This window comes from Deinococcus sp. Leaf326, from assembly GCF_001424185.1.
Classification (GTDB): Bacteria; Deinococcota; Deinococci; order Deinococcales; family Deinococcaceae; genus Deinococcus.
The window spans coordinates 226,525-334,565 of sequence record NZ_LMOM01000032.1; the positions used below are offsets into that span (position 1 = coordinate 226,525).

Annotated in this window: 116 protein-coding genes and 3 pseudogenes (2 of these 119 only partly in view); 47 read left to right on the forward strand and 72 right to left on the reverse strand. The window is 66.5% G+C overall.

What is annotated here, in order from left to right; all coding sequences use genetic code 11:
- The 3 genes in view from ASF71_RS11755 to ASF71_RS11765 are tightly spaced (each overlapping or abutting the next) and all read right to left on the reverse strand, a layout consistent with a single transcriptional unit that may run on beyond the window.
- A protein-coding gene (locus ASF71_RS11755) for a hypothetical protein (protein ID WP_056299998.1) crosses the window boundary here: on the reverse strand, positions 1-49 show its beginning. It extends 182 nt beyond the left edge of the window; 49 of the gene's 231 nt are visible here — the first part of the coding sequence; its start codon is at positions 47-49; its stop codon lies off the left edge, out of view.
- A complete protein-coding gene (locus ASF71_RS11760; protein WP_056299999.1) occupies positions 46-228 on the reverse strand; it encodes a hypothetical protein in 183 nt (60 codons plus the stop codon). Before ASF71_RS11760 ends, ASF71_RS11755 begins: the two co-directional genes overlap by 4 nt.
- Positions 225-845, reverse strand: coding sequence for a helix-turn-helix domain-containing protein (locus tag ASF71_RS11765; protein WP_156372750.1), 621 nt, complete (start codon positions 843-845; stop codon positions 225-227). Before ASF71_RS11765 ends, ASF71_RS11760 begins: the two co-directional genes overlap by 4 nt.
- Before the next feature lie 107 nt (positions 846-952).
- Between ASF71_RS11765 and ASF71_RS11770 the strand changes: the two genes are divergently transcribed.
- Positions 953-1,528 (forward strand): hypothetical protein, encoded by a 576-nt coding sequence (locus ASF71_RS11770; RefSeq protein ID WP_056300006.1) that lies wholly within the window; start codon positions 953-955, stop codon positions 1,526-1,528.
- 260 nt (positions 1,529-1,788) lie between these two features.
- On the opposite strand, the gene ASF71_RS11775 is transcribed toward ASF71_RS11770, so the two are convergent.
- From ASF71_RS11775 to ASF71_RS11825, 11 genes are all read right to left on the reverse strand, one after another.
- On the reverse strand, positions 1,789-2,004 hold the full coding sequence (locus ASF71_RS11775) for a hypothetical protein (protein ID WP_156372751.1): 216 nt from the start codon (positions 2,002-2,004) through the stop codon (positions 1,789-1,791).
- Positions 2,001-2,597, reverse strand: a complete 597-nt coding sequence (locus ASF71_RS11780) for a hypothetical protein (protein WP_056300011.1) — start codon at positions 2,595-2,597, stop codon at positions 2,001-2,003. The genes ASF71_RS11775 and ASF71_RS11780 overlap by 4 nt, the downstream gene beginning before the upstream one ends.
- Positions 2,594-2,884, reverse strand: a complete 291-nt coding sequence (locus tag ASF71_RS23735; RefSeq protein WP_156372752.1) for a hypothetical protein — start codon at positions 2,882-2,884, stop codon at positions 2,594-2,596. The genes ASF71_RS11780 and ASF71_RS23735 overlap by 4 nt, the downstream gene beginning before the upstream one ends.
- 448 nt (positions 2,885-3,332) lie before the next feature.
- Positions 3,333-3,842, reverse strand: coding sequence for a RyR domain-containing protein (locus tag ASF71_RS11790; RefSeq protein WP_056300014.1), 510 nt, complete (start codon positions 3,840-3,842; stop codon positions 3,333-3,335).
- The gene (locus ASF71_RS11795; RefSeq protein WP_056300017.1) at positions 3,835-4,122 is read right to left on the reverse strand and encodes a hypothetical protein; all 288 of its coding nucleotides are present in this window, start codon (positions 4,120-4,122) and stop codon (positions 3,835-3,837) included. The genes ASF71_RS11790 and ASF71_RS11795 overlap by 8 nt, the downstream gene beginning before the upstream one ends.
- Entirely contained in the window at positions 4,115-4,459 is a 345-nt protein-coding gene (locus ASF71_RS11800) for a hypothetical protein (protein ID WP_056300020.1), read from the reverse strand. The genes ASF71_RS11795 and ASF71_RS11800 overlap by 8 nt, the downstream gene beginning before the upstream one ends.
- A gap of 41 nt (positions 4,460-4,500) precedes the next feature.
- The gene (locus ASF71_RS11805; protein ID WP_056300023.1) at positions 4,501-4,884 is read right to left on the reverse strand and encodes a hypothetical protein; all 384 of its coding nucleotides are present in this window, start codon (positions 4,882-4,884) and stop codon (positions 4,501-4,503) included.
- Entirely contained in the window at positions 4,881-5,408 is a 528-nt protein-coding gene (locus ASF71_RS11810; protein WP_056300028.1) for a hypothetical protein, read from the reverse strand. Before ASF71_RS11810 ends, ASF71_RS11805 begins: the two co-directional genes overlap by 4 nt.
- Positions 5,405-5,935, reverse strand: coding sequence for a hypothetical protein (locus ASF71_RS11815; RefSeq protein ID WP_056300032.1), 531 nt, complete (start codon positions 5,933-5,935; stop codon positions 5,405-5,407). Before ASF71_RS11815 ends, ASF71_RS11810 begins: the two co-directional genes overlap by 4 nt.
- Before the next feature lie 79 nt (positions 5,936-6,014).
- On the reverse strand, positions 6,015-6,335 hold the full coding sequence (locus tag ASF71_RS11820) for a DUF6283 family protein (protein WP_056300036.1): 321 nt from the start codon (positions 6,333-6,335) through the stop codon (positions 6,015-6,017).
- Between the two features lie 22 nt (positions 6,336-6,357).
- Positions 6,358-6,564 (reverse strand): hypothetical protein, encoded by a 207-nt coding sequence (locus tag ASF71_RS11825; protein ID WP_156372753.1) that lies wholly within the window; start codon positions 6,562-6,564, stop codon positions 6,358-6,360.
- An 86-nt stretch (positions 6,565-6,650) separates the two neighbouring features.
- On the opposite strand from ASF71_RS11825, the gene ASF71_RS11830 reads away from it, so the two are divergent.
- The 3 genes from ASF71_RS11830 to ASF71_RS11845 all read left to right on the forward strand — a co-directional run bounded on the left by ASF71_RS11830 (position 6,651) and on the right by ASF71_RS11845 (position 7,966).
- On the forward strand, positions 6,651-6,884 hold the full coding sequence (locus ASF71_RS11830; protein ID WP_162243105.1) for a helix-turn-helix transcriptional regulator: 234 nt from the start codon (positions 6,651-6,653) through the stop codon (positions 6,882-6,884).
- A gap of 82 nt (positions 6,885-6,966) precedes the next feature.
- The gene (locus ASF71_RS11835; RefSeq protein WP_156372754.1) at positions 6,967-7,344 is read left to right on the forward strand and encodes a hypothetical protein; all 378 of its coding nucleotides are present in this window, start codon (positions 6,967-6,969) and stop codon (positions 7,342-7,344) included.
- A gap of 235 nt (positions 7,345-7,579) precedes the next feature.
- Complete coding sequence (locus ASF71_RS11845; protein WP_056300053.1) at positions 7,580-7,966, forward strand: hypothetical protein; 387 nt, start codon at positions 7,580-7,582, stop codon at positions 7,964-7,966.
- A 3-nt stretch (positions 7,967-7,969) separates the two neighbouring features.
- Here the strand turns inward: ASF71_RS11845 and ASF71_RS11850 are convergent, their stop codons facing one another.
- The 18 genes from ASF71_RS11850 to ASF71_RS11935 form a co-directional block, all read right to left on the reverse strand.
- Entirely contained in the window at positions 7,970-8,707 is a 738-nt protein-coding gene (locus ASF71_RS11850; RefSeq protein WP_056300056.1) for a hypothetical protein, read from the reverse strand.
- A 2-nt stretch (positions 8,708-8,709) separates the two neighbouring features.
- Positions 8,710-8,898: a hypothetical protein gene (locus tag ASF71_RS11855; RefSeq protein ID WP_056300059.1), complete on the reverse strand. Its 189-nt coding sequence runs from the start codon at positions 8,896-8,898 to the stop codon at positions 8,710-8,712.
- Positions 8,895-9,296 carry a hypothetical protein gene (locus ASF71_RS11860; protein ID WP_056300062.1) on the reverse strand — a complete coding sequence of 134 codons (402 nt, stop codon included), beginning with the start codon at positions 9,294-9,296 and terminating at the stop codon, positions 8,895-8,897. Before ASF71_RS11860 ends, ASF71_RS11855 begins: the two co-directional genes overlap by 4 nt.
- The gene (locus tag ASF71_RS11865) at positions 9,296-9,754 is read right to left on the reverse strand and encodes a hypothetical protein (RefSeq protein ID WP_056300064.1); all 459 of its coding nucleotides are present in this window, start codon (positions 9,752-9,754) and stop codon (positions 9,296-9,298) included. The genes ASF71_RS11860 and ASF71_RS11865 overlap by 1 nt, the downstream gene beginning before the upstream one ends.
- Positions 9,751-9,975 carry a DUF3310 domain-containing protein gene (locus ASF71_RS11870; protein WP_056300067.1) on the reverse strand — a complete coding sequence of 75 codons (225 nt, stop codon included), beginning with the start codon at positions 9,973-9,975 and terminating at the stop codon, positions 9,751-9,753. The genes ASF71_RS11865 and ASF71_RS11870 overlap by 4 nt, the downstream gene beginning before the upstream one ends.
- Complete coding sequence (locus tag ASF71_RS11875) at positions 9,975-10,748, reverse strand: hypothetical protein (protein WP_056300070.1); 774 nt, start codon at positions 10,746-10,748, stop codon at positions 9,975-9,977. Before ASF71_RS11875 ends, ASF71_RS11870 begins: the two co-directional genes overlap by 1 nt.
- Positions 10,745-11,107: a hypothetical protein gene (locus ASF71_RS11880; protein WP_056300073.1), complete on the reverse strand. Its 363-nt coding sequence runs from the start codon at positions 11,105-11,107 to the stop codon at positions 10,745-10,747. The genes ASF71_RS11875 and ASF71_RS11880 overlap by 4 nt, the downstream gene beginning before the upstream one ends.
- On the reverse strand, positions 11,104-12,039 hold the full coding sequence (locus ASF71_RS11885) for a hypothetical protein (RefSeq protein WP_162243106.1): 936 nt from the start codon (positions 12,037-12,039) through the stop codon (positions 11,104-11,106). Before ASF71_RS11885 ends, ASF71_RS11880 begins: the two co-directional genes overlap by 4 nt.
- Positions 12,006-12,218, reverse strand: coding sequence for a hypothetical protein (locus ASF71_RS11890; protein ID WP_156372755.1), 213 nt, complete (start codon positions 12,216-12,218; stop codon positions 12,006-12,008). Before ASF71_RS11890 ends, ASF71_RS11885 begins: the two co-directional genes overlap by 34 nt.
- Positions 12,208-12,690: a hypothetical protein gene (locus ASF71_RS11895; protein ID WP_156372756.1), complete on the reverse strand. Its 483-nt coding sequence runs from the start codon at positions 12,688-12,690 to the stop codon at positions 12,208-12,210. Before ASF71_RS11895 ends, ASF71_RS11890 begins: the two co-directional genes overlap by 11 nt.
- A complete protein-coding gene (locus ASF71_RS24740; RefSeq protein WP_200939696.1) occupies positions 12,687-13,457 on the reverse strand; it encodes a hypothetical protein in 771 nt (256 codons plus the stop codon). Before ASF71_RS24740 ends, ASF71_RS11895 begins: the two co-directional genes overlap by 4 nt.
- Positions 13,454-14,014 carry an AP2 domain-containing protein gene (locus ASF71_RS11905; RefSeq protein ID WP_056300085.1) on the reverse strand — a complete coding sequence of 187 codons (561 nt, stop codon included), beginning with the start codon at positions 14,012-14,014 and terminating at the stop codon, positions 13,454-13,456. The genes ASF71_RS24740 and ASF71_RS11905 overlap by 4 nt, the downstream gene beginning before the upstream one ends.
- Positions 14,011-15,087, reverse strand: coding sequence for a hypothetical protein (locus ASF71_RS11910; protein ID WP_056300088.1), 1,077 nt, complete (start codon positions 15,085-15,087; stop codon positions 14,011-14,013). The genes ASF71_RS11905 and ASF71_RS11910 overlap by 4 nt, the downstream gene beginning before the upstream one ends.
- Positions 15,084-15,263, reverse strand: a complete 180-nt coding sequence (locus ASF71_RS11915) for a hypothetical protein (protein ID WP_056300090.1) — start codon at positions 15,261-15,263, stop codon at positions 15,084-15,086. Before ASF71_RS11915 ends, ASF71_RS11910 begins: the two co-directional genes overlap by 4 nt.
- Before the next feature lie 103 nt (positions 15,264-15,366).
- Complete coding sequence (locus tag ASF71_RS11920) at positions 15,367-15,645, reverse strand: hypothetical protein (RefSeq protein ID WP_156372757.1); 279 nt, start codon at positions 15,643-15,645, stop codon at positions 15,367-15,369.
- The gene (locus ASF71_RS11925) at positions 15,642-15,929 is read right to left on the reverse strand and encodes a hypothetical protein (RefSeq protein ID WP_056300096.1); all 288 of its coding nucleotides are present in this window, start codon (positions 15,927-15,929) and stop codon (positions 15,642-15,644) included. The genes ASF71_RS11920 and ASF71_RS11925 overlap by 4 nt, the downstream gene beginning before the upstream one ends.
- Positions 15,926-16,363: a hypothetical protein gene (locus ASF71_RS11930; protein ID WP_056300098.1), complete on the reverse strand. Its 438-nt coding sequence runs from the start codon at positions 16,361-16,363 to the stop codon at positions 15,926-15,928. The genes ASF71_RS11925 and ASF71_RS11930 overlap by 4 nt, the downstream gene beginning before the upstream one ends.
- Positions 16,364-16,567: 204 nt before the next feature.
- Positions 16,568-16,777, reverse strand: a complete 210-nt coding sequence (locus ASF71_RS11935; protein ID WP_056300101.1) for a hypothetical protein — start codon at positions 16,775-16,777, stop codon at positions 16,568-16,570.
- 100 nt (positions 16,778-16,877) lie between these two features.
- On the opposite strand from ASF71_RS11935, the gene ASF71_RS11940 reads away from it, so the two are divergent.
- The 3 genes from ASF71_RS11940 to ASF71_RS11950 all read left to right on the forward strand — a co-directional run bounded on the left by ASF71_RS11940 (position 16,878) and on the right by ASF71_RS11950 (position 19,544).
- Positions 16,878-17,615, forward strand: a complete 738-nt coding sequence (locus tag ASF71_RS11940) for a hypothetical protein (RefSeq protein ID WP_056300104.1) — start codon at positions 16,878-16,880, stop codon at positions 17,613-17,615.
- A gap of 64 nt (positions 17,616-17,679) precedes the next feature.
- Entirely contained in the window at positions 17,680-18,150 is a 471-nt protein-coding gene (locus ASF71_RS11945) for a hypothetical protein (RefSeq protein WP_056300108.1), read from the forward strand.
- Positions 18,147-19,544: a recombinase family protein gene (locus ASF71_RS11950; protein WP_056300111.1), complete on the forward strand. Its 1,398-nt coding sequence runs from the start codon at positions 18,147-18,149 to the stop codon at positions 19,542-19,544. Before ASF71_RS11945 ends, ASF71_RS11950 begins: the two co-directional genes overlap by 4 nt.
- On the opposite strand, the pseudogene ASF71_RS25755 reads toward ASF71_RS11950, so the two are convergent.
- Positions 19,501-20,029 (reverse strand): annotated as a pseudogene (locus tag ASF71_RS25755) (SDR family oxidoreductase). The gene ASF71_RS11950 and the pseudogene ASF71_RS25755 sit on opposite strands and share 44 nt — an antisense overlap.
- A gap of 86 nt (positions 20,030-20,115) precedes the next feature.
- Here ASF71_RS25755 and ASF71_RS11960 point away from each other — a divergent pair.
- Positions 20,116-20,640: a DinB family protein gene (locus ASF71_RS11960; protein ID WP_056300117.1), complete on the forward strand. Its 525-nt coding sequence runs from the start codon at positions 20,116-20,118 to the stop codon at positions 20,638-20,640.
- A gap of 80 nt (positions 20,641-20,720) precedes the next feature.
- Here the strand turns inward: ASF71_RS11960 and ASF71_RS11965 are convergent, their stop codons facing one another.
- On the reverse strand, positions 20,721-22,166 hold the full coding sequence (locus tag ASF71_RS11965) for a glycoside hydrolase family 32 protein (protein WP_082505979.1): 1,446 nt from the start codon (positions 22,164-22,166) through the stop codon (positions 20,721-20,723).
- 98 nt (positions 22,167-22,264) lie between these two features.
- A complete protein-coding gene (locus ASF71_RS11970) occupies positions 22,265-22,657 on the reverse strand; it encodes an HU family DNA-binding protein (RefSeq protein WP_014695670.1) in 393 nt (130 codons plus the stop codon).
- Positions 22,658-22,909: 252 nt separating this feature from the next.
- Here ASF71_RS11970 and ASF71_RS11975 point away from each other — a divergent pair, with 252 nt between their 5' ends.
- Positions 22,910-24,343 (forward strand): S8 family serine peptidase, encoded by a 1,434-nt coding sequence (locus ASF71_RS11975; RefSeq protein WP_056300122.1) that lies wholly within the window; start codon positions 22,910-22,912, stop codon positions 24,341-24,343.
- A gap of 120 nt (positions 24,344-24,463) precedes the next feature.
- Here ASF71_RS11975 and ASF71_RS25760 read toward each other — a convergent pair.
- Positions 24,464-24,826 (reverse strand): annotated as a pseudogene (locus ASF71_RS25760) (S8 family serine peptidase); the annotation flags it as partial.
- Positions 24,772-25,296 (reverse strand): hypothetical protein, encoded by a 525-nt coding sequence (locus ASF71_RS25115; protein WP_056300124.1) that lies wholly within the window; start codon positions 25,294-25,296, stop codon positions 24,772-24,774. The pseudogene ASF71_RS25760 and the gene ASF71_RS25115, both read right to left, overlap by 55 nt.
- A 77-nt stretch (positions 25,297-25,373) precedes the next feature.
- Here ASF71_RS25115 and pabB point away from each other — a divergent pair, with 77 nt between their 5' ends.
- Positions 25,374-26,591, forward strand: a complete 1,218-nt coding sequence (gene pabB / locus ASF71_RS11985) for an aminodeoxychorismate synthase component I (protein ID WP_082505956.1) — start codon at positions 25,374-25,376, stop codon at positions 26,589-26,591.
- On the forward strand, positions 26,588-27,199 hold the full coding sequence (locus ASF71_RS11990; RefSeq protein WP_056300131.1) for an aminotransferase class IV: 612 nt from the start codon (positions 26,588-26,590) through the stop codon (positions 27,197-27,199). The genes pabB and ASF71_RS11990 overlap by 4 nt, the downstream gene beginning before the upstream one ends.
- 3 nt (positions 27,200-27,202) lie before the next feature.
- On the opposite strand, the gene ASF71_RS11995 is transcribed toward ASF71_RS11990, so the two are convergent.
- Entirely contained in the window at positions 27,203-28,261 is a 1,059-nt protein-coding gene (locus tag ASF71_RS11995; protein WP_056300135.1) for a glucose-1-phosphate thymidylyltransferase, read from the reverse strand.
- Between the two features lie 252 nt (positions 28,262-28,513).
- Between ASF71_RS11995 and ASF71_RS22730 the strand changes: the two are divergent.
- The 13 genes and pseudogenes from ASF71_RS22730 to ASF71_RS23750 all read left to right on the forward strand — a co-directional run.
- Positions 28,514-28,661: pseudogene (locus ASF71_RS22730) on the forward strand (sugar phosphate nucleotidyltransferase); the annotation flags it as partial.
- A gap of 70 nt (positions 28,662-28,731) precedes the next feature.
- Positions 28,732-30,420, forward strand: coding sequence for a tyrosine-protein kinase domain-containing protein (locus ASF71_RS12000; protein WP_056300138.1), 1,689 nt, complete (start codon positions 28,732-28,734; stop codon positions 30,418-30,420).
- A 5-nt stretch (positions 30,421-30,425) separates the two neighbouring features.
- The gene (gene wbaP / locus ASF71_RS12005; protein WP_056300140.1) at positions 30,426-31,868 is read left to right on the forward strand and encodes an undecaprenyl-phosphate galactose phosphotransferase WbaP; all 1,443 of its coding nucleotides are present in this window, start codon (positions 30,426-30,428) and stop codon (positions 31,866-31,868) included.
- 61 nt (positions 31,869-31,929) lie between these two features.
- On the forward strand, positions 31,930-33,099 hold the full coding sequence (locus ASF71_RS22735) for an oligosaccharide flippase family protein (protein WP_255354737.1): 1,170 nt from the start codon (positions 31,930-31,932) through the stop codon (positions 33,097-33,099).
- Positions 33,083-34,342: an O-antigen polymerase gene (locus tag ASF71_RS23745; RefSeq protein ID WP_156372759.1), complete on the forward strand. Its 1,260-nt coding sequence runs from the start codon at positions 33,083-33,085 to the stop codon at positions 34,340-34,342. The genes ASF71_RS22735 and ASF71_RS23745 overlap by 17 nt, the downstream gene beginning before the upstream one ends.
- Positions 34,335-35,450, forward strand: a complete 1,116-nt coding sequence (locus ASF71_RS22740) for a glycoside hydrolase family 99-like domain-containing protein (protein ID WP_082505958.1) — start codon at positions 34,335-34,337, stop codon at positions 35,448-35,450. Before ASF71_RS23745 ends, ASF71_RS22740 begins: the two co-directional genes overlap by 8 nt.
- A complete protein-coding gene (locus ASF71_RS22745) occupies positions 35,443-36,402 on the forward strand; it encodes a glycosyltransferase family 2 protein (protein WP_082505959.1) in 960 nt (319 codons plus the stop codon). The genes ASF71_RS22740 and ASF71_RS22745 overlap by 8 nt, the downstream gene beginning before the upstream one ends.
- On the forward strand, positions 36,399-37,310 hold the full coding sequence (locus ASF71_RS12010; RefSeq protein ID WP_082505960.1) for a glycosyltransferase family 2 protein: 912 nt from the start codon (positions 36,399-36,401) through the stop codon (positions 37,308-37,310). The genes ASF71_RS22745 and ASF71_RS12010 overlap by 4 nt, the downstream gene beginning before the upstream one ends.
- Positions 37,307-38,341: a dTDP-glucose 4,6-dehydratase gene (rfbB, locus tag ASF71_RS12015; RefSeq protein ID WP_156372760.1), complete on the forward strand. Its 1,035-nt coding sequence runs from the start codon at positions 37,307-37,309 to the stop codon at positions 38,339-38,341. Before ASF71_RS12010 ends, rfbB begins: the two co-directional genes overlap by 4 nt.
- Complete coding sequence (gene rfbA, locus ASF71_RS12020; protein WP_056300147.1) at positions 38,338-39,240, forward strand: glucose-1-phosphate thymidylyltransferase RfbA; 903 nt, start codon at positions 38,338-38,340, stop codon at positions 39,238-39,240. Before rfbB ends, rfbA begins: the two co-directional genes overlap by 4 nt.
- A complete protein-coding gene (locus ASF71_RS12025; protein ID WP_056300151.1) occupies positions 39,233-39,790 on the forward strand; it encodes a dTDP-4-dehydrorhamnose 3,5-epimerase family protein in 558 nt (185 codons plus the stop codon). Before rfbA ends, ASF71_RS12025 begins: the two co-directional genes overlap by 8 nt.
- Positions 39,787-40,512, forward strand: coding sequence for an NAD(P)-dependent oxidoreductase (locus ASF71_RS12030; RefSeq protein ID WP_056300156.1), 726 nt, complete (start codon positions 39,787-39,789; stop codon positions 40,510-40,512). The genes ASF71_RS12025 and ASF71_RS12030 overlap by 4 nt, the downstream gene beginning before the upstream one ends.
- 55 nt (positions 40,513-40,567) lie before the next feature.
- Positions 40,568-41,419 (forward strand): hypothetical protein, encoded by an 852-nt coding sequence (locus ASF71_RS23750; protein WP_156372761.1) that lies wholly within the window; start codon positions 40,568-40,570, stop codon positions 41,417-41,419.
- Here ASF71_RS23750 and ASF71_RS12035 read toward each other — a convergent pair.
- Both ASF71_RS12035 and ASF71_RS12040 read right to left on the reverse strand, forming a co-directional pair.
- The gene (locus tag ASF71_RS12035) at positions 41,340-42,533 is read right to left on the reverse strand and encodes an O-antigen ligase (RefSeq protein ID WP_235514368.1); all 1,194 of its coding nucleotides are present in this window, start codon (positions 42,531-42,533) and stop codon (positions 41,340-41,342) included. The two genes, ASF71_RS23750 and ASF71_RS12035, sit on opposite strands and share 80 nt — an antisense overlap.
- A gap of 171 nt (positions 42,534-42,704) precedes the next feature.
- Complete coding sequence (locus tag ASF71_RS12040; RefSeq protein ID WP_235514377.1) at positions 42,705-43,658, reverse strand: LacI family DNA-binding transcriptional regulator; 954 nt, start codon at positions 43,656-43,658, stop codon at positions 42,705-42,707.
- A 320-nt stretch (positions 43,659-43,978) separates the two neighbouring features.
- Here ASF71_RS12040 and ASF71_RS12045 point away from each other — a divergent pair, with 320 nt between their 5' ends.
- From ASF71_RS12045 to ASF71_RS12060, 4 genes are all read left to right on the forward strand, one after another.
- Positions 43,979-45,250 carry an extracellular solute-binding protein gene (locus tag ASF71_RS12045; protein ID WP_056300162.1) on the forward strand — a complete coding sequence of 424 codons (1,272 nt, stop codon included), beginning with the start codon at positions 43,979-43,981 and terminating at the stop codon, positions 45,248-45,250.
- A gap of 127 nt (positions 45,251-45,377) precedes the next feature.
- Positions 45,378-46,265: a carbohydrate ABC transporter permease gene (locus tag ASF71_RS12050; protein WP_056300165.1), complete on the forward strand. Its 888-nt coding sequence runs from the start codon at positions 45,378-45,380 to the stop codon at positions 46,263-46,265.
- Complete coding sequence (locus ASF71_RS12055; RefSeq protein WP_235514378.1) at positions 46,262-47,149, forward strand: carbohydrate ABC transporter permease; 888 nt, start codon at positions 46,262-46,264, stop codon at positions 47,147-47,149. The genes ASF71_RS12050 and ASF71_RS12055 overlap by 4 nt, the downstream gene beginning before the upstream one ends.
- Positions 47,150-47,273: 124 nt before the next feature.
- Positions 47,274-49,361 (forward strand): beta-galactosidase, encoded by a 2,088-nt coding sequence (locus tag ASF71_RS12060; RefSeq protein WP_056300168.1) that lies wholly within the window; start codon positions 47,274-47,276, stop codon positions 49,359-49,361.
- Between the two features lie 106 nt (positions 49,362-49,467).
- Here the strand turns inward: ASF71_RS12060 and ASF71_RS12065 are convergent, their stop codons facing one another.
- From ASF71_RS12065 to ASF71_RS12120, 12 genes are all read right to left on the reverse strand, one after another.
- Positions 49,468-49,782 carry an AzlD domain-containing protein gene (locus ASF71_RS12065; protein ID WP_056300548.1) on the reverse strand — a complete coding sequence of 105 codons (315 nt, stop codon included), beginning with the start codon at positions 49,780-49,782 and terminating at the stop codon, positions 49,468-49,470.
- Positions 49,779-50,420: an AzlC family ABC transporter permease gene (locus ASF71_RS12070; protein ID WP_235514383.1), complete on the reverse strand. Its 642-nt coding sequence runs from the start codon at positions 50,418-50,420 to the stop codon at positions 49,779-49,781. Before ASF71_RS12070 ends, ASF71_RS12065 begins: the two co-directional genes overlap by 4 nt.
- Before the next feature lie 62 nt (positions 50,421-50,482).
- On the reverse strand, positions 50,483-51,250 hold the full coding sequence (gene allE / locus ASF71_RS12075; RefSeq protein WP_056300171.1) for a (S)-ureidoglycine aminohydrolase: 768 nt from the start codon (positions 51,248-51,250) through the stop codon (positions 50,483-50,485).
- Positions 51,247-52,602 (reverse strand): allantoinase, encoded by a 1,356-nt coding sequence (locus tag ASF71_RS12080; RefSeq protein ID WP_056300174.1) that lies wholly within the window; start codon positions 52,600-52,602, stop codon positions 51,247-51,249. Before ASF71_RS12080 ends, allE begins: the two co-directional genes overlap by 4 nt.
- Positions 52,599-53,840, reverse strand: coding sequence for an allantoate amidohydrolase (locus ASF71_RS12085; protein WP_056300177.1), 1,242 nt, complete (start codon positions 53,838-53,840; stop codon positions 52,599-52,601). The genes ASF71_RS12080 and ASF71_RS12085 overlap by 4 nt, the downstream gene beginning before the upstream one ends.
- A complete protein-coding gene (locus ASF71_RS12090) occupies positions 53,837-55,228 on the reverse strand; it encodes an aldolase/citrate lyase family protein (protein WP_056300181.1) in 1,392 nt (463 codons plus the stop codon). Before ASF71_RS12090 ends, ASF71_RS12085 begins: the two co-directional genes overlap by 4 nt.
- A gap of 82 nt (positions 55,229-55,310) precedes the next feature.
- On the reverse strand, positions 55,311-55,772 hold the full coding sequence (locus tag ASF71_RS12095; RefSeq protein WP_056300184.1) for a protease inhibitor I42 family protein: 462 nt from the start codon (positions 55,770-55,772) through the stop codon (positions 55,311-55,313).
- Positions 55,773-55,836: 64 nt separating this feature from the next.
- Positions 55,837-56,679: an IclR family transcriptional regulator gene (locus tag ASF71_RS12100; protein WP_082505962.1), complete on the reverse strand. Its 843-nt coding sequence runs from the start codon at positions 56,677-56,679 to the stop codon at positions 55,837-55,839.
- Positions 56,672-58,237, reverse strand: a complete 1,566-nt coding sequence (aceB, locus tag ASF71_RS12105) for a malate synthase A (protein ID WP_056300188.1) — start codon at positions 58,235-58,237, stop codon at positions 56,672-56,674. The genes ASF71_RS12100 and aceB overlap by 8 nt, the downstream gene beginning before the upstream one ends.
- A gap of 118 nt (positions 58,238-58,355) precedes the next feature.
- A complete protein-coding gene (locus ASF71_RS12110) occupies positions 58,356-60,068 on the reverse strand; it encodes a long-chain-fatty-acid--CoA ligase (RefSeq protein WP_082505963.1) in 1,713 nt (570 codons plus the stop codon).
- A 269-nt stretch (positions 60,069-60,337) separates the two neighbouring features.
- The gene (locus ASF71_RS12115) at positions 60,338-61,372 is read right to left on the reverse strand and encodes a diguanylate cyclase (RefSeq protein WP_056300191.1); all 1,035 of its coding nucleotides are present in this window, start codon (positions 61,370-61,372) and stop codon (positions 60,338-60,340) included.
- A gap of 83 nt (positions 61,373-61,455) precedes the next feature.
- Positions 61,456-63,600 (reverse strand): bifunctional diguanylate cyclase/phosphodiesterase, encoded by a 2,145-nt coding sequence (locus ASF71_RS12120; RefSeq protein ID WP_056300196.1) that lies wholly within the window; start codon positions 63,598-63,600, stop codon positions 61,456-61,458.
- A 997-nt stretch (positions 63,601-64,597) separates the two neighbouring features.
- On the opposite strand from ASF71_RS12120, the gene ASF71_RS22750 reads away from it, so the two are divergent.
- Positions 64,598-64,915, forward strand: coding sequence for a GGDEF domain-containing protein (locus tag ASF71_RS22750; protein ID WP_235514417.1), 318 nt, complete (start codon positions 64,598-64,600; stop codon positions 64,913-64,915).
- 89 nt (positions 64,916-65,004) lie between these two features.
- Here ASF71_RS22750 and ASF71_RS12130 read toward each other — a convergent pair whose 3' ends face one another.
- The 7 genes from ASF71_RS12130 to ASF71_RS12160 form a co-directional block, all read right to left on the reverse strand.
- Positions 65,005-65,700 carry a Nif3-like dinuclear metal center hexameric protein gene (locus ASF71_RS12130; RefSeq protein WP_056300203.1) on the reverse strand — a complete coding sequence of 232 codons (696 nt, stop codon included), beginning with the start codon at positions 65,698-65,700 and terminating at the stop codon, positions 65,005-65,007.
- Positions 65,701-65,767: 67 nt separating this feature from the next.
- Complete coding sequence (gene uraH / locus ASF71_RS24745; RefSeq protein ID WP_200939697.1) at positions 65,768-66,163, reverse strand: hydroxyisourate hydrolase; 396 nt, start codon at positions 66,161-66,163, stop codon at positions 65,768-65,770.
- On the reverse strand, positions 66,160-67,023 hold the full coding sequence (gene pucL, locus ASF71_RS12140; RefSeq protein WP_056300209.1) for a factor-independent urate hydroxylase: 864 nt from the start codon (positions 67,021-67,023) through the stop codon (positions 66,160-66,162). Before pucL ends, uraH begins: the two co-directional genes overlap by 4 nt.
- A gap of 80 nt (positions 67,024-67,103) precedes the next feature.
- Positions 67,104-67,643, reverse strand: a complete 540-nt coding sequence (gene uraD / locus ASF71_RS12145; protein WP_056300212.1) for a 2-oxo-4-hydroxy-4-carboxy-5-ureidoimidazoline decarboxylase — start codon at positions 67,641-67,643, stop codon at positions 67,104-67,106.
- Positions 67,644-67,681: 38 nt separating this feature from the next.
- Positions 67,682-68,713: a Gfo/Idh/MocA family protein gene (locus tag ASF71_RS12150; RefSeq protein ID WP_056300216.1), complete on the reverse strand. Its 1,032-nt coding sequence runs from the start codon at positions 68,711-68,713 to the stop codon at positions 67,682-67,684.
- The gene (locus ASF71_RS12155) at positions 68,710-69,489 is read right to left on the reverse strand and encodes a ThuA domain-containing protein (RefSeq protein ID WP_056300219.1); all 780 of its coding nucleotides are present in this window, start codon (positions 69,487-69,489) and stop codon (positions 68,710-68,712) included. Before ASF71_RS12155 ends, ASF71_RS12150 begins: the two co-directional genes overlap by 4 nt.
- A 143-nt stretch (positions 69,490-69,632) precedes the next feature.
- Positions 69,633-71,774 (reverse strand): ATP-binding protein, encoded by a 2,142-nt coding sequence (locus tag ASF71_RS12160; RefSeq protein ID WP_235514385.1) that lies wholly within the window; start codon positions 71,772-71,774, stop codon positions 69,633-69,635.
- Positions 71,775-72,006: 232 nt separating this feature from the next.
- Between ASF71_RS12160 and ASF71_RS12165 the strand changes: the two genes are divergently transcribed.
- Complete coding sequence (locus ASF71_RS12165; RefSeq protein ID WP_056300225.1) at positions 72,007-73,287, forward strand: AMP-binding protein; 1,281 nt, start codon at positions 72,007-72,009, stop codon at positions 73,285-73,287.
- 7 nt (positions 73,288-73,294) lie between these two features.
- Here the strand turns inward: ASF71_RS12165 and ASF71_RS12170 are convergent, their stop codons facing one another.
- Positions 73,295-74,503, reverse strand: a complete 1,209-nt coding sequence (locus ASF71_RS12170) for an AI-2E family transporter (protein WP_235514388.1) — start codon at positions 74,501-74,503, stop codon at positions 73,295-73,297.
- A gap of 159 nt (positions 74,504-74,662) precedes the next feature.
- Between ASF71_RS12170 and ASF71_RS12175 the strand changes: the two genes are divergently transcribed.
- The 6 genes from ASF71_RS12175 (at position 74,663) to ASF71_RS12200 (ending at position 79,671) form a co-directional block, all read left to right on the forward strand.
- On the forward strand, positions 74,663-75,136 hold the full coding sequence (locus ASF71_RS12175; RefSeq protein WP_056300229.1) for an META domain-containing protein: 474 nt from the start codon (positions 74,663-74,665) through the stop codon (positions 75,134-75,136).
- A 183-nt stretch (positions 75,137-75,319) separates the two neighbouring features.
- On the forward strand, positions 75,320-76,069 hold the full coding sequence (locus tag ASF71_RS25765; RefSeq protein WP_056300232.1) for a hypothetical protein: 750 nt from the start codon (positions 75,320-75,322) through the stop codon (positions 76,067-76,069).
- Between the two features lies 1 nt (position 76,070).
- Positions 76,071-77,024, forward strand: coding sequence for a hypothetical protein (locus ASF71_RS25770; protein ID WP_056300236.1), 954 nt, complete (start codon positions 76,071-76,073; stop codon positions 77,022-77,024).
- Between the two features lie 149 nt (positions 77,025-77,173).
- Entirely contained in the window at positions 77,174-77,899 is a 726-nt protein-coding gene (locus ASF71_RS12190; protein WP_235514390.1) for an SRPBCC family protein, read from the forward strand.
- Complete coding sequence (locus ASF71_RS12195) at positions 77,896-79,074, forward strand: zinc-dependent alcohol dehydrogenase (protein WP_056300239.1); 1,179 nt, start codon at positions 77,896-77,898, stop codon at positions 79,072-79,074. Before ASF71_RS12190 ends, ASF71_RS12195 begins: the two co-directional genes overlap by 4 nt.
- 93 nt (positions 79,075-79,167) lie before the next feature.
- Positions 79,168-79,671: a hypothetical protein gene (locus ASF71_RS12200; protein WP_056300243.1), complete on the forward strand. Its 504-nt coding sequence runs from the start codon at positions 79,168-79,170 to the stop codon at positions 79,669-79,671.
- Between the two features lie 64 nt (positions 79,672-79,735).
- On the opposite strand, the gene ASF71_RS12205 is transcribed toward ASF71_RS12200, so the two are convergent.
- The 8 genes from ASF71_RS12205 to ASF71_RS12240 all read right to left on the reverse strand — a co-directional run bounded on the left by ASF71_RS12205 (position 79,736) and on the right by ASF71_RS12240 (position 88,088).
- Positions 79,736-80,056, reverse strand: coding sequence for a hypothetical protein (locus tag ASF71_RS12205; RefSeq protein WP_056300246.1), 321 nt, complete (start codon positions 80,054-80,056; stop codon positions 79,736-79,738).
- On the reverse strand, positions 80,049-81,053 hold the full coding sequence (locus ASF71_RS12210) for a ribonucleotide-diphosphate reductase subunit beta (protein ID WP_056300250.1): 1,005 nt from the start codon (positions 81,051-81,053) through the stop codon (positions 80,049-80,051). Before ASF71_RS12210 ends, ASF71_RS12205 begins: the two co-directional genes overlap by 8 nt.
- A gap of 229 nt (positions 81,054-81,282) precedes the next feature.
- Positions 81,283-83,370 (reverse strand): class 1b ribonucleoside-diphosphate reductase subunit alpha, encoded by a 2,088-nt coding sequence (gene nrdE / locus ASF71_RS12215; RefSeq protein WP_056300253.1) that lies wholly within the window; start codon positions 83,368-83,370, stop codon positions 81,283-81,285.
- A gap of 111 nt (positions 83,371-83,481) precedes the next feature.
- Positions 83,482-83,871, reverse strand: coding sequence for a class Ib ribonucleoside-diphosphate reductase assembly flavoprotein NrdI (gene nrdI, locus ASF71_RS12220; RefSeq protein WP_056300256.1), 390 nt, complete (start codon positions 83,869-83,871; stop codon positions 83,482-83,484).
- A gap of 247 nt (positions 83,872-84,118) precedes the next feature.
- Complete coding sequence (locus ASF71_RS12225; protein WP_056300259.1) at positions 84,119-84,877, reverse strand: ABC transporter permease; 759 nt, start codon at positions 84,875-84,877, stop codon at positions 84,119-84,121.
- Entirely contained in the window at positions 84,877-85,818 is a 942-nt protein-coding gene (locus ASF71_RS12230) for an ABC transporter ATP-binding protein (protein WP_056300263.1), read from the reverse strand. The genes ASF71_RS12225 and ASF71_RS12230 overlap by 1 nt, the downstream gene beginning before the upstream one ends.
- Before the next feature lie 76 nt (positions 85,819-85,894).
- Complete coding sequence (locus tag ASF71_RS12235; protein ID WP_082505966.1) at positions 85,895-87,088, reverse strand: ABC transporter permease; 1,194 nt, start codon at positions 87,086-87,088, stop codon at positions 85,895-85,897.
- An 85-nt stretch (positions 87,089-87,173) separates the two neighbouring features.
- Complete coding sequence (locus ASF71_RS12240; RefSeq protein ID WP_056300267.1) at positions 87,174-88,088, reverse strand: glycine betaine ABC transporter substrate-binding protein; 915 nt, start codon at positions 88,086-88,088, stop codon at positions 87,174-87,176.
- A gap of 275 nt (positions 88,089-88,363) precedes the next feature.
- Between ASF71_RS12240 and ASF71_RS12245 the strand changes: the two genes are divergently transcribed.
- The 7 genes from ASF71_RS12245 (at position 88,364) to ASF71_RS12275 (ending at position 97,581) form a co-directional block, all read left to right on the forward strand.
- Positions 88,364-89,236, forward strand: coding sequence for a GGDEF domain-containing protein (locus ASF71_RS12245; protein ID WP_056300271.1), 873 nt, complete (start codon positions 88,364-88,366; stop codon positions 89,234-89,236).
- 179 nt (positions 89,237-89,415) lie between these two features.
- Positions 89,416-90,552: an ABC transporter substrate-binding protein gene (locus tag ASF71_RS12250; RefSeq protein ID WP_056300275.1), complete on the forward strand. Its 1,137-nt coding sequence runs from the start codon at positions 89,416-89,418 to the stop codon at positions 90,550-90,552.
- Positions 90,553-90,650: 98 nt separating this feature from the next.
- Positions 90,651-91,700 carry a branched-chain amino acid ABC transporter permease gene (locus tag ASF71_RS12255; RefSeq protein WP_056300278.1) on the forward strand — a complete coding sequence of 350 codons (1,050 nt, stop codon included), beginning with the start codon at positions 90,651-90,653 and terminating at the stop codon, positions 91,698-91,700.
- Positions 91,697-93,496, forward strand: coding sequence for an ATP-binding cassette domain-containing protein (locus ASF71_RS12260; RefSeq protein WP_056300282.1), 1,800 nt, complete (start codon positions 91,697-91,699; stop codon positions 93,494-93,496). Before ASF71_RS12255 ends, ASF71_RS12260 begins: the two co-directional genes overlap by 4 nt.
- The gene (locus ASF71_RS12265) at positions 93,493-94,197 is read left to right on the forward strand and encodes an ABC transporter ATP-binding protein (RefSeq protein WP_056300285.1); all 705 of its coding nucleotides are present in this window, start codon (positions 93,493-93,495) and stop codon (positions 94,195-94,197) included. The genes ASF71_RS12260 and ASF71_RS12265 overlap by 4 nt, the downstream gene beginning before the upstream one ends.
- Before the next feature lie 92 nt (positions 94,198-94,289).
- A complete protein-coding gene (locus tag ASF71_RS12270; protein WP_082505968.1) occupies positions 94,290-97,283 on the forward strand; it encodes an AAA family ATPase in 2,994 nt (997 codons plus the stop codon).
- Positions 97,284-97,344: 61 nt separating this feature from the next.
- Entirely contained in the window at positions 97,345-97,581 is a 237-nt protein-coding gene (locus ASF71_RS12275; protein ID WP_056300292.1) for a hypothetical protein, read from the forward strand.
- 58 nt (positions 97,582-97,639) lie between these two features.
- Here ASF71_RS12275 and cydB read toward each other — a convergent pair whose 3' ends face one another.
- The 4 genes from cydB to ASF71_RS12295 are packed head-to-tail and all read right to left on the reverse strand — an operon-like array spanning position 97,640 to position 103,429.
- Positions 97,640-98,692 carry a cytochrome d ubiquinol oxidase subunit II gene (cydB, locus tag ASF71_RS12280; protein ID WP_082505969.1) on the reverse strand — a complete coding sequence of 351 codons (1,053 nt, stop codon included), beginning with the start codon at positions 98,690-98,692 and terminating at the stop codon, positions 97,640-97,642.
- Positions 98,689-100,104, reverse strand: coding sequence for a cytochrome ubiquinol oxidase subunit I (locus ASF71_RS12285; RefSeq protein WP_056300296.1), 1,416 nt, complete (start codon positions 100,102-100,104; stop codon positions 98,689-98,691). Before ASF71_RS12285 ends, cydB begins: the two co-directional genes overlap by 4 nt.
- Complete coding sequence (locus tag ASF71_RS12290) at positions 100,101-101,717, reverse strand: amino acid ABC transporter ATP-binding/permease protein (RefSeq protein ID WP_056300300.1); 1,617 nt, start codon at positions 101,715-101,717, stop codon at positions 100,101-100,103. Before ASF71_RS12290 ends, ASF71_RS12285 begins: the two co-directional genes overlap by 4 nt.
- Complete coding sequence (locus ASF71_RS12295; RefSeq protein WP_056300303.1) at positions 101,714-103,429, reverse strand: ABC transporter ATP-binding protein/permease; 1,716 nt, start codon at positions 103,427-103,429, stop codon at positions 101,714-101,716. Before ASF71_RS12295 ends, ASF71_RS12290 begins: the two co-directional genes overlap by 4 nt.
- 393 nt (positions 103,430-103,822) lie before the next feature.
- Between ASF71_RS12295 and ASF71_RS12300 the strand changes: the two genes are divergently transcribed.
- The 4 genes in view from ASF71_RS12300 to ASF71_RS12315 are tightly spaced (at most 5 nt apart) and all read left to right on the forward strand, a layout consistent with a single transcriptional unit that may run on beyond the window.
- Positions 103,823-104,404, forward strand: a complete 582-nt coding sequence (locus ASF71_RS12300) for a hypothetical protein (protein WP_056300306.1) — start codon at positions 103,823-103,825, stop codon at positions 104,402-104,404.
- On the forward strand, positions 104,391-105,935 hold the full coding sequence (locus ASF71_RS12305; RefSeq protein ID WP_056300308.1) for a GMC family oxidoreductase: 1,545 nt from the start codon (positions 104,391-104,393) through the stop codon (positions 105,933-105,935). The genes ASF71_RS12300 and ASF71_RS12305 overlap by 14 nt, the downstream gene beginning before the upstream one ends.
- Positions 105,932-107,035, forward strand: coding sequence for a Gfo/Idh/MocA family protein (locus tag ASF71_RS12310; RefSeq protein ID WP_056300312.1), 1,104 nt, complete (start codon positions 105,932-105,934; stop codon positions 107,033-107,035). The genes ASF71_RS12305 and ASF71_RS12310 overlap by 4 nt, the downstream gene beginning before the upstream one ends.
- Positions 107,036-107,040: 5 nt before the next feature.
- Positions 107,041-108,041, forward strand: partial view of a family 1 glycosylhydrolase gene (locus ASF71_RS12315; RefSeq protein ID WP_056300315.1) — the 5' portion only. 364 nt of this gene lie beyond the right edge of the window; 1,001 of the gene's 1,365 nt are visible here — the first part of the coding sequence; its start codon is at positions 107,041-107,043; its stop codon lies off the right edge, out of view.

A 108,041-nucleotide genomic window follows, 5' to 3' on the forward strand; every position in this document is an offset into this window, starting at 1 on the left:
GGTCCAGGCGGTCAGTGATGTAGTCGAGCACGCGGTCTCGGTCGCTCATCTATCTTCTCCTTCGGTGAGGGCGGTCAGGCTGGGGGTGTAGAGGGGGAGGTAGAGGGCATCCCAGCGGGACCAGCGGTTGATCGCCCCCAGATAGGACCGGACCTCTTCGGCCTGGCGTAGATCGTTCATGGCGTCCTGCTTGATCTCGGTCTTGTCAGACTTCCAGGTGCCGCTCATTCCTTCTCCTTCCCGTCAGAATTTGACGGCTCCACCGTGATCGTTCGTTCCTGCAACCGGGCAATCTTCGCGGCCTGCTCCTCGCGCATGGTGTCCCGGACGCTGTGGACCACCTGCACCATGTGGTTGACGGTCTGGTTGACTTCGGTCTTGATCTGATCCCCGAACGTGTCGCGGTCATAGGCCTTGAGCAGAAACTCCCCGGCTTTCACTGCGGCGTTTGCCAGCTTGGGGTCGGTGTTGGTGGCGATGCTGTACATGCTGCTGACCAGGGTGTCGACCAGATCCACGTTCAGGAACTCGGTCACGACCTGGTTGAACGCTTCGTCCTGATCTCGCCAGCGGTAGAGGGTGCTGGGGCTGACCCCGGCGGCGGCGGCGGCGTGGCCGATGGTGCCGTGTTCTCTCAGGGCGTCAACGGCCCGGCGCTTGAGTTCGCGGCGCTTGATCTCGCCGGGCTTGAGGGTGTCGGCGGTCTTGACGGCTTTCCCGAGGTCGGCCAGGGCGAGCAGGGGGGCGACCTTCTCGTATTGCTCCACTGTGAGTTGCTCGCCGTAGGGTGCTTCTTCGCGCACTGGTGCGGGTTGGCCCTCTCCCGTTTCGTCTATTTCGGTCATGTGGTCATGCTGGCGGGCGGGCTTGTGGGGGTTGGCACGCTGTCAGAATTTGACGGGATGGGGGAGGAGAGTTGACAAGTGTAATCGTTAGGAGTTACAGTTAGGGCATGGAAACCGACATCACCCACAGCACCTACAACGGCCAGCCCAGCATTGAAGTAACGATGTGCCCCTGGAGCTACTTTCATATGTTTGCCATCCACTTTGACGCGACCACGTTCGAGCCGATGAGCAATGTGCGGCCGGAGGATGTGGCAAAGCTGCCTATCCTGAAAGCGCAGGTCGAGGAATTCGCTAACGATTACCCGGCACGGCTGGCCCGCATTGCAGAAATCAGCGCTCTCCCCGTCGTCTACCTACGTCTGGGCGAGCTGCCCGAAGGCGGGCGCAGCTATAACTACCGCGAGGGTCACAGCGAGGCTGGTGTGAGCTGCTACCGCGCTTATCAGGGGAAGGGCGTCCTGTACCTGGACTGCGTGGACGGATGCGACCCGATGGTCATGCTGGGTGGCAGTGGCGCGACGCGCAAGTGGTACATCATCAGCGGGGACGTGTGCGGCGTCGGTAGCGATGGTGAGCCGGTGCTGAACAACGCGCAGGTCGTCAAAAAACTGACCCGTAAGCCGAGTATTGAGGTGCTGTTCGCGGCTGAGCACCCCGCGTTCTGGAGCTGGGCCAAGTGACTCGCCTTCTCTCTTCGGCAGAGTGGGCGCAGGCTGTCGGGCTTTCTCCTGTTCAGGCACGGGCGCTCCTGCGGGATGGTCGAGTGGCGGGGGCTCAGCGGATCGGACAGCGTGGGTGGGCCATTCCAGAGGGGACCCCGAAACCTGATCCTCGACCAACAGGCGCAGCCGCGCATAAGAGATAGCCCCGCTTCGGCGGGGTTTGTGCTGTCAGAATTTGACGCCCCCACCCCTCGGCCGGGGCAGGAGCAGGGGGGGAGCTAGGGAGTAGGAGGGCCAGGAGGACGGGGCGCAGACTTGCTGCGATACCCCTTCGCCCGGATGGTGGCGTCAATCTTGGCGTAGTTACGCCGCGTCTCCTCGCGCTCTTGCTTCTCCCAGTCACCAGAGAAGCGCGCCGACCAGAACGCATAGGTCTGCTCCTGTGCCTGTTCTTGCCGGATGGCGTAGACCATGAATCCTGCTGCCCCGCTCATCCTCGCCCGCCGTCCCCGCCGAGCGCCTGGGCTGACGCGGGAGCCTGGGGCGCACTGGCCCACGTCACCTCGTGCGTCTGTGGCGTGTTCAGAATCTCCCACGCCGTGCCCCGCTGGGTCAGGCGGCGGAGAGCCGCATACATCAGGCGTTGCTCAGCCGCCGCGTTTTTTCGGAACTGCTGCGGGAATCGGCCCTCCCGGATGGCGTAATACGTCTCCACGTCACCCCTGCCCAAGTAGTCGAGACAGACCGTCTCTGCCACACGCCCACGCACATCGACCTCCAGCAGCCCCCAGTTCTCGGGCAGATCGGCGAGCTGGAGCAGACCCACAGGGGCCATGTACCAGCGGAAGTCGCCCATCCCGCGCTCAGGGTGGATCCTGAACGGTTTCTTCGCGTCAGCCAGGAAATCGGACCGGGTGGCCTTGCACTCGATCAATACGGTGTAGTCCAGGGTGGGCCGGAATCCAAGGCCGTCTGGAAATTCCTTCTGGCCCATGTACTGGAACTCGGAGAAAACGACACCGTGGCCGTGCTGAAACAGCCATCGGCGGGCCACACGAACCAGATCACTGTGCGTCAGTTCGCTCATCCTTCTCCCCCCGCGAGCGCCTGGGCCAGCGCGAGGCTCAGGGCCACCGCCGGAGCAGCAGCAGAGACGCAGTGCGGGCCAATCTCCGCCACATAGACCCGACCCGACCCCGACCAAATCGCCGCCCGGCAGTGCTCGGCGTGCATCTGCAACTCCCACGCCCAACCGCGCGCCTCAATCTCCTCCCGAAGTGCCATCTCTACGGAGAAGCCGTCGCGCTCGTTGGGTGCGTCCTGGGCAAACTGGACATCCCAACCGGCGTCATAGATCAGGGTGATGTCGGCCATCTGCCCGTAGGGTGGCGAGCTGACCTGTATCCGTCGCGGTATCTGCCGTGCCAGGACTGAGAGGGTCACCCCGAGAGGTGGTCCCCCTGCGCCGGCCAGCGCCTCCGCCGGGCTCACTGGGGCTCCGAGGTGGGGGAGAGAGCGATCTATTGCCTGCTGAGCCAATCTCTCGGCAGGAGTCCAAGCAAAGTCAATAAGGGTCTGAGGTCGAATGATGAATGCGGGGTCCAAGGCATAATTTGTGTGGTTGTCGTCAATGCAGATATACTTTCCCCGCTTTGTATCCCAGCGGAAGGCATAGTAATAGCGGGTGCCGCCCATGAACTTGACGCATTCATAGGACCGGAGGTCAAGTGGGCCTCCGATACTGCTTCGTTCACTGACGGCGCTCATCCTGCCCTCCCGGCCGGGGACGCGGCCTGGGCGTCAGCAGGCGCAAGGGCGCCGCTCACTCCGCACCCGCCAACGCCGGAGCAGGGGAGCGAGGCAGGCGGGCCAGCTTGTCGGCAGCGGCATAGATCGCATGAGCTTTTGGCCGCCATTCATCGGCCTCGTCGGTCTCAAGCCATTCACCCTCGGGGGTCAGGCAACCCAGACGTTCGAACACTGCGTCAACCTGACGGCGTAGGGTGGCCCATCGCCATGTGCGGGCATCGGTCACGGTAGGCACGCCCGCCTCCGCCCCGCTGCTGCTGGCTGGCGCAGGGGCCAACGCGGGGAGATGCTTCAAGACGGCACGAACAGTCGCACGATCCAACTCCTTCCCCGCTTCGGAAAGCTGGGCATAGGGCACCATGTACTCTTCCCCATCCGGCCCGCAACGGGACGTGACGCCCTGAGAGAGCTTCCCCTCCACCCAATCGGCATGGACGGCAGCGGCAAGGAGTTCCACCTGGGCGGCGTCCATCTTGGTGTTCTTCTCGGTCAGCTTGCTTTGTAGCTCGTGCCAGTCACTCATGGGTGCCCTTGTGGTACTTCCCCATCGGGTTGCGCGGTACGCCGGGATTCTGCGAGCAACTCGGGCAGAGCCAGCCATACTCCGGGAAGAACTGCCAGCCGGGAGGGGTAGCGGCGTGCCCAGGAGCGATGAGCGCCCGACCGGAAGCAGGGCAGGTGTGATACTGCTTGAGGGTGTCGCTCTCGATCTGCCCGCCGCAGGAGAACCCGTGTTCAACTCGGCGTTTACCGGCGAAAGGGCTGATCTTCACGGGGTAGTTGCTGCGGTCAATGTCACTCATGGGTGCCCTCCTGGGCGGGAGCGGAGGCGAGACGGTAAAAAGCCCACGAATACATGCCCTGCACCTTCATGCGGCGAGTCAGGAACCCCTCAGCCGTCAGAGCCTCACAGACCCGGCGCAAGTTGCCGTCACTGACCGGGTTCTCGGCCTCCCACTCGCGGAAGGCAGCCAGCCAGGGCGAGGGGTAGATGCGCTTCCCCTTCTCGGCCTGAAAGAGCGCGTCGATATCCGGGCGTTCGTGGTCGCAGATGATGTAGCGGAGCCCTCCGGTTGAGAACTCTGCCCCCGGATTCAGGGGGGCGCTGGCGAGTAGGGCAGCGCGGGCGCGGTCTGTCATGCTCACCCTCTTGCCCCTCTGCCCCTGCCCCTGCTCCGGGCTCATGGCCGCGCCTCGGGGACGGGAAGAAGAAAGGGATAATTGCGGCCCACATCCACGCTCAGCCACTGGGCACCCCGAGGCGTCAGGTGCACATTCGCGTGGTCCTCTGTCTCATCCTCGACAAGTTCCACCATCTGCGCCTCGACCAGTTCGGTCAGCATGTCCCCAGGAACATGACCGCTGCTGTGGTCGAACACGTCATTTGCCCAGCACCAGTCCACGAGAGCGCCGCAGGACAGGCAGTATTTGCTGCTCCACATGGACCCGTCGAATCGCCCGGAGTCTTTGCGGTAGGTCTGGCCCGGCTGAATGTCCACCCCGCATTCCTCGCAGCTATGGGGCTGGCGTGCCTTGACAACTTTGGACGTGTTGAAGTCGCTCATCCGCCCGTCCCCCCTTCCCCTGCCTGCCCGGCGCTGGCCTGAGCAAGCGCAGCGCGCCGGAAAGCCCGCCAGAGGACGTGGGCGTGCATCCCCTTCGTGACATGCGCGTCATCCGGCGTCCCCGCCCAGCACTCCGGGATATCGGACGGGTCACCGTGCTCATGCCGGTTGGCGAAGTGCCGCAGGTTGCCCATCGTGTGCGAGCCGCTCCGCACGTCAATCAGGTAGCCGCGCACCGCGTCAAGCTCTGCTTGTGTCGGCCTCTCCGCCTGTGCCTGAGCCCGCAGGACGGCATTCTCGGAAGCGAGGGCGGCGTTCTCAGTAGACAGGGCAATGACACGGCGGGCGAGGTCAGGCGCAAGGGCGAGCAGATCACCCGTGGCTAGGTTGGTACTGAGATTTTCCGCAACAGCCACCCGGCGCCCGGAGTCAAGATCGGCCCAGATGGTCGGGGTCCCGAGGCGCTTCCACGTCCCAGGGGTTGCCCCCTCCAGCAGCGCCCGCACCTGCTCCAGCCCGCTCACTGGGGCTCCGATGTGGGCAGAGCAGCACGCGCTTCGAGAATGGCGTGATACTCACTGCCCTTGATCTCCTGCACCCACTCGGGCCAGCTCGGAGCAGGCGCCTTGCCATCCCACGTCAACAACATCTCATCGCCGGTAGGATCGACACCAGCGTGACCACCTTTCCCGTGATTCGGATTGTGCCAAAACGGGGAAACACCTGCCCGCTCAAGCGCCGAGAAAATGCCCAACACGTCAAGGCCTCTGAGCTGTTCAGCTAAGGCCCGGCCTGCCTTCTTTCGCTTGGCGGGGACGTAATGATTGGGTTCATCTTTCCGGGCTTGCCAGCCTGGTTCTGTAGGCGGCACCTCTGTGACGATGGCCTTCACGTAGGCAAAGCCGAAGGCAAAGTTTCCCACACGGGTGATTTGCTTGATTGGCACCCCGGCAAGACGTGTGAACAATGCGAAGTTGGCAACCCTGACGGTCTCGGCATCGGCCACGATGGCAGCGGACTGTTCGGCTGGAATTTTGAAGTATCTCGTCATCTCTCGTCTCCTCCCTCCCCCCTTCCGTTGCTTGTGCGTGCGCCGGGGCGGGGGCTCACGCACGGCCAAAAGCGGGGGGCTAGTTGTGATGCCGGATAAACGCCGCCACGCTCTTAAACACCGGGGCATCCATCCGCAACCGGGCGCGGTCATACCCCCCAAAGCGCTCCATAATCCGCATCATCTGATTCGGCCGATTCAACCTTTCGAGCAGGATCATTGCCCCAGCGCAGTGCTGGCTATTCGCGCTCTCGGGCAGCGTCTTGTGGCAGGTAAAGGTCTGCTGATGCTGCGTGATGGCCTGGGCAATCTCGGCGGCCCGGTCGCCTCCTAACCACCCTTCGCGGCAGTCGGTACGGAAGGGGCAGTCCGGGCAAGGCTGGGTGAGGTCGTACTTCATGCTGACGCTCCTGCCCCGGCCGTCATGCGTTCTCGATGGGGTCAGTGAAATCAAAGTCAAAGTGCCCGTTCTGCGCGAGGTACTCCCGAATCTCCTCCACCCGCTCCTCGGTAGACATGGCCTCCCACACCTCACGCTCAATCTGGAACTCGTCCTTCCGCTTGCTGTGAATGTTGGCGTTGTTGTTGCTCCAGCACGCAATCGTCAGCATCTCGTCTTGGGTGTCCATATACTGATATGGTATCAGCATGTGGACAGGGTGTCAAATAGCTGATATGGTGTCAGCATATGGACATAAACGGATACAGTCAGGGGGTGATCGTCTGGAAGCTGGAAGAAACCATGCAACGGCTGGGAATCAGCCAATACGCCCTCCAAAAAGAGTCAGGAGTGGCAATCAACACCATCAAGGGGATGCGGAAGGGCGAAACCGAACGGCCCGACACCAACACCCTCAACAGCGTGGTCAACGCCCTACGCGCCAAGAGCGGGCAGGATATTCAGTTGCACGACATCCTTGAGTGGCAGCCCGATCCGGTGTCTTCCTGATGCCCCTTTCCCCTCTCGCCCGTGCCCTGTACCCCGCCGAGTGGCCGGCCATCAGCGCCAGCATCCGCAAGGAGGACCAGCAGTGAGAACGCCCGCTATGGAGATGCTGCCGCCCGAGATCGTCAATCATGCCCCTCTGACCGAATGCTGCCCTCACTGCGCGGCTGAAATGGAACTCCAGTTGGCTGACGTGTGGGCAATGGTCAATCAGGGATTCTTCCGCTTGGACACGCCCGACAAACGTCAAAGTGAACTGGAACGGTGGAAGCTGCGTCAGGACTGCCCCGGATGCGGCAAGCCGATTGACTTCAGCCTGATTCCAGTCGTGTCCTACCGCCTCAGTGCCCTAGCCCCCGACCCTCTGGAAAAGTACCCGCCCAACTCCCGTTACTGGGAAGCGCAGAAGCGTGGTCTGCCCACGTCCTCGAACCTGAAGCTCCCCGCCCCGGAGCAGCCATGAGCCTCAGCGCGGGCCAAGTGGCCGTCCTGCAAGCACTCGGAGAAGGCAGGGGGCTCTACTGCACCCCTAGCGGAACGTGGTATCAGACCAACAGACCCGGACGAATCAACCGCAAGCACATGCTCCCCCTAGTGACTCAGGGGCTCATTGAGCACGCTGAGAACACGGTGGGCCGGCATGACCTCACCCAAGCTGGCCGGGACGCGCTGCGGGCGCTGGAGCAAGAGGGGAGAGGATGACTGAGGGGCAGAGATACGTCCTCATCCGCTACCTCTCCCGCGCCGGCATGGCCTGGGGCTTCGCGGTCGGAAGCTGGGAATTGCTCGGCGGCACCCTGCTCATCATCATTCCGATCCTCTGTGCGTTCGGGGCGATGGTCATTCCCTTCCTGCCGGACTCAACAGCCCAGATCATGCGGCAGGAGTGGCGGGCCGGGATCAAGCAGCGGCAAGAAAAGCAGCGGCAAGAAGCGGAGCGGGCAATGAGCGGAAGACTTGCCCAAATGTACGTTGAAGCCCTGAGTCGTCAGGCTGCCGGCCAGGTTCTCAAGGAGGTTCCCCCCATCACCCGCCGGGACAGGTGGGTCGTTGAAATGCTGGCCGAGATGGAAGCCATGAAATAGCCGTCAGATTTTGACGCGCGCGACATCCAAGGCCACCGCCCGCCGCAACAGAGTCTCCACCTGCTCGGCACGGTGGCCGCGTGCTGTCAGAAAATGACGCGCCTGCCGCTCATGCGCATAACACGCCGGACGGCCAGTCGAGCGCTTCACCGTCACCTTCTCAGGCACTCCCGCGTGCCACGCCTTCGGGCTGATCTCGCTCACAGCTGCTAGCGCCTGCACGCTGATGTGATTCGGCGGCGGCGCGGTCGGCAGGCGAGCAGGCAGGCAGGCGGGGTCCACGAACCACTCCCCCCGAACCTTCACAGCATCCAACTCACCCGCCGCGCATTGCCGGTGCACAATCCCAACCAACCCAACACCCAGCAGAGACGCCGCCTGCTTCACCCCGACCCAACCCCTCGGACGGTGCGCACGGCGGCGTGAGGGCAGCCACAGGGCCACGACCGGCGCGGGGAGCAGCAACTCATGACCCCACATGCGGCAGTGACGCCGTGCCCAGGGTCGGCGGGCCAGCCATTGCCAGAGGGCTGTGCGGGTGGTGCCGGCCTCCTGAGCAAGCTGGCGGGCGGGCGTGTACTCGCGGAGGTCGTCGGCCAGGTTAAGCCGGGTTGCCATCTGGCGGATGGCGTTAGGGGTCAGGTTGGGGTGCCGGGCACGAACGAACGCGCCGCCGCGCAGGCAGTAGTGGGCCTCGAGGGTTGCCAGCTCAGCGTCGGTCCATTCGTGCGTCTCCCGCATGGTCAGACCTGCTCCTCTCGACTCTTCTCGACCTCTTCCCAGAAGATGCCCGCCAAGAGGAGGGAGCCACGTGCCGTTTTACGGGCCTTTTCCAGCATCTCCTCTCGGCCCTCTAGCGGGTGGGACTCCTGCCGAACGATCGTCTCGACGTAAATCTGGGCGGCGAGCTCCTCACGGTTTCTTGGGGTCATTCTTCCTCCCACTGCTGCGGGTACTTGCGACGGTTATCCCGGTGACGACGCAACTCCGGAGCCTTCCGGACGTGGCCGTTCTCGGTCTTCAGGTTCCCCGACCGGCGGGGCTTATCCCAGATCGGCAGAGCCGTGATAATCAGGCCCGCCCGCGTGTCGAACACGAACCGCACCCGGCGGCCCAAGAGACGCCACCACAGGGCCACCCGGCCAGGGCAGCGGCACGGCGTGACCTCCAGGTCGGGCAGGGCGTGGCTGATCTCCTGGCAGAGCTGCAGGTACGCTCGGGGGCCGATGTTGATGTGGTAGCGGTCGCGCAACTGACCGGTGGCGTGGATGTACGGGCCGGCGATACCGGCCGCCTCCAGTTCGTAGAAGGGGACCCGCTGGGCAGGCATCAGAACACCCCCCCGGACACCTCGACGAGAACATGGGGCGCATCCGAGTACAGCGGGTGGTGATGGTAGCCGTACACGTACTTGTCCCCGCCAGGGAACAGGGCGTCCACGATGCCCTTCCGGACATTCTCGGGGTCGGCGTGCGTCCCACTGGCGAAGTAGCACCACACGTCCACCCGGACGGGCGCAGCGTCCGTCGCTTGGGGGACAGGGGGGGCGGCGGCCCTCACATGGTCCTTCCAGCCCTGATATTCCTTCAGGCGGGACCAGTTGGGCGTCTTGCCGGTCGTGTAGTAGCCCACGAGCTTCAGGACGGGGGGCTTGGTCGGGTCTACCTGCCGGGTCTTGCCCTTGCCGGTGTAGGCCGGGCAGGGCAGGGCGCGGATGGTGAAGGCGCCGAGGCCACGCGGGCGGCTGGTATCGGTGGGGCCCCACTTCATGCCGTGCTTCGTTTTCACTGGCCCGCCTCCTTCTTGAGTTCTTCGACCCACCACGCCTGGTAGTCGCTGGCCTTCAGCGCATCACCCAGAGGCGGACCTTTCTTGCCGGCGCGCCACATGTACTTGAGGACGTTGCCCTTCAAGAACCCCCGGAACTCCTCGGGGGTGAGGGCGGCGCGGATGGCGTCAATGGCTGGGATGGTCCCGGCGTAGTGGTCGGGGTGCTGGTGCTCGCTCATCAGTCGGCCGCCTGTGCTTCACAATCCATGCCCAGCGTTGCCCGGAGCGCGTTCATGCTCTGCGTGTTCTGCCAGTGCTGCGGCTGACCCTCCAACCACGTCAACACGTCCGCCGGGCGGAACCACAGCACGTCATGCTTCCCCCGGAGATGCGGGCAACCCTTCTTGATCCACATCACCGGACCCGTCGTACTCGGCCGCCCCACCATGTCCGCCAACTGCTTGGACCCCACGTATCCCCTCGGGTGCGCCCTGAACTGGCGGGGAAGGGCCGCCGCCGCCCGGCGGATGTCGTCCGGGTTGTACAACCACGCCCGGCCCGGCCGGTCACGGGCACGCCGCATTCGGACGGTGATGTCGTAATCCCGTTCGACCCGCTTCAGGACGCGGTGCAGGAACTTCGGGGTGCAGTTCAGTTCGCGTGCGGCCTGCTCGAGCACCAACCACCCACTGCCGGAGGGGGCGTGCCCGGCGTAGTACGCCCGCACGGCTGCGGCCTGCTGCCGGTTGTAGACCATTCGTTTCCCCCACCGGCGGGCGGGCAGCGTGCCGCTCTCAGCGTGCCGGCGCAACACCGTGTCAGAAATACCCAGCTCGTGCGCGAGGTCAGTCAGCAGGTAGAGGTCTGTGGGCAGGGTGATGTGCAGGGTCCGTATCCGCTCGACCCGGTTCACGCCGACACCCAACTTCCGCGCCGCGCTGGGCGTCGTGTGGCCCCGACCGACCAACCGGCGCACCTGGGCCACTTCGGCTTCTGTGACGACAGGAATCATTCCCCGTCCCCCAGGAAATCCTCACCGGCGGGCGTGCTCGCATAGGCCCACCGGGGCAACATGCCCTCTCTCACCGTGACCATCTCCCGGCGGGCGTACCCGGCCTCTATGAGGTCAATCAGGACTGCGCTCAGGCCCTTTCGGGGAATCTCGATCTTCCGCTTGGCGAGACGCTGCGCGATATCCCCGACCAGGGCGGGCTCCCCACTGAGGACGCCGAGTGCCCGCTTCCGGAAGCTGGGCGTCTCTGCCTTCTTGACGAGTTCTAGGGCGGCTTCGAGCGTACTGAGTTCCTGCTTGCTGGCTCCGCGTGCTTTCCGGCCTCGGATCAGGGTTTCGAGTTCAGCAGAGATCGTCATGGTTGGTTCCCCCTCTGGGCTTCTGCCCAGGTGGCGTAGAGCAGTGCGACAATGGCGAAAAGTTGGGCCAGCCCGCCGAACCACTGGAGAGCCCAAGCCTCTTGGGTCGCCCCGTGCGCGGCGTCGGTCGTGTCCCCAGGCCGCGCGATGTGGTGACGCTGACAGCAGGGAATGACGAGTTCGTAGGTGCGGAAACGAACATCGGGGAACACCCGGAGGTGGTGGAGTTGCACCGGCTTGACCCCGCAACCGGGGACGATGCAACCCTGTTCGGCCAGCCATGCGCGCACGTCCCGGCGGGTCTCTGCGGCCTCTGCAAGTGCACTGGTGAAGTCCTGTCCGGTCGCCTGCTGGGCCATCCCGGCACGCTGGACGCTGGCGGGCAGGCTGAAATGGGCCTGAAGCACCGCCGCGTTGTCCTCGGCGCTCGGTCCGTCAGAATTTGACGCGGCCCGGATGCCCTCCCGAATCTCAGGGGCCAGGGCAGAGGGGATGCTGAGGGTGGTCGTCTCGCGCTTCGGCTTGAGGGCCCGCACCGCCTCGACCCCACCCAACTGATAGGCCAACTGGACCTCAGCAGGGGTCACGCCGCCCCCCAGAGCCTTGTGAACGTCCGTCCAAAAGCCCATGCGGGTATCGGGCAGGCGGACGTGCTGGCGGGCCTGTCCGGCTTGCAGGTACGTGTACCAGGACCGGTCCACGGTGGCCGCGCCGTACTCATGCCAGCGGATGAAGTCGGCCGTGCTGCTGCCGGGGTAGAGCTTGCTCCAGTCGGCGTACAGGCGGGCCACCTCGTCGGCCAGGGCCACGCGGTCCCGGCGCAGGGTGGCAACCTGCTGGTGGATCAGCTCGCGGCGGTCTTCCAAGCTCAGGAAGGGGGCCGCGTACATGGCCTGGGTCACACCGCGCCCCGCCGGTTCAACTTGCAGCATCCGAACGGAGGAATCCAGAACTGCAGCACCCATCCCTTCTTGGGCGTCACGACCTCGTACAACCGGGGCTCAGCCCCACAGCCGGCGCACACCATCGCTTCCGGCTTCCCGATGACTGCCCCGCCGTCTTTCAGCAGATCGGCCATCATCACCGGGCGGTTCAGGCGCTTAGGTTGCATTGGTCAACTCCCGCCGGGCACCGCTGGGCAGAGCGTTCGCGTTCCGGCCCACCGCCTCCCGCTGCAGTTCATCGGCATAGGCCGCCATGAACTCCTTCCGAACGAACGGAAGCTGCTTGAAGTCGATGTGACTCACGTTCTGCCCGTTCGTCGCCCGGTTCAGCACCTTGCGGGCGAGCTGGGGCAGGGGTTCTTCACTGCGGCCCTGTGAGCGGTCCATTGCCAGTTCCCACGCCTCGCGGGCCTGGCTCTCGAATCCGCCCACATCGCGCCCCAGTTCGACGAGACGGGCAGGGGAGGGCATGAAGGTGTCGAGATACATGCTGGCCTGCACGCCTTTGGCCCACTCGGCGGCGGTGACGTTCTGGGCTTTCATGGACTGGGCGTAGAAGCGGCTGAGGAAGTCGGTGGGTTCTTGCCGGAAGCGCTCGAGCAGTAGTTCCCACCAGGGCTTGAACTCCATCTCTTTCATTCGTCGAACACCCCCTGGAAGGCCGAGCTGCGCCGGGCCATCTTTTCCATGAACTGCTGGTTGGCTTCGGTGTTGCTGGTCGGCCGCCGGGCCGCCGCGCCGCCGGAATTTTTGACAGGGAATAGACCTGTCCACTTCCCAGTGCTGATGGTCTGGTCTATGACCTGAACAGGGTCGTGCCCTTCAGCGCGCAGGGTTTCGAGCTTTGCCAGCAGTCGCTTTGCCATGAGGGGTGTGACTGGGGCCTTCAGCTCTTTGCGGTAGGTCAGGAAGTCGCCCCATGCTTCTTCGGAAAGCCAGGTGGGGAGTTCCACCCCCTGTTTCCCCTGGGGGGTAGGGGGGTTTTCAGTCTTCGTTCTTTCAGTCTTCGTGGAATCAGTATTTGTAGTAGGCGATTTTCCGGCGACGGCTTTCCCGTTGACGGATTTTCCGGCGACGGTTTCGCCGCGCGCTGGGTCGTGGTTTTCCCAGCCGGTATCGCTGACCTCGTACTTCGTGTGGCTCAGGTGGCCCTTCTCGTTCCGGGTCTGCTGCCGGACCACGTAGCCAAAGTCCAGCAACTCTTTCAGGGCGCTCCGGTGCGCATCGCGGCCGTCATCGCTGAGGGTCTCAATGTGCTCCATGTGGTACACCCAGTCGTCGGGGAAGCTGAGCATGAGACCCAGCAGGCCCTTGGCCTTGAGGCTGAGCTTGGGGTTCCGCAACATGCTGTTTTGGAGCATGGTGAAGTTGACCCGGCGGGCGTTGACGAACTCCCCGCCGCTCATGCGGGCCGCCTCAGCAGGGCGGGCTGCGCGTCGTCGGGGAAGTTCAGGCGGGCAAACTCGCCATGAAGGACACGGGCGGCCCGGTCATAGGCGTGGGCAGCATCCTCCACAGTTGGGAACAGGCCGAGACTGCGGAGCTTCTTGTCCTTGCAGATGCGGGCTTCCCACTTGTTCTGCTGGCGCACCAGACGAACACCCTTGTAGCCGCTCTGGTTGTTGCGGTACCGCTTGCAGTTCCGCTGGTTCTCCGCGAAGGTGCAGGGTCGGAGGTTGCTCCGGCGGTTGTCCAGCCCGTCCCCGTTGATGTGGTCCACGTTCTCCGCGTCAGGGAAAAGTACCCGGTGCAGGTACTCGGTCTTGCTCTTTTCCGAGATAGTCCGGTGGACGTAGCAGGTGTGGGACTGCTGGAGGCGGGACCATCTTCTCGGGTCGGCCAAGACCAGGGGCAGGTCGGCCACGTCGATCATGGTTTCTGCGACCGTCTCGCCCGCGCGGTTGGTCAGGGCGAGGTACGCCACCTCCCCGACCACGCGGTACTCGTTGACACCCCGCTTCACAACAACACGCCCTTCGCCGCGCGCTTGGCTTCCTGCATGATCGCCTTGCGCTCGTCCGCGTCCTTGTCCCCGAACATGCCCAGCAGGACCACGGCCTGAGACTCGGTGAGTTCCTTCGTGCGGATCGGCCCGGCGGCGTTGAGGCTGTAGCCCCAGAGCTGGGCGCGGTCGTCGCTGACGGTGGCCCCGCAGGACCGGGCGATGGCCTGGAGTTGGCTGATCTGCTCGGCGCTGACCATGGCCTCGGCGTCAGAATTTGACGCGGGGACGAGCTCACTTGGCTTCGCAGGGGCGTAGTGAAGCCCGAGCTCCTTGAGCTCCGCATGGCACTTCTGCGCTTCCTGTGCGTCCCTCTGCCAGTCGTAGAAGTCAACGGTCTTGTTGACCTCATCCTCGGGGGCCACCTTCCGGACGCGGGTGCTCATGTCCCGAACCTTGTTGGCCCACGCTTCCACCTGCGGGTCGGGCAAGGTGCGCTCAGGGGCCGCCGGTTGCGGGGTCGCCTTCGTCTCCTGTACGGCTACCGTCATGGCCCCGTCCTCGTCCACCTGCACGTCCACCTGCACGTCCGCCCCCAACTCCTCCGGGGTATAGAGGCCGTCAATCACGTCCGGGAACACCACGCGGGCACAGGCGGCCACCGCGCGCCACTGGTACATCACCGGGGCCTGCTTCCGGTAGTTGTCCTTGCTGTCCAGCCCCATCGCCTTGGCCTCGACCGGCCCGAACTTCGCGGTGAAGGGCGTCCGGCCCCGGCGCTTCATGGTCACGGTCGCGCCCTGCACCCCGGTGTCGATCTCGATGTTGTCGAGCTGCCCGCTCCGGTTGATGAGCGAGAGCATGAGCTGGGGGGATACGGTGGGTTTGCCCTGGATGACCGTGATGCCGTTCAGGGCGGCCATCGCGGGCAAGCCCAGCTCAATACCCTTGACCATGATGGCGACGGCGCTCTCGGGCGTCCTGACGCTGCTGGGGAGCATCCCGCTCTTGATGAGCATTCCTCCGAAGTCGAGGAGTTGCATGGCCTGGGCGGCGAGGGCCAGGGTGTTGCTTTCACGGTGCACGATGGTCATTTGGGGTCCTCCATGAGCGCCCCAAGGGCACCGAACGAAACGAACGCCACGCCGCACAGGACCACCAAGGCCACCTGCCGGGCGGGTGTCGGGTCAAAGAGTGCGAACAGGGCGATAGCGCCGAGGTAGCAGGCCACCAAGAGGCCAAGGAGCAGGTAGGGGAGACGCTGTTTCATTCGTCTTCCGCCTTGTTCGCGCCGACCACGAGGCAGGCCCACAGGCCGAGGAAGCAGAGGACGCTGGCGACGGCCATGCCGCCCACGATCAGAGCCTCGGGGTTCATGCCGTCACCTCGGGCAACCCAGCGAACAGGGGGGCGCGGTGCTGGCTGCACTGGTTGACAAGGAGGCACAGCTTGCAGCCGCGCGTAGCCTTGTCGAACGCGTTCATGGTCTGACGCTTGACCTTCAGGCCGCGCGCTTTCATCTGGGCGCGCAGGGCCTTCGCCTCTTGGCCCGGCTTCTTGCTGATCGGGTCCAGTTGTTCGATGTGCCATTCAGCAGTGCAGCCGCAGCGGGTGACTCCAAGCAGCATGTGGGTGGGTTCTGCTGTGTTCATGCCGCACCTGCCCGGCGGGCGGCCACGAACTGCACGCGGTCCTGCCCGATGACGTAACCCACCCGCTCCCGCAAGTCGATCTCAGCGCGCAGAGCGTGGGCGTAGTTGTCACCCCACTGGGCGAGGTCATCCGCGCGGGTGTCCATGACGTGCTGGCCGTCTGCGCTGGTGCTGCGCCAGGTGGTGACGCGGCCGCCGGTGATGATGGCGGTGTAGGTGGCGGGGCCGAGGGTGCCGCCGGTGGGGAAGTCCCAGGTGTACGTGCCGTCGCTGAGGGTGGTCATTTGCGGGCTACCTTGCTGGTGAGGGGCGTCAGGATTTCCAGCAGCAAGGCCAGCTTTTTGGGATGCCGCAACCCGCTCCGCTTCTCGGGATGACCCCGGCGGAAGTCGTTCGCCATGACATTGCAAGTGCCCTCAGCAATGGGGGCCCAAGTCCAGTCCCGGTGCTGGTTGACAAACGCCGCGATGTTGGCGTGGGTCCACCCTCGGTCGTTCAGGTTGGCGAGTCTTTCCCCCACATCCGCTGCCAGCCGGATCATCTCTTCGTCCACCGTGGGAGTCGGTGGGCTGATGAGCAGGGGCTGGCCGCCAAGCTGCATTTCAGCGAGATTCTTGAGTCGGCTCATGTCTTCGATGGCGGCGGTGAGATCGTCGTGGAATTTCTGCCAGTCGAAGTTGGCGAGCTGCTCGATGGGGGTGCTATCCTGAATCGTCATAATCTGACTCCTTTTCCCCGCTCGCCGTTGCACCGGCTCTGAGCGGGGTTTCCCTTTAGTCCGCTGCCTGGGGCAGCGTTGCGGGCATGGTTTCCGTTCCCGGCCAGGGCTTACCCAGCAGGTGCCAGTTCCGCTCCACCCAAGCCCGGAAGCGAGCGCGACGCACGAGCTGTTCCGGGGTAGGTGGGATGGGGGCGGGGGGATTCATTGGGTCTCCTTCTTGATGACCTGGAGTTCGTGACCCGCCGCCACTAACAACGCGTTGGTAGTTACGAGCGAAGCGTCCCCGATTCCGTGAATGGCGCGACGGGCCGTTTCGTAGACGACCCCTGCTTCGCGCGCCAGCTTGGGCACGCCCTGGCCCGGTTTATTGACATGCTCGTTGAGCACGCGCTTTATCTCATCCGTAACCATACCAACAGGATAGTACAGATAGGGGCTTGCGTCAACACCAACGGGTTAGTATAGTACGCCCCAGAGCTAACCCGTTAGTACGATCAGGAGGTGATCAGAGATGCTGCAATATCCCGTCAAGTTCGTAACCCCACTGGTTTATATGTCCAAGTTCGGTGATGCCCTGCTGGAGTGCCGCGAAATGCGCGGGTATCCCAAGCAAGGGGATATTGCCGTCGCCAGCACAAAACTTGCCACCGAGTTCCCCAAGTTCTTCCAGCCTTTCAGTCAACAGTGGGTCAGCCGCCTTGAAGCAGACAAGACCGGCGAACTAATCCGCAAGGCCCAACCCCTCAGACTGGCCGCTCTCGCGTACTTGCTACGCCTCGACAGCCAAGGATTTGCAGAACGCATAGGTATTCCCATTGCTCGCGTCCCCCTTCTGGAGAAAGATGTCCCGGAGGTGGGCCACATGAGCCAGGGTGCTTACGTTCAGATGCAAATTCCGGTTGTGATTTCTGGTAGAACTGGGGAGGTGACAAACCCCACAATGAAGACCACCTTTGTTCCAGCGGACTTGCTGGGACGGGAGCTGGGTGGGCTGTTGATGGATAGGGCCTATGTCTCGGATATCCCCGAAGGCCATTGGCTGCTGTGGAGCGACTCGCCAACCTCGGTTGGTGACCTGATCGTCGTCATGAAGGACGGGGCACAGTACCCGGCATTCCTACTCGACCAGGGCATGTGCGAAACGGATTCCCCTATCTCTCCCGCTGTCCCGCTGCGCTTCAAACCAGATCGCATCGTCGGCCGGGTTGAGGAAGTAAGGCTCTTCGAGCTTCCTCGACGCAAGCACTGACCCACACCCGGCGTAATGCCGGGTTTCTTCTGCCCCGCTCCTGCTAACCCGTTAGTGTTGGGGAATGAAGAACCTTCTGGCCCTTGCCCTGCTGCTCTCGGGAGTTGCGCAAGCCGACGAGTTTACCGCTGGCCCATTGAAGGGAATTGGGCTCTGCGCGTTGACCTCCGGGAGCATTGCGGTTTCCAGCACCCCCACCTACCTACCGGCCACGTTCAAACTTGACCTTGCGACTTTGGGAACAACCAAGTTGAACGCCTATCGGATCACAAAGAACGGGCAGTGTGGGGCCTCGCCCCTTGCTTTCCCAGAGGTGGACGTCATCCTGACTGATGCCCTGCCCAGTGGTGCGCGTGGGTACGCCATCGTGACCAAGATCTGGCGATTTGAGAGAGGCGGCGCGATAGATCTCTGGTCTAGCGTCAGTGCCGGCGTATCCAATGAATCCGCTCTTGACTTGGCGGGCCGGATTCAGCAGGCCGTTGGGGATCAACTTGACCGACTGGCGGCGGACTACGCCCTCGCCAACCCATGACCGTTCGGCTTTACGTCCGGGTCAGTACACAACAGCAAGCCACAGACGGCTTCTCCATCGCCGCGCAACGCTCCAAAGGGGAAGCCTGGGCCGCCTACCAAGGCCACACCGACGTTGAGGTCTACACCGACGCCGGGATCAGCGGCAAGCGCGATGACCGGCCCTCCCTAACCGCCCTCCTGGCCGACCTGCGGCCCGGCGACATCGTGGTGTCCTACGCCCTCTCCCGCCTCGCACGCGGGGGCGCGGTGCAACTCCTCGGGATTGTCAATGACATCCGGGAACGCGGCGCGCGGGTGGTGTTCCTGCAAGAGAATCTAGACACCGACACCTCGACCGGTCGCCTCATGCTAACCATCCTGGCGGCGCTCGCGGAACTGGAAGTCGAGCAGACCCGGGAACGTACCGAGATGGGGCGCACGCAAGCCGCCAGAGAGGGCATCTGGCCACACTCCGATCAGTCCCTCCCATTCGGGTGGATGCGGGGCGAGGACGGGCGAATCATTGAGAACCCGGCGGGGGCGGAGACTGTCCGCCTCATCTTCGCGCAGGGCAGCGCCCCCTATAACCAGACTGCCGCCCTCCTGAACAGCCTGGGCTTATCGGGCCGGCGGGGAAAGCTGACGTGGAAGGCAACACAGGTCCGGGACGTGGTGCTGTACCAGGGCTACGCGACAGGGGAGGTGCGGTATCGGCAGGACGCCCGGCCTGACTCGCCCGAAGATCACCTGTCCATCCCAGCCCCGGCCCTCGTGACCCCCGATGTCTGGGCGGCGGCGCAACGCGACAGGACCGTCAACCATCCCCACAGTCAGCCCGGCCTCTATCCCCTGACTGGACATGTCCGCTGTTCCTGCGGGGCGCGATTGTTCGGCAAGATCAAGGAGCGCCCGTCCGGCGAATCGGCCATCTGGTACGTCTGTTATGAGGCGGCCCGTCGCACGCCTGCCTGCCCCACGAATGGACGGAACACGAGGCTTTATCCCGCCCGACCCCTGCATCAGCAGGCGCGCGACCTGCTGGCCCACCTACTACGTCATCCCAATGACCCGGCCCACACTGCCATTGCCTATGGGTCAGTGCCTATTACCGACCCCCACACGGCTGAGAGGGCAGAGATTCAGGTCAAGCTGGACCGACTTCTCGATGCGTACCTGTCCGGCCTAATCGAGAAACCCACCTATGAGCAGCGACAGCGGTCATTGTCTGGGTTACTCCAGGGTCTACGCCCGCCCGCCCGTCAAAATTTGACGGCGCAGCCGGCCCGTGAGGACCTGGCTGCGCTCGTGCTGGCTTGCCCGAATGAGGAGCTGGCCGCTGTGCTGGATGACCTACAAGTAGAGTTCGTGGTCAGAGATGGGGCGCTGGCATTGCTGCATTACGCCCCACTCTGAGGGGTTGTTGAGTTGGCGCGTGTTTCGTGGAGGAGTAGGGAGCCAGTCCCGGAAATAGTCGCAGTGTCGTCCCCGAGCTGATGTTCACGATGCTCCCGCCGCCTCCGGCCTGCATCACCGGCACGGCCTGCTGCATGGCCCCGAGCACGCTGACCACGTTCAGTTCCAGCAGTTGCCGGTAGTCGTCCAGGCCCGCCTCCAGCACCGGCAGGTGCATTCCCCCGCCCCGCGTTGTTCACAAGAACGTCTATCCGGCCATAGTGGTCCTGGGTGGTCCGGACCATCCGGGCGACCGCCGTCTCGTCGAGCATGTCGGTGGGCACGGCCAGCGAGCCGGGCAGACGTGCCTCCAGCTCGGCCAGCCGGTCCCTGGAGCGCGCCGCGAGCGCCACTTTCGCGCCGTGCTGCGTGAACAGTTCGGCCACCGCGCGCCCGATGCCCGAAGACGCCCCCGTCACCAGCACCACCTTGTTCCGGATATCCATCCGCGTACTGTAGGCCCGCCGAGCCTTTCGGTCCTTGAGCAGACCTTTGCCGGACCTGCCCCCTTAATGCCTTCCCCGGAGGAACCATGACCCTGCCCACCCCCGCTGTTTCCGAGTTGATGCTCGACACCCTGCGCCGCAACGGGCGCGTCAACGACACCCTGCTGGCCGCCATCCGTCCCGAGGAGTACGCGCTACAGGACGGCGAGGGCGGCTGGACGGTCGCGGGGCACCTGAGCCACCTTGCCGCGTTCCGGGTCGGCTGGCTGCTGGAGATCTCACCCGGCCACGCGGCCGGTCTGATGGCCCCGTTCGCGGGCGTCAATCCCTGGGCCTGGGAAAGCCGTGATCCGGCCGTACTCGGCACCGTGTTCCGTGAAGGGGACGCGGCCGCCGTGGAAGCGGTGCAGGCGGCTCTGGCAGAGGGCCGAACCTTCCCCGACCCCCACGGCGAGGGCACCTACCAGTCGAATCCGGCACACTTTCTCCAGCACATCGTCGTTCACGACAGCCACCACCGCGGACAGATCATGTCACTGCTGCGCCGGGGCGGCCGTACCCCCCAAGAGATGCAGGCACTCGACGAGCACTGGGCGATCTGGCGGGCCTAGGAACTGATGGCCGGTGCCTGAGCCCGGCACCGTGGAGCCGGAGGCGAGCGCCCGCGGCACAAGGGCGCAGACTCCTGGCCCTACGCCCCAGGCTCTCCGCCTGCTCCCCGCAGGGTCCAGGCCTGGCCGGTCGCTTCACCGCTCTCGACGGCGAGGTGCAGGAGCTCCGGGACGGCCTCTGGAAAATACAGGTCGCTCAGGGCCAGCAGGCCGCCGCCCGCGAAGAGTTCGGCCGACGATGTATCCAGAACGAGGCGCAGGTCGAGACCGCCGCCTTGAGTCAGGGGCAGCGGCGCGGTATGCGTGCCTCCAAACCCGGGCACCTCGGCCAACGTGCCGCGCGCCGGGCGCTCCAGCGTCAGGGTGCCGTGCGCGAGGTCGGCGCGCAGGGCCAGCTCGTCTCCCGCCGCTGAGGTCACTCGCACGGTCAGGACCGTCTGGGGCGTGAGGCTCAGGCTGAGGTCGAAGGCGTGGTCCGGGGCCAGTGGCAGCGTCGCCGGGGTGTCCGGGGTCAGATGCAGGGGGAGGTGGTGGTCACGCAGGTTCTCCAGCTCGCGCAGGGGCACCTGGGTCAGCCATAGCTCGCCGTCCGGTCCCCGGCGCAGCCCCAGCTCTCGCGCCAGCGTCAGGGCGCCGCGCCAGGGGTGGGTGGGCAGGCGGGTGGCGTAGTCCCAGCTGCTCTGCCACGCCGTCCACAGGCAGCGTCCGGGCGTGCCGCTCCAGGTGATCGCCGCATAGAAGTCCTTGCCATAGTCGGCCCAGCGCGCCGGGCCATGGGGCGTGAACACGGCGCCGTCGAAGTCGCCCACGAAATACTGCGCCCCGGTCCCTCCCTGCGGCCCGCCCGCGAACACATCTACCTTCAGGACCCAGTGCTCCCGGCCCGTCTCGTCCGGCAGCGCGAAGAGGTCGGGAACCTCCCAGATGCCGCCCGCCTCGCCCGCCGGCCCGAAGACGCTCAGGGAAGTCCAGACGTGCAGGTTGGGCGACCCGTACAGGGCGACCTGCCGCTCATCCGGGTACACCACCGCCCCGACCCACTGCTCGCTCGGGCCATGCCAGAAGACCTTGGGATCGCGGAAGTCGGCGCGGCCCTCGTCGAGTACGGGGTGGTCGGGGCCGAAGTGCCACGTCTCGCCGTCGTCGCGGCTGTAGGCGAGGTATTGCGCCTGCCAGGAGTGCCCGGCCCCCGTATACAGGGCCACGACCGGAGGCGAGGCGTCGCCGCGCTGCCGCAGGCCCGAGGTGTTATGGGTGTCCACGACCGCGCTGCCCGAGAAGATGGCGTGCGCCTCACGGCCCGGCAGCGCCACGTCGTGCTCCTGCCAGCGCAGCAGGTCGCGGCTGGTGGCGTGGCCCCAGCTCATGTTGGCGTGCTCAGTGCCCTGCGGGTTGTGCTGGTAGAAGAGGTGGTAGACCTTCCCCACCTGCACCAGCCCGTTGGGGTCGTTGATCCAGTGCTGCCGGGGCGTGAAGTGGATCAGAGGTCGCCAGGCCGGGGTCGGGACGGGTGTGGCGGAGGACATGGAGACCATGATGCCTGGCGCCGCGCCCTGCGGGTAGAGGCGGCCAAAAGAAAGGGCCGCCCTCCTCGGAAAAGCGGCCCGGAACAGCGGGGGGAGGCTTAGAGGTTGCCCTTGAGAGTGCTGGCGACCTTGAAGGCGACCTTCTTGCCGGCGGGGATCTGGATCTTCTCGCTCGTGCCGGGCTTGACGCCGGTGCGGGCGGCGGTTTCCTTGACGCTCATCGTCCCCAGGCCGGGCAGACCGACGCTCTTGCCGCTCTTGATCGCGTCCACGACCACGTCGAGCATCGCGCTGACGGCTTCTTCGCTCTGCTTCTTGGTCAGGCCGGTCTTGTCGGCGACCAGTTCGACGAGCTGGGTCTTGGCGACCTTGTTGCTCTCACCGGGTACTTTCTTGGCCGGAGCGGCCTTGGGTGCGGGCGCCGGAGCAGCGGCGGCAGCGGTCTTTTTCGCGGGGGCCTTCGTGGACTTTTTCGTCATGGTGAGCAGCATGACATATCGTTTTGCCCTTGTGAAGGGGCTTCGGCGGTGAGAATGCCCGCTGAGACGTCTTTCTTCAGGTTGAGGGGGGGAGGAGAGCGGCTCCAGCCCCCGCACCAGGGAGGATTAAGGAAACCCGCATTCCGGCGTGACGGGTGATCATTGCCGTCCAGCACGTCTCCGAGCCGTCGCTCGGCAAGTGGCTGAAGTGGGGCTGACGCCCTCCCTCACGCCCGCCTCAGCCATTCGCAGTACGTGTGAAGCATGAGACGACATTCTGGATATGCGGCGCTGCTGGGCCTGACTTTGTTGCTTGCTGGATGCGGTGACGTGGGTACGGACCCCGGAACAGGCGGTGGTGGAGGGGGCGGCGGAGGCGCAGGCCTCTGTGGGCAGGGCGTCTCCGGGGGGCTTCAGGCAGCGTCGGCCGGAGGGGTAGCAGCCGGGCTTCAGGTCAGTACGCCGGCCGCCGACTGGAGCGCGCCGCACATCGCAGGGCAGGTATTGCTTGTCGGCCCGGCCGGAGGCCTGAGTGCCCAGAATCAGGAAGTGCGGGGCCTTCCGGCCCTGAGTGGCGTGCAGACCCTGCGGGTGGATGACACCCTGACCCTGGCCTTCACGCCGACCGGGCAGGACGACCGGGCCTTTGCCCTGCGGCTCCAGGCGGCGGGGATGCGTGCCCAGCCCAATTTCCTGTATGCGCCCCTGGCGGTGCCCAACGATCCGGGGTTTCCCGGCAACAGCGGCGTGAGCGTGGCCGGCAAGCTCTACGACCAGGACTACCTGACCCGTATCCGCGCGTCGGGGGCCTGGGACGCGGTGCGCTCCTGCGGCAAGCCGCTGACGGCCGCCCGGACCGCGGTCCTCGACACCGGGGTGGACGACGGGCATCCGGACCTCGCTGGGCGGTTGCTCGACGGCCGGTCCTTCGGCAACTCGGGGGGCAGCAGTGCTGGCGCTCCCGAGGTCTCGCAGGGTGACCGGGGGCACGGTACGAGCAGCGCGGGCCTCATCGGCGCGGCAGCTGACAACGGCACCGGCCTTGCGGGTTTGACTTGGCAGGGGCGCAACGTGCTGCCCGTCAAGGTGATCAACGAGCAGGGCAGCGCGGTGGGGGCCAGTACGGTGTCTATCCGGAATGGCCTGACCTACGCTGTAGAGCAAGGTGCCAAGGTCGTGAACATGAGCCTGGGCATTCGTGGCAATCCCGGCGACAAGGCGCTCGACGACGCCCTGGCGAACGCTGCGGCCAGCGCCGTGCTCGTGGCGGCGGCCGGCAACACCAGCGGGGACGGCATCTACTACCCGGCAAGCAATGCCAACGTGATCGCCGTGGGGGCGGTGGGCCGCGAGGACTCGCTCGCCTGCTACAGTGCCCGGCCCGGGAGTGCCAGCGGCTCGCGTCAGCTCGACATCGTCGCGCCGGGGGGCAATGCGGGCACGGGCACGAGCAGTTGCTACGCCAGCAATCCCTACGATCAGCTCGTGCTGGCGACCCGCGACCAGGGCGGTTACACCCTGCGCGCCGGAACCAGCGAGGCTGCGCCCCTGGTGAGCGGGGTCGCGGCCCTGATTCGTTCGGCCAACCCGAACCTGAGTGCGGCGCAGGTTAAGAGCCTGCTGCTGGGCAGCACACGGCAGGTCAACAATCTGAAGTTCCTCGACGCCGAGGCGGCGGTGAAGGCCGCACTGCGCTGAGAAGGACCTGCAAAGAGGGCGCGGGGAGACTGGATCTCTGCCGCGCCTGAGGCCCGCGCCCGCCTGAGCGTGTAACGCCGCCAGTCCCGCAATATGGGGAGTTGCCATGCTCGTGCCGCTCAGGCGCCGCATGCTGCCGCTCGGCCACGCCAAGAGTACGCCCACGCCGGGGGCCACCAGATCCACCGCGCCCGGGCCGTCCACGTCCGCGCACGAGAAGCGCGCAATGCAGTCGCGGCCGTCCACTGCCCCCACGGCGAGCACGCTGGCACAGGCGGCGGGGTTGCCGGCCGGGGCCACCACCTCGGGGCGCAGACTCTCGTTGCTGGCAGCAGTGGCCAGTAGCACGCCCTGCTCTAGTAGGCGCCGGGCGATCACCTCGTAACGCACGCTGGGGGGGCTGCCCGCAGGCCGGGCCGAGCCGAGGCTCATGGACAGGATCTTGGCCCCCTGGTCGGTCGCCCAGTCGATGGCGTCGATGATCTGGTCGTCGGTGCCGCGTCCACTGTGACCTCCGGAGCCACCCCATAACGCTGCCCGCCCGCCGGCTGGGCGCGGTCCGCCACCACCTCGGCGCAGTAGGTACCGTGCGCGTGCCCGTCCTGCGCGCCCGGCTCGATCTGGATTCCGGGTCGCACTTCTGCCTGCGTGTCGCCGGGCAGGTGCCGTTCCTCGTCGGGCAGCACGGCCATGACCTCGTCCAGGGCCTGTAGCCGCGTGATCTTGCCAGGAGTCAGGGTGGCAACCGCCACGCCCAGGCTGCGGTAGAACCGCGCGTGGACGCCGTTGGCTGTACCCAGGACCGTGCGGGTCGCGCGCATAGATGGCCCAGGCAGCGGTGAGACGTCCAGAGTGCTGGCGAGCAGTTCGGCATTGCCGGCATCCACCCGGCGAAAGAGGACGATGTGGGCGGGCTGTTCGTGAAGCAGGGTCTCAGTGGGCGTGGGGTCCATGGGGGTCTCCTCCGGTGAGCAGCAGGGGTGGGCTGTCATTCTCGCACCCCCTGGCGGGGCGGGGGAGGGCCGTCACAATGAGGAACGTGTTCAGCCCCGAGCCGTTCAGCCGTCCTCCGCGCGTCACGGTGTCGCCTCCCGGGCCTATTACGGCCCTGCTACGCTTTGCCGCCCCCAGCGACCCGCTGGCAGCCCAGCCCCGCTGGCGCCTCCTGCGTAACCCTGTGCAGGTGGTCACGGCGCACACCCTGGACGAGGTTGGTTCGGCCCTGAAGGCAGTCGAGCAGGCGGTCGCCGAGGGCCTGTACGCGGCCGGTTTCGTGACCTACGAGGCGGCTCCGGCCTTCGACCCGACCCTGGTCACCCACCCGTCCGGGGAGATGCCGCTGCTGTGGTTCGCCCTGTTCACAAATTTCGAAGAACTGGATGACCTGCCCGGTTCCACCAGTAACTTCAGCCTCGGCGCGTGGACCCCGGACGGTCCAGAGACGGAGTACGCGGCCGCCATCACCGAGATCCGGCGACAGATCGCCGAGGGCAACACCTATCAGGTGAACCACACCCTCCGTCTGCGGGCGCCCTTCGCCGGAGACGACCTCGCGCTATTCACGGCTCTGAGCCGCGCACAGCCCACCTTCTACTCGGCGTACCTGAACGCGGGGCGCTGGCGGGTACTCTCGGTGTCGCCGGAACTGTTCTTCAGCGTCGCGGGAGGCGAGATCGTGACCCGTCCCATGAAGGGCACCGCACCGAGGGGAGGCACGCCGGAGGAGGACGCGGCCCGTGTCGCTGCCCTGCGCGCCTCGCCCAAGGAGCGCGCCGAGAACCTGATGATCGTGGACCTGCTGCGCAACGACCTCGGCCGCGTGTCCCGCTTCGGTACCGTCACGGTGCCCCGACTTTTCGAGGTCGAGACGTATCCGACCCTACACACCATGACTTCCATGGTGCGCGCCGAACTGCGGCCGAGCGTCCGACTAGCCGAGGTGTTCGGGGCCCTGTTTCCCTGCGGCTCGGTGACGGGCGCTCCCAAGGTAAACACCATGCGCCTGATCCGTAGGCTGGAGCCTGCGCCGCGCGGAGTGTACTGCGGCGCGGTCGGGTACCTGTCTCCAGGCGATGAGATGGTATTCAACGTGCCCATCCGTACCGTAACGCTCGACATGGCGCGCGGGACGGCCGAGTACGGGGTCGGCGGCGGCGTGACCTGGGACTCGACGCCGGAGGGTGAATATGCTGAGGTGCTCACAAAAGCAGCGGTCGTGCGGGGTCTGGTCACTGGGGAGCAGTCGTGACCTTCTCTCTGCTCGAAACCCTGCGCCTGGAGGCCGGTGAGTTGCCCGCCCTGGAGGCTCACCTCGACCGTATGGAGGCGTCGGCGCGGCATTTTGGCTGGCCGCTAGACCGGTCCGCGCTGCGCACTCTGGCCTGGCAGCGAGCCGCTGAGCACCCGGTCGGCGTCTGGCGCCTGCGGCTGCTGTGCGCCCCGGACGGGGAAATCGTGGCGCAGGACCTGCCTCTGGTAGACGAGCCTGTCCCCCTGCTCGCGGCCCTCGCCCAGACGCCGGTCCTAAGCACCGACTCCCGTCTGGCCCACAAGACCACCGACCGCGCCGTATATGAGGCCCACCGCGCCGCCCAGCCGGACCTTCAGGAAGTCCTGCTCTGGAACGAACGCGGGGAACTGGCCGAGTTTGCGACCGGCAACCTAGTGCTGCGGTTAGAAGGCGAGCTGTTGACCCCGCCTCTGACCGCCGGCGTCCTGCCGGGAGTGGCGCGCGCGGCGGCCCTCGCTTCGGGCCGGATCGTCGAGGCGACCTTGCTCCGCCCGCTTCTCGCGCAGGCCGAAGAGGTGTGGCACCTCAACAGTCTGCGCGGGTGGCGGCCGGTGGTGTTGGGCTGAGCCTCAGGCCAGTTCGACGATGCTCGCGTCCGACACCGTCAGCTTGTGCGTGCGCGGAATGGTGCGGCCACCCCGGACCTGGGCGCGCACGCCGATCAGGCAGTCCTGAAGGCGGGTGTTCAGATTCTCGATGAGCGCGTCGGCGTCGATGACACTGTGTTCGACCTCGGCATGCCGGATGACGCTGTTACGCCCGATGCTAGTGAAGGGGCCGATGTAGGCGTCCTCGATGACCACGTTCTCGCCAATAATCACCGGCCCGACGATCTTGCTGCGCACCACCCGTGAGGACTCTGGGATCACCACCCGCCCACTGACCCGCGTCTCTATGACCTCGCCCCGGACGTCGCTTTCCAGTTTCTCCAGCAGGAGATGGTTGGCTTCGAGCAGATCGGTCGGCCGGCCCGTATCCTTCCACCAGCCGACGACTGGTTGGCCCATGACGGTGGCTCCGGCCTCGATCAGGCGCTGGATGCCGTCTGTGATCTCGTACTCGCCGCGCGCCGAAGGCGGCATGCCGTCGAGCATCTCGAACAGCCGGGCCGTGAAACAGTACAGACCCGCCACCGCGAGGTTGCTCGGCGGGTTCTTGGGCTTCTCGACCAGGCGCACGATGCGCTCGCCATCCATCTGCGCCACACCGAAGGCGGTTGGGTCTTCGACCTGTACCAGCGCGATCAGCGCGTCGGGGCGCGCCTCCTGGAAACGCTCGACGAAGGGACGTGCGCCGTACTCGAAAAGGTTGTCTCCGAGATATACGCAGAAGTCGTCCTGGCCTACCCATTCGCGGGCGGTCAGGACTGCGTGCCCGAGCCCGAGCTGCTCGTTCTGGTCGATCAGCGTGATCTGCACCCCCGTAACGTTGCGAATGGCGTGGGCAATTTCGTCCCGCGTGAGTTGGGAGACCACGATGCCGATCTCATGGATGCCCGCCTCCTGCAGAGTACGGATCGCGTGGCGGATGATCGGCTGTCCGGCGACCCTCAGAACGGGTTTGGGGCGCGTGAAGGTGAGCGGACGCAGGCGGGTGCCGAGTCCAGCGGCGGGGATGATGGCTTTCATGTGTGGACAGCATAAGCGCAAGAAATTGGCCGGGGGAGGCGGCCGCTTCTGTCCTTTTCTTGAGGCTCGTCTGGCAGGGAACTCTGTTCGCTGCAATGACAATGGCCCGAAAAAGCTCTATGAGAGCTAAGGTGAGTCAGGAACAAGTCAGCGAAGGGGCATGACTGGGAGTTTTTTCTTGTCCTTGACGGGAAAATTAAACATTTCACGTATTCGAGTCTCTTTTTGCGGTGATGTGGCAGAATGAGCAAGATGGACACGACCTCAATGTTCGTGCCGGTGATTCTCGCGGGTGGCAGTGGAGAGCGTTTCTGGCCACTTTCCCGGCGCCACCGCCCCAAACAATTTCTCACGCTGGACGACTCGGGCCGCAGTCTGTTACGGGCGATTTCAAGGAGATTCCCCCGGTTGCTGGGTCATGCTGCCAAGAAGCCGGAGATCTGCCGCCCTGGCATCCGGAGCCAGTTTTCATGACTGCCTTTCCGACCGACGACCTGCAGGAGGTGCCGCGCCACCGCGCGCCGCAGCCGCCCGTACCAGAAAGTGACGGGGGTGACAATGAAATTGAACTGGGGGCTCTGTGGCAGGGTGTCCGCCGTCGCCTGCCCTGGATTCTGCTGGCGACGGCGCTCGTGGGAGGCGGTGTGTACCTCTGGTCGCGCTCGCAGCCCAGCATCTATGCCGCGTCTTCCAGTTTGGTGACTTCAGGGAACGGCAACGTGGGCGGCACCTCGCTGGTCACGGCCGCTCCACTGCCCCCAGGCGCGCTTCAGGAGGCCCTGCAGGGTCCGGTAGTGCTGGGCAGTATCATCAAGCAGCTCAAGAGTGCCCCGCAATTTTCTGCTGCGCAGCGCACCGCCCTGAGTGCTGAGCTGCAAGAAGAGTTGCAGCGTCAATCATTGAGCACCATCGAATTGCAGACCCGGTTGGACCAGGGGGGCAACGGCGTTTACGTCGTCTCGGCCAGAGGCCCGACGCCTCAGGCGGCAGCGGCCCTGACCGACATCGCCACCGACGCTCTGCTGAGCTGGGATCGGGGCCGCGCCCTGAGCGTGATCCAACGGGCACAGGCGTCGTTGCGGGCCCAGGTTACATCCATCAATAGCCAACTTGCCGCCGGGGACCTGACGGATGTCGAGCGTCAGACCCTGATTACAGCCCGGGCCGGCGTGCAGCGCAGTCTCGCCGAAGCGGGCATTCAGGTCGTGGGCCTCGCAGGTTACCTGCAAAAAGTTGCTCCGGCTGTCGCGCCTCTCGACCGGGTGGCGCCTCGACCGACCCGCAATGCCATTCTCGCGGGTCTGTTGACCCTGCTACTCGGTGTGGGGCTCGCGGCGCTGCGCACAGTCACAGACCGTTCGGTGCGCTCGGAAGAAGACCTGCTGAATTTTGGCCTGCCGACGCTGGGTACCATTCCCCGGTTACGTAAGCGCGACATCGTCCTGAGCGGCATTGTCCGCGCGGCGCGGCAGGCGGGGCTGTACGAGGCCATCGGCTTCCTGCGCGTGAACCTGCTGTCGCAGCTGCCCCGCAAGACCGGGCTGCGTGTACTTGTGACCTCCACCTCGCCGGGTGAGGGTAAAAGCAGCTTGACCGCCACGTTGGCCGACAGCTTCGCGGCCAGTGGGCAGCGCGTGCTGATCATTGACGCTGACCTGCGCCGCGGCACCCAGCAGGAAGTGTGGGACAAGTTTGAGCGCGAGCACCGCTGGATTCAGCTGACTGGGCAGGAAGGTGGGGCGCGGTCCTTGCAGGACGCCCTACGCCAACCGGGCACCGTCCAAGTGATGGAAGTCGAGCCGCAGGTTCATGTGCTGCCCTCTGGGCCGGGGCTGCACGACAGCCTTCCCCTGCTCAACCAGTCCGACCTGGGCGTCATCTTGCCGCAGTGGAGCCAAGGCTATGATCTGGTTCTCATCGATAGCCCTCCTCTGCTTTCGCTGGCCGATAGCTTAGTGCTGGGCCGCCACACCGACGGCGTACTCATCGTGACTGAGGAAGGCAAGACCAGTCTCCAGACGGTGCGGCAGTTGCTGCGCCGCGCCCGCCAGGGTGGACTGCCCCTGCTGGGTTTCGTGCTGAATAAGGTGACGGTCTCCAGCCGCAACAGCCAGAACTACGGCTACAGCTACGCCCCCCGGCGTACGGATAACCGGTAACGGTCATGGGCCTGCATCTGCCCTCGGCCGCCCGGACCCTGCCCGGTCCCAGAGCCCACGAGCTTTCGCGTCTGACCGAACTGCCACAGTCACTGGTCCTTTTATTCGGCGACGTTCTGATTGGCATCCTCGCGGCTGGCCTGTGTGCGCTGTTCCTGAGGTCAACCGGCCGCCCGGAATTCGACTGGGTGACAGGCGCTATCTGGCTGAGCTTCTGGGTACTGTGGCGTGCTTATCAGGGCCTTTACCCCGGCTATGGCCGCTCGCCCCAGACCGAACTGCGACTGCACACGGTGGGCACAGTGCAACTGCTGGGGGCGCAACTGGCCGCCGCCTTTGCGGTGCATCAGTTCACGCCCAGTGTGGCCGGCATCCTGTTGCAGTGGTTGGCCATTCTCTTCCTGGCCCTACCTGTCCGTTACCTTCTGCGCGCCGCCATGATCCGGTCCGGGCGCTACGGCCGGTCGGTGAGTATCATCGGTGCGGGCGAGACGGCGGCGCTGGCGATTGCTCAACTCCGGATCAACCCGGGGTATGGGCTGCGTCCGGTGGCGGCCTACGACGACAACCCGGCACTTCAGGGCACCTTGATCGAAGGCGTGCCGGTCCTGGGCACTTTGGAAGATGCACTGATCGAGCCGCGTACCGTGCAGGTCTTGATCTCCATTCCTAGTGCCCGCGCCGAAGTGCAACAGAAAATCATCAACCGCTTCTATAACGCCTTTCCGATCACCTGGATCATTCCCGACTTGATCGGCGTCCCCAACCAAGCCCTGCAACCGCACAACATTGGTAATGTGGCCAGTTTGGAGATCCGCAACAACCTGCAGAGTCGCCGGGCGAGGACCGTCAAGCGGAGCATTGATTTGTTCGGCTCGGTATTTGGCACTCTTCTCATTTCGCCGGTGCTGCTGCTGATCGCGTTGGCTATTAAGCTCGACAGTCCTGGTCCGGCCGTATATCGGGCACGGCGGCTGGGACGCGACGGTAAGCCCTTCGACTGCTTCAAGTTTCGCAGTATGCACCGCGATGCCGAGGCGAAGTTGCAGGAAGTGCTGGCAGCCGATCCTGCCCTACGTGCCGAGTTCGAGGCGACCCACAAGCTCAAGGACGATCCCCGGGTGACGCGCGTGGGTAACTTCATCCGCAAGACCAGCCTCGACGAGTTTCCGCAGCTGTTCAATGTCATTCTGGGTGAGATGAGTTTGGTGGGGCCGCGCCCTATCGTGCAAGCGGAAGTAGTGAAATACGGTGAGATCTACGACGCTTACAAGCAAGTTCGCCCAGGGATGACCGGCTACTGGCAGGCCAACGGCCGCAGCGATACTAGCTATGACGAACGTGTGGCTATGGACAATTTCTACGTGACCAATTGGACGCCTTGGCTGGACGTGATCATCTTGATTCAGACGGTACGTGTTGTGCTGTTAGGGAAAGGCGCTTACTAATTTGAAAGGCTTGAGAAAATTTTTTGGCGTTTATTTTGTTTTTCTTCTTAGGGCATTTAGTTTGCTGTTAATTACACCATATCTTTCTAGAGTGTTTGATCAGAATTTATGGGGGAAGGTAATTGCGGCACAAGCTTTGATAGGCTGGATCACCTTGATAGTTGATTTTGGAACTTCCATATTTGCAAGTAATTATTTGGCTGTGATTAGAGAAAATAAAAATGATGTTAAAAGACTAGTATCTGGAGTAATATCTATTAAAAGTTTAATATGTTTAATTCTTATCCCTATTCTAATAGTATATTCTATGTTTGATTCTAAAATTCCTAAGTTAATGCTTATATATACATACTTAACTGGTATAACCCAGGGGATGAGTACATTATGGTTTTTTCAGGGTTTTGAGAGACTTGAGAAATTTTCATATGCTGAAATATCTGTACGTATAATTTATTTAGCATCAGTTTTTATATTTGTAAAATCAGATTCTGATAGTTATATTGTGTTTCTTTCCCTTATAATAAATCTGGGTTTATTATATACATTAAGCTATGTCAATATATGGAGGAACTATACTAGATTTACATTGTCGATTTCATATGGCTTGGAAGTTGTTAAGCAAAGTTATACAATAGCAAGCTTTTCCTTAATAACAAGCATTTATTCTATTGCGAGTGTTTTTATATATTCACTGTTTGCTGCTAGTTTTAATGTATCACTATATGGGAATGGAGATAGACTAATTAGAGCTACTATCGCCATGATGGGTCCACTCAACCAAATATTCGCACCAAAATCGGCGATAATTTTTAGTAGGTCGAATATTGAAGGTTGGAGAAACTTTAAAAGAATGTTATTGTTCTATGGCTTACTAGGTGCAATAGTAACAATAGGATTGTACTTTAGCGGGTCGTTTATAGCAGAAGTTGTATTTGGAAGTAAATATGCCTACAGTGGTAATGTAATAAGGAATTTGTCTATATTGTTGTTTTTGGTTGCTATTAATACCGCTATGACATATCATCTCCTTATTCCAGCTGGCCAAAGTGTAGTAATGAATAAAGTTTATATATTGGCTAGCTTAATCTGTGGGATCTCTATATGTATTATGGTTCCTTCTTATGGTATTACGGGTATGGTATTCTCTGTCATAATACCTGAAGTTTTTGCCTTATTGTGTATGAGTGTTTTTATTTTTAAATGGAGGAGGCTAAATGTTTTTAGTGTTTAAGAGACTGAACCTAGTAGATTACGGTGTTTTATTGATTACTCTAATTGCTTGTAGTGGATATATAGTAAACCCAGAAGATTATTATTCTTCTCTTGGAGAAGAATTGTATTTACAGAAACACCCATTATCGATATTTTTTATTCTGCTATCTGGCGCTATGTTTATTTTGGGATCTATATCGGGATATAAAAAGATGCCGGAAACTAAATATAATAGTAAATACCTTACAATTATAATGTTATTAAGTGGATTTGCGATTATAAGTCTAATACTATACTTTTCTACAATTTTGTATAAATTTCCAATTAGCTATCTCAGTAACCAATCAAATGAAAATAGATATGAAATCTGGAAGTTTGTTTCAGGAGCAAAAATTGGTTTCATAGTATCATTTGCAACTGCGGCATTATCTAGCTTAGTATTTACTATATTAGTAAAAAATTTTAGAAATAAGCTGAGTATATTATTTTTATTAGTAATCACCATAGGTATATTTGCGTCTTCTATAATGACAAATACTAAAGCTGGAATATTCTACTTGATGGCTATATTTTTTTTACCGATCACTATATTATATAAGCAGAGAAGAATACCTAAATCCATTGCCAGGCCTATTATTTTTTTCACTCCTATAGTTTTAGTATCATTTTTTATGATAAATACTATTGGACGTATATCTTCCGTTAATGGGTCAAATAGTCTGGATCAAATTAGAATAGCTACCTATGCTCTCTATGGTTACTTATTTTCAGGACTTAATAAGTACGCTGCTATATTTGCTGGAATTTATCAACCACCTGAGCTGAATATGGCAAATATTCTTCTACCTTTACTTAATATCCCCATCTTGGGTGGCCTATATACATCTGCATTGAGTGACTTTGGTGTATCTGTAAACGTAATCAATGCTGATGATTGGAAGAGTTCTTTTGAAACCCTTAGTACTAGTATATTTAATCAAGGCTTTAATGTAAATTCTATATATGGCGAGTTATTTGGTAGCTTTGGATATCTAGGTCTAATACCGATGTTCATATTCGGCTATATCTCTAAAAGAATGTGGAATAGATACATTGCAGGTGACTTAGTCGGAGTTTGTGTTTTGCCATATATATTTTTTTCTATCATTCAATGGCTCGTATACAACCCTTTTTTCTCTAGGGATTTTATGATAGCATTAATAGTTGGATGTAGTGTAAAGATCGCTATTTCAGTCGTTAAATATAGGAGTAGTTATGTATAAAGATACAAAGATTTTCGCTTTCTACCTTCCGCAGTTTCATCCAATACCGGAAAACGATTTATGGTGGGGTAAAGGGTTTACTGAATGGCGTAATGTGATTAAATCTCAACCAAGATTCAGAGGACACTACCAACCTCACTTACCCGAACAACTTGGGTTCTATGATCTGAGACTGCTGCAAACCCATAGGCTGCAGGCTAAACTTGCTACAGAGAATGGTATCTATGGCTTCTGCTATTACCATTACTGGTTCAATGAAAAGCTGTTACTAGAACAGCCTCTAGAATTAGTTTTAGATAATCCAGATATTGGCTTACCTTTTATACTTTGTTGGGCTAACGAAAATTGGAGTCGTAGATGGGACGGTAAAGACCAAGAAGTTCTTATAGCTCAAGACTACAGCGAATATAAACCTGTTGAACATATCGCTTATCTCTCTCAGTTCTTCTTGGATAAAAGGTATGAGAAAATAGATAATAAACCTATATTAGTCATATATAGATCCAATCAAATAAAGGAATTGGCTAAAGTAATAGATATATGGGAACAAGAATGTAAAAAAATTGGGTTTGATGGAATATATGTTATTAGCGTATCTACTTCAAATTCGGATGATGATAGAGCGTTTGCATGTGGTGTAAAGAAGATTATTGATTTTCAACCTTCGAAAAATCATCCTCAGAAGGCTTTGAGCAAAACTTTTGTTAAATATATATTTAAAGAGGTTTTATCTCAAAATCTTTCTATGAAGATTACTCGTATATACCCCTCGGTGGAGTTCGCGAAGGTATTCAACTATAAAAATCTTGTAAGAGATAAGATGTCAGAGAAAAAGGACGGTAGGTATATTCCATGTGTCATGCCTTCGTGGGATAACTCTGCAAGGCGTAGAACAGACAGTACAGTGATACAAAACTCAGATCCTCAAATTTTTTCTAAATGGCTTTTAGATTCTATAAATCGCGCTCCTATTCTAACTAATGGTAGTAAATACGTCTTCATCAATGCTTGGAATGAATGGGCAGAGGGATGCCATTTGGAGCCTGACTTACAGAATGGAAGTGTTTTTTTAGAGACTGTAAAAGAAGTGATGGCTAAAGATGTATAAATCCTCGGTAATAATTGTCAACTGGAATGGAGAAAATCATCTTCGAGAATGCATTGATAGTGTACTCCTACAAACCTATAAAGATGGATATGAAATTATCGTCGTAGATAACTTTTCGAGAGACAATTCGATTGAAATATTGAATAGCTATAAAGATAAGATAAAAATTATATATCTAAAAGAAAATACTGGATTTGATAAAGGCAATAATATTGGTATGTTAGAGGCAGTCGGTGAATTTATCGTCTTGCTTAATAATGATACAAAAGTTGAAGAAAATTGGTTAGAAGAACTGATAAAGGTCGCTGAGTCTGATGAAAAAATTGGAATAGTCGGATCAGTCATGCTGAGATGGAACACTAGAATTGTAGATACTGCCGGTGACGGATGTACTTGGGCTGGTGTAGGATTCAAACTATTTTCCGGTAAAAAATACGATGATATTCCTGAAAATATAGAAGCTTTTGGTGCGTGTGCTGGTGCGGCCTTATACAAAAGGAGTCTTATTAAAGAGATTGGTTTTCTAGATGAGAGTTTTTTTATGAATCTTGAGGATGTTGACTTGAGTTATCGCGCTAGACTTGCTGGTTATGATGTGGCTATAGCAAGACGCTCTATTGTATATCATAAAGTTAGCTCTAGCGTAAAGAAGGTTAGTTATCTGGGAAACTATTATGCTAGTAGAAATATAGAACTTGTCTGGTGGAAAAATACACCCAGAAGATACCTAATTAGATCTCTCCCAGATAGATTGTTACATCTAGTATCATCATTTATTTCATCCCTAAGATCGAGAGAAAAATTTCTCTCCTACTCTAGTGGCAAAATGGCAGCTTGGAAAGAAATAATAGGTGGTAAAACAAACAGAAAAAATGTTCAGAAAGTTTATAATGGTAGAGATTTAGTCTTAAGCAGCGAAATATATAGATTATTTAGGAGTTCCCGAACGTGAAGATTGTAATTATCATACCAACACTTAATGGAATTGGTCATCTCAAAGAGAATAAACAGATATACTATAGCAATTTAATCTTTATAGATAGTCAATCGAATGACGGAACCCAAAGATTGATAAAAGATTACACTCATAAAATAATAGAGAAGTCGGAATTTAATCACGGCGGCACCCGCAATCTCGGTGCCCGCATGGCGACGGAAGACGGCGCAGACATTCTCGTCTTTATGACCCAGGACGCCATTCCTACCGACGAGACGTGGCTGGAGAAGCTAGTCGCGCCGATCCGCTCAGGCGAGGCGGCGGCGACCTTCGCGCGGCAGTTGCCCCGGCGCGGAGCCTCACTGCTCGAACAGTTTTCCCGGCACTTCAACTACCCAGGGGTCAGTCGGGTACGCTCGGAGGCTGACATTCCTCAACTGGGCGTCAAGGCGTTCTTCTTCTCGAACGTCTGTTCGGCGGTGCGGGCCGACGTGTTCTGGGAGCTGGGCGGTTTCCCCGAAGACGTGATCATGAACGAGGACATGACCTTGGCGGCTAAACTGCTACGCGCTGGTTACAAGGTCAAGTACGTCGCGGAGGCGGAGGTGGTGCATTCACACGACTACAGCCTGAAGCAGCAGTTCCGGCGCAACTTTGATGTCGGGGCTTTCTTTGCCGAGGCTGGCCCCGAACTCAGGGGTGCCAGCGTAACGGGCGAGGGGCTGCGTTTCGTGCGCGAACAGATCGCGTATGTGCGCCGTCACGGCCATGCCGATTTGATCCCCTTAGTCATCACTGAGGCGGCAGCTAAGTTCTCGGCCTTCCAGTTGGGCAAGCGTCATCACCTGTTACCCTTGGGAATCAAGAAAAAACTCAGTATGCACAGTTATCATTGGGATCAAAAGGAGCAAGGAACACTATGAGCGAAATCAGGAATCTTCTCGTCACTGGCGGCTGCGGCTTCATCGGTAGCAACTTCGTGCGCTACTGGATGGAGCAGCACCCCGAGAGCAAGGTCGTGGTGTATGACAAGCTCACCTACGCCGGGCGCAAGGAAAACCTGCACGACCTGTGGGACAACCTCAACCTGTCGCTGGTCGTGGCCGACATCGGCGATATGGACGCGGCCCGCAAAGCCTGCCAGGACAACAATATCGACCTGATCGTCAACTTCGCTGCCGAGACGCACGTGGACCAGAGCATCCTCGGGCCGTTGGTGTTCACTGACACCAACGTGCGCGGCACCCACGTCCTGCTGGAAGTGGCGCGTGAACTGGGTATCCGGTTGCACCACATCAGTACCGACGAGGTGTACGGCCATATCAAGGACGAGCACCAGAGCGTCGAGACCGACGAGCTTGCGCCGCGCAGCCCCTATGCCGCCAGCAAGGCCGCAGCTGACCAGCTCGTGCAGGCCTACGCCATCACCTACGGCATCCCCGTCACCATCACGCGCGGGGCCAATAACGTCGGGCCGTACCAGTACCCCGAAAAGGCCGTTCCCCTGTTCTCCACCAACGCCATCCTGGGCGAGCCACTGCCCGTATACGGCGACGGTATGCAGATGCGCGACTATGCCCATGTCTACGATCACTGCACCGGTATCGAAACCGTGCTCCTCAAGGGCAACATCGGTGAGGTCTACAACGTCGGGACAGGCCGCGAGATGACCAACCTGGAGATGGTGGACATCGTGTTGGACGCGCTGGGCAAGGATCATAGCCTCGTCAAGCATGTCACCGACCGTCCCGGCCACGACCGCCGTTACTCCATGAACGTGGACAAACTCAAGGCGCTCGGCTGGGAACCCAAGTACGACCCCAAGCAGGCCGTCGCCGAGGCCGCGAAGTGGTACGAGGGCAACGGATGGTGGTGGGAACCCATCCGCAGCGGCGAGTTCCGCGAGTATTACGAGAAGCAGTACGCCGAGCGCCTGGCCGGCAGCCAGAGATGACGGCGGCCCCCCAGACAGCCCGCCGGGGCATCATCTTGGCGGGCGGGAGCGGCACGCGGCTGTACCCGGCGACGCTGGCCGTCTCCAAGCAGCTGCTGCCCATCTACGACAAGCCGATGATCTACTATCCGCTCACTACCCTGATGCTGGGCGGCATGCGCGACATTCTCATCATCTCCACGCCTGAGGACACCCCCCGTTTTAAGCAGTTGCTAGGCGACGGTTCGCAGTGGGGCATCCGGCTGGAGTACGCCGTGCAGCCCAAGCCCGAGGGGCTGGCGCAGGCCTTCATCATTGGTGAGGAGTTCTTGGCCGGCCATCCTAGCTCGCTGGTGCTGGGCGATAACATCTTCTACGGCAACGATCTGTCAGACCTGATGACCGCCGCGAACGGCAAGAGCCAAGGCGCGACTGTGTTCGCCTATCAGGTTGGTGACCCGGAACGCTACGGCGTGGTGGACTTCGATGGGACGGGCAAGGCCCTGAGCATCGAGGAAAAGCCGAGCCAACCCAAGTCGGATTTCGCTGTAACTGGCCTATACTTTTATGACGAGCGCGTGGCCGAGATCGCCCGGGGGATCAAGCCCTCGCCGCGCGGCGAGCTGGAAATCACCGACCTCAACAACGTGTATCTGGAAGAGGGGAGCCTGGACGTGCAGCTCATGCGCCGGGGTTTCGCGTGGCTAGACACAGGCACGCACGAGAGCATGCTGGAAGCCAGCCTTTTCATTCAGACCATCGAGCACCGTCAGGGTCTCAAGGTGGCCGCGCCCGAGGAAATCGCGTGGCGCAGCGGCTGGATCAGCACCGAGATGCTGATCCAGCAGGCGAAGAAACTCGCCAAAAACCAGTACGGCAAATACCTGCTGAAGCTCAGCGAGGAGAAGTTTCATGGCTGAACAGGCGGCACACAAGATCAAGCTGGATACCCAGTACGCCGACGCGCTGGCCTTCGAGAAGTACCCAGCCCAGCCGCAGATTGACGGCGTGTGGTTCCATGCTCTGAAGAAGAACCGCAGCGAGAACGGCGCGTTCATGGAATACGTGCGCCTCGATGAGAACGGCGTGCAGGGGCTGCCCGGCAGCCTGACACCCCGCCAGATCAGCGTGAGCTGGGCCGCGCCGAAGCGCATCAACGCCTTCCACATCCACGTCAAGCAGGAACAGAACGAGATCTGGTGTGTGCTATCGGGGCAGCTCATGATCTGGCTGGTGGATTGCCGCGAAGGTAGCCCGACTCTGGGGGTCAAGCGCAAGCTGGTCTTCAGCGGCGAGCAGCCCATGATGGTCTACATTCCCAGCGGCGTGGCCCACGGCTACCAAGCCGGCGAGGAGGGCGCAACGCTGCTCTATACGATGGACGCCCAGTTCGACATCAACGATCCCAACGAAGGCCGTCTGCCCTGGAACTTCTTCGGTGACGACCTCTGGGCCGAGGATATGGGATGAAGATTCTTGTCACGGGCGGCAGTGGGCGTCTGGGCACCGAGCTGCGCGCCCTAATCCCCGGCATTGTTGCCCCGACCTCCGCCGAGATGAACCTGACGGACGCGGCGGCGGTCATGGCCGTTGTCGAACGCGAGCGCCCGGACGTGATCGTGCACACGGCGGCCTATACCAACGTGGGCGGGGCGGAGAAGGACCGCGAGGCCTGCTGGAACGCCAACGTGGTGGGCACCCGCAATATTGCGGCGGCGGCTAATGCGGTGGGGGCCAAGCTGATTCACATCAGCACCGACTACGTGTTCGACGGCCAGACGGGCGGATACCGTGAGGGCGATACGCCGGGGCCGGTCGTGAACTACTACTCGCTGACCAAACTGGTCGCCGAGGAGGCTGCCCGCGCCGCTACGAAGCACCTGATCCTGCGCACGAGCTTCCGCCCACGCGAGTTCGCGTATCCGGTGGCCTTCAGCGACGTGTACACTGGCCAGGACTATGTGGATATCATCGCGCCCGAGATTGCCCTGGCCGTGACGAACGCCCTGACGATCCAGGACGAGGTACTTCACATCGTCACCGAGCGCAAGAGCGTATACGAACTCGCCAGGCGCCGCAAGCCCGACGTGCAGGAAGGCACGCGGGCGCAGGCGGGCGTGACCCTGCCGGGCGACGTGAGCCTGAATACGGGCCGCTGGGCCGAAGTCAAGGCAGCGCTGAGCGGTGACTGAGGGGGCCAAGCCGACGGTCACAGTCTATGACCTGACCCGGAGCGTGCCGGAGGGGGTGAGCCTCTCCGGTTTGTCTGTGCCGAAATTCGATGGTGCGAACTATTACCGGCAACCCACGACCCAGCCTAGTACCATCGGGTTCTCAACGACCGGCACTCGCTTCGTGCAGTTCGAGTATCAGCTCTATTCGCCGGGGTCGGCAGTGACCGGTCAGGCAATGTTGGACACTATAATCCTGGGTAGCAAGACTTTTCCAGCAGGTAAGTTCGTTGATAGAGCAATCTGGAGCGGATTTGTTCCAACAGGTAAGTACCATGTCTCACTCACATATACCTGTAATCCAATCTGTGGCCAAGCGCCTAGTCAGTATTGGACAAAATTGACTGTGATCAAGGACGCACGGATCCAGGCAAAGGAGGATACCGGCTTGGGTACCGAGCGGCTGTGGCTCAACGCACCTGACACCGAACTGAATATTATTGGTACAGGCCCAGCTTCATTTGATGGAATGACCTACCGTCGGCCTATAGAAGCACCAGCCTTTACCCTAAGTTGGCCAAGCGGTCGGCAGCCGCTGAACGTGGGCTTTACGGTCAACTCCAACCAGCCCTTCCGTGTGACCACGAAGGTGGGAGATGAGGTTCTGTTGGTGAAGAGGGGAGATGCCCGGACCCAGGTGACGCCGAATCTCAGCCTGATCGGTCATCCGGACGCGCGGTCGGTGACGGTGCAGGTGGATTGCCTGAACGGCACGCCTGGTTGTGCGGGGCTGTATTTTCCGAATGTTGGGCTGCGAACGCCACCGGCCGTCTCGGTCCCGCCTGTGGTCACCGGAGGGTTGACACTGGCGCTGCTGGGAGCAGTCGCCCTACTGCTGGGCTTCGGCCCGCGCCCGCGTAGAGGGTAATCCCGACACAGACCCACCACAGCTCGGAAAAATGTGGGCTGGGCACGGCGATGACCACATCGACCACATTCATGGCCGTGAACCCGTAAAGGACTGCCACGAGCAGGGGATCACCCAGCAGGGCTGAGCGCCACAGGGTGTAGACCATGAGGGCGACCAGTCCACTCAGACCGATCACGCCACTCTCCAGCAGCCAGTGCAGCCACGCGTTGTGGGCAATGAGCCACACGCTCGACCAGCGACTTAGCCCTGCCGGACAACCGATCTCGTTGCGCTCCAGCGTCGGCGTGAGTTGGCAGCCGTCTTTGAATAGATAGGTCAGGTAGGGGCCGCCCTGGTACGGCCCGACGCCTCCGACAGGCGAGGTCTGCCAGCCCAGGACTGCGTCTTTCCACACGTATTCCCGTCCGCTCGTCTGGTCGTTCAGGAGGCGCTCAACCGGTTCTATGGGCAGCTTGAGGGTCGTGGTCAGGGTGGCGATCAGCAACACCGCCACCGCCGGAATCAGCAACCACCAGCGTCTCTGCCGCTGACTAAAGGCCAGGGCTGCGAGGCTGCCAACTGCCAGTGCCAGCAACGGTCCGCGGCTGCCTGCTGCCAGGAAAGTTGCCAGGGCCAGCAGACCGGCGGGCCAGTGCCACCACGCAGTACCCCGCCAGAACAGCACGAACCACAGGGCGACCACCGCCACTAGTCCTAGGGACACAATGTAGTAATACGGATGCCCGAGCCGCTCCTGCACGCCTGCCCAACCCTGCGTGAATAGGGTGTAGCCCCACGCCGTTGCGCAGATGACGAGCTGGCCCCACAGAAGGGGCCGCAGGTTTCGGCTCTCTCGAAGGTAGGCCCCGGCGGCGACCATCGCCAGAATCAGCAGGGTGCGCGCAGTGGCCAGACCTAGGGAGAGCAGGGGCTGGGGCGTGAACAGGGCCGCCACGAGTTGCGTGGCTGCGAAGAACAACAGCACACCACGCGCGGCCAGGGGCAGGGTGCGGAGCTTGCCCAGTGCGCCGAATGCCGCGAGGTACAGGGGTGGAAAGACCGGAACGAGGGCGAGCAGCCAGCCGACCCAGGGCGGGGGAGAGAAAGCGGCTGATTCAGGGGGGCGGACCACGCCGGGAAGTATAGGGGGCATCTGGAGTGACTATGCCTATGACTTTCGGAGCTGATGGCTGAAGCGGCAGCATCACGTAGGATTTTGCTTATGAGAAAGGCCGACTTGGTCACGAACAGTGGCGCCATAAATACGCGGAACGAACGCTGCCCAAGATCGTGTTTCAGGCCGCTATCTTCCGCCAGGTGGCCTTACCGAATTCCGCTCGACCAGCAGCGTCGGCACCATGACCGTGCGCGGCGCAGGCCGGCCTTCAATGCCCAGCAGCAGAGAGTCAAGGGCCAACCGGGCCAGTTCGGCGTAGTTGTGATTGATTGTCGTCAGGGCAGGAGCCGTAATGCGTGAGGGAAACACGTCGTCGAAACCCGCGACCGAGAGCTGGTCAGGAACACTCAGACCCTGAGCCCGCGCCGCCATGAGCACCCCTGCCGCCACGAGGTCGTTGATACAGGCCACGGCACTCGGCTGCCGCGCCGCCCCCATCAGGTTGCAAAACGCCCGCACGCCCGCGTCGATGTCCAGGCCAGTCGGCTGGACCCACTCGGGCGGGTGACCGGGCCACAGTTCCTGGTAGACCTGGAGTTTCTCAGCGGTGCTCGTCACGTCGGGCTGCCCCCCCAGGAAGGCGACCTCCTTATGGCCCTGGGCACACAGGTGCGAGAGCATCGCCCGCATGCCGCCTGCCTCGTCCGAGCGCACACTCGTCACGATCCCCACGTCCTGGAGGTCGCCGTTGACGGTCACGATGGGGAGCCGCTCGGCCAGGTCGCGCAGAAGGGCCTGATCCTCGGGGCCGATCTTCAGGGCGTTGGTCATGCCTCCGAGGTACAGCAGGCCGTCTACCTGCCGCTCGGCCAGGGTCTGGAGGTAGGTTCGCTCGAGGGCAGGGGTGCTGACCGTATTCCCGAGAATGATCGTATAGCCGCGCTCGAAGGCGCCGACCTCCAGTTCGAGGAACAGCTGGGCGAAAAAGGGACTCACGATGTCGGGTAGGACGCAGCCCAGGGTGTGCGAGCGGTGATGGTAGAGCGTCTGGGCGATCCGGTTGGGCCGGAAACGCAGGTCGTGCATGGCCGACTCGACCCGCGCGCGCAACTCGCCGTTGACCGCGCTGTTGCCGTTCATGACGCGGGACACCGTCGAAACGGAGACCTGCGCCTGCCGGGCAATGTCGTATATGGTGGTCGCCTTCTTGCGGATGAGTGCCCCCTTGAGAAACCGGTTGCCCAGACTGTATGTTGATTGGGTATCACAGTCAAATCGCTCGGCGACAGGCTTCTGCAGGAAGCCCGAATGAACTGGGGCCCTGCCCCGATTTCTGTAGCACGCCTGAGAAACCGGTTGCTGACTCCGTGATCCATCAGAATTCGTCGCCTCCCACCTTCTGGGAGACGGAGTCGCCGAGCCCCCACCCCCCGTCTTTTTTCCTGCCTTCGGAGGCCCAGATGAAGAAAATGATCTTGTTGTCCGCCCTGACCCTTCTCACCACGGCTGCCGCCCAGACGAGCCTGTCAGGCACTGTAACCGTCTGGTCGTGGGACGTGGCGGCCAAGGCCTTGCAGAGCACTATCCCCGGCTTCAACAAGCAGTACCCCAACGTGAAGGTCGACGTCGTGGACCTGGGCAACCAGAACGTGTACGACCGCGGCCTGGCCGGCTGCGCGGCGGGCGGCGCCGACCTGCCCGACGTGTACTCCATCGAGAACAACGAAGCCGAAGTGTTCTGGGCCCGCTTCCCCGACTGCTTTACCGACCTGAACACCCTGGGCGCCGACAAGCTCGTCAAGAACTTCCCGGCCTTCAAGTGGACCGAGCTGACCGCCAACAACAAGCGCTACGCCATGCCCTGGGACTCCGGCCCCGTGGTGATCTACTACCGCCGCGACCTGTACCAGCAGGCCGGCATCAACCCCGCGACCATCCGCACGTGGGATGACTTCCTGGCGGCCGGCAAGAAGCTGAACACCAAGTTCGGCAACAAAGTCAAGATCGCCACCATCGCCAACGGCCAGGACGACGAGTGGTTCCGGATGCTCGCCAACCAGAATGGCTGCTTCTACTTCAACAACGCCGCCACGCAGGTCACGATCGCGCAGCCCGGCTGCGTCGCGGCCCTGACCACCATCAAGAAGCTCAATGACGCCCAGGTACTCGCCACGGGCGACTGGGGCGGCCAGATCACCAACATCAAGGCGAGCAAGGCGGCCAGCGCCATCTACGGCGCCTGGTACGAAGGCACCATCCGCACCAACGCGCCTGACCAGAAGGGCAAGTGGGGCGTCTACCTGATGCCGGCCAACAAGGCCGGTGGCCCCCGCGCCGCGAACCTCGGCGGCAGCGCCCTGGCCCTGCCCGCCAGCAGCAAGAACAAGGCGGCGGCCTTCGCCTTCATGCAGTACGCGCTGGGCACGGCTCAGGGCCAGGTCGCCATGCTCAAGGGCGAGGGCCTGGTGCCCAGCCTGCTCTCGGCCACCAAGGACCCCTACGTGGCGCAGGGCCAGGCGTACTGGGGCAACCAGAAGATCTGGCAGACCATCCTGGGCACCCTGGGCGACGTGCCCCAGGCGCGCGGTACCCAGTACTTCCAGGACGCCCGCCAGATCATGATCGTGGTGCAGGCCGACTACCTCAAGGGCAAGTACAAAACCGCCCAGGAAGCCCTAAACGACGCCGCCAAGAAGATCAACAGCGCGACCGGCCTGGCCGTCGCCAAATAAGCGCGACCGAATAGGCGCCGCCAACTGATGGCGGCGCAGAGTAACGGTCCTGCGGGACCTGGGTGGGGGAAGGGGGAGCCGCCGGCTGCCCACGGACCCCACCGCCCTTTTCCGACGAGGTACGTCCATGACCACTCTACCCACGCCGCCCCGCGCCCGCCGGCGCTTTCAGGCCGCGCCCTACCTGTTCGTCCTGCCCTACCTGCTGATCTTCGCGTCCTTCTGGGCGTGGCCCATCGTCAGCTCCTTCCTGCTGAGTTTCAAGGACTCGCGCCTGGGCGCCGCTGCCCCCTGGAGCGTGGCGAACTGGAGCCGGCTGGCCGGAGACGAGTTCTTCCGGACGGCCCTCAAGAACACCTTCGTCATCCTGATCATCCAGGTACCGTCCATGCTCCTGATGGCGACCGGACTGGCCGTGGCCCTGAACAGCCGGATGCTGCGGGCGCGCGGCCTGTTCCGGTTCGCCTTCTTTGCGCCGCTGGTCGTGGGGACGGTCGCGTACTCGGCCGTGTTCCGGCTGCTGTTCAACACCGATTTCGGCATGGTGAACCGCGCCCTGGGCGGGCTGGGGCTGCCGCCCGTGGACTGGCTCAACCAGCCGGGCCCGGCCATGGCCGTCATCATCCTGGCGCTGCTGTGGCGCTGGACCGGGTACAACGCCATCATCCTGCTCGCGGGTCTACAGGGTATCCGGGAGGAACTGTACGAGGCTGCGTCCATCGACGGCGCGACCCCCTGGGAGCAGTTCTGGAAGATCACGGTGCCCATGCTGCGGCCCACGCTGCTGTTCTGCCTGGTGCTGAGTCTGATCGGCACGCTGCAACTGTTCACCGAGCCGGCCCTCATCACCAACAGCGGTCCCGGCAACGCCACCATGACGCTCGGCACCTACCTGTACCAGCAGGGCTTCCGGAGCTTCAACTTCGGCTACGCCAGCACCATCGCCTACACTGTCGCGGCCATCGCCGCCGTCGTGAGCCTCGTGCAGCTGCGGCTCTTCGGGCGGGACACGTGACCGCCCACAGCACGCTGGACGGTGTAACTCAGGCCAGGGATACGGCCAGAGCTCGCCGCAACCGCGAGCTGGGCAAGAGCGTGGCCCTGCACGCCCTTCTCATTCCGCTCGCGCTGCTGTTCGTGGCGCCGCTGTACCTGATGGTGGTGTTCAGCACGCACCCGGACTCGGCCATCTTCAGCCCCGCGCCGCCTCTGGCTTTCGGCGGCGCCTTCGTGGAGAATTTCCGCCAGCTTCAGGCCGACACCAACTTCGTACGCACGCTCGCCAACAGCACCGTCATCTCGGTCCTGTACACCATCTTCAGCATGTTGCTCACCAGCATGGCCGGCTTCGCCTTCGCCAAGTACGCCTTCCGGGGCCGCAACCTGCTGTTCGGGATCATTCTCGCCACGCTGACCATCCCCAGTTTCGTGACCATCATCCCGCAGTTCATCCTGGTGGCGCGCGACCTGCACCTGAGCAACACCTACTGGGCCGTGATTCTGCCCACGCTGGCCAACACCATCGGCATCTTCTACATGCGTCAGGCCTTCCAGACCGTGCCCGACGACCTGCTGCACGCCGCGCGCATCGACGGCGCGAGCGAGTGGCGGACCTTCTGGCAGATCGCCCTGCCGGTGGTGCGTCCGGCCCTGGCGGCCCTGGCCATCCTGCTGTTCCTGGCCAGCTGGAACGACTACCTCTGGCCCCTGATCGTGCTGACCCAGAAGGACAGCTACACCATGCCGGTCGCGCTCGGCACGCTGGTAGGTCTCACCCGCGTCTCGTGGGGCGCGCTGATGGTCGGCACCACCATCGCCACCCTGCCCTTCCTGGCCCTGTTCCTCGCCCTGCAACGTCACTTCGTGGCGGGCATCGCGGGCGGAGCCGTCAAGGACTGAACGGCCGCCCGGGGGCAGGGGAGACGGCGACGCTCCTCCGTTTCCCTGGCCTGTTCCGCCGCCTTCCCTGTCCTTCCTGCCGCGCCCCCTTCCCTGCGTGGGGGGCCGGTCCCCGAGGTCTGTCATGTTCGATATCAAACCTTTCGGTGGCGTCATCTACGGTGCCGACTACAACCCTGAGCAGTGGCCACGCGAGGTCTGGCGTGAGGACGCCCGCCTCATGAACGAGGCGGGCGTGAACCTCGTCTCGCTGGGCATCTTCTCCTGGGCACTCCTCGAACCCCGGCCCGGTGAGTACGATTTCGGCTGGCTCGACGAGGTCATGGACCTGCTGCATGAACACGGCGTCGGCGTGAACCTGGCGACGGCGACCGCCTCGCCGCCGCCCTGGCTGTCGCTGAAGTACCCGGACTCCAAGCCCGTGACCGCCGACGGCGTGCGCCTGGAAGTCGGCGGGCGGCAGCTCTACTGCCCCAGTCACGCGGCCTTCCGCGAGCACGTGCGCACGCTGACGCGTCAGATCGCCGTGCGCTACGCCGCCCATCCGGCGCTGCGGATGTGGCACGTGAACAACGAGTACGGCTGCCACATCGACCAGTGCTACTGCGACCTGTGCGCCGGAAACTTCCGTGACTGGCTGCACGGCCAATACGGCACCCTGGAGGCCCTGAACGCCGCCTGGGGCACCGCCTTCTGGAGCCAGCGCTACGGCGACTGGGCCGAGATCCAGCCGCCCCGCCGCGCGCCCACCTACCCCAACCCCACCCAGCAGCTCGACTGGCGGCGCTTTTCGAGCGACAACATTCTGGAGCTCTACCGCCTAGAAGTGGGGGTACTGCGGGAAGTCACGCCCGAGGTTCCGGTCACGACCAACTTCCTGGGCTTTCTGCCGGGTCTGGACTACTTCAAGTGGGCGCGCGAGGAGGACGTGGTGTCGCTTGACGCCTATCCCGACCCCAGCGACGCGGCCCCGCACCTTGACGCGGGCATGAGCTATGACCTGATGCGCTCGCTGCGCGGCGGTCAGCGCTGGATTCTGATGGAGCAGGCCCCTAGCGCCGTCAACTGGCGGCAGCACAACGCGGTCAAGCGGCCGGGGCTGATGCGGGTCCTCAACCACCAGGCGCTCGCGCACGGCGCCAGTGGCCTGATGTTCTTCCAGTGGCGGGCCTCGCGCGCCGGGGCCGAGAAGTACCACAGCGGCATGGTGCAGCACGTCGGCCCCGAACGCTCGCGGGTGTGGCGTGAGGTGAAGGCGCTGGGTCAGGAACTGGGATCGCTCTCGGCACTGACGCGGGCGAGCGTGCAGTCGCGCGTGGCCGTCATGTTCGACTGGAACAACTGGTGGGCGCTGGAACTCGACAGCAAGCCCGCCGCCCTGAAGCTCATGCCGCTCGTGCGCAAGTGGTACGCCGCCCTGCGCGGCCTGGGCCAGAACGTGGACTTCGTGCACCCGGACGCCGACCTGGGCGCCTACGACGTGATCGCGCTGCCCAACGGCTACCTGCTGACACAAGGGGCGGCCGAGAATCTCCGTACCTTCGTGCAGGGGGGCGGCACGTTTATCGCGGGCTTTTTCAGCGGCATCGTGGATAAGCACGAGCATGTGGGGCTGGGCGGATATCCGGGCTTCCTGCGCGACGTGCTGGGGCTGTGGGTCGAAGAATGGGCCCCCCTGCAACCGGGCGAGACGACCCGCGTCCGGCTGGAGGCCGGCGAGGAAGTCCAGGCCACGCAGTGGGCCGAGGTCATCCACCCGGAGGGCGCCGAAGTGCTCGCCACCTTCGGGGAGGACTACCTCGCGGGTGGGGCGGCCGTCACCCGCCACGCTTTCGGGGCGGGACAGGCCTACTACCTGGGCAGCGACCTGCCGCAGCCGGCGCTGGCCGGGCTGCTGGAGGGGGCGCTGCGCGCGGTGAACGTGCCGCTGTGCATAGTTCCCGAACAGCTCGACCTCTCGGTGTCCACCCTGGAGGAAGGGCAGGTGCTGCATCTCCTGAACGTGCACCCGACGGCCCCCCTGACGGTGACGCTGCCGGCCGGCGGCGAGCGGCTGGGCGGAGGCGACTCCGTGCCCGGCACCCTGACCCTGGCCCCCTACGCCGCCGAGCTGATCCGCTATGCGGGCGTGGTGGACCTCGCGGCTGTACGGGTACAGGGCGGGGAAGCGGCGGTGGCGAGCGAACAACAGAAGCTGCCCGTGTCCGGCTGAATCCTGCCTGAAGCCTGAACAGGGGCGCCCCAGGAACTACTCCGGTGCGCCCTTGTTCCTGTACCCCAGGAAGGCGCACGCAGTCTCTGCCCAACCCGTGAGGCGTTCAGTGCCAGCCCAGCGCCCCGAAGCCGAACAGCAGGCCTAAGCCCCCCAGAAGGGTCCAGAGGACGTTGCGCGTCTTCCAGGCGATCAGGGCGGCGGCGATCCCGGCGACGAGGCGGGGGCCGAGAGGCCGGAAGTCGCCGCCGTGGACAAGCAGTTCGGGAACCACGAGCGCCGAGAGCACCGCTGCCGGCACCAGCCCCAGCGAGGCCAGCAGTCCCGGCGGCAGGGTACGCCCGCGCAGCAGCACGAGCGACGAGGCCCGCAGGAGCAGGCTCACCACCCCGACCCCAAAAATCACCAGCCAGACCTTCATGCTGCGCGCCGCCCGGCCCTCTGCGCCCACAGCCCTGCCGCGACCCCGCAGGCTGCCCCCAGGATCAGGTTCAGGCGAAAGGGCAGGTCATGGGCCGCCACGGCCGCCACGCCCGACACTGCCGCTGCGAGCAGTTGCGGGCGCGTGCGCAGCACCGGCACGAGCAGCGCGATGAAGCTGAGAGGCACGGCGAAGTCCAGCGGCCACTCGGGCGGAATACGCGCGCCCAGCAGCGCGCCGACCGCTGTGCCCGCCTGCCAGGTGAGCCACATCGGCACCGCCGCGCCCGCGTAGTAGCGCGCGGGGTCGGTCTCCGTGTCCGGGCGGCCCATCGTCAGGGCGAAGGCCTGATCGGTCATCAGGTAGGCCAGCGGCCAGCGCGCGCGGGTGGGCACGCCCCCGAACAGGGGCAGCAGCGAGGCCGAGTACATCGCGAATCTCAGGTTCACCACGAGGCTGCTCAGCACGATGAGGGCCACCGGGCTGCCCGCCCCGAACAGCTGCGCGGCGATGAGCTGCGCCGACCCCGCGTAGCCGATCACCGAGAACATCACCGATTCCAGCGGCGTGAAGCCCACCTGCACCGCGGCGATGCCCGCGACCATGCTGAAGGGCAGGACTCCGGCGATCAGCGGCAAAAAGGCCCGAAACCCCCGCCAGAAGGCGGGCGGGGCGAGTCGGGACAGGGCGGCGGGCGTGCTCAGTCCAGCCCCCCGCCCCGCAGCGCCAGCGGGTGCCGGTTCATGTCCTTGTAGAGCAGGTACTTGCTCCAGTTTCTCCCCAGTGCCCCGTACCACTGCGGGCAGTGCGCGCCCATCCAGATCACGTCACCCGCCGTGACCGGGTAGTACCGGTCCTGCAACTTGTAGAGGCCCTCGCCTTCCAGCATGAGCAGGCCGTGTTCCATGTAGTGGATTTCGGCGTAGGGCAGACTGGCCCCCGGCGCGAAACTCATGGTGCTGACCATGAAGTCGAAGGCGGGTTCGTCGGGCAGCAGCTTGCGCGCGAGCAGGTGGTCGTCGCCCTCGAAGGGCGTGCCCGCGACCGCGCGCTCGTTGCCCCATACGGTGCCGGGCGTGGCCTGACCGGGGGCAGGCTCGTAGGGCTTCTCGAACACCGAGACCCGCGCCGCCGAGAGGGCCGTCAGGGTGTGCGCCGTGCCGGCGGGCAGAAACACGTAGTCGTACTCGCGCAGCGTGCGCGTTTCGCCGTCCACGCTGGCCTCAACCTCACCCGACAGGACGAAGGCGAAGCGCTGGAAGCCCTGCGCGGAGGCGGTAGCCTGCGCGCCCCGGGGCATCTCGGCCGTGAACTGCACGAAGCGGGCGCGCAGGCCGATGACGGGCGCGATATGCACGATGACGGCGCTGCCCGGCCACTCGCACAGGGCCGTGCGGACGAAGGTTTCGGGGGTGAGGACCGCGTGCGACGCTTCGAGCGCGCTGCGGGTGACGCCGAGGTGTTTCATGTATTGCTCCTGTCTGTGGGCCGCCGCCAGCGTCCGCGTGGCTCGCCCACGAATTGCCCTTCTTGGTAGATTGCCGCGCCGCGCAGGTAGGTCGCCTCCACGCGGCCCCGGAAGGTCTCGCCCCGGTAGGGATTCTGCTGCCAGCGGTCGTGCAACTCTTCCAGTACGAAGTCCTCTCGCAGCGCCACGAGCGCGAAATCGGCGTCCATCCCGACCTCCAACGCACCCTTGCCTGCCAGCCCGAACCGCTGGGCCGGATTCAGGGCGCTCAGGGCGGCGACCTCGACCAGTCCCAGGCCGCGCCGCGCGTGTCCGTCCGTGAGGAGAACGTTCAGGGTGGCTTGCGCCCCGCTGATTCCTCCCCACAGCTCGAAAAAGTCGTCGCTGATCTTCATGGATGGCGGTGCGGGCGAGTGGTCACTGCCCACGATCTGCACGTCGCCGGCCAGCACCTTTGCCCACAGCTCGTCCTGCACGGCGGCCGGGCGCAGCGGAGGCGCGCACTTGAGGGCGGCCCCGACCCGTTCGGCGTCGGCGTCGGTGAAGTGCAGGTAGTGCGGGCAGGTCTCGGCCGTCACATTCACGCCCTGCGCGCGCGCCTCGGCCGCCAGCGCGACCGCCTCGCCGCTGCTGAGGTGCACGAGGTGCAGGGCCGCGCCCGTCTCGCCGGCCAGGGCGAGGGCCAGCGCGACTGCCTCCAGCTCGGCCTCGACCGGGCGGGTGCGCAGGTAGTCGCGCACGCCCCGCGCCCCGCCCGCACGGGCCTGGGCACTCAGGCGGCGGGTCTGGGCGTTGCTCTCGGCGTGGACGGCCACGACCAGCCCGTGCCGCCGCGCCGCCTCCAGCCCGGCGCGTAGGGTGGCCTCGTCGGCGGCCGGAAACTCGTCGAGGCCACTGTCGCTCATGAAGGCCTTGAAGCCGGCCGCGCCCGAGAGCGCCAGTTCGTCCAGACGGTCCAGGTTGACCGGCGTCAGGCCGCCCCACAGCGAGAAGTCCAGCAGGGATTTGCGCTCGCCCAGGGCGCGTTTGTCCTCCAGTTCGGCCGCGCCCAGTACGGGGGGCGAGGAGTTGAGCGGCATGTCGACGAAGGTCGTGGCCCCGCCCGCCGCGAGCGCCCGCGTGCCGGTCGCGAAGCCCTCCCAGTCGGCGCGCCCCGGCTCGTTGAGGTGTACGTGCGCGTCCACCACGCCGGGAAACAGGTGCTGCCCGGCCGCGTCAAGCTCCTGGCGGGCGGGGGTCGTCAGTTCCTCGGCGATCTCGGCGATCATGCCGCCCGCAACCCCGAGGTCGGCGCGGCGCACGCCCCCCGGCGTGACCAGCGTGCCCCCCCGCACGATGAGGTCGAGGGTCATGCGCGCGCCGCCCTGGCCAGACCTTGGATCATGTGTACGAGCACTGCCAGGGCGGCCTCTACATCCTCGCCGTTCACCCTCTCGTCGGGGTGGTGGCTCAGCGCGTTGGGCGAGCGCACGAACAGCATCGCGGCCGGCATTCGCGCGGCGAGAATCTGGGCGTCGTGGCCTGCACCGCTGACCAGCTCGGGGGCCATGAGGCCCAGGCTGTTGGCGGCTTCCCGTAGCCCGGTGCGCAGCTCCGCATCCATCGGGGTGGCGGGTTCGGCCATGCGGGGGGTGACCGCCAGGGTCACGCCGCGTGCCCCGGCTGCGCGCTCGGCCGTGTCCAGCAGCGCCGCCAGGGACTGGTCGCGCACCGCGTCGAACTCGTGGCGGATGTCGAGTGAGAGGCTCACCTCGCCGGGAATCACGTTGCCTGCGCCGGGCCGCGCCTCGATCATGCCGATGGTAGCGACGAGGCCGGGGGTAGCCCGCGCGAGATCCTCGGCCGCGACGATGAAGCGCGCGGCAGCGGCCAGCGGGTCGCGGCGCAGCGTCATGGGGGTGGTGCCCGCGTGGGCGGCCTGCCCGGCAAAGTCCAGCGTGAGGCGGCTCTGGCCCACGATGCTGCTCACCACGCCGACCTGCGCGCCCGCGTCTTGCAGCACCGGCCCCTGTTCGATGTGCACCTCCAGGTAGCCCAGGGCGTTCGCCTCGGCCAGCGCGCCGGGCAACTCGGTCTCATCCAGCCCGAAGGCGCGGATGGCGTCGCGCACGCTCTGACCGTCCTTATCCAGGCGGTCGAGCAGTTCGTCGGCGGTGCCCACCAGCGCACGGCTCCCGATAAAGGACACGCCGTAGCGCACGCCCTCCTCCTCGGAAAAGGCCAGCACCTCGAGGTTGAAGGGCAGCGGCCCGATCGCCTGAAGGGCCTCGGCCGCTGCGTAGCCCAGCACCACGCCCAGGATGCCGTCGTAGGCCCCGGCGTTCGGCACCGTGTCGAGGTGCGAGCCGAGGTAGAGGGTGGGCGCGCCGGGCGGCCCCTCCAGCCGCGAGCGCAGGTTGCCCACGGCGTCGAGGTGGGTGGTCATGCCTAGGCGGTCGGCCCAGGCGCGCAGGGTCGCATGCACCTGCGCGGCGCTGGGGCACAAGTAGGTGCGGGTGGTCTGGCCCGGCACCTCGGTCTGGGTCGCCAGTTCGGCGCACAGGTCCAGGGCCGCGCGGCTCAGGCGGGAGAGTTCGGCGGAGGCAGTCACAGGGCGTATTCTCCCAGACCCAGTCGCTGCGCCGCGCGCGGGAAGTAGGCAGGCGCGGCGTCGGCGAGCACGAGATGGTCGAGCAGCCGCGCAGCGGGGTGGTCGTCGGGGAGCAGGGCGCGGCGCTCGTGCAGATACCACGCCGCCGTCAGCCGCCCGCCGCCTTCCAGCGCGGCCCCTACCCGGCGCCACTGCCAGAGCTGCGCGCGGGCGAGCTCGGCGGTGGCCGTGTCCTCCAGCCGCCCGGCGCGCACGATCATGCCCTGTCCGGCGAACCATGCTGCGAACACGTCCAGGGCAAGGCCCAGCGTGTCGCGCACGGTCGCCAGCGGCAGCGGGCCCGCGTCCGGCAGGTCGGTCAATCGTGTAAGGGTCTGTTCCGGGGGCTCGTCCGGCAAGAGGACAGGCTGGGCAGCCGCGAAGCCTTCCCGCACTGCACCCAGCAGCCCCGGCAGGGCCGCCCACGCGGCCGTGAAACCCTGCGCCGCCTCACGTGCCTTGTCGGCCCGCACGGCCTCCAGGGCGGGGCGGGGGTCCTGGGGGTCCGGCGCCACCGCCGCCGTGCCGCCCACGGCCTCGGCATTCCGGCGGCGGCACACGCGCACCAGGGTTTCGGCGTAGGCCTGCATGGCGTCCACATCCATCCCCAGGGCGGCGCGGGGCGGCAGCGGCGTCCTGCGCGACTGGCCCAGACGCTTCGTCAGGCTGAACACGTAGTCCCAGCGCCCTGCATTCAGGCCATACGCCCGGTCCCGCAGCGCGTGCAGCAGGGCGTCAGCATGGCGCACGCCAGCGAATGTCTCGATCTGGAGGCACACCCGCACTGTGTTCTGCTCCAGCCCCAGGTGCGCCTCGGCCAGCGCCAGGGCGTCGTCCCAGAAGCGGGCCTCGGCCACCATCTCCAGCTTGGGGATATAGAGGTGGGGAGGCCGCGTCGGGGCCGCCGTCAGGATGGCCGCGAGGTCGCACAGGGCGGCGATCCCTGGAACACGCATCCCCTCTTCACCACCAAAGGTCAGGCCCGGCTCGGCGGCGTACAGCGCGCGGGGCCGCACGAGCCGGGCCCCCTCGCCTGCCAGGGCCCAGGGCAGCGCGTCGTAGGCTACCTGCACGTTGGCGCGCGTCGGCGCAAAGGTGTCGTCGAAATCCAGCGCCACCGCGTCGGCCCCCGAGGCGAGCGCCGCGCGCAGGGCCGCGAGGTCCGATGCCTCCACGATCAGTTCGGCGCGCCGGCTCCGCAGGTCAGCGGGCACCGGGGCCGCGTGGTAGTCCGGCAGGGGGCGGGCGGGTTCGGCCTCGCCGGGCAGGTCGGCCCAGCGTTTCCGCAGTGCGCCGTGCAGGGCCTGCGCCAGTGCGTGCGCGGCAGGGGAGAGGGTCAGGTCGGTCAAGAGGAGGCTCCTGGCAGGAAGGAACGTGGCCCGGCCCAGGCATCAGGGGCCGGGCCAGTGGGGGCAGAACGGTAGGGGAGGGTCAGGGCCTGGGAGTCAGGTAGAACAGCGTGACCGACACCTCCGCCGAGGGCTGGCGGCCGGGTGGCAGTTGTATGAAGCCCACGGGCAGGGCCAGATCCGCGCTGCCGCTCCGGGGCGTCTTGACGACTCGGTAGACGTACACGAGATCGGGGCCGGGGCCGCCTGCCATCGGCGGATTGGTGGACACCGCCTGCGGCGCGTAACTTTTCTCGATGAGAGCGAGGTATACGCCGTCCACCTCCAGCGCGCGCCACAGGTAACCCGTGCCGGGGCTGTCCGGCAGCACGAAGCGCAGCACGTCTCCGGCCCGCACCGTCAGGGTCTCGCCTGTGCCTGGCCGTACCTGGACGGTTCTGGAGGCAGAACTGGCCCCAGTCGCACCCGCCCCGGAGGCCGTGGCCTGGGCCAGCGCGACGGTCATCAGGCCCAGCGTGCACAGCAGCAGGCGAAGAAGTTTCATGCGTCTCATGCTGACACCCTCCAGAGGCGAGCGCAATGCGCAGGGGTACGTGAGCGTAGACCCCTCACCTGCCCCCATTCCACCCCAGCCGGGCGGAGACCCGCGCCGCGCTCGCCTGGACCTCGGCCGCCACGCGGGGAACGTCGGCCGGAGTAAAGCGGGCCGAGGGTGCTGAGACGCTCAGGGCCGCGACGACGGCTCCCGACGCGCCGCGCACCGGAACCGCGAGGCAGCGCACGCCGACCTCGCGTTCCTCGTCGTCCAGGGCATACCCGTGCGCGGCGACGCGGGCCAGTTCGGTCCCCAGGGCCTCGGCGGTGGTCAGGGTATGCGGCGTGTAGGCCTTCAGCTCGGCGAGGGCTATGCGGGCGCGGGCTTCCTGCGGGGGCAGGGAAGCGAGCAGCACCTTGCCCACCCCCGAGCAGTGCAGCGGCGCGGCGGCCCCGAGCTGCGCGAACAGGCGCACCAGCCCCCGGCCCTCGGCCTGGTGGATATAGACGGCCTCTTCCTGTCCCGCCGGGCCGCGCAGGGCCGCCAGATTCACGGTCTCGCCCAGAGCGGCCACCAAGGCGTCCATCTCGGTCTGCGCCGCGCCGATGAGGGTGTTGCGCGCCGCAAAGGCTGCCCCGACCTGGTACGCCCGCAGGCCCACGGTATACAGTCCCTGGCGTTCGTCCCACTCGGCGAAGCCGCCCTGCCGCAGTGTGTCCAGGAGGCGCGAGGTGGTGCTGGCGGGCAGGCCCACCTGCCGGGCCACCTCACCCAGGGTCGCCTCGCGCAGGTCGGCCAGGGCGGTGAGGACCCCCAGCCCGCGTTCCAGCGTGCGCACGCTGCCTGCTGTGGTACTGCGGGCGCGGCCCGCGCGGGCGTGGCCCCGGGCCTCTCCGGATTCGGGGCGCTCAGGCAAGGCGCGCGTAGCCGGGCAGGGTCAGGAAGTCGGCCAGCGGCGTGCGGGTCGCCACGTCACGGAACAGGGTGGCGGCGTCGGTAAACTGCTCGCCCAGCTTCGCCACCTCGTCGGCGTACAGCTTGCCGAACAGCTCGGGCGTCAGCGTGCGGCCGTCCTCCAGCGCGGCGCCGTGGTGCAGCCACTGCCACAGCTGCGCGCGGCTGATCTCGGCAGTGGCGGCGTCCTCCATCAGGTTGTGGATGGGCACCGCGCCGCTGCCGCGCAGCCACGCCGCGAGGTACTGGATGCCCACGTTGATGTTCGTGCGCACGCCCGCCTCGGTCACGCCCCCCTCCGGCGGGGTCAGCAGGTCGGCCGCCGTCACTGTGAAGTCGCGCTGCTTCTCCGAGCCGATCTGGTTGGCGTCCGGCATCAGGCGGTCAAAGACCTCGGTCGCCAGCGCCACCATGCCGGGGTGCGCGACCCAGGTGCCGTCGTGCCCGTTCTCGGCCTCGCGTTCCTTGTCGGCCCGCACCTGCGCGAAGGCGCGTTCGTTGGCGGTCTCGTCGTTCTTCACCGGAATAAAGGCGCTCATGCCCCCGATGGCCGGCGCCCCCCGGCGGTGGCAGGTGCGGATCGCCAGCTTGGAGTAAGCGGTCATCATCGGCGTGCTCATGGTGACCTTGGCGCGGTCAGGCAGAAGGCGCCCGGAATCGTTACGCAGTTTCTTGATGTACGAGAAGATGTAGTCCCAGCGCCCGCAGTTCAGCCCTGCCGAGTGCTCGCGCAGTTCGTACAGGATTTCGTCCATCTCGAAGGCGGCCAGGATCGTCTCGATCAGGACCGTGCCCTTGACGCTGCCGTGCGCCACGCCGCGCGCCTCCTCGGCAAAGGTAAACACGTTGTTCCACAGCCGCGCCTCAAGGTGCGACTCCATCTTGGGCAGGTAGAAGTACGGCCCCGAGCCGCGCGACAGCAGTTCGTGCGCGTTGTGAAAAAAGTACAGCCCGAAGTCGAAGAAAGCTCCGGCGATCTCCTCGCCGTCCACCGTGACGTGCTTTTCGGGCAGGTGCCAGCCGCGCGGGCGCACGAGCAGGGTCGCCGTCTGCTCATTCAGGCGGTAACTCTTGCCGCCCTGCTCCAGCGTGATCGTGCGGCGCACGGCGTCGCGCAGGTTGATCTGGCCGTCCACCACGTTCTCCCAGGTGGGGCTGCTCGCGTCTTCGAAGTCGGCCATGAACATCCGGGCGCCGCTGTTCAGCGCGTTGATGATCATCTTGCGGTCCACCGGCCCGGTGATCTCGACCCGGCGGTCGCGCAGGTCCTGCGGCAGCGGGCTGATGGCCCAGTCACCCTCCCGCACTTCACGCGTCTCCGGCAGAAAGTCGGGCAGCTCGCCCGCATCCAGCCGGGCCTGCCGCGCCCCGCGCGCGGCGAGCAGTTCACGGCGGCGCGGCTCGAAACGGCGGTGCAGCTCGGCCACGAAGGCCAGGGCCTCGGGCGTCAGGATCTCGGCCTGGGCGGCGCTCACGGGCGCGGTGATCTGCAGTCCGGCGGGCAGGGCAGGATGGGTCATGGATCACTGTAGCAACCCCATTTCATCTTTTGGAGTTCAATTTCACCTGATGAAAAATAGAAGGTAAAAAAGCGCCCCGCCGACTGCTCCTGGCGGGGCGTTTGGCCGGGGCCGGGCCTCAGCCCTGCGCCGCTTTCAACTCGGCGCGCGCGGCCTCTTGAAGGTGGCGCCACGCCACCTTGCCGGTGGGGCCCCGCGGCAGGCTCTCCACGAACACGTAGTCGCGCGGCACCTTGTAGGTCGCCATCTGCTCGCGGGCCCAGCGTTCGATGTCTTCGCCGGTCGCCTGCTGGCCGGGCCGCAGCACGATCAGCGCCCGGGCATGTTCGCCGCTGCGGTCGTCGGGCACGCTGATCACGCACGCCTCCTGCACGGCGGGGTGGGCGTGCAGCTTGTTTTCGACCTCGGCGGGCCAGACCTTCATCCCCGAGACGTTCACCATGCGCTTGAGGCGGTCGGCGAAGAAGAAATAGCCCTCCTCGTCCACGTAGCCCAGGTCGCCGCTGCGCAGGAACCGCTTGCCGTCAATCTCGGTGAAGGCCTCGGCGGTCGCCTCGGGGCGGTTCCAGTAGCCCTGCATGACCTGGGGCCCGTGGATGACGATCTCGCCCACCTCGCCGGTCGGCAGTTCCTCGCCCGTGTCGAGGTCCACGATGCGCGAGTCCACGTTGAACAGCGGAATGCCCAGGCACTGCAACTTCTGGCGGCCCCGGGGGTTGCTGTGCGACTGCGCCATCGTCTCCGAGAGGCCGTAGCCCTCCAGAAACAGGACGCCCGTCTGGTCGTAGAGTTTCTGGCCCACTGCCGCCGGCAGGCTGGCTCCGCCGCCCGTCACGTTGCGCAGCGACTTCAGGTCGGCCGGGTTGAAGGTCGGCGAGGCCATCAGGTCGATGACCATCGTGGGGGTGTTCGTCCACAGCGTGATGCCCTGTTCGCGGATCAGGGTACGCGCTGCGTCGCGGTCCCAGCGCGCCATCAGGACCACGCGCCCGCCCGAGGTCAGCATGGTCAGCAGGCCGTTGATGAACCCGGTCACGTGGAACAGGGGCAGCGCGGCGAGCGAGGTGTCCTCGACCGTCCCTTCGACCCACACGCCCGCGCCGAACACGTTGGCCTGCACGCTGCCGTGCGTGTGCATGCAGCCCTTGGGCAGCCCGGTCGTGCCGCTCGTGTAGGGCATGACGCACAGGTCGTCCGAGGTGACGGGCGCCTCGGGGGCGGGCTCGGCCTTCAGGGCGTCTTCGAGGGTCACGTCGCCGGGCTGCACCTCGGGCGATACGTCCAGACCGCTGGGTAGCGGCACCCCGGCCCGGCCTTCGTCGGTGCCGAGCATGATGTTCGCCACGACGGCGTGTGCCAGCCCCGCCGCCTTGGCCTTCTCGTAGAGTTCGCCGCCCACGATCCCGGCCCGGATGCCCGCGTCCTGAAGGAAGAAGGCGAACTCGCGCGGCTGGAGCATGGGCGCCAGCGGCACCACCACCGCTCCGAGCTGCCACGCGGCGTAGGCCCCGATCACCCAGGCGGGGCTGTTCTGGAGCCACAGGGCCACGCGGTCGCCCTGACCCACGCCCTGCGCGGCGAGGTGGCCGGCGAGCCGGGTGGCCTGGGCGTGCAGTTCGCCGTAGCTCAGCTCGCGGCCGTAGAACCACAGGGCCGTCTTGTCGGGGTAGCGCTCGGCGGTCACGCGCAGGCTGTGCATCATCCCCGTGCGCGGCAGCGTCAGGCTGCGCGGCTTGTGGGGGGGCCAGTAGCGGCCGGGCTGGGCAGCGGGGGTCTGGATTGGGGTTTGGGCGGCCGGCTGGCCGGCGGTGGGTGCAGGGTCCTGGGTCATGCGTCTACCTCGGAAAAACACGCGGGGTACAGGCGGGGACCACGCAGGGGCCGCCGCACCCACAGGGGGCCAGGGTCGCCGGAAGCGGGCGCGGCGGGCACAGGGGCGCCCGGCTCCGGAATCGAAACTTGAGTGGCCCGAGTGTAGCGCCTCGTGCGGCGATTGCGGGCGTCAGGGAAGGTCCGGCGCCTGGACCGTCTCCGCGTGCGTCTTCACGGCCATTTACCGGCGCACGTTGCCATGAGGCACGCCAGCGGACCGTGCAGGTCTCAACGCGCGACCGACTCGCTGGCCGGCGTGTCCCAGTCCGCGCGGTCGCGGCCGGCCGCCTTGGCCGCGTACAGCCGGTGGTCGGCGAGGAGCAGCGCCTCGCGCACGCCCGGCGCCTCGGTGAGCATCGCGCCCCCCGCGCTGCAGCTCAGGCCGTCGAGACCCTTGATCTGGATCCGCCGGATGCCGCCGAGGACGCCGGCCACCTGAAGCTGGGCCTCCGCGCGGGTCTGGCCGTAGATGAGTGCCAGGAACTCCTCGCCGCCCCAGCGGCACAGCAGCGTTCCCTCGGGCAGCTGGCGGGTGAGGAGCGCGGCAACGTAGGTGAGCACGTCGTCGCCGCGCAGGTGGCCGAAGTTGTCGTTGATGCGCTTGAAGTGGTCGAGGTCGAAGATGACCACCGACACGTCCGCCGGCACCGGTTGCAGGGCCAGCAGGCGTTCGAGTTCTTCCAGCGGCGCGCGGCGGTTGTGCAGGCCGGTCAGGGGGTCGCGGTAGGCGAGGTCCTGCAACCAGGCCACGCGCTCGCGCTCGCGCAGCAGCTGCCGGCCCGAGCGGCTCATGACCGCGACGATCAGCAGGACGAGCGCCCCCTGCAGCATGGAGGTCACCTCGGCCGGGCGCATGAGTCCCGCGACGAGCACCGGCAGCGCCCCCACCAGGGTCCAGGCGGTCGCCACCGGAAAGGGGAACCAGGCGTAGGCCAGCACCCCCAGGCCCAGACTGGCGATCATCTGGGTGCTCAGGGGCGCCTGGTCAATCCCCAGGTGCAGGGCCAGTCCGGTCAGCACCCAGAGGTTGCCCAGTGCCAGGACCACGTGGGAAAACAGCGTCTGCGTGGTGGCGGGTCGCCAGATCAGTCCCGACAGCACCAGGGTGATGCCCAGGCCCAGCGCTGGAAGCAGGGCCATGATCTTCGGGTCTGGCAGGGACAGGATCAGAATCAGGGCCTGGACGACCGCCGCGCCCAGCGACAGCAGCAGGTACTGCCTGCGCCGGGCTTCCGAGGGCGCGGCGCGGGGCGAATCTGACATGCCCTACCCTACCTTCCCGGTCCTGACAGATCTCTGTGGGCCGTCCCGGTCTGCTGTACGCCCTGAGGCCGCCTGCCGGCTGCTCAGGTGGCCTGGGCCTCGTCCCAGTCGCGGAGCCAGAGACCGAGGTCGCCGATGGGCATGGGCCGCGCGAGCAGGTAGCCCTGACCGTAGTCGCAGCCCAGGTCGCGTAGGACCCCGAGCTGGGCATCGGTCTCGATGCCCTCGGCCACCACCCGCAGGTCGAGCGCGTGCGCGATCTCGACGATGGACCGGATGATGCCGGTGTGCTGCGCGGAGGTCGCCACGAAGGACCGGTCGATCTTGATGGTCCGCAGGGGCAGGCGCTGCAGGTAGGACAGCGAGGAGTACCCGGTGCCGAAGTCGTCGGCGGCCACCGAGGCCCCCAGGCGGATGAGCTCCCGGAGGGCGAGGTTGGCGCTCTGGTGGTTTTCCATGAACATGCTCTCGGTGATCTCGACGACGAGCGCGTTCAGGGGCAGGCCCGTGGCGCGCAGCACGGCCTGCACCCGCCCGACGAAGTCGGGAGTCGAAAAGTGCTGCGCCGAGAAGTTCACCGCGAGCTGATGGATGCGCCCGGTGCGGATCAGGGGCAGGAGCTGGCGCGCCGCCTCGCGCAGCACCCACAGGTCAATGGCCGTGACGTAGCCCTGCGCCTCGGCCACGGGGATGAACTCGCCCGGTCCAATCAACCCGTGCCGGGGGTGCCGCCAGCGCACGAGCGCCTCGGCGCCCTGCACCTTCCGGCGGCGCAGGTCCACGACCGGCTGAAAGACCACCGACAGCTCGCCGCGCTCGGCCGCGCCCGGCAGGTCGTCGTGGATGTCCTGGAGCAGCCGGTGACGCTCACGCATCCACGGCTCGAAGACCCGGACGTGGCGGCTCGACCGCTTCTCGGTGTACATCGCCATGTCGGCCTCGTCGAGCAGGTCCTGGAGCCGGGCGTGGCGGGTCCAGGCGAAGGTGACACCGATGCTCATGCTGACCTGCACCTCCCGGCCGTCGAGCGTAAACGGGCGGTGTAGCTCGGTCATCAGGTGTTCGGCGATCAGGACCGCCTCTTCCGGGTCGGCCAGGGTGTCGAGCAGTACCACGAACTCGTCGCCCCCCAGCCGGCAGACTCTCGCCGCCGGCAGGGTCTGGACGAGGCGCTGCGCCAGCGCGTGCAGCAGCGAGTCGCCGCCCAGGTGCCCGAAGCGGTCGTTGATCCGCTTGAAATGGTCGAGGTCGATGAGCAGCAGCCCGAACAGGGGCTGGTGATCCGGGCGCGCCGGGCGGCCCAGCAGTTCCAGGCTCCACTCGGCGAGCTGGGTGCGGTTGGGCAGGCCGGTGAGCACGTCGTGCATGGCGGCGTGGTGGAGGCGGTCGTTGATGGCCTGCAGCTCGGCCGTGCGTTCGCGCACCCGGACCTCGAGCTCGGCCGTGTGCCGCGTGAGCTGGCGTTCGAGCTGCCGCCGCGCCGTCACGTCCATGGTGAAGGTCACGGTGCCGCTGAGCTGCTCGCCCCGCCAGTAGGGCAGCTTGCTGATCATCAGGCTGCGTGGCTCGCCCTCCTGGCCCAGGCCCAGGTCAATCTCGTCGATGGCCGCCTCGCCGGTCGCGAGCGCCGCGTGGTCGAGCTGCGCGGCGAACTGCGCGAGATCCGGGCGGAACAGGTCCGTGTTCGTCTTGCCCAGCAGCGTGCCGTCGGTCGGCGCGGCAAAATCGCGCACCGCCGAGTTGGAGAGAATGAACCGGCCCTCCCGGTCCTTGATCGAGATGCCGATCAGGGTCTGCTCCATCAGCGCGCGTAGTAGCCCCTGCTGCTCGATGAGCTGGGCGCGCTCGTCGTGGCGCTGTGTCACGTTGCGCAGCAGGCCCTGCAACCGCGGAGGTGGGCCGTCCTTGAGCGTGCGGTAGGCGGTGAACTGAAGCCACAGGACCGCCCCCGACGGCAGTGTCATGGGAGCCTCGAAGTCCAGGAAGCCCCCCCGCAGAAACACCCGGATCATGGCCCGCACGGCGGTCGCGCAGTGTTCCGGGGGGAGGCAAGCGAGCAGGTCGGTGGTACTGATTCCGCCCAGGTCATTGCCGTCGTGCAGGTTCATGATCCGGCTGCGTGATCCGAGATCCCAGAGCAGCACCGGATAGCGCGTCAGGAGCGTCTCGATCTCCTCCAGGGTCAGGAGGCGAGCGTTTGGCCTGTCTTCGGGGTCGGGTGAGCGCATCGCTGGAAGCCTCATTCAGGGAAAGCAGAGAGGGAGGCGGAAGAGCCGGTGACGGCCAGTGACTAATGCCTATCACATCTCTCCCACACCGCGCCGGAGATTTTACGTGTCCCTTCCTGACGTGGTCTTCATGTGGCGCCTTGCTAGAAGGATCACTGCCGAACTCCATTTTTCCGTCACGTAGCGCTTGTCAGAGACCTGAGATGGCCCGGATTTCAGGATCGGAGCCAGACGAATGACCAGACGTATGCCTGAGGATTCCGGGGGTCCGTTCCGGCAGAGGGAGGAGCCGGCGTGATCCGTCTGTCGGCGGCCCGCCTACAGGCGACCGACCCACGCCGGCTCCTGCTGTGGATGCCGCTGGTCTCGTCGCTGGTGGGCCTGCTGTTGCTCTGGAATTTCGGGCTGACCGTCCCGGTGTATATGGCTGTCCTGCTGCTGTTGGTGGGCTTCGGCGGCTGCGCGCTGTTCGGACCCGCGCGCCTGCAGGGACCGCTCCTGGTGGCGGCACCCCAGGTCTACAGCCTGCTGCTATTGCTGGCCTGGGGGGTGGCGCTGTACGTGCTGCCTGGCCATCCGGCGTCGGGCATGGCGCTGCTGGCGGCCAGCTTGCATCTCCCGACCATCTACGTGTTCTTGTTTCTCCAGTGGCCCCCTGCCCTGGCGGTGCGGCTCTCCTCGCTGACCCTGGCCGTGTTTCTGGGCATCACGCTGCCCCATACCTGGATCACGCGCGCGGAATTCGGGCCGTACGAGGGGCCGGGCCTGCCGCTGACCTTGCTATTCGCTCACGGCACCCTGCTGGCGGTCCTGCATTCGTTCAGTCAGGTGCGCGATCAGCTGGCCCAGGAGCAGGAACGGACGCGGCAGATGCACGAGCTGGCGCACCGGGACCCCCTGACCGGGCTGCGCAACCGCCGCGCCCTCGAGGACGATCTGCTCGGCGCGGCGGCCGGCTGCCTGCTGGCGGTCATCGACATCGACGGCCTCAAGCAAGATCAACGATACCCAGGGCCACGCGGCGGGCGACCGGCTCCTCACGCTCTTCGGCGAGGGGTTCGGGCGGCTGGTAGGCGCAAGTGGTGCCCAGGCCTACCGCATCAGCGGCGACGAATTCGCCCTCCTGATGCCGGGCGCCGACGAAGAGCGGGTGACCGCGCTGCTCGCCTCCGTGCTGGCCGGCGTCCGAGCTGACTTTCCCCCGGCGGCGGCCAGCATGGGCGTGGCGCGGCGGCTGGGCGGCGAGTCGCCGGGCGTCTGGCTGTCCCGCGCCGACCAGGCCATGTACGCCCGGAAACGTCTGGTCCGGGCGTAAAGAGGTGTGACTGCTCGGTTACCAGGAGAGCACGGCGTTTGGGGGGCTTTGGCCAGCCAGAGGCAGAAGCAGGCGGCGTCTCTGCCGGGTCAGCTCGGGTCGCTGGTCGCCGCGACGGTCGTCTCCAGTTCCGGAAAGTCGGCGCGCAGCTCCCGCGCGAGCTGGTGCAGGCCCCACACCTCGCTGCGGCGGTGGCCCAGCGCCACTACACCGAGGCCCAGGTCACGCGCCGTGTCCACCGCACCGGGGCGTAGTTGCCCGGTCACGTAGACGCCGATCCCCTGGGCGTGGACTTCCCGCAGCAGTTCGGGCCGCATGGCGTTCATGACGGCCACGCGGGCCGCTGCGCCGGGGTCCGCCGGGGCGATCAGGGCCTCATGGCCGCCGAACTCGCTGTCCAGCCGCTTGATCAGGTCGGGCCAGGATAGACCGGGGTCGGCCACCATGCCGGTCACCGCGCCCTTCCAGTGGAGGGTGCGGGGCGCAGCCCAGCCCAGCCGCGCGGCCAGCGCCGGATTCTCGCCGGTCGTCAGGGCGCGGTCGAACCCGTCGTGCGAGGTCAACACCGGCCACGCGGGCCAGCGCTTTCCCAGCCGGAAGGCCCGGTGGACGAAGAGCGCGCCCCCCTCGCCGGGGGGAGGTGTGGGGGGGAGGTCGCCCGGCTCCAGCGCCAGGACGAGCCGCCGCACCTGGGGGGCGTCCTGGCTCGGCGCCGGGCGCCAGACGGATTCGCGTTCTTGCAGTCGCCGCCCGAGCCAGGCGGCCAAGTCGGTGAGGGTCGGCACAGGGGGCACTGTAGGGCAGGTCCGGGGCGGGGGCTGTGGGCGCGGCTGCGGTCTGCCGGGCTGTTCCTCAGCTGCCCCGGTAGGTGCTGTAGGACCAGGGCGTGACGAGCAGCGGCACGTGGTAGTGCTGCGCCGGGTCCGCCACCGTGAACCGCAGGGTTACCACGTCCAGAAAAGGCGGGTCGGCCGCCGGTGCGTCGCCCTGGCTGGCAGGCTGGGCAGCGAAGTACGGCGCGACATGAAAGCTCAACTCGTAGGTGCCCGCCTGGAGCTCACCGCGCGCCACCAGGGGGATGTCGGTACGGCCGTCGGCGTTCGTGACGGCCTCGGCCAGTGCCCGGCGCTCCTGCCCCCAGATCCCGAACAGCTCGACGCGTACGCCCCGGGCCGGTCGACCCAGCGCGGTGTCGAGCACGTGGGTGCTCAGTCCGCCGCCCACCCTCTCTACTCCCGCGCCGTTCACGCGCGCTCGACCCAGCCTTCCATCAGGCCGTAGGGCTCGGGGTCCACGTGGAAGATCTCGCCGTTGTTCTCCAGCGCGAACCGCTCCAGGTTGTACCGGAGGTGGTGTTTGTTGGGCAGCCCGAACCACACGCGGGAGATCTCGGGGCAGCGGTCCAGCACGGCCTCGCCGAGCAGGTACAGGGTGTTCTGGAGACTGGGCGAGTAGTGGTCGGTGAACGTCTCCTGAATCTGCCGGTAGGCCCGGTTCCAGACGTCGTCGTAGTCGCAGTCCTGTGCGGCATATTCCCAGTGCGCCGTCACGACGGTCGCCATGACGCGGTCGGTCGTCTCGGGCAGGGTGGTATACGGTTCGTCGAGCAGGTACCCGGCCCAGCCGCTCTGAGTGGTTTTGAGGACATACAGTTCCTCGATCCCCGACGTGACCTTGAAGGTCTGGCCGTCGCCCTCGACCCGCGCGGTGTGCTTGGGCATCTGGCGCACGAAGGAGTGGTCGTGACCCTGCCCGCCGACCTCGATGCGGGCCCAGAGGTGCTCGGTGAACTCGGCGAAAGCTCCCTGCACACGTGGCCCGGCCGCCACGAAATGCCGTACGAGTTCCTTGCCGAACTCTTCGACGCTGCCCGTGAAGCCGGTCTTGGCCAGGGCGTAGACAGTGTTGCGCACCGTGTCGGTGGCGAGCAGGTCCGTGTTGTCGCCGTCTACGTGTGCGGCGGCGAAGTCGCCCGTCATGGCGACCCGTACCCGCACGTCGCGGACCTCGTGGCGTGGGGTGTCCCGGAACACTTTGAAGAGCTGCACGTCGGCCTTGCCGTAGTTGTTCTCGCCGAGCCGGACCTTCACGCGGGGGGCTTCGCTCATGTCGCGGGATGTTATCACGCGGCTTCCGGCCGAACCCCGGCGGCAGCGCTCCGGGCGCGGGAGAAGCTGGCCTGGTGAAGCTACCGCCGGATGAGGTCGAGCACCCGCAGCCGCGCAATGCGCCCAATCTCGTGCAGGGCGGCCTCGCGCTCCTGCTCCGGCGTGTGGTCCAGGCGGCGGCGCGCGCCCGCGAAGATGCCGGCCTTGTCGTTCTCGCGCACGCACACCACGTAGGGCAGCCCGAACTTCTCGTGATAGGCCGCGTTCAGGCGCCCGAACTCGGCGTATTCGTCGGCGTTCAGGCGGTCGAGCCCCGCCGAGGCCTGCTCCCCCGCGCTTTCGTCCGTCAGTTCGCCCGCCAGCGCCGCCTTGCCCGCGAGGTCCGGGTGCGCGCGGATCAGGGCGACCTGCTCATCGGGGGTTCCCGAGCGGGCGGCCTCCATGAAGGCGCGCGCGGCGGCCTCGGCGTCGGCAAAAGGCCGCTGGCCAGCCGCCACACGCGCGTAGTGCGGCGAGTGTTCCAACACTCCGGCGAAGTGCGCCGCGAAGGCGTCTTCGCTCAGGGCATTGAGGTCGGCCAGGGACAGCGGGGTGGGGGAAGGGCGGGGGGACAGGGCCATACCCCATTGTCCCACTCCGTCCTTCAACTCCGGGTTGCTCAGTCCAGACTCAGGCGTACCGTCTGGCCGCTGCGCGCGCTCTCGTAGGCGGCCAGGACCAGCCGCACGCTCTCGCGGCCGTCCTCGCCGCTACACACGACCGGCGTGCCTTCGGCGATGGAGCGCATGAACGCCACCACGCCCCGGCGGTGGCCGCTGTCGTTGCCGTTGAATTCGTACCAGGACTCGTCAAGATCGGCCCAGCCCGTGTCGCCGCCCTCGCGGTTGGCGAAGCGCAGCTTGGCCTTGCCCAGGCGGTTGCTGCACTCCAGCGCGCCCAGGGTGCCGTACACCGCGAAGCTCTCCTCCCAGCCGGTGGCAGTCCAGGCGTTTTCCACGCTGCCCAGCGCGCCGCTCTCGAAACGCAGGGTCACGACGCTCGTGTCCTCGACCTCGATGTCGTATTTCAGGGTGTCCATCAGCCCGAAGACGGTCTGCACGTCGCCGCCGAAGTTGCGTGCGAGGTCCATCATGTGACAGCCGTTGTCCAGCAGCGTGCCGCCGCCCGACGCCGCGAGGCTCCCGAAGGCGCCGCGGACCTGCTCGGCGCCGCCCCAGTCGTGGGCCTGACGCAGCCGCATGTACGTGATGCGCCCGATACGTCCGTCGGTGATCAGCCGCTTGGCGGTGGCGACCAGGGGGCTCGAACGCAGGTGGTGGCCGGTCTGGAGAATCACGCCGGCCCTCTCCGCCGCGTCGATCATGGCGTCGCAGGCGGCGAGGTCCAGCGACAGCGGTTTTTCGCACAGCACGTGAACGCCGCGCGCGATGGCCGCGAGCGCGGCGGGGGCGTGGTAGGCGTTGGGCGTGCAGATGCTGATGGCCTGCACGTCCTCACGTTCCAGAAGTTCCTCGAAACTGGCGTACCCGCGCGCCTGCCACTCGGTCTCGCGCAGCTCGCGGATGGTCGCGCTGGGGTCGGCGAAGGCCACCACCTTGGCCCCGGCCAGGCCGTAGCCCTCGAAGTGGCGCTGCGAGATGCCCCCAGCGCCGACAATCGCCACGTTCAGGCCCGCACCCGGCAGGCTCAACGGAACCCTTCCTGCGACCGCTCGGCGGCCTGCTGGTCTTTGGGCAGTACCTCGAGCGGCTGGCGGTTGCCGAAGGCGCGCGGGGCACTGGCGGTCGGGGCGGCCCAGCGCGCGCCGTTGGCGATGACCTGCCGCACGCCGTCATGGAAGTAGGTGGGGTAGGTCTCGTGTCCGGGGCGGAAGTAGAAGATCTTGCCGCTGCCGCGCGTGAAGGTGCAGCCCGAGCGGAACACCTCGCCGCCCGAGAACCAGCTGACGAAGATGAGTTCGTCGGGGGTGGGGATGTCGAAGTGCTCGCCATACATCTCCTCGGCTTCCAGCTCGATGTACTCGCCCACGCCCTGCGCGATGGGGTGGGCTGGATTCACGACCCACAGCCGCTCCTTGTCGTTGGCCTCACGCCACTTCAGGTCGCAGGAGGTGCCCATCAGGCGCTTGAAGACCTTGCTGAAGTGCCCCGAGTGCAGCACTACGAGGCCCATGCCGTCCCACACACGCTGCACGACCTTCTCCACGACCTCGTCCGACACGTCGCCGTGCGCCTTGTGACCCCACCACACGAGCACGTCGGTCTGGGCCAGCACCTCGTCGGTCAGGCCGTGTTCGGGTTCATCGAGGGTGGCGGTGCACACCTCCTGAACGCCCTGGGCGCGCAGGCCGTCGGCAATCGCCGTGTGGATGCCGTCGGGGTAGATGGCGCGGACCTGGGGGTTCTCGTGTTCGTGGCGAAACTCGTTCCAGACGGTAACGCGGGGTGAGGAAACAGAGTGGGTCATGACAGGACCATCCTTTGCGCGGGGGCAGGGAGACGAAAGAGGCGGAATCGTGATGCGCTGCCGAGTCTAGAACGATTCAGAGGGCGGCGTACAGCCCCTGGCCGCCCGTCCATGAAGGCCGGCCACAGACCCGGCATCCCGGGTCAGTCCTGTGCGGGCAGTGTGAACTGGAAGGTCGACCCCTCACCGGGCGTGCTCTCGACCCAGAGGCGCCCGCCGTGACGCTCCACGATCTTCTGGCAGATCGCCAGACCGATGCCGGTGCCCTCGTACTGCTCGCGGCCGTGCAGGCGCTGGAAGATTACGAAGATGCGCTCGAAATGCTGCGGCTCGATGCCGATGCCGTTATCCTTGACCGCGAAGATCCATTCGTGGTCGCCGCGCCGCGCCGTGACCTCCACGGCGGGGGCTACACCCTCGCGGTGGTATTTCAGGCCGTTCTGCACGAGGTTTTGCAAGAGCTGGTCGAGCTGCGCCTTGTGGCCCGGCACCACCGGCAGGGGGCCGCGCGTCACCCGGGCGCCCAGCGTGACGATCTCGTCGTGCAGGCGCAGGCGCAACTGGTCGAAGAGCCCCCCGAAGTCGCAGGCCTCGGTCGCCAGGTGGCCGGTGTGCAGGCGCGAGAAGCCCAGCAGATCGTCCACGAGTCGTTTCATGTGGACGCCGTTTTCGGAGATCTGCTGCAGGTACAGCCGTCCACGCTCGTCGAGGGTCTGGCCGTAGCGGTGCGTGAGGAGGTCCGAAAAACTCGTCATGGCCCGTAGCGGCGCCTGAAGGTCGTGCGAGGCGACGTAGGCGAAGCGTTCGAGCTCGGCGTTGCTGCGCTCAAGCTCGGTCGTGCGGGTGGCGACCTCCGCCAGAGCCCGCGCGCGGTCGAGGGCCAGCCCCAGGTTGAAGGTCGCGGTCTCCATCACCGTGCGGTCAGTGACCGACCAGCGCCGCCGCCCGAACAGCGCCACGGCGAACACGCCGACCGGCCGGCCGTCCAGCATGACCGGCAGACTGGCCGTCGCGCCGATGTGCCGCACGAGTTCGCCGAGCTGATCGGTGTTCAGGTCGTAGGTGTCCTGGTACAGCGGCTCGCCGGTACGCCACGGCAGGTTCAGGTTCTGGGCGCTGTCCAGCGGCAGGCCGGCGTCCACCACGGTCTGAAGGGCCGGGTGGCCCAGCTCGCCCACCTGCGACTTGAGGCGCCACACCGGGCCCTCGGGTTCGTAGTACACCGCGTAGCCGGGGGGCAGCAGGTCCAGCGTGATTTCCTGGGCGCGGCGCACGAGGGCCGCGCGGTCGGTCTCGAGCACGAGGTCGCGCGAGAGCAGGGCGAAGGCGTCGAGCGCCCGGGTGCGGACCGCCAGTTCGGCGTGCTGGCTCAGCAGGACCTCGGCGCGGACTCCCAGCTCGTGCTGGTTGTCCCGCAGGAGCGTCTCCGGGGAAGCCCCGGGCTCCTGGAGACGCTCCTCGGCGGCGGTCTGCGCGCGCAGGTCGCGCACATAGGCTGCGAGCTGCGGCCGCTCGGCGCTGCCCAGGCGCCGCAGCGTCACGCTCAGCGGCAGGGGCTGGCCGTCCCGGGTCAGGGCCGAGGTGAGGTGCGGGCCGGACTCGCCGGTGCGCAGCGCCTCGGCCACTGGCGCGCTCGCGGCATGTTCCTGGGCCTCGGCGGGGTGCAGGCCCGGCCAGCCCACCTCACCGGCCAGGAACTGCTCGTGGGTGTAGCCCAGCAGCGCGAGGTAGGCAGGATTGACCTCCTCGATCCGGCCGTCGGGCCACCCGACAATCAGGCCATGCGGGCTGTGTTCGGCGAGTTGCCGGAACAGCTCGCCGCGCCGCCGCAGCTCGTCCAGGGTCTGCGCGCGGTCCAGCGCGGCGGCGCAGTGGGGGGCCAAGAGCTCCAGCGCCGGCCCATGCGTTTCCTCACCGTCCGCCAGATTTCCGGTCAGCCCCTCGGCCAGCAGAGTTCCCAGGCTCTGACTGTTTAGAGTCAGGGGCCACGCGGCGAGACCCGGCGCCGCCTGCGCCTCCTGGTGGATCAGCGCGGCGTGGGCCAGCGCGAGGGCCGGCGCTGCCGGCAGGTCCTGGCCGGCCAGGGGGCACAGGCCGTCACTGTCTGCCCGCAATGCCGTAAGGCGCCGCAGGTTCAATCCGGAGGCGGCCAGGGTCAGCGCCACGGCGATCTCAGGCTCCGTCTGTGCTGTGGCCAGCGCACCCGTGAGGTCCGGAGAGGGCGTGGCCGGAGACCCGCTCGGGGGGGGGCAGGAGGCGGAGGACGGACCGGCCGGATCGGACATACGCGCCAGCATAGCGGCCGGTTCCGCTTCTGGCGCCGGTCCGCCGGAAAGTGGTGGGGGCGGGGCGCGGGGACGCTGTCCAGCCTCTGCTCTGGAATGTTCGGCCCGAGCTCCCTAGACTGACGGTCACAGACTGTCGTGCTGCTTGTTCTGGACTCCCGGCGTCGCCGGGAAGATTCCCCTTTTCGCCGCGCCCGGTACGCGGCGCGTAGTTGCCTGCCCTGGAGATCCCATGTTTCAACCCGACCGTGAAGCCATGCCCCTGCCCGACCTGCGAGCGTGGCAACTGTCGCGCCTACAGGAGATGGTCGCCCGGCAGGCGGCCCATGTGCCGGCCTACCGCGCCAAGTTCGCGGCGGCGGGCGTCACCCCCGGTGACCTGCGCAGCCTGGACGACCTCGCCCGCTTTCCCCTGACGCGCAAGAGCGATCTGCGCGACCACTACCCACTGGGGCTGTGCGCCGTGCCCAGGTCGGACCTGCGCCGGATGCACGCCAGCAGCGGCACGACCGGCAAGCCGACGGTGGTGGCCTACGACGACAACGACCTCGATATCTTCGCGGAGGTGGTGGCGCGCAGCCTGTACGCGGCCGGCGCGCGGCCCGGCATGGTCTTTCACAACGCCTATGGCTACGGCCTGTTCACGGGCGGGCTGGGCACCCACGCGGGCGCCGCGCGCCTGGGGCTGGCGACCGTGCCGGTGTCAGGCGGCGGCACCGAGCGGCAGGTCACGCTCATCGAGGACCTTGGCCCAGAGGTGATCGCCTGCACACCCAGCTACGCGCTCGTGCTCGCCGACGCCCTTGCGGCGCGCGGCCACCGCCCGGGGGACATTCCCCTGAAGTACGCCGTGCTGGGCGCCGAACCCTGGTCCGAAAAGACCCGCGCCGAGGTCGAGGCGCGGCTGGGTGTGCGGGCAAGCAACATCTACGGCCTCTCGGAGATCATCGGCCCCGGCGTGAGCGGTGAGGACGCCGCCGAGCAGCGCGGCAGCTACCTGTGGGAGGACCACTTCTACCCCGAGATCCTCGACCCTGAGACCGGCGAGGTGCAGCCCGACGGCGAATGGGGCGTGCTCGTCCTGAGCAGCATGACGCGCACGGCGATGCCGGTGCTGCGCTACTGGACTGGCGACATCACCCGTCTGCTGCCCGGCGAGAACGTCACCGGCCGCACCCTGCGCCGCATGGACCAGATCCGGGGCCGCAGCGACGACCTCATCATCCTGCGCGGCGTCAACGTGTATCCCACCCAGCTCGAGGCCGTGCTGCTGGGGCTGGGGCAGGTCAGCCCGCACTACCACGTCATCCTGACGCGCACCGGCGTTCTCGACGAGCTGACCCTGCAGGTCGAGAGTCCCGAGGAAGGCGCCCCGCTGCGCGCCGAGATCGAGCGGCTCATCAAGGCGCAGGTCGGCGTGACGGTGCGCTGCGAACTGTGCCCCCCCGGCACCCTGGCCCGCAGCGAGGGCGGCAAGCTGCGCCGCGTGACCGATCTGCGCGCGGCACGCTAGGAGCGGCTCAGGCGCGCGGCGCCTCCCGCTCGACGGCGGGTTGGGGGGCGGGCGCGGCCATCGCAACGATGACTTCCCGGTTCCCGCCGGGCGTCCCTAGGTCAGTGGCCCTGACCCCTGCGCGGTAGCTGGCGCTGGGGTAGTAGTACGCCTCTATCAGGGCCTTGACGAGCGCCACGAAGGGCACGGCGACGATGGCCCCCAGAATCCCGAACAGCTCGACCCCGAACAGGATGGCGAGCAGCACGCCCAGCGGCGAGAGATTGGTGCTGTGGCTGACCACGCGCGGCGAGATGACGTGGCCTTCGAGCTGGTTGACCGCCAGGAACAGCGCGCCCACGAGTGCCAGCTTGAGGCCGCCCAGCGGCAGCGCGAGCAGCAGCGCCGGAATGAGCGACAGGACCACGCCTAGGTACGGCACGATGTTCAGCAGCGCGGCCAGAAAGCCCACGGCCAGCCCCGAGGGCACCCCCAGTAGGGTCAGGCCCGCCGCCAGCAGGACCCCGAGGATGAGCGCCACCGTGATCTGGCCCCGGAAGTAGCCGCCGACCGCGCGCCCCAGATGGCCGCTCAGTTCCAGCGCGCCCGCCTGGAAGCGCAGGGGCAGCAGCCGCAGTAGGAAGGGGCCGATCTGCGGATAGATCGCCATCATGTAGATGCTGATGACCAGGGTGATGAACACGTGGCCCAGTAATCCGAAGGCCCCCAGCACCCCGCTGACGAGTGCCCCGCGCGGCGAGAGCAGGCTGCCCGCCGAGCGGCTCAGCCGGGCCGGCAGGGTATGGGCGTTCTGGGTGATCCACTCGCTCACCTGGGCCTGAGCGCCCGCCAGCAGCGGCGAATGGGCGCTCAGGGACCGCAGTTCGGCGTCCAGGCGGTCCAGCAGTTGTGGGGCCTGCGTCACGAGGCTCTGGACCTCGCGCGCCGTCACGGTGATCAGGGGCGAGAGCGCGGCGAGCAGCCCCAGCAGTGCCAGGAACAGCAGCGTGATGCCCAGCGGCCGGGGCACCCGCCGGGATTCGAGCCACCGCAGCAGCGGGTTCGTGAGGTGCGCGATGAGGTAGGCCACCACCACGCTGACAAGAACCGCGCGCACCTCGCCCAGCACCCGCAGGAGCCCCCAGAGCAGCAACAGGACCGTGGCGAGCTGAAACAGCGGCCAGGTCCACAGCCGTCTCAGGGCGGCGAAGGGCGGCGGCGAGGGCGGCAGGGTCATACCGGTATCCTGCCGCGCCGAGTTAAACCCCGTCTGAAGATTGGGGCCGTCTGGGACACCACCCAGTGGGGGGATGGGACTACATATCCCGCCCGGAGATGAGCGTTTCGCCATGCTGGCCGTCAGGTGCCTGTCACCGGGACGGGGCATGCTGGCGCCATGCGAACGCTCCTTGCTCTGCTGGCTCTGGCCCTTGTCCCGGCTCCGGTTCTCGCCGCCAACGTGACGGCCGTCCGCCCGGCCCCCGCGCAGGCGGCCGCCCCCACCCCCGCGCCCCTGAACGGCATCTGGCGGCTGGTGGGCGAGGTCGAGCCGGACGGCGTGCGCGGGGGCGGGATCGCCGTGCGGCCCCAGCTCGTCATTTCCGGTGACCGCGTCTCGGGTCAGCTCGGCTGCGGGCGATTCACTGGTACGGTGCAGGCCGAGGGCGGCGAGATCAGCCTGAAGGTCACGGCCCTGCCGCCGCGCGCCAACGAACGCTGCCTCTTCGCCGTTCCCGGTGACTTCTACCGCGTGCTCAACGCCGCCGACCACTACGTCATCAACGGGAGCACGCAGCGGCTGGTCCTGTTCTCCGACAAGGGGCGCCTGACCTTCGAGCGCCTCGGCTACGTGACGCCCGCGCGCCGCTGAGCTCCCCGGAGCGCCGGCCGGTCCCGCTTCCCCGGGCTGGCCGGCGCTCCGGTTTCACGTGGGGCCCACGTCCCGGCGCTACTGCTGGGGCGGCGTCCTATGACCACCTCTTCACACTCCTCCCTGGCCTCCGCCGGCTCTTCCTCCGCCCCGCCGGAGGTCACCCATTCCTGGTGGCGGGTGATGTGCCTGACCGGTGTGGACTACTTCTCGACCCTGGGCTACCAGCCGGGGATCGCGGCGGTGGCGGCGGGCGCGCTGGCTCCGGTCGCCACCCTCGTCCTCGTGGCTCTGACGCTGCTGGGAGCGCTGCCGGTCTACCGCCGGGTCGCCGCCGAGAGTCCGCACGGCGAGGGCAGTGTGCGGATGCTGCCTGGCTGGCCCAGCAAACTGCTCGTGCTGCTGGGCTTCGCGGCCACCGACTTCATGATCACCATCACGCTCTCGGCGGCCGACGCGGCGGCGCACCTCGTCCAGAATCCTCTGGTGCGCGGCCACGCCGCCGGCTGGCAGATGCCCGTCACGCTGGGCCTGGTGCTGCTGCTTGGCGGGGTGTTCCTCAAGGGGTTGCGTGAGGCCATTGGTCTGGCGGTGGGGCTGGTGGGGCTCTACCTCGCCCTGAACGTCGTCGTCATCGGCCGGGGTCTCCTGGAGGTCGCGCACCATCCGGCGGTCCTGGGGGGCTGGCAGAGCACGCTGACGCACTACCACGGCGGCTGGGGCGGGGTGGCCCTGACCGCCCTGATCGTCTTTCCAAAGCTGGCGCTGGGGCTCTCGGGTTTCGAGACGGGCGTGAGCGTCATGCCGCAGGTGCGCGGCGGCGTGGGGGCAGACGAGGCGGCCGGCCGCGTGCGCCATACCCGCCGCCCTCCAGAGTGGGGGAGTCGCCAGTGGCCGGGCGCTGGCCTACCTCGCGCACGCGCAGTTCGGTGAAGTGTTCGGCACCGTGTACGACCTCTCGACCATCCTGATCCTGTGGTTCGCGGGCGCTTCGGCGCTGACGGGGCTGCTCAACATCGTGCCGCGCTTCCTGCCGCGCTACGGCATGGCTCCCGAGTGGGCCACTGCCACCCGCCCGCTGACACTGGTGTTCACGGCCACCGGTCTCTTCATCACGCTGCTGTTCCGGGCTGACGTGGACGCCCAGGGCGGCGCCTACGCGACCGGCGTACTGGTCCTGATGAGCAGCGCGGCCTCCGCGGTCACGCTCTCGGCCTGGCGCGCCCGGCAGCGGGTGGCCCCGGCCTTTGCCCTCGTGACCCTGATGTTCGTATACACCACCGTCCTGGACGTCATCGAGCGGCCCGACGGCCTGCGCATCGCCAGCCTGTTCATCCTGGGCATTCTGGGCGTGAGCCTCGTGTCGCGCGTGAACCGCAGCACCGAGCTGCGCCTGAGCGGGGTCAGCCTCGACCCCGCCGCCCAGCAGTTTGTGCGCGATGCGGCCCGCAGCGGCGCCCTGCGCCTGATCGCTCACCGCCCCGACATCCTGACGGCGCGTGAGTACCGCGACAAGGGCCGCGAGGCCCGGCTCAAGACGCACCTGCCCGACGGCGGCCCGGTGCTGTTTCTGGAGATCACAGTGGCGGGGGCCAGCGACTTCGGCGCCGCGCTGGAGGTGCGTGGGTACGCGGTGGGGGTGCATCAGGTACTGCGTGCCTCGGCGCCGGCGGTGCCCAACGCCATCGCCGCGCTGCTGCTGCACCTGCGTGCCCAGACCGGCATCGTGCCCGACGTGTATTTCGGCTGGGACGAGAAGGGACCGCTGACGAACGCCGCGAATTTCCTGATGTTCGGCGAGGGTGACATCGCCCCCCTGACTCGCGAGGTGCTGCGCAAGGCCGAGCCGGACGCCCGGCACCGACCCCTGGTCCACGTCGGCGGCTGACCGCCAGTCGGCTAATGTGCCCCGGATGAGTCTGGGATGAGTTAGGGGTGGCTCAGCGGGGGGAGGGGCCATCACGTGGGATTCAGCAACCCCCCACACAGTGCCGGGCGTAACCGTTGGTGCCTGCCTGCACCCATTGACTGGGGCGCATGACGACAAACAGCGAACAGGCGGGGGCACAGATGACCCCGGCGGAGCGGGTCGCCTACGGGGCTCTGGGCGCAGGGTTGGCGGTTCTGGGCCTGCGTGGGGGGCACCCGGTTCAGCGGTTGCTGCTGAGTGCGGCCGGCGTGGTCGTGGCGGCGCAGGCCATCACTGGGCGGCACCCGGTGGCGACTGCCCTGAAGATCAACCAGGGCGCGGACGGAGAAGTCAGGGTGAGCGACGCCGTGACCATCGGTCAGGGGCCCGAGGGGCTGTATGCCCGCTGGCGCGACCTCGCCTCGCTGCCGGCCCTCATGACCCACCTGGAAAAGGTGGAGGTGCTCGACGAGAAGCGCTCGCGCTGGACTGTCAAGGCGCCCGCCGGAACGCACGTGAGCTGGGAAGCCGAAATCATGGCTGAGGAGCCGGGGCGGCGACTGGCCTGGGCCTCGTTGCCGGGCGCGGCGGTCGAGAACAGCGGCGAGGTGCTGTTCCGGCCCGCGCCGGGGAACCGCGGCACCGAACTCGTTGTGCACCTGACCTACAAGCCGCTCGGCGGCGCGGCCGGAGCTGTGGTCGCCCGCATCTTGGGCCAGGAGCCGGGGCAGCAGCTCCGCGACGATCTGATGCGGTTCAAGCGGGAGCAGGAACTGGGCTACGCGCCCACCGCCAGGGGCCAGAGCAGCGGCCGCGCCGGAGCCGGCAAGGGCACGCAGGAGGGACGGGTATGAAGGCAGTCGTGTGGCAGGGCACCAACAAGATCGGCGTCGAGACGGTGCCGGACCCCTCGATTCTCCTGGCAACTGACGCGGTCGTGCGCGTCACCTCAACGGCCATCTGCGGTTCGGACCTGCACCTGCTTGACGGGTACATCCCGAGCATGGAGAAGGGCGACATCCTGGGTCACGAGTTCATGGGTGAAGTTGTCGAGGTCGGCAAGGCCGTCAAGAAGCTCAAGGTCGGCGACCGGGTGGTCGTGCCCTTCAACCTCGCCTGCGGGGTCTGCGACCCCTGCCAGCGCGGCCTGTTCAGCGCCTGCGACAATTCCAACCCCAATCACCGCATGGCCGAGGCGATGTACGGCGGGGTCAGCGGCGGTGGCCTGTTCGGGTACTCGCACATCTACGGCGGCTACGCGGGCGGACAGGCGCAGTACGTGCGGGTGCCCTTCGCCGACGTGGGACCCTTCAAGATTGAATCCGACCTGCGCGACGATCAGGTGCTGTTCCTCACGGACATCTTCCCGACCGGCTATCAGGCGGCAGAGAACTGCAACATCGTCCCCGGCCGCGACGTGGTGGCCGTGTTCGGCGCGGGGCCGGTGGGCCAGTTCGCCGCCCGCAGCGCGCAGATGCTGGGAGCGGCACACGTCATCGTGATCGACCGTGTGCCCGAACGCCTGAAGATGGCCGAGGCTTCGGGCGCGCAGACCATCAACTACGAACAGGAGGACGTGCTGCTCGCGCTGCGTGAGGCGACGGGCGGGCGTGGCCCCGACCACGTCATCGACGCGGTGGGCCTCGAAGCCCACGGCCACGGCCCCGGCGCGCTGCTCGACACTGCCCAGCAGAAGCTGCGGCTGACCTTCGACCGCATCACGGCCCTGCGCTGGGCGATCATGAGCTGCGCCAAGGGCGGCACCGTGAGTATGCCGGGGGTCTACGGGGGCCTGGTCAACGAGCTGCCGATGGGCGCAGCCTTCGCCAAGGGCCTGACCTTCCGGATGGGCCAGACGCACACGCACCGCTACCTGCCGGAGCTGCTCGGCCGGATCGAGAGCGGCGAGATCGACCCGAGTTTCGTCATCACCCACCGGGCCGGCCTGAGCGAGGCGCCGGATCTCTACAAGGCCTTCCGTGACAAGAAGCACGGCTGCATTAAAGTGGTCCTGAATCCCTGGGCCTGAAGCTCCCTTGAAGTTTCCCTGGTGGACGCCTGACGAACGGTGGTCGGGCGTCCACCCGCCGTATAAGATGGGAGGCCAAGAAGGAGACCCGCCATGACCACCGACGACACAACCCCACCGGCCACCCTGCTGCGCGCCGTCCTCGACTGGCAGGCGGGCGACCTGCCGCGCGAGGCCCTAGTGTCGCGCCTAAGCAGCCTGACACCCGAACAGGGCGAGCAGGTTACGGGCCTCTTGGCCGAGCTGCACCGCCGCGCCGGCCGTGCGCCCGCCGCCCACGAGGCCCATGACGACGACACCGCGAGCTGGCGCGAGGAACTCATGGCCTGCCGCGCCCGCACTTGGCCCTTTCCCCAGGCGGCCGGGCTGCTCGTGGGTCCTTCGGTCCTGATCCTCACTGACGGCACGCGCGGTCTGGTGCTGCGCGAGCGGGTGGTGCGTCCTCTGCCCATGAGCGTCAGTTCGTCGCTGCTGCTGCTGTGCCAGACCATCGTGATGGCGCAGCACGCCGTGGACCGTCAGGAACTGGGCAATCTGCGCCAGCAGCGGATCGAGTCGAGTTCCACGTCCCTGTCGGAAATCGAGATCATCCGCTGACGGTATGAAATAGGGGCGGGCCCTTCCAGTCTGGAAGGGCCCGCCCCTTTGTGTGTTGCTGTGCCTACGAACCGACCGACTCGGCCGTCTGCGAGGCTGCCAGCAGGAAGGCCTTGACCTCGCCCAGGCCGCCGGTGTTCAGCAGGACGCGCCCACTAGCCGTATTGATGAGGGCCGGGGTCTTCTGCACGTTGTACAGCGCAACGACCGACTCGAACTCGTCGGGCTGATTCTGGCGGTGCACGGGGTGGATCAGGGAGGCGAACTGCCCGCGCAGAGGCTTGTCGAGCATGAGCTTGAGGCGTTCGCAGTCGGGGCAGGCGTCCTGGGTGAGCATCAGGACTTCGGCCTGCAGCGGGAGGGCAGTGGGGGCGGGGTCAGTCATGGGCGATCCTTACGGGCTGCGCAGGCCAGATGTCGGCGAAGTCGCTGTCGGTGAGCGGCTCGACACCGATCTTGCTGTAGCTGCTGCCCTTGCTGGAGAAGAAGTCGTGGGTGGTGCCCTTCGAGCGGATCCCGTTCTGCACGATGGGATTAATCTCCTCGTCGGGAAAGCTGCGCGGGGTCCCGAGGTTGTCGGCCAGCACGTTGAAGTTGAAACGGATGAACTTCTTGACCTCGCCGGTCAGCCCCACGCCCGCGTACAGCGTCTCGGTGTAGCTCATCTCGTTGCGGTACAGCGTCTGGAGGGTGGCTTCGTACCAGGCCATGGCGTAGGCCTGCTCGGCCTCGTTCATCTCGGCGAACTTCTCCTGCGCCAGCAGCGCCACGTACACGCCGTGCACCGCCTCGTCCAGAATGATCAGGTTGAAGATCTCGCCCGCCGACACCATGCGGCCCTGCCCGGCGAGGTACAGCGGGTAGAAAAAGCCGCTATAGAACAGCGCCGTTTCGAGCATGCACGACACCACCATCTTTTTCCACAGGCCCAGGGTCGAGATGTCAGGGTCGGCGAAGACGCCCTGGATGAAGCTGATCTTGAACTGGAGCTGCGGCTGCTGCCGGACCCACTCGAAGACCTCGCGTTCCTCGCTCGTCGAGAGGAAGGTCTTGTTCATGAGGCTGTAGCTGCGCGCGTGGATGTCTTCCATCATGCCCTGGAACTGCAGGGTCGCCTTGCGGATGTGGCCCGAGACAAGGTGCCGCAGCGCCGGCATCCCGACTTCGCCCTGAAGCGTATCGAGGGCGTTCAGGCCGGCCGAGGCGTGGATGTAGGTCCAGCGTTCCTGCTCGCCCAGGGCCTGCCACACCAGCGCGTCGTTGGTCAGCGGAATCTCCTCCGGGAACCACAGCTGCGAGGTGTATTTCTCGTAGAAGGTGGTGGAGAAGGAATCTTCGGGTTCTGACCAGTTGGTGGCCGAAAACGGCGTGTGTGGGGACATGCTGGATACCTCTGTTCGGGAAAGGGGTGCTGGGGGGCCGGGCCGCGGAAGTGGCCCCGACCGGTCATCGGTGGCCCCAAAGCCGTCTACCCTACGCCCTGTCCGTGGCCTGCGGATGTGAAGAGCTGCGGGTACGGAGCAGCCAGGATCGGCGACTCCTCTCCATGACTTACCAGATATAGCGCAAAATGTGACCGATCTACCAGCAGTTGTACGGTCCGAGCTCGGATCACACGGCGCAGGTCAGGCATTCCTCGATGCTCATCTTGCGCAGACGGGTGTAGTACAGCGTCTTCACGCCGCGCGAGAAGGCGTAGAGATAGTAGCGCTGCAGGTCGCGGGTGGTCGCGTTGCTCGGAATGAACAGGGTGCAGGAGATGCCCTGGTCGACGTGCTTCTGAATGGTCGCGACCGTGTCGATCACGCGGCGTTGGTCCATGTCGTAGGCCTCTTCGTAGTACCACTCGGTATCGGCACTGAGGTGCGGCATGGGGTAGATGGTGCGGGCCTTGTTGCTCGTGCGGGTCTCAACCTTCTCGGTCACGGGCATCACGCTGGCCGAGGCGTGCGAGACGTAGCTGATCGACCCCGTCGGCGCGACTGCCATGACGAACGAGTGAGCCAGGCCGTGCGTCTGGATATCGGCCACGAGTTGCTTCCAGTCCTGACGGGTGGGCAGGGTCTGGTTGCCGAACAGCGCCACGATCTCGGGCGTCACGGGCCGAAAATCGCGTTCCAGATACTGCTCGAAGTGCTCGCCGCTCTGGTACCGGCTGCCCTCGAAGCCCCGGAACACGAACCCGGTGTCACGCGCGATTTCCATGCTGGCTTTGCGGGCGTGGTAGTGCATGGCGGCAAAGAACACGTCGCAGAACTCCAGCGCCTCGGGGCTGCCGTAGATGAGTTCGGACTTGGCGAGGAACGAGTGCAGGCCCATCGCGCCCAGGCCGATCGAGCGCATCTCGTCATTGGCGCGCCGTACGGCCGGCACCTCGTGAATGCTCGTGCTGCGGGCCACGTTGTCCAGCATGCGGATCGCCGTACCGACGACCGCGCCGAGGTCACGGCTCTCCATCGCACGCTCGATGACCAGCGAGGCGAGGTTGCAGCTCACGTCCAGGCCCACGCGGTCTTTGCTCTCTTGGCCGTAGGGATGGAAATAGCTGGGCAGCGTGGGTTGCAGGATTTCGCTGCACAGGTTGCTCATCTTGATCGAGCCGACGTTCGGGATGGGGTTGGCGCGGTTGGCGTTGCCCTCGAACAGCAGGTAGGGGTAGCCGCTTTCGCCCTGCGTCACGGCGATGTCTTCGAGGATGCGCCGGGCCGAGACACGCTTCTTGCGGATGTTGGGGTTGTCGGCCAGGGTCTGGTACTCGCGCGTCCAGTCGATGTCGGTGAACTCGCGCCCCGTCTCCTGCCACAGCGAGTGCGGGTAGAACTGGAAGATATCCTCGCCGGCGCGCACCTTGTCCAGGAACACGTCGGGAATCGTCGCGCCAACAGATAAGGTCTTGAGGCGAGCGTCCTCGTCGGTGGCGATCTTCTTGGCGTTCAGCGTGTCACCGAAATCGGCGTGCATGACGCTGAGATAGATCGCTCCGGCGCCGGGACGCTGCCCGGCCTGGTCGGCGTAGCGCAGCATGTTGTCGAGCATCTTGGCGACGCCCATCACGCCCTTGGTCACGTTCTGGATGCCGCGCAGCGACTCGCCGCGCGCCCGCAGGTTGCTGACCTCCACCCCGATCCCCCCGCCGCCCTTGCTCAGTTCTGCGACGAACGATAGCGTCTTGGTGATCGAGTCGAGGTTGTCCGTGCAGTCCTGAAGCAGAAAGCAGCTCACGAGGCGGCCGGTGTTCGCCTTGCCCGAGTTCATCAGGGTCGGCGTGGCGGGCGTAAAGGTCTGGTTCACCAGGTGGTGCACGAGATCCAGGGCGCCTTCCACCGTCTCGGAGCGGGCCAGGGCAGTCAGCGCCATGCGGTCCTCGTAGCGCTCCAGCCACCGCGAGCGGTCGGGGGTCATGGTGGCGTACTCGCTGTAGAACTTGTACGCCCCCATAAAGGCCTTGAACCGGAACTTGTAACCGTATGCCTTCTCGAAGACCTGCTGCACTTCCTGGGGGGTGTAGCGGGTGAACAACTCGGCGTCCCACAGGCCGTGCTCGACCATGTAGCGCACCTTCTCGGCGAGGTTGTGGAAGAACACGGTGTTGGGGTTGACCTTCTCCTGAAAGAAGGCCTGCAATGCCTCGGTGTCGTACCGGGTGTCCACGACACTTCCGGCAAGCACCTTGTTGTTCAGTTCGATCCAGCGTTCCATCGGTCCAGAGTAGTTGGGAAACTTGGAAAAGTAAAGCAGTATATGATTTAAACTAAGGCTGGGCTGTCCTAAGCTGGACAACCCGTCGGGAGTTGAGCTTTACAGGTCGGCTCAGGCCTGGGTCTGTTCCTGATCCCACTCACGCAGCCACGCGGCGACCGTCTCGCGGTCCTTGGCCGTACCGCCCTTGTTGATCTTGGCGATCAGGGGCACGCCGTAGCGCGCGGCGATGAGGTCGCCTGCCCGCCCAAAGTTGTCTCCCCAGTGAAAACTGCCGCTGGACACCACGCCGCGCAGCCTCTCGCCGTGCTGCTCGAGAAACTTCGCTGTACTGGCCGGAATCTGCCCGGTGCCGAAGGTGTACGTGAACAGCACGAAGTCGCCCTGCGGCTCGGCGGCCTGGACCGGCTGGGCGTCCAGGGGGCATTCCGGCAACGCGGCCTGCACCCCCCCGACGAAACGGCGCACGTTCCCGGTCAGCGAATCGAAAGCGAGCAGCATCAAACAACCTCCGGCCGCGGAACGGCGCGTGAAGGGGCAGCCCGGCCGGGGGGCCAGAGCAGGGCGAGAGAAGGAAGGCGGGGGACGTAAGGTCAGCGGCAGCTCGCCCAGCTTTAGGCAGCGCCAGGATGACCTGACGAACGGAGTTGAGACAGATACTACCCCTTGCACCTGGGGGCGTCAATGACACCAGGGCTTGTATCTGGATTCGGTCAATTGTGGGGGAGCCCGAACAGTGTACCAGTCCTCAGCCAGCCGCGTCTGAAGGTTCGCGCCGGGCGAGCAGGCCCAGCAGGGCGTCTAGGCTCAGAGCCAGCAGGGCGCTCAGGATGGCCCCGACCAGCACCAGACCGGTGTTCTGCTGCGACAGCCCGTTGATGATCGGCAGGCCCAGGCCCCCAGCGCCGAGCGCTGCCCCGATGGTCGCTGTGCCCACGTTGTAGACCGTGCTCGTGCGCACGCCCGCGAGGAGCACAGGCAAGCTCAGGGGCAGCTCGACGCGGCGCAGCCGCTGTCCCGGCGTCATGCCCATGCCGCGCGCGGCGTCGAGCACCGAGCGGTCCACCGCCAGTAGCCCCGCGACCCCGTTGGACACCACCGGCACGAGGCCGTACAGCACCAGTCCGAGCAGCGTAGGCCGCAGCCCCAGCCCCAGCGTAGGCACCGCGAGCGCCAGGATGGCGAGGGTAGGCACCGTCTGGCCCAGGCCGGTGAGTGCTTCGGCCAGCCGCATGAGGGCGGCGCGGCCCGGCCGGGTCACGAAGACGGCCAGCGGCAGACCGACGAGCAGCACCACGGCCTCCGCCCCGAACACCAGCGCCAAGTGCACCAGCGTGAGGGCCCACAGCGGCGAGTCGCCCACGTCCGGTGCCTCACCCGCCGAGAAGGGGGAGAGCAGCTGGGGCAGGACGCCGGGGATCAGGCAGATGAGCAGCAACGCGGGCCACACCAGCGCCCCCCAGGGCACGCGGCGGCGGGAGCGGGGGGCGGGGGCGAGCGCGGTCATCAGGCCTGCTCCAGCGCCTGCCAGCCCACCACGCCGCGCACCTGCCCTTGGTCGTCCACGACCGCGACTGCCTCGGTGCCCTCGCGCAGCATCACACTCAGGGCACTTCGGGCGTTCAAGGTGGCCGAGACGTGGGGCAGTCCCGTAGCGTCGCCGGGCCGCGCGAGGTCGCCCACGCGCAGACCCGCGAGCTGACGCAGCCGCGCGTCCTCGCCCAGAAACTGCTGCACGAACTCGCTGGCGGGCCGGCGCACGAGGTCGTCGGGCGTGCCGAACTGCGCGAGTTCGCCGCCGCGCATCAGCGCCACGTAGTCGCCCATCCGCAGCGCCTCGTCAATGTCGTGCGTGACCATCACGATGGTCTTCTTCAGGCGCCGCTGGATGTCCAGGAAGGCGTCCTGCACGTGATCGCGCGCCAGGGGGTCCAGGGCCCCGAAGGGCTCGTCCATGAGCAGCACCGGCGGGTCGGCGGCCAGGGCGCGCGCCACCCCAACGCGCTGCGCTTGCCCGCCCGACAGCTCGGCGGGGCGCTTGTGCGCGAACTGCGCGGGCTCCAGCCCCACCAGCCCCAGCAACTCGCGGACCCGCTCTCGCGTCTTGCCTCTGGGCTGCCCCAGCAGGTCGGGCACGGTGGCGACGTTCTGCTCGACCGTCAGGTGAGGAAAGAGACCGATCTGCTGAATGACGTAGCCGATGCGGCGGCGCAGCGCCTCGGGCCGACCCGCGAGCACGTCCGCGCCGTCAATCAGAATCTGCCCGCCAGTCGGTTCGATCAGGCGGTTGATCATGCGCAGGGTGGTTGTCTTGCCGCAGCCCGACGGCCCCAGGAGCGCCGTGATCTGGCCGTCAGGAAAGGTGAGGCTCAGGTCGCGCACGGCATAGAAGTCCTGGCCCGTCTGCGGGTTGGCGTAGCGTTTTTCGAGGTTTCGCAGTTCGATCATGGCCGTGTCCTGTCGCCGCTGGGGCAGAGGGAAATTCCGAGTCCGTCGTGGAAAGGGGGCCGGAGTGGATGAAGGCTCACGCCCGCCCCAGCGCATTGCCCAGCGCCTGCTCCAGCGCCCGTAGCCCCTGATCAAGCAGCACGGCGAGCAGCGCTGCCGGCACCGCCCCGAGCAGGATGAGGTCGCCCGCGCCGCTCTGCAAGCCGCTGAAGATGAAGTAGCCCAGCCCGCCCGCGCCGATGAGCTGCGCGACGCTCGCCACCCCCACGAGGAGCACCGCCGCCTGCCGCACGCCGCTGAGCCACACCGGCAGGGCCAGCGGCAACTGCACGCGCCAGAAGCGCTGCGCCCCCGACATGCCCATGCCGCGCGCGGCGTCGAGCACTCCTGGCGACACGCCCCGCAGGGCGACCACGCCGTTACGCAGCACCGGCAGCAGGGCGTACAGCGTCAGGGCGGTGAGCGCGGGCGCGGTCCCGATGCCGCTGACTCCCAGCTCGCGCAGGCCCGGCACCGCGTTCGACAGGGCCGAGAGCGGCGCGATGAGCAGGCCCAGCAGTGCGAGACTCGGCACGGTCTGGATGGCGTTCGCGGCCCCCAGCACCGCCCCCGCCACCCGCTCACGGCCCGAGGCCCAGACCGCCAGCGGCGCCCCGATGAGCAGCGCCAGCCCCAGCCCCGAGAGCACCAGCCGCACGTGCTGTCCGAGTTCCTGCCCGAATCTCGCCTGCTGCACGCTCAGCTCGCGCGTTACCGACCAGTCGGAGAAGTGTCCCGAGAGCAGCAGCGCCGCCGCGACCGGCAGCCACAGCCAGGGCAGGGGCCGGGCCCACCGGGCCAGTCGTCCGGCCACCATGCCCGCGCCGTACACGGCCACCGCCGCGCCCAGCAGCCACAGCCACACGCCGCTGCTCGCGCTTGCGCGGGCGATCTCGCTCTGGCCCTGCATGGCCGCCGCGGTCCGGTCGCCCAGCCACCAGAGGCCCAGACTCAGGGCGGCGGGGGCCAGGACGGGCACCCCCGCCGGCAACAGTCGCCCTGCCAGGGGCACCGCCAGCGCCAGCAACGCACCCAGGACCGCCTGCGTGGAGGGCAGGTGCAGATATTCACCCTGGGCCAGACGGTTGGGCCGCAGCAGCACCCAGGGGAGCAGGCAGGCCAGCAGCATAGGGACGGCGCCGAGCCACAACACGAGTTGCAGGTCGCCGGGCAGACTGGGCCGCAACGGGCGCGCGCGGCCGGGGGGCGGTTCGTGGGTCGCGGTCGTCATCGGCGTCTTCTCCAGCCGTCACTTGGCAGCGCCCAAAGGGAAGGGGCGGGCCGCATGGTCTGGCCCGCCCCCTGGTCCCTCCGGCTCACTTGATGAGGTTCTTGCTCTTGAGGTAGGCGGCGGCCACGTCGCTGGCCGTGCGGCCTTCGAGGGCCACCTGACCGTTCAGGCGCTGCATGGTGGGGGCGTCCAGAGTGGCGAAGACCTTGTTGAGCAGCCCGGCGATCTGCGGGTTGGCCTTCAGCACGCTCGTACGGATCGTGGGTGAGGGCTGATACACGGCCTGCGCGCCCTTGGGGTCGGTAAGGGCCACGAGGTTCAGGGCGCTCAGGGTGCCGTCGGTGCCGTACGCCATCGCGCCGTTCACGCCGTTGGTGCCGGCGGCGGCGGCCTGCTGGGTCTGGGGCGGGGTCGCGCCGGCCAGCACAAGCTTCTGCGCGGCCGTGAGCTTGAAGCCGTAGGCCTTCTCGAACGCTGGGAAGGTGTCGGGGCGGTTGAAGTATTCGGGGCTGCCCGCGATCTTGAACGCGCCGCCGCCCTTGACGTAGCGCGCGAGGTCGGCCACGCTCGTCAGCTTGTTGGCCTGCGCGAGCTTCTGGGGCACCGAGATGACCCAGGTGTTGTTCACGTTGGCGGGGTTGAGCCACGTGATGCCCTTGGGCGCGTCGAGGCGGCGGGCCAGCACCAGGATCTGCGTGCGGTTACCGGCCTGCGCCGGGGTGATCTTGGCCTCGGGGAACAGGTACACGACGTTGCCGGTGTACTCGGGGTACACGTCCACCTCGCCGGAGGAGATGGCCTTGCGCAGCACGCCGGTGTCGCCCAGGGCGGTCTTGTCGGTGACGTCCAGGCCGGCGTTCTTGAGGGTCAGCAGGATCATCTGCCCCAGCACCTGCGCCTCGGGGTCGAGCTTGCTGCCCACCACGATGGGCTTGGCGGCGGCGGTGCCGATCAGTGCGGCGGCGGTCAGGGACAGCAAAACGGAGGACAGTCGGTTCATGGGGTCTCCAGAAGAAAGGCAAGGTCGGGGGAGATGTCCGTACCAGAGCGGCGCGGAATTCAACGTTCTAGAGTAGGCGAGCCGCCGGCGAGAACGGTGTGCTGGCTGACAGGTCGCCCAGCCCTTTCTTCATGTTCGGTCCAGGACCGGTCCCTGGCCTCCTTTCCTAAATATTTCGTCAGACAGGGTCGTCATTAGGTAACGGTGCATTAACGCTGAATGATCACACTGGTCTTACATCGTTTACCTACCCTACCGGAGACGAGGAGACCACCTTGAATTCCCCTGACGACTGGACCTTCGAACACCTGCCGCTGCCTGCCCTGCTGTGGCCCTCGCGCTGGAGCGGCGTCGCTCCCCGGCCCAACGCCGCCTTCACGCGGACCTTTGGTCTCGACCTGCTGCTCGCGCGCCGGCCGGACCTGGGGCATCTGCCGGACGGCGCCCACGTGTTGCGGCTGGGCCGTCCCGGCGCCGCCTGGGACTGGGACGCGCGGGTGTGCCGGCTGCATCTGGGCACCCGGCCCGACGGGTCGCGGCTCGCCCTGGTGGTGGACCTTCAGGCCGAGTATCAGGACCCATTGACCGGTCTGGAGGACCGCCGCGCCCTGCTGCTCGACACGGGGGAGACGGCCCAGACGCAGCTCGGCAGCCTCGCCCTGCTCGACGTCGACGGATTCAAGGAGGTCAACGACACCCTCGGCCACAAGGCTGGCGACGACGCCCTGCGCGCGCTGGCCGAGCTGCTCGCGGCGGCGGCCCGGAGCTGGGGGGCGCGGGCCTACCGCCTGGGCGGCGACGAGTTCGTGGTCTGCGCGCCCGGCTATCTGGGGGCCAGAGAACTGGGCACGGTCCAGGCCCAGTTCGCCGAGCACCTCGCGGCCCAGTTGCCCGGTACCCGGCTGCGCGGCGCCGCTCCGCGCAGCTTTTCCTACGGTCTGGCCCAGGCCCCCCAGGACGGCGCCGCGCTGGCCGAGCTGCTGCGCTGCGCCGACGCCCGGCTGGCGGGCAGCAAGAAGCGCCGGCGCGGTACCCAGGCTGCCCAGGTCGCCCGGCTTCAGGAGCGCCCTGCGGCCGTGCTGGCACCGGACGGCCCGGCCCTCCTCTGGCCGGGGCTGTCGTGGCTGCCGCTGCGCAAGAACGCCTGAGCCTCCTGCCTCCGTCCCCGACCCCGGTCCCCTTCCTGCTGCGGAGGGGGACTTTTTGCTGGACGCAGCCGGACTGTCGGCCCAGTGGGGGCCCTCCGGTCTGCTAGATTCCAGGCACCCACAATTCCGTGTCTTGGCCCAGCCTGCGGCCAGGTCCGTCTTTTCCGGAGGTCTGCCCTATGAAGCGTCTGCTCTTGACTGCTGTTCTCGCCTGTACCGCCACCGCCCTCGCCGACGTCCGCGTGGGGGTGATCGTCTCGGGGACCGGCCCCGCCGCCAGCCTGGGCATCCCCGAGCGCAACACGGTTGCCCTGCTGCCCCAGACCATCGCGGGCCAGAAGGTCGTGTACACGATCCTGGACGACGCCTCCGACACCACCGCCGCCGTGACGGCCGCGCGCAAACTCGTCCAGGAAAACAAGGTGGACCTCATCATCGGCACGACGACCACCCCGGCGTCCCTGGCCATGATTGACGTGGCTGCCGAGAGCAAGACCCCCATGATCTCGCTGGCGGCCTCCGAGAGCATCATCAAGCCCGTGGACGCGCGGCGCTCCTGGGTGTTCAAGACGCCGCAGACCGACGCCCTGATGGCGGCGGCTATCGCGGCCCACATGGCGAGCACCGGCATCAAGACGGTCGGGTACATTGGCTTCAACGACGCCTACGGCGAAGGCTGGCTTGCCGAATTGCAGAAGGCGGCGGCGACGCGCGGCCTGAAGATAGTCGCCACCGAGCGCTACGCCCGCACCGATACGAGCGTGACCGGGCAGGTGCTCAAGGTGGTGGCCGCGCGCCCCGACGCCGTCCTCATCGGCGCCTCGGGCGTACCGGCCGTACTGCCGCAAAAAGCCCTGAAGGACCGCGGCTACGCCGGCAAGATCTACCAGACGCACGGCGTCGCCAATGCGGACTTCCTGCGGGTGGGCGGCAAGGACGTCGAGGGCGCGATTCTGCCCGCCGGGCCGGTGCTCGTCGCCGATCAGCTCCCGGCCACCAATCCCAACCGCAAGGTGGGGCTGAGCTACGTGAACCTGTACGAGGGCAAATACGGCCAGGGCAGCGTCTCGACCTTCGGCGCCCACCTGTGGGACGCGGGCCTGATCCTGCAAAAAGCCGTGCCCCAGGCCCTGAAAAAGGCCAAGCCTGGCACCCCCGAGTTCCGCTCGGCCCTGCGGGACGCCATCGAGGGCACGCGCAACGTGATCGGCGCGCACGGCATCTTCAACTACAGCTCGTCCGACCACCTGGGTCTGGACGCCCGCAGCCGCGTGATGGTGCAGGTCGTCAACGGCACCTGGAAGCTGCTGAAGTAGGCACTGGGGGCCGCGCCCCGGTACACGTTATCCCCGGCGAAGAGGGGGGAGGCCCGTTCCTCTCTCCCTCTTCCGGCTGTTTCTCATACAGGTGAGCCTTGGACATTTTCGACCCATCCATTTTTCCGATCCTGACTGCCGACGGCCTGACCAATGGCGCCGTGTACGCGCTGCTCTCGCTGGCGCTGGTGCTCGTGTTCGCCGTGACACGGGTGATTTTCGTGCCGCAGGGCGAGTTCGTGATGTTCGGCGCGCTGACTCTCGCGGCGCTGCAACAGGGCAAGGTGCCCGGCACGCTGAATTTCGTGCTGGCGCTGCTCCTGATCGCCACGGTGCTGAACGTGGTTCGCGCCCTGCGGGCCGGTGACCGCCGGGCAGCGGGCCTGAGCGTGCTGTGGGCCGTGCTTGGCGGCGGCGCGCTGTGGGGCATAACGCACGCGCTGGCCGGAGCGGGCACGCCGCTGTGGGTGCAGGTCCTGCTGACGCTGCTGCTCGTCGTGCCGCAGGGGCCGCTGCTGTACCGCGTGGTGTTCGAGCCGCTGCGCAACGCGACCGTTCTCGTGCTGCTCATCGCCTCGGTGGCGCTGCACCTGGCCCTGACGGGTCTGGGGCTGGCCTTCTTCGGCGCCGAGGGCAGCCGCACGCCCGCCTTCGCGCAGGGCAACGCCCAGATCGCCGGCGTGACCCTCAGCCTCCAGAGCCTCCTCGTGATCGGCGTGTCGGCGCTGCTGATGCTGGGGCTGGCGCTGTTCTTCGGGCGCACGCTGGCGGGCAAGGCGCTGCGGGCCACGGCCGTCAACCGCCTGGGAGCGCGGCTGGTCGGCATCCGGCCCGAGGCGGCGGGGTCGCTGGCCTTCACGCTCGCCGCGCTCATCGGGGCCCTGAGCGGCCTGCTCATCGGGCCGAGCATCGCCATCGGTTACGACTCGGGCTTTCTCATCGGGCTCAAAGGCTTCATCGGGGCGATCATCGGCGGGCTGGTGTCGTTCCCGGCGGCGGCGGTGGGCGCGCTCCTGGTGGGCCTCATCGAGAGCTACGCCAGTTTCAGCCTCTCGCAGTGGAAGGAAGTCATCGTGTTCACCCTGATTCTGCCGGTACTGCTGTGGCGCAGCCTGAGCAGCCGCCACCACGACGAGGAGGAGGAATGAGTGCTCCGGCCGTCACGGCGCCGCGCCGTCCCTCCGCCCGGCTGTGGCTGACCATCGTGGCCGTCCTGGCCGCGCTGGCACTGCCGCTCGCGCTGCCCGAATTTCAGGTCACGCTCCTCACCAACATCGCCATCGCCGCGCTGACGGTGGTGGGCCTGGTGCTCCTGACAGGGGTCGCGGGCCTGACCAGTTTCGGGCAGGCGGCCTTCATGGGGGTGGGGGCCTACACGACAGCCGTGCTCACCACCGCCCATGGCTGGAACCCCTGGCTCACCCTGCCCGCCGGCATGGTCGTGACGGCAGCGGTCGCGCTGATTCTGGGCCTCGTCACCCTGCGGATGCAGGGGCACTACCTGCCGCTGGCGACCATCGCCTGGGGAATCAGTCTGTACTACGTGTTCGGCAACACGCCTGCACTGGGGGGCTTTACTGGGCTGCGCGGCCTGCCGCCGGTCTCGGTGTTGGGAATCACGCTGGACGACCCGCGCCGCTTCGCCTATCTCGCGCTGGTGTTTCTGGGTCTGGGGATCGTGGCGGCGCAGTTTCTGCTCAGTAGCCGGGTCGGGCGGGCCATGCGGGCGCTGCGCAGCGGCACGGTGGTCGCCGAGGCCTTCGGGGCGAGCACCTTCGCGCTGCGGGTGCAGGTCTTCGTGCTCTCGGCGGTGTTCGCCTCGGCGGCGGGGTGGCTGTACGCCCACCAGCAGCGCTTCGTCAATCCCACGCCGTTCGGCCTGAACGTGGGGATCGAGTACCTGTTCATGGCCGTGCTGGGCGGGGCCGGGTACGTGTGGGGCGGCGTGGCGGGGGCGGTGATCATCACGCTGCTGCGCGAGTGGTTGCAGGACCTGTTGCCTGCACTGCTGGGTACGTCGGGCAACTACGAGGTCGTCGCGCTGGGCATCTTGATCATCCTGACCCTGCAATTTGCGCGCCGAGGCCTGTGGCCGCTCGTTGAGCGCCTCGTGCCGGCCGGCCCGCCCCGGCTGCTGACCCGTGCGCTGACCTTTCCCCACCGGCCCCTGCCCGCGCCGGGTACGGATGTGCTGCGGGTGGACCACGCCGTCAAGCAGTTCGGCGGCCTGCGCGCGGTGAACGACGTGAGCTTCGGCGTCAATGCCGGCGAGATCGTGGGGCTCATCGGCCCCAACGGCGCGGGCAAGAGCACCATGTTCAACCTCGTCACCGGGGTCAGCCCGGCGACCTCGGGCGCCGTGACGCTGCTTGGGCGCGCCGCCGGGCGCCTGCCCGCACGCACCATTCACCGCCTGGGGGTCGCGCGAACCTTCCAGCACGTCAAGCAGTTTTCCGAACTCAGTCTGCTGGAAAACGCCATGATGGGCGGCTACGCCCGCGCCCGCGCCGGAATGCTCGGCAGCCTGCTGCACCTGGAACGCCGTGAGGAGGCCGCCCTGCAACAGGCCGCCCTGGCGCAACTCGGCCGCGTGGGGCTGCGCGACCGGGCCTTCGACCTCGCCGGGAACCTCGCACTCGGGCAGCAGCGCCTGCTGGAGATCGCCCGCGCGCTCGTGGCCGATCCCGCCTTCCTCCTGCTCGACGAACCGGCGGCAGGGCTGCGTTACGGCGAGAAGGCCGAGCTCGCTGCGCTGCTGCGCAAACTGCGTGACGAGGGCGTGACCATTCTCATCGTCGAGCACGACATGGACCTCGTGATGGGCCTGGTGGACCGCCTGGTCGTCATGAACGGCGGCCAGGAACTCGCCCAGGGCAGCCCACGCGAGGTGCGGGCCAACGCCGCTGTGCGCGAAGCGTACCTGGGTGCGGAGGTGGGACCATGACCGGTGAACTGCTGCTGCGTGTGGACGACCTGCACGTCAGCTACGGCCGCGTCGAGGCAGTGCGCGGCGTGAGCCTGAACGTCGGGGCGGGCCAGATCGTCTCGGTGATCGGGGCGAACGGCGCGGGCAAAAGCACGCTGCTCGCCGCCGTCATGGGGGCGCTGCCGTCAAAGGGCACCGTCGAGTACGGGGGCAGGGCGCTGCGGTACGTCGCGCTGGAAAGCCGCGTGGCCGCTGGCATGACGCTGGTCCCCGAGCGCCGCGAACTGTTCGGCTCGATGACGGTCGAGGACAACCTGCGCCTGGGGGCCTACACCCGCCGGGGCGTGGGCGATCTGGAGGGCGTGTATACCCGCTTCCCGCGCCTGCGCGAGCGCCGCACCCAGCACGCGGGAACCCTCTCGGGCGGTGAACAGCAGATGCTGGCAATTGGGCGCGCGCTCATGGCCCGGCCCCGGCTGCTGCTGCTTGACGAGCCCTCGCTGGGTCTGGCGCCCCTGATCGTGCGCGAGATTCTGCGGATCGTCGCCGAGTTGCGCGCGTCGGGCGTCACGGTATTGATTGTCGAGCAGAACGCCCGCGCCGCCCTGGCAATCAGCGACTACGGCTACGTTCTCGAGGGCGGGCAGGTCAGTGCCGAGGGCCCGGCCCGGCAGCTCGCCGACGATCCGGCCGTGGTGGCGAGCTACCTGGGCGGTTGACCGGTCTGGGGGTGTGGTGGGGCCGGTAGACAGGCCGTCCCCTCTCCGCCTTCTTCCCACAGCCCCGTCCCGACCGTTAAGCTGAACGGCAGATGAGCCGGCGGGTTCCGCTCCCCGCCGCGCCGCTCATGGAGGCCAGGACAATGCTGGTGCTGTCGGTTCTCGGAACGCCCACGGTGCAGGCCAGGGAGCAGCGGCTGACGCTGCGGCCCCGCCGTGTCGCCCTGCTCACCTACCTCGCGGTCTGCGGCCCGCAGCGGCGCCAGGACCTGTGCCCGCTGTTTTTTCCCGACGAGGCCGACCCGCGCGCGCGGCTGCGGCTGGAGGTCCACCGCCTCAAGGCCACGCCGCTCGCGCCGTACCTGGGCGCCGAAGGCGAGGTGCTGGAACTCAGTGCCATGTGCGACGCCACACAGTTTCGCCGCGACGTGGCGCGCGGCGACTGGGTTTCGGCGCTGGACGCCTGGCGGGGTGACCTCCTGAGCGGCGCGGATCTGAGCGGACTGCCGGACCTCGAAGAGTGGCTCGCCGCCGAGCGCGAGCGCCTCGGGGCGCTGCGGCTCTCGGCCTTCACGGGGCGGCTCTCGCAGCTCGACCACAGCGGCCGCGCGCGCGAGGCGACCGAGTTGGCCCGCGCCTTTCTCACCGCCGCGCCCCTGTCGGAGGCGGCCTGCGACGGGCTGGTGCGCCGGCTGCTGGCTGCGGGGCAGCGCGGTGAGGCGACGCAGGTGCAGCAGGCCTTCACCACGCGTTTCCGGGCCGAGTTCGGGTTCGCGCCGCAGCTCGGGGTGAGTCTGACCCCGCCCGAGCCGGCTGCGCGCCCCGCCGCACCCGAACCCTGGACCTGGCAGGCCCCGCCGTTGGTGGGCCGCGAGGCTCTGCTCATGCAGCTCGGCACCTGGGCTGCCGGGGCACCGGCCGGGCAACTGCTGCTCCTTCAGGGCGAGACGGGCGCGGGCAAGAGTGCCCTGGCGCTGGACTTCGCGCGGCGCCGGGGCGCGGTCGCCACCCTGCGCGGCTCGGAGCTCCACCGGCACGCGCCCCTGCACGCGCTGGTCCGTGCCCTGCGGCACGCCGCGCCGCAGCTCGTGGGGCTCGACCCGGCCACGCTCGCTACTTTGGCGGCTCTCGACCCAGAATTCGCCGCGTTGTCCGGCGGCGCTTCCGAGTTCGGGGAGCCGGAGTTCGGGGGACCGGGCTTCGGGCGGCCGGGCGTAGGCGGCCTGGGCAGCGAGGCGGCGCTGACGGCGGCCCTGATGCGCGCCCTGAGTGCCGTAATGGAAGGGGCAGAGACGGTCGTGCTCGACGACCTGCACTGGCTCGACGCCTCCAGCGTGCGGGTGCTGCTGCGGGTGCTCGACCGCGTGCGGACCCTGCCGCACCCTCCCCGCCTGCTGTGTACTGTGCGCCCCGGCGAGCTGCGCGCGGGCGACGCCCTGACCCAGACCCTAGGGGACCTCGAGCGCGCCGGGCGGCTGGTGCGCCTCGACGTGCCGCCCCTGAGCAGTCCTCAGGTGCTGCGGCTGCTGGGGAGCCTGCTGGGTCATCTGCCGGCCCTGCACCGTTCGGGCGAACTGTCGGGCGCTGGTCTGCCGGGCAGAGTGGACACCGGGGCCGCGCCGCTGGCGGATACGCTGCACCGCCTCAGCGGCGGCAACCCCTACGTGCTGCTGGCCTACCTGCGGGGACTGGAGACGCGCGGGCTGCTCGCGGCGCCGGGGGTGGGTGCGCTGACCTCCGAACAGCTCGAACGCGCGCTTCCTCCCGGCCTAGCCGACGTGCTGCTGCTGCCCCTGGACGCGGCGGGGCCGGCGGTGCTCGCACTGCTGGAGGCGGCAGCTCTGCAGGCGCAGCCCTTCGACCTCGGGGCGGCGCGCGCCGGCAGCGACCTGCTGCCCGGCGCCGCCGAGGCGGCCGTGGAAACGGCGCTGGAGCACCGCTGGCTGCGGCCCCTGCCGGGCCCCGGAACGCCGGGGCAGGGTGGGGGCCAGGGCAGTTACGCCCTGCAACACGATCTCCTGCGCCTCGCGCTGGTGAGCCGCACGCCACCTGCCCGGCAGCGCACCCTGCACCGCCGCATGGCCGAGTACCTGGGCGCACAGCTCGGCGCTCAGGGGCCGGACGCGGAGGGAAGCGAGGCAGGAGCCGCCCTGGCCCGCCACTGGGAGGAAGCGGGTGAGCCGGGCCGCGCCGGACCCCTGTGGCGCCGGGTTGCCGAGCGGGCCCGCGCGCTGTGGGGTCACCGCGAGGCGCTCGCGGCGCTGGACCATGCCCTGCGCTGCGAAACCGACCCGCGTGGGCGCGCTGAGCTGCACCTGTGGCGCGGACGGCACCATCAGGCCCTCAACCAGTTGGGGGCCTGGGAACATGAGCTGGACCGGGCGGCGGCGCTGCTCGGCGGCGAACAGCCCTGGCCGGACCTGTGGCTGCGGCTGGTCACCGAGCGCACCCACCTGTACTGGCGGCGGGGCGAGCCGCACGCCGCGCTGGCGGAGGGCGCGCCCTGGGCGGAGGGTCCCTGGACCGAGGAGCGCGGGCTGCTCCGGCACGACCGCGCCGCCATGCTCACCGATCTGGGCCGCCCCGAGGAAGCGGCGGCGGCGCTGCTGGCTCTGCTGGCCGAGCCGGAGCTGGCTCCCGGCAGTCTGCTGGCGGCCAACGTCCACGGCAGCCTGTCGCGGGCGGCGGCCGCCATGGACGACCTGCCCCTGGGGCTGACCCATGTAGCCGAGGCGCTGCGGGCCTTCGCGGCGCTGGGCAACAGCGGCGGCCTGATCGTGGCGTATCTCGCGCACGCGGGGCTCCTCGAACAGGGCGGGCAGGGAGCGGAGGCCCAGGCGGCGCTTCGCGGGGCCCTGGAGGTTGCCCGCAGCGCCCAGAACCTGCGGCTGTGGAAACTGAGCCTGAGCAACCTGCTGCTGCTCACCGAGGGCGCCGGCCAGGTGCAGGACGCCCTGGACTACGCCACCCAGGGCCTCGAACTCGCTGAGGCTAGCCTGGACGAGTCGGGCCAGAGCTTTTTCGCTGCGGCGCTGGACCGGCTGCGCCTCGCCCGCCGCGACCAGGCCGCGCCCCCGGTGGGGTAGACCCACCTGCAACGCTGCTGCAACGCCCTGGCCCTTAAGGTGGTGTTCAGGAGGGAATCCCATGACGACCCTGACCAAGAAGCTGCCCGCGCTGCTCGTGCCCACCCTGCTCTCGCTGCTGCCCCTGACCCTGCTGCCCTCGGCGGGCGCCGAAGGCTCGCCCTGCACCGGCCCCACGGGCATGAGCTGCACCATGCCCGGTACCTTCAAGATCGTGATTCCGGCCTGTTACTGCGACACTGGCCGCATCGTCATTCTGCCGCCCGTGACCGTGACACCTGTGGTGCGCGCGCCCTGATCCCGGAGGGCAGCGGCCCCCGCACCTGACTGGGCGGGGGCCGCTGCTGTTCAGGTAGCTAGGCCTCGGTGTCGGGCAGCACGCTCCCCGAGGGTTTGCCCCCGCTCTCGGTCACTCGCTGCCGGAACACGTAGTAGTTCCACGCCTGATATCCGATGATGAGCGGCAGGAAGATCACGCCGACCCAGGTCAGCAGGCGCAGGGTGTAGGGCTCGGAGGCGCTGTTCTGCACCGTCAGGGTATAGGCGTCGCCCAGCGTCGAGGGCAGCACGTTGGGCAGCAGGCTCAGGAAGATGGTGGCGGTCGAGGCCACGATGGTCAGACCCGTAGCGATGAACGCCAGGGCGTCGCGCTTCAGGGTGAGGGCCAGCCAGATCAGGCCCAGGTTCAGGGCCGCCGCCACCGGAAAGATCCACTCGGCGTATCCGAACGAGTTGAACAGTTCCTCGCGCACGAACCCCACATACACGAACAACAGCACGAGGACCGTCGCCGCCGCCCCAAAGCTCAGCGCGGCGGCGCGGGCGCGGGTGTACAGTTCGCTGCCCGTCTCCAACCTCAGCAGCAGGAAGGTCGCGCCGTGCAGTACGAACAGGCTCAGGGTCGCCAGGCCGCCAAGTAGGCTGAACAGGTCGAAGGCGTCCAGCGGCGTGCCCTGAAACCTGGCCCCCGCTCCGATGGGCAGCCCGCGCACCATATTCGTCATGATGACGCCCCACAAGAAGGCGGGCAGGGCGTTGCAGATGAACGAAGTCACGTCCCAGAACAGCCGCCAGCGCCGGTGGTCGATCTCTGCGCGGTACTCGAACGCCACCCCGCGCCCGATGAGAGCGAGCAGGATCAGGGCGAACAGCGGATAGAGCGAGGTCATCAGGGCGCCGTACCACACCGGAAACGCCGCGAAGATGACCCCGGCCGCCAGGATGATCCACACTTCGTTGGCCGCCCAGAAGGGACCGACCGTGCCGATCATGGCGCGGCGCTCAGCCTCGCGGCGGGCGAGGAAGGGTTGCAGCAGGCCGACCCCGAAGTCGAAGCCCTCCAGAAAGAAGTAGATGGTGAAGGTCAGGGCCACCACCCCGAACCACAGCGTGGGCAGGTCGATGTTCATGAACGGACCCCCTCTGGCAGGTATTCGGGCGACGGGATGGAGGGCGTCTCGACATCCGGCTCATGGATGCCCGCGCGGGCGGTGCGGGTCAGCAGGAACACGTCCAGCCCGATCAGGGTGAGGTACACGACCCAGAAGGCCACGAGCGAGAGCAGCACCGTCAGGGGCGAGAGGTTGCTCACGGCGTCCTGCGTGCGCAGCAGCCCCTGAACGATCCAGGGCTGGCGGCCCATCTCGGTGGCGATGAATCCACTGAAATTGGCGAGGTGGGGGGCGAGCGGCATGACCAGCAGCAGGGGGTAGAGCCGGCCGGGATCGTCGAGCTTGCCCTGCCGCCAGCGCCATATGTAGTACAGGCTCACGAGAAGCATGACGCCGCCCAGACCGACCATCACCCGGAAGGACCAGTACACCGGCCACACCCAGGGCACGTAGTCGCCGGGGCCGTACTTGGCCACGTATTCACGCTGAAGCTCGTTGATGCCCTGCGCCTTTTCGTTGAAGTTGTTGAAGGCCAGGAACGATCCGAGGTAGGGCAGCGACACTTCCAGGCGGTTTTCACGCAGGCCATTGCTGGGCAGTGCCAGCAGCGACTCGGGCATCTGATTGCCCGTGGGGGTGTCCCACAGGGCACTGAAGGCGGCGTACTTCATGGGCTGGTCACGCACGGCACTCTGGCCCTGCTCGTGGCCCGAGAGCGTGACGCCCAGCGAGCCGACCAGGGCCACGACCAGCGCTACCTTGAAGCTCGTGCGGAAGGACTCGACCTCGTGCCGCCGGCGCAGGTGGTAGGCGCTGACCGCCAGCACGAAGAAGGCGCCGACCGTCAGGCTGCCGGTCAGGATGTGCGCCGACCACTCCAGCCCCTTGGGGTTGAAGACGATGGCCGAGAAATCGGTCATGACGGCCCGGCCGTCCCGGATCTCGAAGCCGACCGGGTGCTGCATCCAGGCGTTGGCGATGATGATCCAGAAGGCACTGATCATGGTCCCGACCGACACGATCCAGATGCAGGCCAGCGACGCCCATGCCGGAATGCGCCCCTTGCCGAACCACCAGATGCCCAGGAAGGTGCTCTCCAGGAAAAAGGCCATCAGGACTTCGAGGGCGAGCGGCACCCCGAAGATGTTCCCAACGAAGTTGGAAAAGCCCTGCCAGTTCATGCCGAACTGGAATTCCTGCACGATGCCCGTGACCACCCCCACCGCGAAGTTGATGAAGAACAGGTGCCCGAAAAAGCGCGTGAGGTTCTCCATCCGCGCGCTGCCGCTGCGGTAGGCCAGCGTTTGCAGCACCGCGATCAGGAACGCGAAGCCCACCGTGAAGGGCACGAAGAAGTAATGGAAGATGCTGGTCGTGGCGAACTGAAAACGCGACAGGTCCAGCGCTGAGAAGCCGAGGATTTCGTTCATAGGGCGCGCCTCTGGGAAAGGGGGGAAGCGGTGGGGGCCAGGGGAAGGGAAGGAGCGGCGGAGCAGAGCTGCCCGTCCCGCAGTTCCAGTACCCGGCCCGCGAGTGCCAGCGGCGCGGGCCGGTGCGTGACGACGATCAGGGTGCGCCCGGCGGCCTCGCGGTCGAGTACGGCGAGCACCCGAGCCTCGGTCTCGGGGTCGAGGTGCGCGGTCGGCTCGTCGAGCAGCAGCAGGGGAGCGGGCCGCAGCAGCGCGCGCGCGAGGCTCACGCGGGCGCGCTCGCCGCCGCTCAGCGCCTGTCCGCCCTCGCCCACCCAGCCGTCCAGCGGCAGGTAGGCCAGGCCGAGGTCGTCCAAGAGGGCCCGGAGCCGCGCGTCGGTGGCCGACGGGTCCCCCAGGCGTAGGTTCTCGCGCAGGGTGCCGTCCAGCACCGGGGCGTGCTGTTCGTGCAGGCTCAGGGCGCCGCGCCAGGCCTGCGGGTCGAGGGCGCGCAGGTCCGTTCCGGAAACCAGTACGGCTCCTCCGTCCGGGTCGAGGTCACGGGCGATCAGGCGCAGCAGGGTGGTCTTGCCGCCGCCGCTGGCCCCGGTGATTGCCACCCGTTCGCCGGCCTGCAGGGTCAGGCACGCGCCTTCCAGCACCGCCCGTTCGCCCCGGCGCAGGGTGACGCGCCGCAGCTCCAGGCAGAGGGGGCCGGTGGGCACCGGGACGGGCTGGGCCGGGGCTGCGGGCGGAGCGGCCAGGGCCTCGTCGTCGCGGTTCACGGCCAACTCGGCCCGTGCCTGCGCGCCCGGCACGGCGGCCAGCCCGGAGAGGGCGTCGAAGGCGGCGGCGGTGCCCAGCACGGCGGCGGCGAGCAGTGGCCCGCTCAGCTCGCCCGCGCCCACCAGCGCCGCGCCGCGCCACAGCGTGCCCACCAGGGCGGCCGCAAAGGCCACGCCCTGCCCCAGCGCCACGGCCAGCCCCAGCCGCGCGAGGGTCAGCGCCGCGCGTTCCTGCGCCGCCGCGAGGGCCGCGAGCTGGGGCCGGCGTAGCGCCGCGCCCTCGCCCCCGGCAGCCAGCGTGTCGAGCAGCAGGGTGCCGTGTTCCTGCGTCAGCGCCATGTCCTGCCGGGCCGCGCGCGCCGCCGGGCCGCGCAGGGCCAGCACCTCCAGGGCCGCGAGCCCCAGCGGCAGGCCCGAGAGCGCCGCCAGTCCCGCGTCCAGCGTGAGCAGCCAGCCACTCCAGACGGCCAGGGCCGCCGCGAAGGCCACGAGCGGCAGCGTGACCCGCAGGGGCCGGAACTGCCGCGCTTCCAGATCGGCGCCCGCGCGGGCGAGCAGGTCCCCGCTGCGCTCGCCGGTCAGCCCCCGGCCGGCCGCGGCGAAACGGTCAAACAGCCCGAGGCGCAGGCGCTCGCCCAGGCGCAGCGCCGCTGCGTGGCCGCGCAGCCGCTCGGCGTATCGCAGGCCCGCGCGCCCCAGCCCCAGCGCCCGCACGCTCGTCGCCAGGACTCCCAGGCTCAAGAAGACCTCGGGCCGCAGCGCCGCCCTCGAGATGAGCACGCCGGAGGTTGCCGCCAGAAAGACTCCGCACAGGGCCGCCAGTGCCGCGAGGACCGCCGCGCCCCTCACGCGCTCCCCCCATGCAGGGTCAGGACGGGCCAGCCGGCGGGCGGGTCCCGGTGCGTGGCGAGCAGCACCGTGCGGCCCGCGAGTGCCTGTGCGGCGGCCGCGTACACCCCGGCCTCGCTCGCCGGGTCGAGGTGGGCCGTCACCTCGTCGAGCAGCACCACGTCGGCTCCCGACAGCAGCGCCCGCGCCAGGGCCAGCCGCGCTGTCTCGCCGCCCGAGAGCCAGGTGCCGCCCTCGCCCAGCGGGGTGTCCAGCCCCTGCGGCAGCCCGCGCGCCAGGGCCGCGAGACCGGTCGCCTCCAGAGCGGTCCACAGCACCGCGTCGGCCGTATCCGGGCGGCTCAGGCGCAGGTTGTCGCGCAGGCTCGCGGCCAGCAGCCGGGGGTGCTGCGGCACCAGCGCCACGCGCGCCTGCCAGGCGGCCGCTTCCAGCGTGTCCAGCGCCGCGCCGTTCACCCGGATCTTGCCCTGGTGGGGCCGGTGCTTGCGCAGGGCCTGGAGCAGGGTGGTCTTGCCGCTGCCGCTGGGTCCCTGCAGCGCGGCGTGGGTGCCCGGAGCCAGCACGGCGTTCAGGGTGCCGGGCACCCGCTCACCCAGGTCGGCCCGCGCGCCCGAAAAGGTCAGGGCGGGGACACCGGGGGCTACCGTCGCCGCGCCCTGCGGGGCCGCCCCGCGCGACAGCAGGGTACGCAGCCGCGCGGCCAGCGGCTCGGCGTCCATCGCGGCGTGACGGTCGGCGCCCAGGGCCCGCAGCGGCCCGAAGAACTCGGGCACGAGCATGAGCGCGGCCAGCGTCGGCGCGAGCTCGGCCGTGCCCCCGAAGAGCCGCACGCCGATCCAGACCGCGATGACGGCGGTGGACAGGGTCGCGGCGAAATCCATGACGAACCCGCTGAGAAAGGCCACGCGCAGCACGCGCATGGTCGTCTCGCGCTGCTGCCGGGCGCTGCGGGCCAACACGTCGCGGTAGGTGGCCGCGCCACCGAACGCATGCAGGGTGGGCAGCTCGCGGACCAGGGTCAGCAGCCGCGCCGAGAGCCGGGTCTGCGCAAGCCACTGCCGCTCGGTCGCCGCGCCGGTCGCCAGCCCCGCTAGGGCCAGCAGCAGCACCGCCAGCGGTCCGGCGATGAGCAGCAGCACGCCGCTGAGCGGATCGAGCCACAGGGTCAGCCCCGCGACCAGCGCGAAGGCCAGCGCCGAGTGCGCCGCGCCGGGCAGGTAACGCGCGTAGTAGGGCGTCAGGCGCGTCAGTTCGCGGTCGAGGTCGAGCAGGCCGGCCGTGCCGGTCCCGTCTCCGCCCTCGCCGGCCGCCGGCCCCAGGGCCAGGGCGTGGGCGACGAGTTCGGCGCGCCACTGCCGCACCATCCGCGCGGCGAGCCGGGCACCCAGAAATTCGCGCAGGGCGTTGAGGCCCACCCGGCCCAGCAGCAGCGCGCCGACGAGCAGAAGTTCGGAGAGGGCGGGCAGGGCGCGGTCCAGCAGGCCCGCGGCGACCAGCCGGGCCGTGATCACCCAGGCCGCGCCCGTGCAGGCCAGCGCCGCGGCGCTGAGCAGGGTGCTGAGGGCCAGGGCACGCCGCACGGGTGCCGAACGCGACAGCCAGCCCAGGGCGCCGCGCGCCGCCGAAGGAGCCGGAGCCGCGGCGAGCGGAGGCGCGGGCCGCGAAGGGGACCGGGAGGAAGCGGATTCTGGGGGGGAGAGAGGCAGACTCATGGATTGCTCCTGCATCTGAAAGCCGCGAGAACGATCGGCCGGAAGGTGAGCTTGCGAAAAACGTCACTTGCTTTGGGCCGGTCAGGGCCTGGGCACTCGAAGGGTTCTCCGTCTTGCGAACGCTTCTACCCAGAGTCTGCTCCCCGGGGTGGGGGCGGCATGTCCTCTGTGGCGCAGCTCACGCAGGAATATTTTCGGGGCCGGAAGGGCGGTTCACAGGAAAGCTGGTCAGGCCCTGAAATCATCTAGACAGGTTCAACATCAAACGTGACGACTTTCAGGTGACCACCAGAACCGTAAGAATTGCTTCGAAAGCGCTGGAGGCGTGGTCACTAGGCTAGCGGTCATGTCCACTTTTTCACTTTTTCCCGGAACAGTGCTGTGGAGTGAGCTGTGACCTCCACCCAGAATGAACGGGCCGCCGTGCTCGCTCACCTCCACTCGCCCTTCGTGAGTGCCCCGACGCGCCGCGTGCTGCTCGAACGCCTCGACGCCCGCTATGAGCGCCAGTTCTTCACCGAGGCCGAGTTCGCGCAGCTCCGCTCGCTGGCCGTGCGTCTGCTGCCCCACGACCCGGCCGAGATCGATCTCACCGGGACGGTGGACCACCGCCTGCATACGGGCGTCACGGACGGCTGGCGCTACGACGACACGCTGCCCGACGGCGAGGCCTACCGCGCGCTGATCGCCGCGCTGCCCCACGACTTCGGGTCGCGGCCGGAAGCCGAGCAGGACGGAGCGATTCACGCGCTGCAACGGGCGCAGGCCCACGCCTTCGAGGACCTGCTGGCCGAACTGACCGAGGCCTTCATGGCGCACCCCCTGACCCAATACCGCTTCGGCTATGCGGGCTTCGCCGACGTGCCGGGCTGGCCGGCCGTCACGCCCAACACCCTGGAACCGCGTGAGGCCAATGCGGGCCCTGGGAGTGCCGCGCCGGTGACCGGCTGGGAGGCGAGCCATGCCGCACGCTGAGTTGCCCCGTGATCTCGACGTGCTGGTTATCGGTACGGGGGCCGGTGGGTCGCCGCTGCTGGCGCGCCTGGCCTCGGCGGGCCTGAAGGTCGCGGCCCTTGAGGCCGGCGTGCGCCATCCGCCCGAACAGATCGCCACCGACGAGGTCGCGCAGGCGGGCATCTTCTGGATGGACGAGCGGCTCTCGGCGGGCGGCGACGCCGTGTCGTTCGGGCGCAACAACAGCGGCCGGGGCGTGGGCGGCAGCACGCTGCACTACACTGCCTACACGCCGCGCGCCCAGGCCGACGACTTCGCGCTGCACACCGAGTTCGGGCAGGGCGTGGACTGGCCGCTGACCTACGCGGACCTCGAACCCTACTACGACGAGATCGAGCAGTTCATCGGCGTCTCCGGCCCCGCCGAGTACCCCTGGGGCTCGCCACGTAAGCAGCCCTACCGCCACCCCCCGCTGCCCATGAACGGCGCGGCCCGCCTGATGGAAAAGGCCTGCGCCGAGATCGGGATGCGGACCTCGCCGGCCGCCAACGCCGCCCTGAGCCGCGCCCAGGAGCAGGAGGGTTACGGCACCCGCCACGTCTGCACCAACCGCGGCTTTTGCCAGGCGGGCTGCTCGGTGGGGGCCAAGGCCAGCATGGATATCACCTTCCTGGCGCTGGCCGAGGCCCGCGGAGCGACCATCGTGGACGGCGCCTTCGTCACCGGCCTGACGGTCGAGAACGGCCGCGTGACCGGCGCCGAATTCACGCGCGGCGAGGAAAAAGAGTGGCTCGGGGCGCGTGTGGTCGTGCTGGCCGCCGGGGCCATCGAGACGCCCCGGATGCTGCTTATGCAGGGCCTGGCCAACAGCAGCGGTCAGGTCGGGCGCAACTTCATGGCGCACGTCGGCGTGCAGGTCTGGGGACTGGTCGAGGACGACCTGCGCCCCTACAAGGGCATTCCCGGCGGCCTCATCAGCGAGGACACTCACCGCCTGCCGGGCTTGGTCGGCGGCTACCTGCTGCAGTCGCTGGGCGTCATGCCCGTGACCTACGCCACGCAGTACGCGCGCGGCACCGGCAAGTGGGGTCCCGAACTCGTGCGTCACCTGAGCCGCTACAACCATGTCGCGGGCATCAACGTTCTTGGCGAGTGCCTGCCCTATGACCACAACTACCTCGAGCTCTCGGACGAACTCGACGTGCGCGGGCTGCCCAAGCCGCGCGTGCATTTCACCTTCGGCGACAACGAGCGCCGCATGACCGAGCACGCCGAGGCCCTCATGCGCGACCTGTGGGCCCGTATCGGCGCGCAGGACGTGTGGTCACTGCCGCGCGCCGCCCACACCATCGGTACGGCGCGCATGGGCGCCGACCCGGCGACGAGCGTCGTGGACCCCTACGGCCGCGCGCATGACCTCGCGGGCCTGCGCATCTGTGACAACTCGACCTTTCCCAGCGCCCTGAGCGTCAATCCCGCCCTGACCCAGATGGCCCTGAGCCTACGCACCGCCGACGCGCTGCTGAGCGATTTCAAGGAGCACCGCGCATGACCGAATCCAGAGAACAGACCGCCCTGCCGCAGCCCAAGCCCGAGCAGACTGGATACGCCGTGATCGGGCTGGGCAAACTGACCCTCGAGGAACTGCTGCCCGCCTTTGCGGTGGGGCGGGCCTCGCGCCTCGCGGCCGTCGTGAGCGGCGACCCCGCCGAGGCCAGGGCGGCCGCGCTGGCCTACGGTCTGACCGAAGCCGACGCCTACAGCTACGACGACTTCGAGAAACTGGGCGAGCGGGACGACGTGCACGCGGTCTACATCGTGTTGCCCAACAGCCTGCACCGCGAATACACTGAACGCGCCGCCAAGATCGGCAAGCACGTGCTGTGTGAAAAGCCCCTGGCGACCAGCGTCGAGGACGCCGAGGCGATGGTCAGGGCCTGCAAGGACGCGGGCGTGTTCCTCATGACCGCCTACCGCTGCCAGTACACCCCGCACCACTGGGCCGCGCGCGACGCCGTGCAGTCCGGGCGCCTCGGGCAGATCAAGCTCATGCACTCGGTGAACGTGCAGGTCGAGCCCAACGAGGGACAGTGGCGCCTGCGGCGTGAGCTGGCGGGTGGCGGCTCGCTGCCGGACGTGGGGCTGTACTGCGTGAACACGGTGCGCTTCCTGCTGGGTGAGGAACCCTACGAGGTCAGCGGCACCCTGTACTCGACACCGGGAGACGAACGGTTCAGGGAAGTCGAGGAGAGCGTGACGTGGCAGATGCGCTTCCCCAGCGGCGTCGTGGCCCAGTGCGCCTGCTCGTACGGCGCGGCGACGGCCCGCAGCATTGACGTGTTCGGTACCGAGGGGCGGCTCGCCATCGACCCGGCCTTCGACTATCAGAACCTGCGGCTGACTGTACAGACCGGCCAGGACGTGACCGAGGTCCGCGTGCCCCCGGAAGACCAGTTCAGACTGGAGACCGACCACTTCTCGCGTCGGATTCAGGAGGGGTGCGCGCCCTACACCCCCGGCGAGGAAGGATTGCAGGACCAGAAGATCATGGCGGCCATCTACCAGAGTGCCCACGAGGGGGGCCGCCCGGTCGCCCTGGAACGTTTTGAGGGCCGTGACGTGTTCCGGGGCGCGGCGCCCGAGAGGAGCTGAATCCCATGCCCAAGGACAATTTCCTGGCGGCGCTGGAGCGCATTGACCCCAGGGTGAAGGGCCGCAAGGTCTACACCGGCAGCGAGTTCGCCGGGAAGCACGGCTCGCACGGCGAGGGCCAGCCGACCGGTCACCGGGGCAACTTCATGTTCGCTACCGGGATCGAGTGCTCGTATCCGCTCGTGCGCGGCGGCCCCGGCGGCGACAAGGTGCGGCGCGACCAGATGCGCGAGTGCGGGCACTACGAGCACTGGGAACAGGACTTCGACCTCGTGCACGGCCTGGGCATCAAGTACCTGCGCTACGGCCTGCCCTATCACCTCGTAAATCCGGCGCCCGGCAAGTACGACTGGGAATTCGCCGACGAGGTCATGGGCCGCCTGAAGAAGCTGGGCATCATTCCCATCCTCGACCTGCTGCACTTCGGGCTGCCGGACTGGCTGGGCGACTTCCAGAATCCCGAGTTCCCGGCCCACTTCGCCGTGTACGCGGGCGAGGTCGCGCGGCGCTACAGCTGGGTGCGCTTCTTCACCCCGGTCAACGAGATCTACGTGACCGCCCGCACGAGTGCCCTCGACGGTCTCTGGAACGAGGGGATGAAGAGTCAGCGCGCCTTCATCACGGCGCTCAAACACGCAGCGGCGGCGAGCTGCCTGGCCTGTCAGGCGGTCGTGCAGCAGCGTCCCGACGCCATCTTCGTCCAGAGTGAGAGTGCGGAGTACCTGCACGACGCCTGCGCCACCCCGCGCGACGACCTGCGGCTGCACAACAAGCTCAGCTACCTCTCGCTGGACCTGCTGTACGCCAAGCTGCCCGACGCCGAGGTCTACCGGCACGTCCGCGACCACGGCATGACCGACGCCGAGTTCCAGTGGTTCATGTCCTGCGAGCCGCCGGGCCACCACATCATCGGCAACGACTACTACGGCCGCAACGAGCGCATCGTGCTGCCCGACCGCAGCGAGGTACTGGCCGAGGACGTGCTTGGCTGGCACGAACTCGCCTG

What these genes read in the sequence shown, in the direction of transcription:
- ASF71_RS11760 (WP_056299999.1), bottom strand. Translation starts at nt 228, where the DNA reads ATGAGCGGCACCTGGAAGTCTGACAAGACCGAGATCAAGCAGGACGCC.
- ASF71_RS11765 (WP_156372750.1), bottom strand. Translation starts at nt 845, where the DNA reads ATGACCGAAATAGACGAAACGGGAGAGGGCCAACCCGCACCAGTGCGC.
- ASF71_RS11770 (WP_056300006.1), top strand. Translation starts at nt 953, where the DNA reads ATGGAAACCGACATCACCCACAGCACCTACAACGGCCAGCCCAGCATT.
- ASF71_RS11775 (WP_156372751.1), bottom strand. Translation starts at nt 2,004, where the DNA reads ATGAGCGGGGCAGCAGGATTCATGGTCTACGCCATCCGGCAAGAACAG.
- ASF71_RS11780 (WP_056300011.1), bottom strand. Translation starts at nt 2,597, where the DNA reads ATGAGCGAACTGACGCACAGTGATCTGGTTCGTGTGGCCCGCCGATGG.
- ASF71_RS23735 (WP_156372752.1), bottom strand. Translation starts at nt 2,884, where the DNA reads ATGGCCGACATCACCCTGATCTATGACGCCGGTTGGGATGTCCAGTTT.
- ASF71_RS11790 (WP_056300014.1), bottom strand. Translation starts at nt 3,842, where the DNA reads ATGAGTGACTGGCACGAGCTACAAAGCAAGCTGACCGAGAAGAACACC.
- ASF71_RS11795 (WP_056300017.1), bottom strand. Translation starts at nt 4,122, where the DNA reads ATGAGTGACATTGACCGCAGCAACTACCCCGTGAAGATCAGCCCTTTC.
- ASF71_RS11800 (WP_056300020.1), bottom strand. Translation starts at nt 4,459, where the DNA reads ATGACAGACCGCGCCCGCGCTGCCCTACTCGCCAGCGCCCCCCTGAAT.
- ASF71_RS11805 (WP_056300023.1), bottom strand. Translation starts at nt 4,884, where the DNA reads ATGAGCGACTTCAACACGTCCAAAGTTGTCAAGGCACGCCAGCCCCAT.
- ASF71_RS11815 (WP_056300032.1), bottom strand. Translation starts at nt 5,935, where the DNA reads ATGACGAGATACTTCAAAATTCCAGCCGAACAGTCCGCTGCCATCGTG.
- ASF71_RS11820 (WP_056300036.1), bottom strand. Translation starts at nt 6,335, where the DNA reads ATGAAGTACGACCTCACCCAGCCTTGCCCGGACTGCCCCTTCCGTACC.
- ASF71_RS11825 (WP_156372753.1), bottom strand. Translation starts at nt 6,564, where the DNA reads ATGGACACCCAAGACGAGATGCTGACGATTGCGTGCTGGAGCAACAAC.
- ASF71_RS11845 (WP_056300053.1), top strand. Translation starts at nt 7,580, where the DNA reads ATGACTGAGGGGCAGAGATACGTCCTCATCCGCTACCTCTCCCGCGCC.
- ASF71_RS11850 (WP_056300056.1), bottom strand. Translation starts at nt 8,707, where the DNA reads ATGCGGGAGACGCACGAATGGACCGACGCTGAGCTGGCAACCCTCGAG.
- ASF71_RS11855 (WP_056300059.1), bottom strand. Translation starts at nt 8,898, where the DNA reads ATGACCCCAAGAAACCGTGAGGAGCTCGCCGCCCAGATTTACGTCGAG.
- ASF71_RS11860 (WP_056300062.1), bottom strand. Translation starts at nt 9,296, where the DNA reads ATGCCTGCCCAGCGGGTCCCCTTCTACGAACTGGAGGCGGCCGGTATC.
- ASF71_RS11870 (WP_056300067.1), bottom strand. Translation starts at nt 9,975, where the DNA reads ATGAGCGAGCACCAGCACCCCGACCACTACGCCGGGACCATCCCAGCC.
- ASF71_RS11875 (WP_056300070.1), bottom strand. Translation starts at nt 10,748, where the DNA reads ATGATTCCTGTCGTCACAGAAGCCGAAGTGGCCCAGGTGCGCCGGTTG.
- ASF71_RS11880 (WP_056300073.1), bottom strand. Translation starts at nt 11,107, where the DNA reads ATGACGATCTCTGCTGAACTCGAAACCCTGATCCGAGGCCGGAAAGCA.
- ASF71_RS11885 (WP_162243106.1), bottom strand. Translation starts at nt 12,039, where the DNA reads ATGCTGCAAGTTGAACCGGCGGGGCGCGGTGTGACCCAGGCCATGTAC.
- ASF71_RS11890 (WP_156372755.1), bottom strand. Translation starts at nt 12,218, where the DNA reads ATGCAACCTAAGCGCCTGAACCGCCCGGTGATGATGGCCGATCTGCTG.
- ASF71_RS11895 (WP_156372756.1), bottom strand. Translation starts at nt 12,690, where the DNA reads ATGAAAGAGATGGAGTTCAAGCCCTGGTGGGAACTACTGCTCGAGCGC.
- ASF71_RS24740 (WP_200939696.1), bottom strand. Translation starts at nt 13,457, where the DNA reads ATGAGCGGCGGGGAGTTCGTCAACGCCCGCCGGGTCAACTTCACCATG.
- ASF71_RS11910 (WP_056300088.1), bottom strand. Translation starts at nt 15,087, where the DNA reads ATGACCATCGTGCACCGTGAAAGCAACACCCTGGCCCTCGCCGCCCAG.
- ASF71_RS11915 (WP_056300090.1), bottom strand. Translation starts at nt 15,263, where the DNA reads ATGAAACAGCGTCTCCCCTACCTGCTCCTTGGCCTCTTGGTGGCCTGC.
- ASF71_RS11920 (WP_156372757.1), bottom strand. Translation starts at nt 15,645, where the DNA reads ATGAACACAGCAGAACCCACCCACATGCTGCTTGGAGTCACCCGCTGC.
- ASF71_RS11925 (WP_056300096.1), bottom strand. Translation starts at nt 15,929, where the DNA reads ATGACCACCCTCAGCGACGGCACGTACACCTGGGACTTCCCCACCGGC.
- ASF71_RS11930 (WP_056300098.1), bottom strand. Translation starts at nt 16,363, where the DNA reads ATGACGATTCAGGATAGCACCCCCATCGAGCAGCTCGCCAACTTCGAC.
- ASF71_RS11935 (WP_056300101.1), bottom strand. Translation starts at nt 16,777, where the DNA reads ATGGTTACGGATGAGATAAAGCGCGTGCTCAACGAGCATGTCAATAAA.
- ASF71_RS11940 (WP_056300104.1), top strand. Translation starts at nt 16,878, where the DNA reads ATGCTGCAATATCCCGTCAAGTTCGTAACCCCACTGGTTTATATGTCC.
- ASF71_RS11945 (WP_056300108.1), top strand. Translation starts at nt 17,680, where the DNA reads ATGAAGAACCTTCTGGCCCTTGCCCTGCTGCTCTCGGGAGTTGCGCAA.
- ASF71_RS11950 (WP_056300111.1), top strand. Translation starts at nt 18,147, where the DNA reads ATGACCGTTCGGCTTTACGTCCGGGTCAGTACACAACAGCAAGCCACA.
- ASF71_RS11960 (WP_056300117.1), top strand. Translation starts at nt 20,116, where the DNA reads ATGACCCTGCCCACCCCCGCTGTTTCCGAGTTGATGCTCGACACCCTG.
- ASF71_RS11965 (WP_082505979.1), bottom strand. Translation starts at nt 22,166, where the DNA reads ATGTCCTCCGCCACACCCGTCCCGACCCCGGCCTGGCGACCTCTGATC.
- ASF71_RS11970 (WP_014695670.1), bottom strand. Translation starts at nt 22,657, where the DNA reads ATGCTGCTCACCATGACGAAAAAGTCCACGAAGGCCCCCGCGAAAAAG.
- ASF71_RS11975 (WP_056300122.1), top strand. Translation starts at nt 22,910, where the DNA reads ATGAGACGACATTCTGGATATGCGGCGCTGCTGGGCCTGACTTTGTTG.
- ASF71_RS25115 (WP_056300124.1), bottom strand. Translation starts at nt 25,296, where the DNA reads ATGGACCCCACGCCCACTGAGACCCTGCTTCACGAACAGCCCGCCCAC.
- pabB (WP_082505956.1), top strand. Translation starts at nt 25,374, where the DNA reads ATGAGGAACGTGTTCAGCCCCGAGCCGTTCAGCCGTCCTCCGCGCGTC.
- ASF71_RS11995 (WP_056300135.1), bottom strand. Translation starts at nt 28,261, where the DNA reads ATGAAAGCCATCATCCCCGCCGCTGGACTCGGCACCCGCCTGCGTCCG.
- ASF71_RS12000 (WP_056300138.1), top strand. Translation starts at nt 28,732, where the DNA reads ATGACTGCCTTTCCGACCGACGACCTGCAGGAGGTGCCGCGCCACCGC.
- wbaP (WP_056300140.1), top strand. Translation starts at nt 30,426, where the DNA reads ATGGGCCTGCATCTGCCCTCGGCCGCCCGGACCCTGCCCGGTCCCAGA.
- ASF71_RS23745 (WP_156372759.1), top strand. Translation starts at nt 33,083, where the DNA reads ATGTTTTTAGTGTTTAAGAGACTGAACCTAGTAGATTACGGTGTTTTA.
- ASF71_RS22740 (WP_082505958.1), top strand. Translation starts at nt 34,335, where the DNA reads ATGTATAAAGATACAAAGATTTTCGCTTTCTACCTTCCGCAGTTTCAT.
- ASF71_RS22745 (WP_082505959.1), top strand. Translation starts at nt 35,443, where the DNA reads ATGTATAAATCCTCGGTAATAATTGTCAACTGGAATGGAGAAAATCAT.
- rfbB (WP_156372760.1), top strand. Translation starts at nt 37,307, where the DNA reads ATGAGCGAAATCAGGAATCTTCTCGTCACTGGCGGCTGCGGCTTCATC.
- rfbA (WP_056300147.1), top strand. Translation starts at nt 38,338, where the DNA reads ATGACGGCGGCCCCCCAGACAGCCCGCCGGGGCATCATCTTGGCGGGC.
- ASF71_RS12025 (WP_056300151.1), top strand. Translation starts at nt 39,233, where the DNA reads ATGGCTGAACAGGCGGCACACAAGATCAAGCTGGATACCCAGTACGCC.
- ASF71_RS12030 (WP_056300156.1), top strand. Translation starts at nt 39,787, where the DNA reads ATGAAGATTCTTGTCACGGGCGGCAGTGGGCGTCTGGGCACCGAGCTG.
- ASF71_RS12040 (WP_235514377.1), bottom strand. Translation starts at nt 43,658, where the DNA reads ATGAACGGCAACAGCGCGGTCAACGGCGAGTTGCGCGCGCGGGTCGAG.
- ASF71_RS12045 (WP_056300162.1), top strand. Translation starts at nt 43,979, where the DNA reads ATGAAGAAAATGATCTTGTTGTCCGCCCTGACCCTTCTCACCACGGCT.
- ASF71_RS12050 (WP_056300165.1), top strand. Translation starts at nt 45,378, where the DNA reads ATGACCACTCTACCCACGCCGCCCCGCGCCCGCCGGCGCTTTCAGGCC.
- ASF71_RS12060 (WP_056300168.1), top strand. Translation starts at nt 47,274, where the DNA reads ATGTTCGATATCAAACCTTTCGGTGGCGTCATCTACGGTGCCGACTAC.
- ASF71_RS12065 (WP_056300548.1), bottom strand. Translation starts at nt 49,782, where the DNA reads ATGAAGGTCTGGCTGGTGATTTTTGGGGTCGGGGTGGTGAGCCTGCTC.
- allE (WP_056300171.1), bottom strand. Translation starts at nt 51,250, where the DNA reads ATGAAACACCTCGGCGTCACCCGCAGCGCGCTCGAAGCGTCGCACGCG.
- ASF71_RS12080 (WP_056300174.1), bottom strand. Translation starts at nt 52,602, where the DNA reads ATGACCCTCGACCTCATCGTGCGGGGGGGCACGCTGGTCACGCCGGGG.
- ASF71_RS12095 (WP_056300184.1), bottom strand. Translation starts at nt 55,772, where the DNA reads ATGAAACTTCTTCGCCTGCTGCTGTGCACGCTGGGCCTGATGACCGTC.
- aceB (WP_056300188.1), bottom strand. Translation starts at nt 58,237, where the DNA reads ATGACCCATCCTGCCCTGCCCGCCGGACTGCAGATCACCGCGCCCGTG.
- ASF71_RS12110 (WP_082505963.1), bottom strand. Translation starts at nt 60,068, where the DNA reads ATGACCCAGGACCCTGCACCCACCGCCGGCCAGCCGGCCGCCCAAACC.
- ASF71_RS12115 (WP_056300191.1), bottom strand. Translation starts at nt 61,372, where the DNA reads ATGTCAGATTCGCCCCGCGCCGCGCCCTCGGAAGCCCGGCGCAGGCAG.
- ASF71_RS12120 (WP_056300196.1), bottom strand. Translation starts at nt 63,600, where the DNA reads ATGCGCTCACCCGACCCCGAAGACAGGCCAAACGCTCGCCTCCTGACC.
- pucL (WP_056300209.1), bottom strand. Translation starts at nt 67,023, where the DNA reads ATGAGCGAAGCCCCCCGCGTGAAGGTCCGGCTCGGCGAGAACAACTAC.
- uraD (WP_056300212.1), bottom strand. Translation starts at nt 67,643, where the DNA reads ATGGCCCTGTCCCCCCGCCCTTCCCCCACCCCGCTGTCCCTGGCCGAC.
- ASF71_RS12155 (WP_056300219.1), bottom strand. Translation starts at nt 69,489, where the DNA reads ATGACCCACTCTGTTTCCTCACCCCGCGTTACCGTCTGGAACGAGTTT.
- ASF71_RS12160 (WP_235514385.1), bottom strand. Translation starts at nt 71,774, where the DNA reads ATGTCCGATCCGGCCGGTCCGTCCTCCGCCTCCTGCCCCCCCCCGAGC.
- ASF71_RS12165 (WP_056300225.1), top strand. Translation starts at nt 72,007, where the DNA reads ATGTTTCAACCCGACCGTGAAGCCATGCCCCTGCCCGACCTGCGAGCG.
- ASF71_RS12170 (WP_235514388.1), bottom strand. Translation starts at nt 74,503, where the DNA reads ATGACCCTGCCGCCCTCGCCGCCGCCCTTCGCCGCCCTGAGACGGCTG.
- ASF71_RS12175 (WP_056300229.1), top strand. Translation starts at nt 74,663, where the DNA reads ATGCGAACGCTCCTTGCTCTGCTGGCTCTGGCCCTTGTCCCGGCTCCG.
- ASF71_RS25765 (WP_056300232.1), top strand. Translation starts at nt 75,320, where the DNA reads ATGTGCCTGACCGGTGTGGACTACTTCTCGACCCTGGGCTACCAGCCG.
- ASF71_RS12190 (WP_235514390.1), top strand. Translation starts at nt 77,174, where the DNA reads ATGACGACAAACAGCGAACAGGCGGGGGCACAGATGACCCCGGCGGAG.
- ASF71_RS12195 (WP_056300239.1), top strand. Translation starts at nt 77,896, where the DNA reads ATGAAGGCAGTCGTGTGGCAGGGCACCAACAAGATCGGCGTCGAGACG.
- ASF71_RS12200 (WP_056300243.1), top strand. Translation starts at nt 79,168, where the DNA reads ATGACCACCGACGACACAACCCCACCGGCCACCCTGCTGCGCGCCGTC.
- ASF71_RS12205 (WP_056300246.1), bottom strand. Translation starts at nt 80,056, where the DNA reads ATGACTGACCCCGCCCCCACTGCCCTCCCGCTGCAGGCCGAAGTCCTG.
- ASF71_RS12210 (WP_056300250.1), bottom strand. Translation starts at nt 81,053, where the DNA reads ATGTCCCCACACACGCCGTTTTCGGCCACCAACTGGTCAGAACCCGAA.
- nrdE (WP_056300253.1), bottom strand. Translation starts at nt 83,370, where the DNA reads ATGGAACGCTGGATCGAACTGAACAACAAGGTGCTTGCCGGAAGTGTC.
- nrdI (WP_056300256.1), bottom strand. Translation starts at nt 83,871, where the DNA reads ATGCTGCTCGCTTTCGATTCGCTGACCGGGAACGTGCGCCGTTTCGTC.
- ASF71_RS12225 (WP_056300259.1), bottom strand. Translation starts at nt 84,877, where the DNA reads ATGACCGCGCTCGCCCCCGCCCCCCGCTCCCGCCGCCGCGTGCCCTGG.
- ASF71_RS12230 (WP_056300263.1), bottom strand. Translation starts at nt 85,818, where the DNA reads ATGATCGAACTGCGAAACCTCGAAAAACGCTACGCCAACCCGCAGACG.
- ASF71_RS12235 (WP_082505966.1), bottom strand. Translation starts at nt 87,088, where the DNA reads ATGACGACCGCGACCCACGAACCGCCCCCCGGCCGCGCGCGCCCGTTG.
- ASF71_RS12240 (WP_056300267.1), bottom strand. Translation starts at nt 88,088, where the DNA reads ATGAACCGACTGTCCTCCGTTTTGCTGTCCCTGACCGCCGCCGCACTG.
- ASF71_RS12250 (WP_056300275.1), top strand. Translation starts at nt 89,416, where the DNA reads ATGAAGCGTCTGCTCTTGACTGCTGTTCTCGCCTGTACCGCCACCGCC.
- ASF71_RS12260 (WP_056300282.1), top strand. Translation starts at nt 91,697, where the DNA reads ATGAGTGCTCCGGCCGTCACGGCGCCGCGCCGTCCCTCCGCCCGGCTG.
- ASF71_RS12265 (WP_056300285.1), top strand. Translation starts at nt 93,493, where the DNA reads ATGACCGGTGAACTGCTGCTGCGTGTGGACGACCTGCACGTCAGCTAC.
- ASF71_RS12270 (WP_082505968.1), top strand. Translation starts at nt 94,290, where the DNA reads ATGAGCCGGCGGGTTCCGCTCCCCGCCGCGCCGCTCATGGAGGCCAGG.
- ASF71_RS12275 (WP_056300292.1), top strand. Translation starts at nt 97,345, where the DNA reads ATGACGACCCTGACCAAGAAGCTGCCCGCGCTGCTCGTGCCCACCCTG.
- cydB (WP_082505969.1), bottom strand. Translation starts at nt 98,692, where the DNA reads ATGAACATCGACCTGCCCACGCTGTGGTTCGGGGTGGTGGCCCTGACC.
- ASF71_RS12285 (WP_056300296.1), bottom strand. Translation starts at nt 100,104, where the DNA reads ATGAACGAAATCCTCGGCTTCTCAGCGCTGGACCTGTCGCGTTTTCAG.
- ASF71_RS12295 (WP_056300303.1), bottom strand. Translation starts at nt 103,429, where the DNA reads ATGAGTCTGCCTCTCTCCCCCCCAGAATCCGCTTCCTCCCGGTCCCCT.
- ASF71_RS12305 (WP_056300308.1), top strand. Translation starts at nt 104,391, where the DNA reads ATGCCGCACGCTGAGTTGCCCCGTGATCTCGACGTGCTGGTTATCGGT.
- ASF71_RS12310 (WP_056300312.1), top strand. Translation starts at nt 105,932, where the DNA reads ATGACCGAATCCAGAGAACAGACCGCCCTGCCGCAGCCCAAGCCCGAG.